The organism is Bacillus gaemokensis, assembly GCF_001590835.1.
In the GTDB taxonomy this organism is placed as follows: Bacteria; Bacillota; Bacilli; order Bacillales; family Bacillaceae_G; genus Bacillus_A; species Bacillus_A gaemokensis.
In genome coordinates, this window is sequence record NZ_LTAQ01000012.1 from 288,356 (window position 1) to 403,698 (window position 115,343).

The following is a 115,343-nucleotide window of genomic DNA, read 5'->3' on the forward strand; positions in this document are numbered from 1 at the left end:
CAGTTATGTGTTAAAAGCGTGTTGTTTTATAACACACTATACATTTTTTGGGTAACACACTCTTTGAAAGCGGTAACACACAATAAAAACACACAAAAAAACGTTAATTTTAGGCGGTTTAAAAAGTTGGCACGGCAATTGCAATAATAAAAGGCGTAAAGAAAAACAAAAAATAAACATAGTTTAAATGCCTAGGGGGACTTATTTATGAATATCTTACTTTGTTGTTCAGCAGGAATGTCTACAAGCTTACTAGTTACAAAAATGGAAGAGGCTGCAAAATCTCGCGGTCTAGAAGGAAAGATTTGGGCTGTATCTGGGGATGCAGTAAAAAATAATATCGATGAAGCGGATGTACTATTGTTAGGACCGCAAGTTCGTTACATGCTTTCTTCTTTGAAAGCGCTTGCGGATGGTAAAAATGTTGGAATCGACGTTATTAATCCAATGCATTACGGCATGATGAATGGGGAAGCAGTTTTAGATCACGCATTAACACTAAAAAAATAATTAGGGGGACAGAAAATGCAAAAGTTTATTGCATTTATGGAAAAGTATTTAGTTCCAGTCGCAGGAAGAATCGGAGCGCAACGTCACTTAGTTGCCATCCGTGATGGCTTTATCGCAGTTATGCCTCTTATCTTAGTTGGTTCATTTGCAGTACTGATTAATAGTTTACCGATTGATGCATTCCAAAACTTCATGAAAGGTACATTCGGAGAAGTTTGGAAAGATGTCGGCGGTGGTATGTGGACGGGGTCATTTGCAATCTTGGCTCTCATAGTAGCAGTGGGGATAAGTTATAACTTAGCGAAATCTTACGATATAGACGCGTTGTCAGCGGCAATCATTACATTCGGTGCATTAATTATTATCTCTCCGACAACGCCGAAAGAAGGCGGTATTGATTTAGCTTGGACAGGGGCACAGGGATTATTCGTTTCCATCATTGTGTCACTGCTTGTAACGGAAGTCTTTAGATTCTTTGTTCAAAGAGAAATTACAATTAAGATGCCAGATGGTGTTCCACCAGCAGTAATGAAATCATTCGCAGCTTTAGTGCCAGCATTTGTAATTCTAATAGTAGTTGCGGGTATTCAATTAGCAGTGAAATTAGCAGGAACAAGTATTCATAAAATGGTATTCGAAACAATTCAGTTACCATTACAAGGTTTAGCAGCAACATTACCAAGTGCAATTATAATTGCTTTACTTATTCACGTATTATGGTTCTTCGGTTTACATGGTCCTAACATTATTGGTGGTATTATCGATCCATTATATTTACCAGCATTAGAAAAAAATATGAAATTATTTAACGATGGTATGTCTGCATATGATGTGCCAAATATTTTAACAAAACCATTCTTTGATGTATATGTATATATCGGCGGATCTGGTGCAACATTAGCATTTCTAGTAGCAGTTATGCTTGTTGCGAAAAGTGCACAGCTTCGTGGTGTCGGCCGGGTATCTCTTGGTCCTGGATTCTTTAACATTAACGAACCAGTTATTTTCGGTACACCAATCGTATTAAACCCAGCTTTAATTATTCCATTTGTAATTACACCAGTTGTATTAGTTATTACTTCTTATACAGCAATTTCTTTAGGATGGGTACCAAAAACAGTTGCTTTAGTTCCATGGACAATGCCACCGATCTTTAGTGGTTACCTTGTGTCAGGCGGAAGCATTGCAGGGGCAGTCTTACAGTTAGTGAACTTTGCAATTGCGGTAGTGATTTACTATCCATTCGTATTAATGTGTGACCGTACTTATGTACAAGCAGAAAAAGCGATTCCAACAGGAAAAGGCCAATCTGCATCACTTTAATACATGATTATTCTCGCGGACAATATTGTTCGCGAGAATAATAACTTTATATCTTGTTCAGAAAGATGGCACACATCTAGAAGAACACCAAAACCAAATTAGGAAAATAATATTTTAATAGACATGTTCAAATCGAAGGGGTATTTCAATCAGTTGAACTTTATAGAGAGGGCGGTAATTATGATGACTACAGCAGAACAAATTCCATTCCAATTGATTTTACATAGCGGTAACGCGAGAAGCTATGCAATGGAGGCACTGCAATATGCAAAACAGGGGAAATTATTAGAAGCAGATGAGGCAATGGTAAAGGCAAAAGAAGCGATTAATGAAGCGCATCATTTCCAAACAGAGCTCATACAATCAGAAGCAAGAGGAGAAAAAACAGAGATTAGTGTTCTTTTAATTCATGCACAAGATCATTTAATGAATTCTATTACAGTAAAAGAATTAGCAGCAGAATTTATCGATCTTTATAAAAAGCTTGATGCGAAAGGGGAATAAGGTATGAGTGGAATTAAAATTGCTACAATTGGCGGTGGCTCTAGTTATACGCCAGAGTTAATTGAAGGATTTATTAAACGCTATGACGAGCTTCCTGTTCGTGAAATTTGGTTAGTAGATATTGACGCAGGAAAAGAAAAGTTAGAGATTGTTGGTAACTTAGCGAAGCGTATGGTGAAAAAGGCAGGGTTACCAATTGAGATTCATTTAACACTTGATCGCCGCGCGGCACTTAAAGATGCTGATTTTGTAACAACGCAACTTCGCGTTGGTTTATTAGAAGCTCGTGCGAAAGATGAAGCAATTCCTTTAAAATATGATGTAATTGGTCAGGAAACAAATGGTCCTGGTGGATTATTCAAAGCGCTGAGAACGATTCCTGTTATTTTGGATATTTGTAAGGATATGGAGGAGCTTTGTCCAAACGCTTGGCTCATTAACTTTGCAAATCCAGCTGGCATGGTAACAGAGGCTGTACTACGCTATACAAGTATTCAAAAAGTAGTTGGATTATGTAACGTTCCGATTGGTATTCGTATGGGTCTTGCAAGACTACTTGAAGTAGATGCAAGCCGCGTTCATGTTGATTTTGCTGGTTTAAATCATATGGTCTACGGATTAGATGTGTATTTAGATGGCGTAAGTGTAATGGACCGTGTGTTAGAACTTGTAACAGATCCAGAGAAGCAAATTACGATGGAAAACATCGCTGCGCTTGATTGGGAGCCAGACTTTATTCGCGGACTTCGTGCAATTCCATGTCCATATCATCGCTATTACTATAAAACACGTGAAATGTTAGAAGAGGAAAAACAAGCTTCTATCGAAAAAGGTACACGTGCAGAAGTCGTGAAAAAATTAGAAGATGACTTATTCGAGTTATATAAAGATCCGAATTTAGATATTAAGCCACCACAATTAGAAAAACGCGGCGGAGCTTATTATAGTGATGCAGCATGTAGTTTGATTACATCTATTTACAATAACAAAGGTGATATTCAACCTGTTAATACGAGAAACAACGGCACAATTGCAAGCTTGCCGCATGATTCTGCTGTTGAAGTGAACTGTATCATTACAAAAGATGGTCCAAAACCGATTGCGGTAGGCGACTTACCAGTTCCAGTTCGCGGTTTAGTTCAGCAAATTAAATCATTTGAGCGCACATCAATTGAAGCTGCTGTTACAGGTGATTATCATAAAGCGCTGCTAGCTATGACAATTAATCCACTTGTACCATCAGATAAGGTAGCAAAACAAATTTTAGATGAAATGTTGGAAGCTCATAAAGAGTATCTTCCGCAGTTCTTCAAAAAGGTAGAGAAATAAAAAGCGGCGCTTACTAAGCCCGCTTTTTTCATTTATATAAATATAAATTGAAGAACCGACATAAAACCTTTCTTTTTAGGTGGGAGAGAGCATCTGGCTATGCATAGTAGCGGTCAGAGCCTCTTCCTGCCCCATGCCAAGCTAAAACAAAGAGAGAAACCGAGTGTAGGTCACTTTTTATTCTTCATAGCAGCGGATTATATGCCAGTAAATCAAGATGGATATATATAGTAGGAGGGAAATTTATGATTCGATTAATTGTAAATGCAGATGATTTTGGTCTTACAGAAGGTACAAACTATGGAATTGTTGAAGGACATGTAAACGGGATTGTGAATTCTACGACGATGATGATGAACATGCCAGGAACGGAGCGTGCTGTCCATTTAGCGAAAGAATATAAGTCATTAGGAGTAGGGGTTCATCTCGTTTTAACAGCCGGTAAACCGCTTCTTACAGATGTTCCGTCTCTTGTTAGTGAAGATGGTTCCTTTCATAAGCAAAGTATTGTAAGAGAAGGAAATATAAATCCTGAAGAGGTTGAAAGAGAATGGACTGCACAAATTGAGAAGTTTTTATCATATGGATTAACACCAACGCATTTAGATAGTCATCATCATGTACATGGCCTACCGATTTTGCATGATGTTCTTGAACGGTTAGCGGATAAATATAACGTACCAATCCGCCGCTGCGAAAAGGACAGAGCAGTACGTCCATTTTCTGATGTGTTTTATAGTGACTTTTATAGTGATGGCGTACAAGAAGATTACTTTATGAAACTGAAAGAACGTGTAGTAGATGGGCAAACAGTAGAGGTGATGGTGCACCCTGCTTATATTGATCCAGAGCTTGTAAAGCGTTCTTCTTACGTTATGGATCGTGTGAAGGAATTACGAATTTTAACAGAAAGTACTTTGCCAGAAGGTGTAGAGCTTGTGAAATTTTAATATATATAAATACAAATTAGAAAATCGATATAAAACCTTTCTTTTTAGGAGCGAAAGAGGATCCAATCATGCATAGAAGCGGTCAGATCCTCTTCTTGCCCCATGCCAAGTTAAAACAAAAAGAGAAAACGAGTGCAGGTCATATTTTGATTTTCATAGCCGTGACTTATACGCTTGAAAATCAAAATGGATTTATATAGTAAAAAAGACGGTTTATTAAGGGGAGCCACCTAAAAATAAAATATACGTTATTTTTTCAAAGTAATTACTTTTTTAGTACCCTCTATTAAGGCCGTCTTTTTGTATGGTTAGATAATGGAAAGAATATATCCACTAAACGCACCGAGCATAACAATCATCCACGGAGGTGCTTTCCAAAATGCTAAGAGACAAAATAAGAGAGACGCGATAACAAAGTCAATTTGGCTCGCAATGGTACTTGTCCAAATGGGGTTGTAGAAGGCAGCTAACAACATGCCGACGACTGCGGCATTAATGCCAAGGAGTGCACCTTGTATAGAAGGTTGGCGTCTGACATAATCCCAAAATGGTAAAACTCCAATGATGAGTAAGAAAGCAGAAAGGAAGATAGCGATTGTTGCAAGGGTAGCACCAAGTGCCCCGTCCAGCACAGCTCCTATGTAAGAAGCAAATGTAAAGAGAGGACCTGGAACGGCCTGCGTTAATCCGTATCCTGCTAGAAATTGCTCTTTTGTCATCATCCCACTTAAAACGAATTCATTTTCTAAAAGAGGCAGAACAACATGTCCCCCGCCAAATACGAGTGCACCAGAGCGGTAGAAACTATCGAATAAAGAAATAAAATGGGAATACGGTCTTAATATCGGTAACAAGATTAATAATCCAAAGAATAACAGAAGACACGAAATGGCTGTTATGCGTGAAACTGGGATCGGTGTTTTATTAACAGATGGAATCGTATGGTTTCGATATAAGAGCCAACCTATAATACCTGCAAGTAGAATAAGCACAACTTGAGTCCAAACACTTGGATATAGTAAAGCAGCTGAAGCTGTAATGACTGCAACTGTGATTCGATTGCGGTCTGGTGTTAATTTCTGTGCCATGCTCCATATTGCATGGGCAACGATGGCCACGGCTACAAGTTTTAATCCATGAATAAATCCAGTGCCGGATATTTGAAACTGTTCCAGAAGCGAAGCGAAAAAGACTAGAGCAAGTACAGAAGGAAGTGTAAATCCAATCCAAGAGACGATAGCCCCAAGTATTCCTCCGCGTGATAAACCAATCCCAATCCCAACTTGGCTACTAGCGGGACCCGGAAGGAATTGACAAAGGGCAACTAAATCTGTGTAGTTTCTTTCATTTATCCATTTTCTTTTTTGTACATACTCATGGTGAAAATAGCCAAGGTGAGCTACAGGGCCACCAAAAGAAGTGAGTCCTAGTTTAAGTGATACAAGGAAAATTTCAATTATTGTTTTCAAGGTAACCTCCTGAAGAAATATTAAATCTAGGTGCATTATACAGGAACGAATTGAGTAGAAGGAATAAGTATTATGTAAAGTTTTTGTAAATATATTGGAAGAGGGATAAGGTCTCTCATAAAAAGCAAAGTTGAAAGAGGCATAATTGATTGCATTCCAGCCATAAATTAGTTAAAGAGGTACCTAGATTAAGGTGAAATTTATATAAGGAGAATGTTGCTTGTATGACAAAACATTTCTTTGCTAGGTTAAATGGCCAGAGGGAACTACCTCCTGTGAATACGAAAGCTTATGGTGTAACAGAATTTGTTTTTAATAGTGATTTAAAACGGCTATCTTATAGAATTATATTGAAAAATATTGAGAAGGTTATATCTTGTCAGATCCATCTAGGGAAAAGTAATCAAAATGGGCCAATAGTTTTGTATTTATATGGTCCTGTCAAACAAGGGATTAGCGTGGATAAAGGAGTTGTTACAGGTACGGTAATGATTGAAGATTTAGAAGGGCCGCTGCAAAGGAAGGGAATTGAGGACCTCATTCAAGAAATAGATCAAGCGAATGCATATGTAAATATTCATACAAAGAAATTTAAAAAAGGGGAAATACGTGGGAGGATAAGGAAATTGAAAGTAGGTGCTATTCAGTAAATAAAAATGCCTGTGAAGCGAATCGTTCACAGGCATTTTATTCTATTCTTTTTTTGCTGGTTGATTCTTGATGAAGAAGTCCATTACATAAAATATTTCATCATCTGGAATTTGCACTTCAAACGTATTTTCAATTGGTTGCAGCGCTTTTTTTACTTTCATATACATCCAGTATTCATCTTGTCTACGCGCTTCTTTATTAGGATAAGGGAGAAGGCTTTCCCCTTTTTGGAGGCGATCAATCATACAGCTCATATGCAAAATAACGCCCATTAAACTATCGGGGTTGAGCTGCAGAGAAATCATTTCCTGAATTGTATTTAAGGAGTAACGAATGGTTTTAATCATTAGTGCTCCGTCATCACGCTGCATTTGTTGTCCAAGAATATCAGCCATTTTTGCATATGTTTCTTCGTACATAATTAATTCTTGAATCGGCTGAATTGCTTTATAGTTTACAATGTCTTGGAAATGATAGGTCAAACATGGAACCTGGACATCAAAGTTTGTCACAATGCAAATCATATTACGTTCTTTCTTGATGTTTTCAATCATTTTTGTTAAATCTTTTTCGTGAACGATGCTAATTGGAATAATCTCAATTAAATCTTTATCGAATCGTAAATAGTTCTCAAGCATTTTTTGAATGGCTAATGCGCTGCCTTCGCCAGTTAAACAAGCTGTTAGAATAACGGATTTCATTGGCGTAAGTGGCTTTTTCTTTTCTTCTTGTAGGTTCAGATAAAACGGCGTTAAGTTTTTTACAGTTTCATACAACGCATCTAAAGAGTAACCGAGCTGAGCTTTTCGCGCAGCTTCTAGTACATGTGGTGTACTTGTCATAGAAAGGACACGTACCGGAATATGAAATTCGGTTTCTAATATATCTCCAATATAAGCAAGTGAGCCCATGTCGACAAGTAAGAGGAGTCCATTGATATGCCCGAGTGTCTTCATGTACACTTTTACTCGTTCTAAGAAATCTTTCGGTGATTCATGAAGCGGCATATCGATTCCAGTAACGTCATCAATGCCGAGTAGTTCGTTCGCAACATTTGCCATTTCTGTTGCAATACCGTTGCCGTGAGCTAAGATTAATACTTTTACGTCAGCTTGTGAGGAGGGGATAGGATCCACTACAAAAAACATCGTTAAAAATCCAGCTTCATCAATTGGCATTGTGATTTGCAATTCTTCTTCTAAAAGCTGAATGCACTGCATGGCTACAGAGAAAGCTTCTTTATATTTCGTGCGAATTTGATTTAGCTGTGGGTGGTGAATTTGTTTGCCACCTTGCAAGCGTTGTAAAGTTGTCTGTACATGTAAACTTAAAGCGAGAAATATTTTTTCATCAAATGTCTTAGATAAATATTTTTCTGCTAGTTCGGCGATTTTTTCACATACGGAAACAATGTTCGGGTCGACAATTTTAAAGACATTTTCATGAGTTGTCTTCTTAGACATTTGATTAAAATACTGGACGAAGAAGCTTTGGATATCATTTTCTATTAGTAAATCCAATTCTTTTTCTTCAATGCCACGAGCTTGTAGTTCCTCGTATTTATGATCGATGTAATCATAAATGGAAGAGCGTGTGTTTTCTGTTTTGTGTTTGCTCCAGCCTTCGTCACTTGTAAATACAAAGGTCTCATTAGGTACTTGATACAAATGGCGACTTTTTCTTTCAATAAATAGTCCTTCTTTCATGTACCATGGTAGGTCGGTACTTGAAACGCGGACAGAGTCTCTTTTTTTTGTTACAAAATCAGAATAAGCTTTCGCACAGGCAATTTGTACATCTGTTTTTAATTGTCCAATATTGTTTGGACATTGATAAAAGACGAACGAACGCATTGCGTTAGGGCTGACATGAATCTTTTTCCGTAAGCGAATCGCTTCATTTGTGAAAAACAGCTGTAAGAGAGCGAATCGTTCCTGATGTGTCCGCTCTCGAAGTGGTGGCAATGTTACGGTCATCGGAATACGTCTTGTAAATGTTTTTAATAAAAATGAATTTGGTTCTTCAGTTGTTGCAGTAATAATTAATACTTTTGCCTTGCGTTCGTTCTCTGTTTCTCCAAGGCGTCGATATACACCGCGGTCAATAAATGTGAATAGCATTTCTTGACCTTCCGGCGGAAGACGGTGTACTTCATCTAGGAAGAGAATGCCTTCATTGGCTTTCTCAATTAATCCTTTTTGATCATTCGCGCCTGTATAGGCACCTTTTTTTATCCCGAAAAGCTGTCCAAGCAAGAGCTGTGGATTGTTTGCATAATCTGCACAGTTAAAAACGATAAATGGTGCACCTTTTGGAAGCTGATTAACTTCAATTGCGTATTCATGCATTAAAGAGGCAAACATAGACTTCCCGACACCTGTTTCACCAAGTAACAATGTATGCATCCCGCTCGGAGGATAGAGCACAGCGGCCTTTGCTTTTTCAATCGCAATTTTTAGGCTTTGGTTTTCTTTTGCAAAGGCATCGAGTAAAGTAATATCTTGTGAAGGCGTTTCCATATGGACATTAGTTCTTAAATAGAAACGGACAGGACGTGTTCCTGTTTTCGATAAAAGATTCTCTTTCACAAGTTTATTTAAATCACTACTAACGTTTGCACGGTCTAGCTGTAGAAGTGTAGCGAGTTCAGATGCTGTTACACCTTCTGGGTAATTCCCCTTTTGTATGGCGTCATAAATGAGGTCCATTCGTTTCATTTTTCTTCACCTCGAAACTTCATCACTATTTAAAATTTTACACAAAAATAGGAATTGAGGGAAGAGAAAAAAACAAACAGCTCTAGTATATACTAAAGCTGTTACAATCTTGTGTCCTTCCAGAAGTTTACTTCTAAATGGGAAGAAGGATTATAAGGAAGAAGTGTATATCCTTTTGCTTGAAGATAGTCGATAACTTTCGGAAGGATTTTCACAGTGACACTAGAATCGTGCATTAAAATGACCTCAATTTGTTCATCACTTTGGTTCATAACTCGCTCGAGTATGGAGGAAGGATTGTGATAGCTTTTCCAGTCATATGTATCGATTGTCCAATCCCACATTTTATAATGAGCAGAAACGAGTGCATCGCGATAATTCTTTTTTAGATAAGGCATACTACCATATGGAACTCGCACAAGGTGCGTATCCAAATTTGTTGCCTGACGAACGATTGAACGGGTCTGCTCCATTTCGGAAATCAAAACGGATGGGTCACCGGTATATAGGCGTTTTACATCATGAGACATGCTGTGAAGTCCGATATAATGACCTTCTCGTATGAGACGTTTCATTGTTTGTGGATAATGTGAAGCTTTTCCACCGATGACAAAGAAAGTAGCTTTCCCATGTTTTTGTTCTAAGATGTTTAAAATTTGTGATGTGTATTTGTTCGGCCCATCATCAAATGTTAAGTACGCAATCTTTTTCGGAGTCGCGGCAGTCTGGACAGTAGAGTGAGATTCAAGTGGAGAGTTAGCTGCTGCGTCCATATTAGATATCAAACATGTAGTCATACTTAAAAATATAATAATGCATCGAAATATTTGCTTCATCATCATACTCACCCTCAGTCTAACAATCAAAGATGTAAAGAGGGAATCAAGATACTTTTCGTATTATCCTCTTTGTATGTATAGCTTTCTCCAATAGAGGAACTCTCAAACAAACTATATTTTGGAAATGAAAAAAATAGCATCCTCTCTTAAAAAGAAAGGATGCTATTTGAATATTACGTATTAATCAAGGCAATACTATAATTATTCTTCACGTTTTTTTACTTTTTTATAGAAGGAAAGAATTGGTTTGTAGCGTTCGTGCACAAGACCAATTATTTCTGCTACGATTTCAGTAAAGAAGATTAACGCAAACAGAAGAATAATGGACGCCCATAAAGTAGCGCTAGTGAAAATAATTGCATTTACACTAAAGAAAATACCAAAGGCGTAAATGATAAGTACCGTCTTACGATGAGAGAAGCCCATTGCTAATAGACGATGATGTAAATGCGATTTATCTGGCGCAGAAATTGGTTTTTTATTTACAATACGTCTAATAATCGCAAATGTTGTATCGAAGATCGGTACACCTAAAATGATAATGGGAACAAGGAAGCTGAATAACGTTACACTTTTGTATAATCCGAGTAACGATATAACAGAAATGCAGTATCCTAAAAATAATGCACCTGTATCTCCCATGAAAATTTTTGCTGGATGGAAGTTATAGAATAAAAATCCAATTGTACTTGCAAGAGCAATTAATGCGAGCGGTAGAATGATGGCTGTACCAGTACCAATTGGACTCGTAAAGGCCATATAAGCTAACGTTGCAAGAACGATGGATGAAATTCCAGCAGACAGTCCATCTAATCCATCGATTAAGTTAATAGCGTTTGTAATACCTACAATCCAGAATACTGAAATTGGGTAGGCAAGAATACCGAGTTCAGTATCTCCCAAGATAGGAATGTACAGTACCTGAACTAATAATCCACTTTTTACAATGAGTGCAGCAACTAATAGTTGTCCACCGAATTTTACTTTTGCTGATAATTCATACATATCATCTAAAATACCGATGATAACGATGATAACAGCACCTAAGCTTATTGATAGCATTCTTTGTTCATATAATCCACTAACAACAAATCCTACAGCTACACCAATGAAAATTGCCAGTCCACCTAGACGAGGCATAATTTTTTGGTGTACTTTACGCGCGTTTGGCTTATCTGTTGCTCCGATTTTAAATGCTAATTTGATTACCAAAGGAGTAACAATTAATACAGTAATGAAAGATGCCAAAACTGCATAAATCACTTGTGAGTCCATTAATACCCCACCTTTTATATTTTAACGTAATTTTTGAACAAGTTATCTGAAAATTATGATGTTTGTTTGCAGGCTCATAACATATGGTATCACAAAAAGATTAGAATTCAATCTTTTTTTCTATCCACTGTAATTGGAAATAGATAAAATATATGACAAATTTGTGATGAATGCGATGCCATACAACAAGGTTACAAAATCTTTACAGTATACAGTGTAAGGATTTCAAAAGACATGCTAGCTCTTGATAGAAGGCTATTGAATATCGGAAATACTAAAATTTCTTTACTATAAGTGTTACACCTTAAAATACTTACGTTTCGCGTTAAAATATGGAAAGGCTATAGTTTGAAGCTATGAAGCGATTTGTAAAGCAATATGCAAAAAAATTACTGTTATTTTACAAAATCTTAAAAAAGAAAGAGAAGATATTTCATATAATAAAGAGGTGAGGGCTTGAACAAATCTTCTAGTGATATCATCTCATTTTATCCGGCTATTGGCTGGTAATAATCTTCCCGCCGATTTTCACCTTAGTATGAAGCGAAAAAGGTGTCCTGTATTCATTTTGTTATGAAAGGGGGAAGTGCAGGGGGATATGTAATTGATATAGAAATGAACATGTCTTCTGCTTTTTTACTATATACGAAATGAAAATTGTAGTGCCCTGTGCGGAAAATGTAATGAAAATTACGGTGATAGGTACTGGATATGTAGGATTAATTACGGGAGTTGGATTAGCGACATTAGGTCATTTTGTTACGTGTTTTGATCTAGATAAGGGAAAGATAGAACGAATAAAGCAGGGAGATATGCCAATTTATGAACCTGGTTTAGAGGAATTAGTAGAGGCAGCCTTTGAAGAGGGCTCTTTAACATTCACATCAAATAGAACTGAGGCGTTTGCCTGTGCGGAGTATGTATTTATTGCGGTGGGAACTCCTTCTTTACCGGATGGTACAGCAGATTTAACATATATTCGGAATGCTTGTTATGATATTGGTACGTATGTAAATTCGAATGTAATTGTTATTACGAAAAGTACAGTACCTGTAGGAACGAATGATCAAATGAAAGAATGGATTGAGGAGAAGCTGCAAGCACAGCATAGGATACATATGGTATCCAATCCTGAGTTTTTACGTGAAGGATCTGGTATACATGATTTTTTTCATGGCGATCGTATTGTAATTGGAGCAAATTCCAAGGAAACTGCACAGAAGGTAGAGACACTATATAGTGAGCTCGAGATTCATACATTTATTACAGACGTTCGCAGTGCGGAAATGATTAAGTATGCTTCTAATGCTTTCTTAGCAACAAAAATTAGTTTTATAAATGAAATCTCAAATATATGTGAAAAAGTGGGAACAGATGTACTAGAGGTAGCAGCTGGAATGGGAATGGATCAGCGAATCGGTTCTCACTTCTTACAAGCTGGTATTGGTTATGGGGGTTCTTGTTTTCCAAAGGATACAAATGCTCTTGTACAAATTGCAGGAAATGTTGCGCATGATTTTAGATTGTTAAAAGCCGTGATTGAAGTCAATAATAAGCAACAATTATTACTTATCGAGAAGGCAAAAAAGGTAATGGGTGTGAGTGGAAAAAGAGTTGCAGTGCTTGGAGCGGCCTTTAAACCCAATACGGATGATATTAGGGAAGCACCATCTCTTGTCATCATAAAAGAGCTAGTGCAGATGGGAGCAAATGTAGTCGTATATGATCCGCGGGCTATTTCTCATGTGAGAGAGCTATTTGGTACCAAAGTAGAGTATGCTGATAATGTGGATGAGGCAATTATGGAAACGAGCGCAGTTTTTATCGTAACTGAATGGGAATACATACGATCTTATCCGTTAGAAAGGTATGTAAAACTTATGAGGGAGCCTATTTTATTTGATGGGAGAAATTGTTATACTAGGAAGGATGTTGAGAAACACAGAATGGATTACTATTCTGTAGGGAGAAAGAGCATCCAGAATAATAGAGTTCCTACCATCTATTAAGAACACTTTTTTTGTCCTTTTGGGTTCTCATATATAATGGAAATGTAACAATGCTAGCAAATAGTGTAACTAGTGAAAGAAAAGAGGCAGTGAAATGACTGAACGTTTAAAAGTAATGACGATTTTTGGAACACGTCCGGAAGCGATCAAAATGGCACCTCTTGTGTTAGAGTTGCAAAAACATCCGGAACAAATTGAATCGATTGTGACAGTGACAGCGCAGCATCGTCAAATGTTAGATCAAGTATTAGATATTTTCGGTATTACGCCAGACTTCGATTTGAATATTATGAAAGACCGCCAAACTTTAATTGATATTACAACGCGTGGTTTAGAAGGTTTAGATAAAGTAATGAAAGAAGCGAAGCCACATATCGTTCTTGTACATGGTGATACAACAACGACGTTTATCGCGAGTCTTGCTGCTTTTTATAATCAAATTCCAATTGGTCATGTTGAAGCTGGACTTCGTACGTGGGATAAATATTCTCCATATCCGGAAGAGATGAACCGCCAATTAACAGGTGTAATGGCAGATCTTCATTTCTCTCCTACAGCAAAATCAGCAACAAACTTACAACAAGAAAATAAAGATGAAGCTCGTATTTTTGTAACAGGAAATACAGCAATTGACGCACTGAAAACGACTGTAAAAGAAGAGTATAGTCACCCTGTACTAGAGAAGCTTGGAAATGATCGACTTGTACTTATGACAGCGCATCGCCGTGAAAATTTAGGAGAACCAATGCGCAACATGTTCCGTGCAATTAAACGTCTAGTTGAAAAGTACGAAGATGTACAAGTTGTATATCCTGTTCATATGAATCCTGTTGTTCGTGAAACAGCAAATGACATTTTAGGAGATCATAACCGCATTCATTTAATTGAACCGCTAGATGTAATTGATTTCCATAACGTTGCAGCACGTTCATACTTAATGCTTACAGATTCTGGTGGTGTACAAGAGGAAGCTCCTTCCCTTGGTGTACCGGTTCTTGTTCTTCGTGATACGACAGAACGTCCAGAAGGCATCGAAGCAGGTACATTAAAGTTAGCAGGTACAGATGAAGAAACAATCTTTACACTTGCAGATGAATTGCTGTCTAACAAAGAAGCGCACGACAAAATGGCACAGGCATCTAACCCTTACGGTGATGGTCTTGCTTCAGAGCGTATTGTGGAAGCGATCTTACAATATTTTAATAAAAAATAAGTAAAAAAGAGCCAATTCTTATATCTGTTCATATAAGAATTGGCTCTTTCTTTTTTGTATATTCATTTGGAAAGAAAGTAGTCCTACTGTTGATTTCGCATAATCCATTCCGCATTGGAATCTGTAGATGCAGGTGGTTGTCTTTTGTTTTCAGTAGGTGTGCTCTTTGAACTTGTATTCGTATTTGTATTTGTATCAGTCGTAGAATTTGTTTTTTGATTATCTTTTCCTAAGTTTTTCCGAATGGTATTACGAACTGTTTGAACACTCATTTCATCTGGAAGGAAGTAATAGATACCATCTAATTTTTTATCTTCACCTTCTAATTTAAGTGTTTGGATATTATTAGGATTAAATCCGGATAACTTATTATATAAGGAAAGTCCGTCCGATACAGGGATATCGGTCTTTACATATTTTCCTACTACTTTTGTTAAGTCTTTAATCTTAAAGACTGTGGAAGCAGAATTGAGTTCATGGGCAACTGCGGCAAGTACTTGTCTTTGCCTTGTAGCGCGACCGTAATCTCCATTTGGATCTTGTTTTCTCATACGTACATAGGCCAAAGCTTCTTCGCCATTTAGTTTTTGTTTTCCTTGTTTAAATTGAATCAGCTTGTAATAATCTATATCAGAACGTTCTTCGAAGTCGAAAGGTACCTCGACTGTAATGCCACCAACAGCATCAACAATCCCTTTAAAGCCCTTGAAATCAATTTTAATATAATGGTCGACAGGTACCCCTAAGAAATTTTCAACGGTTTCTACTGCCATTTTTTCTCCACCATAAGCATGTGCGGCATTAATTTTATCCTTTTTATTTTTTCCGGCGATTGTAACACGCGCATCACGTGGAATACTCATAAGCGAGACTTTTTGCGTGTTTGGATCCACTGTTGCAAACATAAGGGAGTCTGTACGACCATTTTGACCATCGGTTGCATAATCTTCAATTCCCATAATGAGGATACTGAAAGGTTCTTTCGTAATTTGTACTTCCTCAGTTCTTAATTTGGACTTATCACGTGTAAAACCACTATACATCTCCATGAGTGAAGAATAGGAAGTAAATGAGTAAAGTCCTATGCTTAAAATTAAGGCCATAAAAATGAGGTAGATGAAAAATCTACGTCTGCGCTTTTTCTTAACTCTCCTTTTCTGGAGATGATGATGACGCTCTTCCATACATAAACTCCTTTTAATCTTATGTTATTGTTGTAAGATATCTTGTTCTAAATACAGCATTTCATCTTCTTGTATTGTACATTTCCCATTTGTTAATTCAATCATCCAATCTGTGAAAATTTGTTTTTGATTTTCTTCCACATAAGTATCGAATGTCACAGTTTCTAGGTAGTGTATCTCTTTTAATGCATATTTTGAGTGACGTAATTCATTTTCAAGTTTACCAAGAAGCGTATAATCGACCTCTGTCTTCATAACGCGCATTAGTTTTCGTTCTACAACACCGACATGGTTAAGCCCTTCACTTGTACACTTTCCATATGCACGAATTAGACCGCCAGCACCAAGTTTGATGCCGCCAAAATAACGTGTGACGACAACGACAGTATCTTTTAATCCACGTTTTTTTAACACTTCTAACATAGGCACGCCAGCTGTACCGCTCGGTTCACCGTCATCATTTGCCTTTTGAATTTCATCGCGTTCACCAATCAAATAGGCAGAGCAGTTATGCGTTGCGTTCCAGTGTTGCTTTTTTATTTTTTGGATAAATTCTTGTGCTTCATCTTCTGTTGTAGCTCGGCTCACGAAGCAGATGAATCGTGATTTTTGAATGACAATTTCGTGTTCACCGTAGCCTTTGATTGTTAAATATTGTAATAGCAATGGTATACGCCCCTATCTTTCAAAATTACTCTTACTTTTCATTGTAAAAGGGCGAGATTTTAGATTCAAACATTTTTTGTAGAAATATAGTAAATTATAATAAATACTTCAATACTTTTTGTTGTAAATGATTCACATGTTTATTATAATTTTAAATCGACAATTTTCATACATTAATGCACCTTTTGTTATTTTCGTGTAAAATTAGGGAATCAAAACTTTTTTATAAGGTAGGTACGAAAATGAGAACAGCTATTGTTACTGATAGTACAGCATATATACCGAAGCATATTCGTGAGGAACTTAATATACATATGATTCCATTAAATGTAGTTTTCGGAACGGAATCTTATCAAGAAGAATCGGAAATTACAGCGGAAGATTTTTATGTGAAAGTCCGTGAACATGAAGAACTTCCAAAAACTTCTCAACCAGCAATTGGAAAATTTGTGGAGTTGTTCGAAGAATTGGCAAAAGATTATGATGCTGTGATTAGTATTCATCTTTCGAGTGGGATTAGTGGTACATATCAAACAGCGACAACAGCAGGGCAGATGGCCAAAGGCATTGATGTGTATACGTATGATTCTGAAATTAGTTGTGAAGTACAAGGCTTTTATGTACGTGAAGGTGCAACAATGGCGAATGAAGGGAAATCACCAGAAGAGATTGTGGCTCGATTCGATGAAATAAAGAAGACAATCGATGCGTATTTTGTTGTGGATGACCTACATCACCTGCAGCGTGGTGGTCGTTTAAATAGTGCGCAGGCATTTATTGGTAGCTTATTGCAAGTGAAACCGGTTTTATATTTTAGGGATAAAGTGATCATTCCATTTGAAAAAATCCGTACACGTAAAAAGGCGCTGAAGCGTATCGTTGAGATTTTTGATGAGCAGGCAAGTAAAGGTGTACCAATGGAAGCGGTTATCATTCATGCGAATCGTGAAGAAGAAGCGAAAGCGTGGCAACAAGAATTGCAAGAACAGTACCCTCATGTCACAATCCGCACTAGTTATTTCGGTGCTGTAATTGGAACGCATTTAGGAGAGGGAGCGCTTGGATTAGGTTGGTATACAAAATAATAAAAATGTAAAAGCTCTCTTTTTGTAGAGAGTTTTTTTTACGGATGTGTATGCTTGTTTGACAAGTTAATATTTGGAAGTGGTGAAATTTAACTTATATAAATACAGATTGAAAGACCGACATAAAACCATTCCTTTTAGGTGGGAGAGAGGATCCGCTCATGGATAGAAGTGGACAGTGCCTTTTTTAGCCCCATGCCATGTGAAAACAGAAGGAGAAAATGAGTGGAAGTCTCCTTGTATTCTTCATAGCCGTAATTTATATGTTGGAAAATCAAAATGGATTTATAAAAAATAAGGAAAGTTTTATTGCTTACTTTTTATAAGAAACTATTTTATAATGAAGGAGAGGTGAAACATATGGAGCATAATTCTTGTTTATGTCCAAAGTTTGAATCGGCTTTTACACTACTTAGTAAAAAGTGGACGGGTTTAATCATTAAATCTTTGTTAGAGGAGCCGAAACGATTTAGAGAAATTGCTGATATTATTCCCAATATGAGTGATCGTATGTTGTCGGAACGTTTAAAGGAATTAGAGAGTGAAGGTATAGTAATACGTAATGTGTATCCAGAAGTACCTGTTAGGATCGAATATGGGTTAACAGGTAAAGGGAAAGCATTAGAAAGTGTTATGAATGAAGTTCAAAATTGGGCTGAAAAATGGGTGGATTAATATTTAATCATCTTTGATCGAGTAGCCCTATGAATAGAAAAAAAGTGCAAGGAATGTTCCTTGCACTTTTTTTCTTTCTGTAACAAATAAACGACAATTGTATAAAAAAATAGCATGATTTTCTTAAGATTCTACAAAAAAATACATAATTCCAAATGCAATATTACATTTATTTTACAAACACGTAACATTGATAAAAAATCTCCCGAATTATGGTATAAATTTTAATAGATTATATACGGAAAAGAAAAAAGAAAGCGGTGTAAAAACAAAATGAAAAAGCTAAAAATGGCATCTTGCGCATTGGCTGCAGGATTTATGATGTTTTCAGTGGTAACACCAAGTGTATTTGCGGAAAAAATGGATGATGTAAAAACAGAAATTAATACACAAAATGATACTTTACATAAACAACAACAAGAACGTGATGAGCTTCAAAAACAAATGAATGACTTAAATAAAACGGTTCAAGGTTTAGATAAGTCTGTTCAAGAAAATGCAGCAAAACTTGATGAAACAACGAAAAAAGTTGAAGAAACACAGCAATTGATTGAGAATAAAAACAAAAGTATTGCAGAGTTACAAACGAAAATTGCAAAACGTGAAGATTTATTAAGAAAACGTTTAGTAGCACTTCAAGAGCAACCAAACACGAACGTTGTAACAGAGGTTGTTGTAAACTCTAAAAACATTGCAGATTTAGTAGATCGCTTAACGTCTGTTTCTAAAATCTTCGCATCTGATGAAGATATTATGAAAACACAACAAGAAGATCAAGCAACTGTGAAAAAAGATGTTGAAACGGTAAAAACAAAACAAAAAGAACTAAAAGAAGCACAAGTAAAAATCGAAACTGCAAAGAAAGAACTTGACGCTGAAAAAGCGAAAAAGCAAGAAGCAGTAACTGATTTAAGTGGGAAAATGGACACTGTGGTAAACACAATGTCAAGCACAGAAAATCAATTAAAAGAGCTTGAAAAACAAGCGTTACAATTACAGCGTATAGCTGAACAAGAAGCGCAAGAAAAAGCAGCACAAGAAGCAGCTGCTAAGAAACAAGCAGAAGAAGCACAAAAACAACAAGTAGCACCAACGGCTCCAGTTAAGCAAGAAGAAGCTAAAAAAGAAGAGCCTAAAAAAGAAGAAGTTAAAAAAGAAGAAGTTAAAAAAGAAGAACCTAAAAAACAAGAAGCTAAAAAAGAAGAGCCTAAAAAAGATGTTGTTGTACCACCTGTTACTGATGATGGTGGTAATCTCGGAGTAATTGAAAAAGCGAAAAAATATTTAGGTGTTCCATATGTATTCGGTGGTGCATCTCCAAGTGGATTTGACTGCAGTGGATTTATTTCTTATGTATATGGAGTAGGGCGTCAAGATGTTGCGGGTTATTGGAATTCTGTTCAAAGACTAAGTAGCCCACAACCTGGAGATTTAGTATTCTTCCAAAACACATATAAATCAGGTCCATCACATATTGGTATTTACATTGGTGGAGGACAAATGATTCATGCTGGTGACGGTGGAATTGCGTACTCTAGCTTAAGCAGTAGTTACAACCAATCACATTTCTTAGGTTACGGTAGATTATAAGATTTTTAATTAAATAAAACATGTGTATAAAGTCGATAGCTTACTATTTTATAAGTAGGTTATCGGCTTTTTTGATTTTTTACGGGATAAATAGAAAGGGTTATAGTAGAGAGGGAGGTGCTTTACTATGCTAGTAGGAAGACAAATGCTACTAGAAGAACTTTCGTTATCAAAGGAGGAACTAGACCGTTTGGAGGAGCAAGGAGATATCTCTTTAGCAAGAGGCGTCATTAGAAAATCTTCACGTTATGTATGTCAGCGCTGCGGAAATATAAAGCAGCGATTATTTACATCATTTTTATGTAAACGATGTAATCAAATGTGCACGTATTGCCGAAAATGTATCGCGATGGGGCGAGTTGGCGAGTGTACAGTGCTTGTCCGGAGTGTCGGTGATATAGGAAGGAAGAAATGGCTACACCCTTTACAGTGGGAAGGCAGGTTATCACCTGGGCAGGATATAGCAGCGAGTGGTGTAATGGAAGCTGTTCGGCAGAAAGAGTCCTTTTTCATATGGGCGGTGTGCGGAGCTGGGAAGACGGAGATGCTATTTTATGGGATAGAAGAAGCACTTAAGAAAGGTGAGCGAGTTTGTATTGCGACTCCGCGAACGGATGTAGTGATAGAATTGGCTCCTCGTTTGCAAAGTGTGTTTCCAGAGGTACCGATTGCCGCGTTATATGGCGGTAGTTTGGATCGTGAAAAGGAAGCTAGACTCATCGTTTCTACAACCCATCAGCTCCTCCGTTATTACAGAGCTTTTGATGTCATGATTATCGATGAAATCGATGCTTTTCCTTACGCGATGGATGAGATGCTACATTATGCTGTAGAGCAAGCGTGTAAAGAAAGAGCGGCTCGTATTTATTTAACAGCGACTCCGGCAGAGAGATGGAAACGTAATATTCAAAATGGTAAACAAAAAGGCGTCACTATTTCAGGACGTTATCATCGTCATCCAATGCCAGTTCCTAAGTTTTGTTGGTGTGGTAATTGGAAGAAGTTGCTCTGGCGTAAAAAAATTCCTCGCGTTGTATTAGAATGGTTAACATTGTATCTCCAAAAACAATACCCCATTTTTCTATTCGTTCCCCATGTAAGATACGTAGATGAAGTAAGTTTATTATTAAAAGAATTAGATAATCGAATTGAAGGTGTTCATGCCGAGGACCTAGGAAGAAAAGAGAAGGTAGCCGCCTTTCGGAAGGGGGATATTCCGCTACTAGTCACAACAACTATTTTAGAACGCGGTGTAACAGTTGCGAATTTACAAGTGGCTGTTTTAGGTGCGGAAGAAGATATATTCTCGGAAAGTGCGCTTGTTCAAATTGCCGGTCGTGTTGGTCGGAGCAGACAGGAACCGAGTGGAGATATTGTTTATTTTCATTATGGAAAAACAGAAGCGATGGTCCTTGCGAAAAAACATATTCAATCTATGAACAAAAAGGCGAAGAAGCAAGGATTGATAGATTAATGCATTGTCTACTTTGTGATGAGTATATTTCGGAAATAGTAAGCTGGTATTCTTTTTTTATTCAGTCTCAAAAGCGGTACATATGCGAGTTGTGTGAGCGAGAACTTACCTATATTCTAGGAGAAATTTGTGAAGATTGTGGTCGCTCTTTTGATTCTCTTTCGGATGAGTATAGAGAAGGGGTGATTTGTAGAGATTGTGCTAAGTGGAGGGGGGCTGGAAAGTTTCAGCTTGTGCGAAATCGATCTGTGTATGATTACAATGATTGGATGAAGGAAGTGTTAGCTCGGTTTAAATTTCGAGGTGATGCGGAGCTTGTTCAAGTCTTTCGTGCAAGCTTTGTAGCTGCCTTTCAAAAGTACTTTGCAAATTGCCAGGTGGTTATTCCTGTTCCGCTTAGTAAAGAACGGGAATATGAGCGTGGTTTCAACCAAGCGGAGTTATTGGCTTCTTGTTTGCCAATTCAAATGTTGCAAACATCTTTAAGTAGAAATAATACAGAAAAACAAAGTAAAAAAAGGCGTGTAGAGAGGCTTTCAATAGCTAATCCTTTTTATTTTCAAAACGAAGAAAGTTTTGCTGGGAAGCGCATACTATTGATTGATGATGTGTATACGACAGGCATTACCGTTAGACAAGTTGGACAATGTTTATATGATTCAGGTGCTCAAGTTGTTTCTAGTCTTACTCTTTGCCGCGGATAATATATACATGTCGAAAGATACAATAAAAAGACGACAAGTCTTCTTTGACTGGATATGTTGTCATTCGTTATAGTCGAACTATAGGGCGAATACCCTTATTTTTAGAACGAAGGGAATGGAACAAACATGCAAGGAAGAGTAAAGTGGTTTAATGCAGAAAAAGGATTTGGGTTTATTGAGCGTGAAGATGGAAATGATGTTTTTGTTCATTTTTCGGCGATTCAACAAGATGGATATAAGTCGTTAGAAGAGGGACAAAAAGTAGAGTTTGATATTGTAGAAGGTGCGCGTGGGCCACAAGCAGCGAATGTTGTGAAATTGTAAGTTTGAATGCATGTATTTTTAGGAATATAGAGCTGCGTTTGTGGCAACGGTTTATATATACAATTTGATCTTTCAACATATAAATTGCGGCTATGAAGAACAGAAGGAGATTTCCACTCATTTTCTCCTTCTGTTTTCACGTAGCATGGGGCTAAAAAGGGCACTGACCGCTTCTACCCATGAGCGGATGCTCTCTCCCATCTAAAAGCAATGGTTTTATGTCGGTTTTTCAAACTATGGAAAGCGTTGTCAAAAAGTTGTTTCTTTTCTGTAACGAATTGTCCATACTTATATTCGTTATTTACGATGTTAATAGGGTAAAATAAAAATAGAAACGATGCATCTTTTCTTTTCAACAAAAAACGATAAAAAATTGCAATTTCGCTAACTTTTTTAAAAAAGTTAGGAGGAGTTTTTAAGCCGTTGTCGAAACTGTATACATAGGCTTGAAAGGAGGAATTCATCTATGAAATTCAACATTCGTGGTGAAAATATTGAGGTAACTCCAGCATTAAAGGATTATGTAGAGAAAAAAATTAGCAAATTAGAGCGTTATTTTGATACATTCCCAGAGATTAAAGTTAACTTAAAAGTATACTCTGACAAGCAACGTGTCGAGGTAACAATTCCTTTTACAGATTTATTACTTCGTGCAGAAGAAACTCATAGCGATATGTACGCTGCAATCGATTTAGTAGTTGATAAAATCGAGCGACAAATTCGTAAACATAAAACAAAAGTGAATCGTAAATTACGTGAAAAAGGTTCTCCTAAAACTGCACTCATTCTTGCAGGGCCAGTGGCGACTCAGGAAGAAGTGCAAGAGGATGATTTAGAACTTGTACGTACAAAACGATTTGATTTAAAACCAATGGATGTAGAAGAAGCGATTTTACAAATGGATATGTTAGGTCATAACTTCTTCGTCTTCACAAATGCGGATACAAATGAAACGAATGTTGTATATGGCCGTAAAGATGGAAAATATGGATTAATTGAAACAAAATAATAAATAAAAAACGCAGCTGTAAAAGGCTGCGTTTTTTTAATTTCTATGAAAGATGTGAAAGACTTTTGTTTTTCTGTGTGGATAGCGGGATAAACTGTCTATAAAGTAAAGCTTCCATCCATAGGGGGGCTTGCTGTCCACAAATGCGGGATAAATGCTGTATTGAGCAAAATTTTACCTAATTTTGTTCATACATTTGGTCGGTTGTTGTCATAGTTATAAGACAAGTGTTACAATTATCAATAGGTTTATACATTTTATGTGTTTTTTATTTAGGAGAGAAATTGGCAAAAAATAAATTTAATTTTTATAACGACTGAGTAGTGAACAGAAAGATAGAGCACTATCGGAAGTTTTATTTTAATAAAAAGAGGAGCGTATTTCCTATGATCGGTATTTTAAAAAAGGTGTTTGATGTAAACCAGCGCCAAATTAAACGTATGCAGAAAATTGTGGATCAAATAGAAGCGTTAGAATCATCGATTCAACCATTAACTGACGAACAATTAAAAGGGAAAACAATTGAATTTAAAGAGCGTCTTACAAAGGGTGAAACGGTAGATGATTTACTACCAGAAGCTTTTGCGGTTGTTCGTGAAGCGGCAAAACGTGTTCTTGGAATGCGCCCGTATCCTGTGCAGTTAATGGGTGGTATTGCCTTACATGAAGGGAATATCTCTGAGATGAAAACAGGTGAAGGTAAAACATTAACATCTACTTTACCAGTCTATTTAAATGCTTTAACAGGTAAAGGTGTTCACGTTGTTACAGTCAACGAATATTTAGCACAGCGTGATGCCGGTGAGATGGGACAACTTCATGAGTTCCTTGGGTTAACAGTAGGAATAAACTTAAATAGTATGTCACGTGAGGAAAAACAAGCCGCTTATGCAGCTGATATTACATACAGTACAAATAACGAACTTGGATTCGATTATTTACGTGATAACATGGTGCTATATAAGGAGCAACGTGTTCAGCGTCCGCTTCACTTTGCGATTATTGATGAGGTCGATTCTATCTTAGTCGATGAAGCTCGTACACCACTTATTATTTCTGGACAAGCACAAAAATCAGCAGAACTATATATGTTCGCGAATGCGTTTGTTCGCACTTTAGAAAACGAAAAAGAATATTCGTTTGACGTGAAAACGAAAAATGTAATGTTAACAGAAGAAGGAATCACTAAAGCAGAAAAGGCATTCCATATCGAAAATCTATTCGATTTAAAACATGTTGCACTTCTTCATCATATTAATCAAGCGCTTCGCGCACATGTGGTTATGCACCTTGATACAGATTATGTAGTGCAAGAAGGTGAAATCGTAATTGTAGACCAATTTACTGGTCGTCTTATGAAAGGTCGTCGCTATAGCGAAGGATTGCACCAAGCAATTGAAGCTAAGGAAGGCGTAGAAATTCAAAATGAAAGTATGACGCTAGCGACAATTACATTCCAAAACTACTTCCGTATGTATGAGAAGTTATCAGGTATGACTGGTACAGCGAAAACGGAAGAAGAGGAGTTTCGTAACATTTATAATATGAATGTTATCGTAATTCCAACAAACAGACCGATTATTCGTGACGATCGTGCGGATTTAATTTTCAAAACAATGGAAGGTAAATTCAATGCGGTTGTTGATGATATTGTAAAACGTCACAAACAAGGACAACCAGTTCTTGTTGGTACGGTTGCAATTGAAACATCTGAACTTATTTCAAACATGTTAACACGTAAAGGTGTACGCCATAACGTCTTGAATGCGAAAAACCATGCGCGTGAAGCAGACATTATTACAGAAGCAGGATTTAAAGGTTCTGTAACGATTGCGACAAACATGGCTGGTCGTGGTACAGACATTAAGTTAGGCGAAGGTGTTAAAGAGGCTGGTGGCTTAGCTGTTATCGGTACAGAGCGTCATGAAAGCCGTCGTATTGATAATCAGTTACGTGGTCGTTCTGGGCGTCAAGGAGACCAAGGTGTAACGCAGTTTTATTTATCAATGGAAGACGAGTTAATGCGCCGCTTCGGTTCAGATAATATGAAAGCGATGATGGATCGTCTTGGTATGGATGACTCACAACCAATTGAAAGTAAGATGGTTTCCCGTGCTGTAGAATCTGCACAAAAACGTGTTGAAGGAAATAACTATGATGCACGTAAACAACTTCTGCAATATGACGATGTACTTCGCCAACAACGTGAAGTAATTTATAAACAGCGTCAAGAAGTAATGGAGGCTGAAAACTTAAGAGGCATTATCGAAGGTATGATGAAGTCTACTGTAGAGCGTGCGGTTGCTCTTCATACACAAGATGAAATTGAAGAAGATTGGAACATGAAAGGTCTTATTGACTACTTAAATACAAACCTTCTTAAGGAAGGTGATGTAAAAGAAGAAGAATTACGTCGCCTTGCACCAGAGGAAATGAGTGAACCAATCTTTGCGAAATTAAAAGAGCGTTATGATGAAAGAGAAAACCTTCTACCAGAGGAACAAATGCGTGAATTCGAAAAAGTTGTTGTATTCCGTGTTGTAGATACGAAATGGATGGACCATATTGATGCGATGGATCATCTTCGTGAAGGTATTCATTTACGTGCTTATGGTCAAATTGACCCACTTCGCGAGTATCAAATGGAAGGGTTCTCAATGTTTGAATCCATGATTGCTGCTATCGAAGAAGAGATTTCTCGCTACATTATGAAAGCGGAAATTGAACAAAACTTAGAACGTCAAGAAGTAGCACAAGGTGAAGCGGTTCATCCGAAAGATGATGGCGAAGAAGTGAAGAAGAAACCGGTAGTAAAAGGTGACCAAGTTGGACGTAACGACCTATGTAAATGTGGCAGTGGCAAAAAATACAAAAACTGCTGTGGTATTGGGAAATAAAGAAAAGCGGAGGCGGCTTGTTCAAAATTGTAGGACGTTGGAGCATCCGACAGAGAGGCGCTTTTTGCCTCGCCCGAGGGTGTGAAACGGCCGGAGATTTTAGCCGCCGGAGCTGGACAAAAAAGAAAAGCGGAGGCGGCTCGTATAGAATGTGAGGGGGATGGAGCTTCAGACGTAGAGGCGTAGTTTGCCTCGCAGGAAGAAGTGAAGTCACCGACTGCAAAGCTTTACTTCCAAAATGGAAAAAATCAAAAATCTCCATATAATAAAAGGGTTAAACTCTCTCTGCAATAAGCGGAGAGAGTTTCCCTTGTTTTTATATAAAAGCGAAAGTAATTACATAGAGGTGAAGAGCATGGAATTAGTAGAAATTAGGCAAGAACTAGAGAAAATGGCTAAGAGATTAGCGGCTTTTAGGGGGTCTCTTTGACCTCCCTGGAAAAGAAAAACGCATTGCAGAATTAGAAGATACAATGATGGGTGTGGGCTTTTGGGATGATCAACAAGGCGCGCAAACAGTAATTAATGAAGCAAATGCATTAAAAGAAATGGTTGGGAAGTTTCGCCAGCTAGATGAAACGTTTGAAAACTTAGAAGTGACACATGAGCTTGTAAAAGAAGAATACGATGAAGAATTGCATGCGGAATTAGAATCTGAAGTAAAGTCATTAGCTGAAGAAATGAATGAGTATGAGCTGCAGTTGTTACTAAGCGGTCCGTATGATAAAAATAATGCCATCTTAGAATTGCATCCAGGTGCTGGTGGAACAGAGTCACAAGACTGGGGTTCTATGCTATTACGCATGTATACACGCTGGGCTGAAAAACGTGGATTTAAAGTGGACACGGTCGATTATCTACCAGGTGATGAAGCTGGAATTAAAAGTGTTACGCTATTAATTAAAGGGCATAATGCTTACGGTTACTTGAAAGCTGAAAAGGGTGTACATCGTCTTGTACGTATTTCACCGTTCGATTCTTCTGGTCGTCGTCATACATCATTCGTATCTTGTGAAGTTGTACCTGAATTCAATGATGATATTGAGATTGAAGTGCGTACAGAAGATTTGAAAATCGATACGTACCGTGCAAGTGGTGCGGGTGGACAGCATATTAATACGACGGATTCTGCAGTTCGTATTACACACATCCCGACAAATGTTATTGTAACGTGTCAATCTCAGCGCTCTCAGATAAAAAACCGTGAACATGCTATGAAGATGTTGAAGGCGAAGTTATATCAAAAGAGACTAGAAGAACAGCAGGCAGAAATGGATGAAATCCGCGGGGAACAAAAAGAAATTGGCTGGGGAAGTCAAATTCGTTCATACGTATTCCACCCGTACTCTCTTGTAAAAGACCACCGTACAAATACGGAGGTTGGGAATGTACAAGCGGTTATGGATGGAGAAATTGACCCATTTATTGATGCATATTTACGTTCTCGTCTTTCCTAAGAAAAAAGCCAACGAATTGTTGGCGTATAGATGAGGAAATAGAGGATATAAAGAGGCATATCTTGTCTATATAGATAAGAGAAGGAGGAAGAGAAGTTGGAGTGACAACTTCTCTTTTTAATGGGCTTGGTTTTATCATATAAGGTCGTATATTGTTTTGTAAAAAGTAGAAAATAGAAGAACTGGAATGTAATTGATAAGGAATTCGCATAGGACTTTCCTTTTCTGTTTTTCAGAAAAAGTATCTTTGTAAAGATTTATGGTTGTTCACAGAATTGAAACAATTGAAGGGAGCTTGTTCTAGCAAGGTTTTCACCGCTTTTGTAAAAAATATCCTATGCAGGTTAGTTTTTCTGAATGGGGATAATTATTATAATGGCAAGTGAGAGCTATGCATGAGTATGGCTTCATAAATTATAAGAAGGAATCAACATTGGGGAGCGATATAAGTGAAAAAGAAATTGTTGGCGATTGCACTAGGAACTTCAGTAGTTTTTGCTTTAGGAGCATGCGGAAATAAAGAAGAGAGCAAATCTTCTAATCAGTCTGCAAGCACGGATAGTGCAGAACAAATTTTCCAAAAAAGTTGTGCAGGTTGTCATGCTAGTGATTTATCAGGGGCAACTGGACCAGATCTGCAAAAAGTAGGCGGTAAATATGACGCGGCTGATATCGAAAAGATTATTTTAAAAGGACGCGGGGCAATGTCACCAGGACTTATTCAAGGTGAAGATGCGAAAAAAGTATCAGAGTGGTTAGCAGAACATAAATAAGAAAAGTGAAGGCGGCTCGTTCAAAATCGCAGGGTGTTGGAGCCTCCGATAGAGAGGTGCTCTTTGCCTCGTCCGAGGTGGCGAAATGACCGGAGATTTTAGCCGTTACATGTAGACAAAAGTAGAATAGGGTCGATCTTAGAAACTCATAGACTAAGGCTCTTCCGAACAGAAAGTAATCGGGACTTTCTTATGCGGAAGGTTACTAGGTATGAGGAGAAAGGTCTACTCTTTTTCTTGTTTTTTTTGTGATGTAACACAACTGTAACAAAATTGTATCCGAATTGGAAACCTAATGATGTTACAATGTAATTTGTAGAATTTTGCTGAAAGATATACATAAAACAGCGCCAGTGATAAAGAAGGAAATGTTGTCACTACTAAGTAAGAAAAGCTGTATACAACAAGAATAGTAAGTGAGAGTGAGAGCTTTTGCTTTCATGTTCAGATAGGCAGAAAAAAGTATGTCGAAAAAAATCATTAAGTATTGGGTGATAAATAATGATCAAAATGACGAATGTTTATAAGGAGTATCCAAATGGCATGAAAGCCATCAATGGACTCACAGTTAACATTAAACAGGGTGAATTTGTATACGTAGTTGGACCGAGTGGAGCCGGGAAATCTACATTTATTAAGATGATGTATCGTGAAGAAAAACCATCAACAGGATCTATCAATGTGAATGGTCTTGTAATTGAGACGTTGGCAGAGCGTGATGTACCATATTTCCGTCGTCAACTAGGCGTGATTTTCCAAGACTTTAAATTACTACCTAAATTAACGGTATATGAGAATGTAGCGTTTGCTTTAGAAGTAATTGAAGAAGAACCTGAGGCAATCCGTGAGCGTGTTACAGAAGTATTAGGTCTTGTAGGTCTTGAAGATCGTGCGGAGGCGTTCCCGAATGAGCTTTCTGGCGGGGAACAACAGCGTGTGGCAATTGCAAGAGCGATTGTAAATAAGCCAAAAGTTGTAATTGCGGATGAGCCGACAGGAAACTTAGATATTGATACAGCACTTGATATTATGAGTATTTTCAAACGTATTAACGAGCGTGGTACAACAATTGTTATGGCAACGCATAACTCAGATATCGTAAATACAATTCGCCATCGTGTAATTGCGATTGAAGGCGGAAAAATTGTTCGAGATGAGATTGAGGGAGGATACGGATATGAAGACTAAAACCCTTAGTCGACATTTACGAGAAGGTGTAAAAAATCTATCCCGTAACGGATGGATGACGTTTGCTTCTGTAAGTGCAGTAACAGTTACATTACTACTTGTAGGTGTCTTTTTAACAGCGATTATGAATATGAACCACTTCGCAACGAAAGTGGAGCAAGATGTAGAAATTCGTGTACACATTGATCCAGCAGCGAAAGAAGCAGATCAAAAGAAATTACAAGAAGATATGGATAAGATTTCAAAGGTAGAGTCTATTAAATATTCGTCTAAAGAAGAAGAATTAAAACGTTTGATTAAAAGCTTAGGTGACAGCGGAAAAACGTTTGAACTATTTGAGCAAGATAATCCATTGAAAAACGTATTTGTTGTAAAAGCAAAAGAGCCAACAGATACAGCTACAATTGCAACGAAGATTGAAAAGATGCAATTTGTTAGCAATGTACAATACGGTAAAAATGAAGTGAAGAAACTGTTTGATACAGTAAAAACAGGACGTAATATTGGGATTGTGTTAATTGCTGGTCTTTTATTCACAGCGATGTTCTTAATCTCTAATACAATTAAAATTACAATTTATGCGCGAAGCACAGAGATTGAAATCATGAAACTTGTTGGGGCGACAAACTGGTTTATTCGTTGGCCGTTCCTATTAGAAGGTTTATTCCTAGGTATTTTAGGTTCAATCCTTCCGATTATCGTAATTGTATCTTCTTACAGTTCGATTCAAGGTATGTTCAATCAGAAGCTCGGCGGTACAATTTTCGAAGTTCTTCCATATAGCCCGTTTGTATTCCAATTAGCTGGTTTATTAATGTTAATTGGTGCATTAATCGGTATGTGGGGCAGCGTAATGTCAATTCGTCGCTTCTTAAAAGTATAAAAAGTTGCAAACATAATTCGTACAAGCTTATCATATAGTAGAAATAGGTAAAGGCATCACACAATGTGTGATGCCTTTTGCTACACCACCTGTGTGCTTTGGAAAGGGGAATTCCGCATTGAAACGTAGAGTTGCGATTATTGGAATGGTTATTGCATTTTTAATTGGTGCTGGCGGAATGTTTGCAGGTATGTATGTATTTTCAAATAATCCATATATGGCGCAAACAATTACAGGCGATAGTGCCGGCACGAAACAAGGAGATTTGGCTAAAATTAATGAGGCGTATGCACTGATTGATTCGCGTTATGTGGAAGACGTGAAAGATGACAAACTTGTTGAGGGAGCGATACAAGGAATGTTGTCTATGCTGAAGGACCCTTATTCCACGTATATGGATAAAGAAACAGCGAAGCAATTTGAGCAATCGCTTGATCCTGAGCTTGAAGGTATTGGTGCTGAGGTAAACAAAACGGAGGGGAAATTGATCATTGTCTCTCCAATTAAAGGTTCACCAGCAGAGAAAGCAGGCATTAAACCAAATGATCAAATTTTATCGGTAGATGGAAATAGTGTGAAAGATTTATCACGTGAGGAAGCAGTATTAAAGATTCGTGGCAAAAAAGGAACGACTGTTGCAATTGAAATTAAACGTGCAGGAGTGACAGATCCACTAGAATTTAAAATTAAGCGTGAAAAAATTCCAATCTTTACGGTCTTTAGTTCTGTAAAGAAAGAGAAAGAAAAAGATATTGGTTATATCCAGATTACATCTTTCTCTGAAAATACAGCGAAAGAATTTAAGGATCAATTAAAAGAGCTTGAAAAGAAAGATATAAAAGGCTTAGTCATTGATGTGCGTGGTAACCCAGGAGGGTACTTAAATAGTGTAGAAGATATACTAGGGGTAATCATGACAGACAAAAAACCAATGCTACAAGTTGAACAGCGAAATGGTGAGAAAAAGAAATTCTCCACTTCCTTAAAAGAGAGAAAGGCATATCCAATTTCAGTATTAATTGATAACGGAAGTGCTTCTGCATCTGAAATTTTAGCAGGGGCATTAAAAGAAGGCGAAGGATATGATTTAGTTGGTGAAAAGACATTTGGAAAAGGTACTGTTCAGCAAGCTGTTCCGTTTAAAGACGGTAGTAACATTAAACTAACGATGTTTAAGTGGCTTACACCAGATGGCAATTGGATTCATAAAAAAGGAATTGCCCCAACGGTGGAAGTGAAGCAGCCAGATTATTACCATGCAACGCCAATTCAAATTGAGAAGACACTTTCTTATAATGCAAATGATGTGCAAGTGAAGCACGCACAGGAGATGTTGAAAAGCTTAGGATATGTAACAGGACGTGAAGACGGGTATTTCAGTAAGGAAACAGAGTCGGCTTTAAAAGCATTCCAAAATGCAAATGAAATGGAAGCAACAGGTCAACTTGATAAAAAGACAGCTGAAGCAATTCAAAATAAAATCATTGAAAAGATTCGTTCTGGCGAAAATGATCTACAATTGCAGGCGGCATTAAAGTTAATAGCGAAATAAGAAAAAATACAGGCATTTTAAATGCCTGTATTTTTTTTGTGTGTTAAACAAACGCTTGTTTAGTTGTGATAAGATAAAAAGAAATGATTATATAAATGGTGGTGAAGTAGTTCGTGGAAGCGTGGTCTTTTGAGATAATGCGAGCAGTTGGACGTTTTTTCTTACACCCTGCTGTCTATGTATTTTTGATAAGTAGTATTTTTGTTGGATACTTACGTATATTACGAGAACGAAAAGATTTTTCTTTTAAAGTATATGATATTTGGTTGGAACTACGAACATCCTGGTTTTCAGGAATTGGATATGGACTTCTTGTATCTGTTATAACGATCGGACTTGGGTTAGTTTTGTCACAATCAAGTATATGGATGATTCTAATATGGACATTATTATTTGGACTAGCTACTGGGTATCGATATTTATCTTCAGCATACACATTTGGTGTAGCGATTGTAGGAGTTTTGTTATCTTCTAAGATGCCACTCTCTTTCATGCAGCTTGGAGAAGGAGAAGAGGGAACAATTGTATCACTTGCTATTCTACTTGGTGTGATGCTATTTGTAGAAGGGTTATTGATTTCTAAAAATGCAGTGTGGCATTCAACACCAAAAATGAGAAAAGGAAAGCGCGGTTTAAATATTGGGTTACATGAATCTAAACGTCTGTGGCTTGTCCCGATTTTTGTTCTTGTTCCGGGAGATGCTGTTACGCAGTTTGTTGCATGGTGGCCTGTTGTTTCTATCGGTTCACAAACATATTCTTTATTTCTCGTTCCATTTCTAATTGGCTTTATGCGTACAATTAGAAGTTATGAACCGAGGGAAGCACTATTATTTACAGGAAGACGTGTATTTGGACTAGCGGCGATCGTCCTTGTTCTCGGTGTTGTCAGTTATTGGTGGCATGTACTAGCAATTGTAGCGATGGGGGCCGCGATGCTTGGTCGATTCACAATTGCGATGCAGGAGCGCATAGCTGATGAGACGCGTCCAGCTTATTTTGCAGCGCGTAATGATGGATTGGTTGTATTAGATGTCATTCCGAATACAGTCGGCGCAGAAATGAATCTGAAGCCTGGAGAGGTTATTACGAAAGTGAATGGTGTAATACCTCAGAGTGCGGAAGTATTCTATGATGCACTTCAGTCTAAGACGACAGGGGCATTTTGTAAACTAGAAGTACTCGATACAAATGGTGAACTGCGCCTTGTTCAAACTGCACTGTATGCAGGGGGACATCATGAATTAGGTATTGTATTTGTTCAGCAGGAACATAAGTGGGATACGGAAGCAATCTAATTTGAAAGACCTTCATCGAAGTAGAATAGATGAAGGTCTTTTGTGTAGAGTAATAGATTTATGGACAGATAACTTGAATAATGTTGTGATAATGGTTATCATTTAAAAGGACTTTGTTAGCATACAAAGTCCTTTTATTTTGAATAAGGGAGGAATTTTATGCTGCGTCGATTTTTTTCTTACTATAAGCCATATAAAGGTTTATTCGTACTCGATTTTTCCTGTGCTGTCATTGCGGGGCTACTGGAACTTGGTTTTCCGCTTATTGTGAATCAGTTTATTGATAAATTATTACCAGGACAAAATTGGACACTTATTTTGTGGGCTTGTATCGGTTTATTAGCAATTTATGTGCTAAATGCTGGCTTGCAATATGTTGTTACATATTGGGGACATATGCTCGGAGTTAATATTGAAACGAATATGCGTCAAAAGTTATTTGATCATGTCCAAAAGCTATCATTTCGATTTTTTGATAATAACAAGACAGGTCATTTAATTTCACGTCTTACGAATGATTTAATGGAAATTGGTGAAATTGCCCATCATGGACCAGAGGACTTATTTATTGCGATTATGACTTTAGTTGGGGCATTTTCATTTATGATGCTAATTAACTGGAAGCTAGCACTTCTTACATTTTTAGTTATCCCATTCTTACTATGGTTAGCACTTTATTTCAATCGCAAGATGACAGGTACATTCAGACGTCTATTCTCAGACGTTGCTGACTTTAATGCATGTATTGAGAATAATGTTGGCGGGATTCGTGTTGTACAAGCATTCGGAAACGAGAAGTTTGAGAAGGAGCAATTTGCAGTAAATAACGCTCGTTTTCGTACGACAAAGCTGATGGCATATAAAATCATGGCGTTAAACTCATCGATTAGTTATATGCTTATGCGTCTTGTGACATTGTTTGTATTGATATGCGGGACTTGGTTTGTATTGCAAGGAGAATTAACATATGGCGGATTTATTGGTTTTGTATTATTAACGAATATTTTCTTCCGTCCAATTGAAAAAATTAATGCTGTAATTGAAAGTTATCCAAAAGGAATCGCAGGTTTTAAAAGATATGTGGAACTATTAGACACAGAACCAGACATTGTAGATTCTAAGAATGCAATTGAAGTAAAACAGGTACATGGTGATATTCAATATAACAACATTACTTTCGGATATGAAAAACAAGAGCCGATTTTAAAAAATATTGATTTGAAAATTCGTGCAGGAGAAACGGTTGCTTTTGTTGGACCATCAGGTGCAGGAAAAACAACATTATGTAGCTTATTACCACGTTTTTATGAGCTTGCAGATGGCTCTATCACAATCGACGGTATTGATACGAAGGACATGACGCTATCATCACTTCGTAAGCAGATTGGGATTGTACAGCAGGATGTATTTTTATTTTCTGGAACGATTCGAGAGAATATTGCTTACGGAAATTTACAAGCGCCAGAATCTGAAATTTGGAAAGCGGTTAAGCGTGCACAGTTAGAGGATTTAATTTACTCTCAGCCAGACGGATTAGATACAGTCATTGGTGAGAGAGGCGTGAAACTTTCAGGGGGACAAAAACAGCGTTTAGCAATCGCGCGTATGTTCCTGAAAAACCCGCCGATTTTAATTCTAGATGAAGCAACCTCTGCGCTGGATACGGAAACGGAATTAGCAATTCAACAATCACTTGCTGAACTAGCAGTTGGCCGCACAACATTAGTAATTGCCCACAGGCTTGCGACGATTAAAAATGCGGATCGAATTATTGTTGTAAATAAGGATGGTATCGCTGAGCAAGGTTCACATGAAGAATTAATTAAGCAGGGTGGAGGCTATAGCAGACTATACGAAGCACAGTTTAGTTCATAGGTCTGAAATAGTAGAATGTGACAAATGGAATAATGAATGTTTCAGTAGCTTTCACAAATCAGAAGACTTTGTATATGTAATTTTAAAGGAATTAGCGTACCATATAGGTAGGCAATGAAAAGATACATATATGGGAGGCTATAAAAAATGATTGTAACAACAACTTCTACTATTCAAGGGAAAGAAATTACCCAGTATATTGATATTGTAAACGGTGAAGCAATTATGGGTGCAAATATTGTGCGCGATTTATTCGCTTCTGTTCGTGACGTTGTCGGTGGTCGTGCAGGTGCATATGAAAGTAAACTAAAAGAAGCGCGTGACATTGCAATGGAAGAGATGAAAACTCTTGCGAAGCAAAAAGGTGCAAATGCAATTGTTGGCATTGATGTGGATTATGAAGTAGTTCGCGAAGGAATGTTAATGGTTGCGGTAAGTGGTACTGCTGTACGTATATAAAGCGTCAAAAAAGCCGTGCTTCGTGCACGGCTTTTTTATGTTGTATATTGTCGAACCGCCGATATTCTATGTCGAGTGGTCGATATATTTTGAAAATCGCCGATATCCTATGTTGAATTATCGATATTTCTTGGGAAATGGTAGCGGCCTCGTCGATATATAGGGAAGACACTAGAGGGCTTCCTTACAATTCTTGATTTTCTCCAATAAATGCTCATATTCTCGTTCAAGAAGTAAAATGTCATCATGCCGATCAGGCATGGAAATACGACTGATGATTTCGGTTAATTTTGTTTGTAAACGCAATAATTCTTGCTCGGTAGTATTTACAGAAGTTTGTTCCGTTCGTTTTATATATTGCTCATAACTTCCGTGGAAGAGTCGTGGTTCAGTTTCATCTATGTGTAAAATATGATCTGCAACCGAACGAATAAAGGCACGGTCATGGCTAATAAAAAGCACGGTTCCAGGATATTCTTGTAGCATCTGTTCTAATTCTTCCTGCGTCGTTAAATCTAAATAGTTTGTTGGTTCATCGAGCAGAAGCATATTATAATTTCCTAAAAATACTTTCGCCAGTGCTACCTTTGTTCGCTCGCCACCGCTTAATACGTGCACAGGTTTATAGACATCTTCGCGCCGGAAAAGAAGGCGGGCTAGTATCGTTCTAACAAATGCCTCTGTATAATTCGTTTCTTCTAAAACATTCTCTAAAATTGTTTGATCCGTTTTTAAAATAGATAACGTTTGTTCAAAGTAGCCAATTTTACAGCTTTTTGAAAGCTGAATACCACGCTCATTTGCAAGGATCATTTTGAATAATGTTGTTTTACCGCTTCCGTTAGCTCCTAAAATAGCAAGTTTCGCACCAGGAGCGGCACTGCCGTTCATATTTTGAAATAGTGTACGACTTCCGAGTCTTTTCGTTGTTTTATTAAGCTGTATAGCTGTTTTACTATGAATCGGCGCATGGTATTGTACATCAAACTGAGCATTAGAGAATTCCTTTGGTTTTTCTTTCTTTTCTAGTTTTTCGAGTCTCGTTTCTAATGCTTTTGCTGCCTTGCTAACATTCTCTTGGCTGTGGGCGGCGGCTAGTTTATACAGTTTAGACTCAGAAGAACTATATCTAGTTGGAATTTTTGTCATACCAGAAGCGCGCTGCTTTCTGTGTAAAATAGATTGTTCTAAGCGCTTCTTTTCTTGCACATATTGTTCATATTCAGCTTGCTTTTCGATGCGTTCGTGTTCTTTCTGTTCACGATAATTTGAGTAGTTTCCTCTATATTCGCGAACAGTACCGTCTTCAATTTCAATGATTTTTGTACAAATGGTATCAAGGAACGCTCTATCGTGAGAGATTAAAACAAGTGTTCCTTTATAAGATAAGAAGGCTTGCTCTAATTGTTCCGTACCGGTCATATCTAAATGGCTGGTCGGTTCATCTGCAAATAAAACGGAAGCTTCCTGCTCAAGGGCATGAGCGATCTTTAAGCGCATTCGTTCACCGCCGCTCATTGCATCTGAAACGTTTGAAATGCTCCACTTTCCTTTTGCAAGGGAAGAGGCTGTTTCTAACGTTTCTTCACTTAACTGAGGAATAATGGCGATAGAGCCGTGGTGCGTAACAGTACCTTCATCAGGTTCTATTTCTTTGCTTAAAATTTGTAATAGTGTAGACTTTCCAGCCCCGTTGATTCCAACAATACCGATGCGGTCATGCGCTCTGATTTCAAGTGATTGTAACGTAAATATGGTGCGATCACCAAAGCTCTTTTCAATGTTACGTGCGAATAAAATGGTCATAAAAAAACCTCCCTAGTTTCACTAGAGAGGATAGACGTCGTCCGTATATGTAAAAATCGTGCGGAAATAAGCGATGCACATATTTTTACATGTCGCGATAAAAGAAAGTATCGACAAATGGACAGACTAATCCTCTTCTAGTTTTCATCATTTTTGTTCACTATTTGTGATGGATGAATAAATAAGAGAATTAGAACTTCATTGGCCGGGTTACCTTCCTTTCATAATATTACTTGTATTGTATGCGTATACAAACAAATTTGTCAAACCAATTCATGGTTATTATTTTTGAAATGTTCATTGTATAGTTTCGCTTTTGCTAGTGCTTCTTTATCATTTGAAATTTCATCTGGTACATTGGCATCACCGATAATGTAGCCCTCAAAAGAAGAGCCGACAAAATCCAAGATATATTGAAATTGTGCGATAAGGGGCAGTGCTTTTAGCTTTGCTAATTCTCCAATTCGCACTCTGCTTCACCCCTTTCGTATATATTGTAAACCTTCACACTAATGTGAAGGTCAACTCTGTTTTTTTGCAAATGATTGAACATGATCTAAAAAGACTTGAATGGCTTTGGAAGGAATAAAGTATTTCCCACGAACGATGGAAAAGGGGCGGATGAGTTTTTCGTTTGGAACCTCAACGTGGAAGAGTTCTTTTGCTTGTAACTCTTTTCTTACGGTCCAGTCAGAAAGGATCGCGATGCCAAGCCCAGCAGCAACGGCTTCTTTCACGCTTTGTATGCTACTAAATGTAAAGAAGCGCCTCATCTTTAAGTGATGGTGGTGGATAAAGCGATCGCTATAGGCGCGTGTTCCAGATCCTGTTTCTCTGAGAATCCATACTTGGTTTTGTAGTGAATCCTCATCTACTGTAGATACAGTTAGAAGGGGATGCTTTGGCGGGACGACGAGTTTCATTTCATCTTCCATAAATGTCTCTACATCCATATCGGTGTATACGACTTGCCCCTCCACTAAGCCGATATCAATTTGATTGGAGCGAATACTTTGGAGCACTTCTTCTGTATTAGAGATAAGTGTATGTACTTCAACGCGCGGGTTTTCATTTGCGAAGCGCGCTAATATTTTTGGGAGTAAGTACTCGCCAATCGTAAAGCTTGCTCCGATGCGCAAAGTTCCTGTGACAACGTTATGTAATTCGTTAATTTCTTGTTTGGCTTCTTCATAAAGCGATAGCATCTGCTTTGCATGAATGTATAAAATGTTGCCAGCCTCCGTAACTTGGACATGCTTTGGGGACCGCTGAATAAGCGTCGTACCAAACTCGTTTTCCAAATTACGAATATGCATGCTGACGCCAGGCTGTGAGAGATTTAACAGTTCGGCAGCGCGAGAGAAATGCTGCTGTTCGACAACGGTAACAAATATTTTTAAAATGTCGACGTTCATTGTATTCACTCCATTTCTTTTCATTTGGCTAATTTGAGTGGCTTCGCGTCATCTTGTGAGGCAAAAAGCGCCTCTTTGTCAGGAGCTTCATCCCCCTTCCATTCTGAACGAACCGCCGCCGCTTTTCTTTTAATTTTATCATAAGTTTTCTTGATGATTGAGATTGTATATTGGTATTAAACTTATTATTGGAATGCTTTTATAATGGAAATATAAGAAACGTGCATGTTTCAATATGATTATTGGAGTGGTACAAAGTGGAACAAACATTGATTATACAAAAAAAGAAGCGTCTCGGTTTTTCGCAAGGGATTGGGATTACGTTATTAATCGCTATTGCCGCGAAATATTTAGCAGAGCTTCCATTTTTAAATATTATGGGGCAATTGGTTATTGCTATTCTAATTGGGATGATTTGGAGAGCTACAATTAGTGTGCCTTATGAAGCAATCGCAGGAACGAATTTTGCTAGTAAGAAGTTACTTCGGTTCGGAATTATTTTACTCGGTATGCGTTTGAATTTAGTTGATATCGCGAAGGCTGGTTCGAAAGTATTGGTTATTGCCGCGGTTGTCATAGCATTTACGCTTGTTGTTGTGTATGCATTAACACGTGTTTTTAAAGTAGAGAAAAAGCTTGGGATTTTAACGGCATGTGGGACGGCAATTTGCGGCGCGGCCGCGGTCGTGGCCATTGCACCGCAAGTGAAAGCGAAGGATGATGAAACGGCAGTTGGTGCTGCAATTATCGCGATTTTAGGTACGATTTTTACGTTGATTTATACTTTATTATATCCAGTGCTAGGATTATCTCCTTATGGCTACGGTGTATTCTCTGGAGCGACGTTGCATGAAATCGCACACGTTATCGCTGCTGCAGCGCCGGGCGGAAGTGTATCTGTTGATATTGCAGTAATTGTAAAGTTAACGCGCGTTGCTATGCTTGTGCCAGTGGCAATTTTAATCGGTCTATGGTTTAAGCGTAGTGAAGGAGAAGGGCAAAAAGGTTCATGGCGTGACCTTCCGATTCCATGGTTCATTTTTGGGTTTTTAGCAATGAGCGCCATTCATTCGCTAGGTGTTATACCAGAGTTTGTAGCAGGATATATTGTAGTCATTGCTTATATGCTCATTGCAATGGCAATGGCAGGGCTTGGTTTAAATGTAGAGTTTACGACGTTCCGCAAATTAGGAAGTAGAGCATTTGTAGCAGGATTAGTAGGTTCTGTTTGCCTTACGGTTCTTGGATATATTCTTGTATATGCATTAGGCTTTATGTAAGGGAAAGAAAGGAGGCATAGTAGATATGCCTCCTTTTGTTATTTAGGAACAAGGGTGGAGCCTTCAGTGTCGATTCATAAAGGGCAGTATTCTTCTTTGGTGATTCGGATTTTGTTGTCTCGAATTAGAAATGGCTGCGATTCATATCTCTATCTTGTGAAATATTTTCCATTAATAAGTAAAGATATCTTTACTTTCGAAGGTGGAGCCTATGGGTGTGAAAAATAGAATTAAAGAACTAAGAAAGCAAAATCATATTACGCAAATTGAAATGGCGAAAGCGATGCAAGTGACAAGGCAGACGATTGTAGCGATTGAAAATCATCATTACAATCCAAGTTTAGAATTATCGCTAAAGCTTGCAAAGTATTTTGGGATGAGTGTGGAGGAGATATTTTCGTTGGAATGAGGGGGGAATGAGAATGCAAGATGAATATGAAAGACATCAATCAGATAAAGCGTTTAAATTTTTAGGATTGTTTTATACAATCAGTTTAGCGATATGGGGTATGTATAATCTTATTGTTTACGGAAGTGCTGGAACACCATTCATTCTTTTTGTTACTGGACAATTTATATACTTTTTTGTGAACTATTGGCCGAAGTGGCAGTTTAGAAAAAAGGAAGAGCATGAGTAGAAATCTGGATGGTGTAGAGCTTTATAAATAGATAAATAAAGGGAGAAAAGAATGGGATTAGCAGTTTTATGCGTAATTGCAGCGTTATTTGCATATATATGGGGTATGCAAAATTTTATTCAAAGTCCAGTGCCGAGTGTACTTGTTGTCATTGGAGTCGTAGGTTTGTCGTATTCTTTATTATTATCAGCGCACTATTATAAGACAGCAACAAGTGTTTTAGTTGGCTTTGTTTTTTTAACGTGTGGGTGTACAATTCAAAAAATATTAGTTCCGTAAAATCTGTGTATATGAAAAGGGGTGTGCACAGATTTTTTTGCGGTTTTTCACAAAAAACACTTGAAAGTTACGTTGCGTCATCTTTTACAATAAGGGAGAAAGGGTGATGGGAATGATCTCGATTCAAGATCTTACAAAAGAGACGGGGGTTACGGTAAGAACGCTCCGGTATTATGATCAAATTGATTTGCTGAGACCAAGCGGAAAAACAGAGGGGGGACACCGTTTATATAGTGAAGCGGATGTCATTCGTTTGCAGCAAGTTTTATTTTTAAAAGAAATGGGTTTCTCATTAAAAGAGATTATGAATATGTTAGTGACAGATGAATTAAGTTTGAAAGAAACGCTGGAAAAACAGCTTAAGTTTGTACAAGAAGAGCAAAAGAAGTTTAATCGGATGGAAAAGATTTTACAGGCTGTTGTGTATTCAGCGGAACTTGAAGGAGAGTTGGATTGGAAAATCATGTTCGAACTTATTCAACTTTCGAGGCAGTCTCCACGTGTACGCGAAATGTTTCAAAAGCAGATTTTTTCACACGATGAGCAAAAGTTACTTCACAATTTACCAAATATGAGTGAGGAAGATACGAACGTTCAAGAATGGGTAGATTTGTTAAAACAGTTACGTGGTTTTATGAAAGAAGGCAAGGAGGCATCTCATGATAAAGTGCAAGAAGCTACGAGGAAGTTAATGGCGAAATGTATGGAGATGGCAAAAGGTGATGAGGAATTTCTAGATAAACTATGGGAAGTCCGAAAGTCAAAAGAAGATTCGCAGAAGATGAATATGTATCCAATTGAAGAGGAGCTTCTCGCGTATATGGATGAGGCTTTTCGCATATGTGATGAGAGGGAGCGACAGAAATGAATATACTTGCAGAATATCGTTGGTATTTCTTAATTGGGGCAGAAATTGTATTTTGGGTATCAGCTATTGGGTTCTTTTTAATGCGTTACGGTTTTCGCTTACGGAAAGCTAGCTTCATTATGGGGATTGTATTACTGTTTAATGAAGTATTTATTTTAGCTTTAGGTGTTATTGATTATTATCAGACAGGTACGTTTTCTAACTTTCAAATTATCACAGTAGTGATATTACTATATGCACTCTTTTATGGAAAAAAAGATTTAAAGAAATTAGATATATGGGTACAGAAACTAGTTGCGAAATGGCGAAAGGAGCCATTACCTATTATAGAGGATCCATTAGAAGTTACCGGTTGGGCATACACAAAACAAGAAATTGGGCAATGGAGTTTACATCTCGTTTTATTTATCATCGTTCATCTTGTATTTTTCTTTATGTATGGACTTGTGCCGATTGATCAGTGGGGAGATTGGTTTGAAAAAGGAATTGTTTTAAATGAGGTAGCTAGCCGTGTGAGCCAAGTGTGGGGCATTATATTTTTAGTAGATACGGTAATTACATTTTCATATGTATTTTTCCCGAAGAAGGAGAAGGGAAAAGAGAAGCTGCTTTCATAAAATGAGAGTGGCTTTTTTGCTTGAGGAAAGGTTTTATTACTAATTACAAAGAATCTCTTACTGTGTATATAAAGAGTTTGAATAGGAGAGGATGACAATAAGAACAAGGATTGGTTTTACATGCCTTTTTGTATGTATCGTAAGTTTAGTAGCATGTTCACAATCTAGTAGTAAAATTGACAAGAATAATGACGTGATTGCAAAAGGATATAAAATTTCTAATTTGCATAAATTCGAGAAGTTTGCCCTGAATGTTGGAAATGGTGAGGCGGATAAAATCCGTATTGTGCATTACACAGATGAAGGAGATCCAATCTTTCAAACACTAGAATACGATGGGAAAGAAGTCCGCTATACTTCAGATGATTCTCATGATAAATTCGCCGGTACAGGTAAGGGAATTTATTCAGATACTTGTAAAAAGATAACGAAGGATATACATGAAGAAGATGAAAGATATATGCTAACTGATTGTAAGAAAGAAACCGGGCGCAATGGGTATGATTTGTTAAGCGTTCCAGTGAAATAAATTAGATAAAAGAGGGAAGGGGCTTATAAAAAGAAGGAACCTTCCTTTTTCTATGTCTACATTGTCGAATTTTTTACCGAATATCTGTTCGTTTTTTTGGTTTTTTTATGGGCATTCGTGGTAAAATGAGAATATAGATTTTTACGAGGAGGGCGGATTTATTTGGAACATCAATTTGAAATTGTCTCAGAATATTCCCCGCAAGGTGATCAGCCAAGAGCGATAGAGCAGCTGACAGCAGGGATTCAAAATGGTAAGAAGCATCAAGTGTTGCTTGGAGCAACAGGAACGGGAAAGACATTTACGATTTCAAATGTCATTAAAGAAGTGAAGAAGCCAACACTTGTGATGGCTCATAATAAAACGTTGGCGGGACAGCTATACAGCGAGTTGAAAGATTTCTTTCCCAACAATGCTGTAGAGTATTTTGTTAGTTATTACGATTATTATCAGCCGGAAGCATATGTGCCACAAACCGATACATTTATTGAAAAAGATGCGCAAATTAATGATGAGATTGATAAATTGCGTCACTCCGCAACGTCAGCCTTGTTTGAACGAGATGATGTCATCATTGTAGCGAGTGTTTCTTGCATTTACGGTTTAGGTTCTCCAGAAGAATACCGTGAACTTGTTGTTTCTTTACGTGTTGGTATGGAGAAGGAACGCAATCAATTGCTTCGTGAACTTGTTGATGTGCAGTACGGCCGTAATGATATTGATTTCAAGCGCGGGACATTTCGTGTGCGCGGCGATGTAGTTGAGATTTTCCCAGCGTCACTTGATGAACATTGCATTCGAATTGAGTTTTTTGGTGATGAGATTGATCGTATCAGGGAAGTGAATGCATTAACAGGCGAAGTATTAGCAGAACGTGAACATGTGGCAATCTTCCCAGCATCTCACTTCGTTACACGTGAAGAAAAAATGAAAGTTGCCATTGAAAATATTGAAAAAGAATTAGAAGAACGGTTAAAGGAATTAAATGATAACGGTAAATTGTTAGAAGCACAGCGGATTGAGCAACGAACTCGTTACGATTTAGAAATGATGCGCGAGATGGGATTTTGTTCAGGGATTGAAAATTACTCCCGTCATTTGACACTTCGCCCAGCTGGTTCAACACCATATACATTAATAGATTACTTCCCTGATGATTTCTTAATTGTTATGGATGAGTCACATGTAACAGTGCCACAAGTAAGAGCAATGTATAACGGAGATCAGGCACGTAAACAAGTGCTTGTTGATCATGGATTCCGTCTGCCATCAGCGATGGATAACAGACCGCTTATGTTTGAAGAGTTTGAAGAAAAGACGAATCAAGTTGTGTACGTATCAGCAACGCCGGGGCCATATGAACTAGAGCTGGCGCCAGAAGTAGTGGAGCAAATTATTCGTCCAACTGGCCTTTTAGATCCACAAATCGAGGTAAGACCGATTGAAGGACAAATTGATGATTTATTAGGAGAAATTCATGATCGGATTGCGAAGAATGAACGCGTATTAATTACGACATTAACAAAGAAAATGTCAGAGGATTTAACAGATTACTTAAAAGAAGTAGGCATTAAAGTTAACTACTTACATTCTGAAATTAAAACACTTGAGCGGATTGAAATTATTCGTGATTTGCGCCTTGGTAAATTTGATGTGCTTATTGGCATTAATCTGTTGCGAGAAGGGCTTGATATTCCAGAAGTATCACTTGTCGCTATTTTAGATGCGGATAAAGAAGGTTTCTTACGTTCGGAGCGATCACTGATTCAGACGATTGGCCGGGCAGCGCGTAATGAACATGGTCATGTAATCATGTACGCAGATCGCATAACAAGGTCAATGGGAATTGCAATCGAGGAAACGCAGCGTCGCCGTCAAAAGCAAGAAGCTTACAATGAAGAACATGGTATTACACCGAAAACAATTCAAAAAGAAGTACGTGATGTAATTCGTGCAACAACGGCTGCAGAGAGTGCGGAAACGTATGAGACAGCACCTACTAAGAAAATGACGAAAAAAGAACGTGAAAATACAATTGCGAAAATGGAAGCAGAAATGAAGGAAGCGGCGAAAGCACTCGACTTCGAACGTGCAGCTGAACTAAGAGATCTACTACTAGAATTAAAAGCGGAAGGGTGAAGATGGTGAGCAAGGACTTTATCGTTGTAAAAGGTGCGAGAGCGCACAACTTAAAAAATATTGATGTAACCATTCCAAGAAATCAACTTGTTGTTGTGACAGGTTTATCTGGATCAGGGAAATCATCATTAGCGTTTGATACGATTTATGCGGAAGGGCAGCGTAGGTACGTGGAATCTTTATCGGCGTATGCGCGCCAGTTTTTAGGACAAATGGATAAGCCGGATGTGGATACAATTGAAGGATTGTCTCCAGCGATTTCAATCGATCAAAAAACGACGAGTCGTAATCCTCGTTCAACGGTCGGAACGGTAACGGAGATTTATGATTATTTACGTCTATTATTTGCACGTATTGGGACTCCAATCTGTCCGAACCATGGAATTGAGATTACATCACAAACAGTAGAACAAATGGTAGACCGTGTTTTGGAATATCCAGAGCGTACGAAGTTACAAGTGTTAGCACCTATCGTATCAGGGCGTAAAGGTGCACACGTGAAAGTATTAGAAGATATAAAGAAACAAGGGTATGTGCGCGTTCGTGTTGATGGAGAGATGCTTGATGTGTCTGACGAGATTACGTTAGATAAAAATAAGAAGCATTCGATTGAAGTTGTAATTGACCGTATTGTGGTGAAAGAAGGAGTTGCAAGCCGTCTTGCGGACTCTCTTGAAAGTGCACTCAAGCTTGGCGGAGGTCGCGTACTAATCGACGTGATTGGAGAAGAGGAGCTTTTATTTAGTGAGCACCATGCTTGTCCGCATTGTGGTTTTTCAATCGGTGAATTAGAACCACGTATGTTCTCTTTCAATAGTCCATTCGGTGCATGTCCGTCTTGTGATGGACTTGGTTCGAAACTAGAGGTCGATTTAGAGCTTGTTATTCCAAACTGGGATTTATCCTTAAATGGACATGCGATTGCTCCTTGGGAACCAACAAGTTCACAATATTATCCACAATTATTACAATCCGTGTGCAACCATTACGGCATTGATATGGATATGCCTGTAAAGGATATACCGAAAGATTTGTTTGATAAAGTATTGTACGGAAGCGGAGAAGAAAAAGTGTATTTCCGTTATGTGAATGATTTTGGACAAGTGAAAGAAAGTGAGATTCTATTTGAAGGAGTTATCCCGAATATTGAACGTCGCTATCGTGAAACGAGTTCAGATTATATTCGTGAACAAATGGAGAAGTATATGGCGGAGCAAGCGTGTCCGAAGTGTAAAGGCGGCCGATTAAAGCCAGAAAGCCTAGCTGTTTTTGTTGGCGGGAAAACAATTGCGGATGTAACGAAGTACTCTGTCCAAGAAGTATACGACTTCTTTTCAAACGTTGAATTAACTGAAAAGCAGCAAAAGATTTCGCACTTAATTTTCCGAGAAATTAAGGAGCGTGTAGGGTTCTTAATTAACGTAGGACTAGATTACTTAACATTAAGTCGTGCAGCAGGGACGCTATCAGGCGGTGAAGCGCAACGTATTCGCCTTGCAACGCAAATTGGCTCACGTCTAACTGGTGTACTTTATATTTTAGATGAACCTTCTATTGGCTTACATCAGCGCGACAATGATCGCTTGATTCGTACATTGCAGGAAATGCGTGATTTAGGAAATACGCTAATTGTTGTTGAGCATGATGAAGATACAATGATGGCTGCAGATTATTTACTTGATATTGGACCTGGTGCAGGTATTCACGGTGGGCAAGTTGTCTCGGCTGGTGCACCAACTGAAGTGATGAATGATGATAAATCATTAACAGGCCAATATTTAAGTGGTAAGAAGTTTATCCCTGTTCCTCTTGAGAGACGGAAAGGGGACGGACGTAAAGTTGAAATTATCGGAGCGAAAGAAAATAACTTACAAAATGCGAAAATGTCATTCCCGCTTGGTACATTTGTAGCGGTAACCGGCGTATCTGGTTCCGGAAAAAGTACAATGATTAATGAAGTGTTATATAAATCGTTAGCGCAGAAATTATATAAAGCAAAAAGTAAGCCAGGAGCTCATAAGCAGATTAAGGGACTTGAGCATTTAGATAAAGTTATTGATATTGATCAATCACCAATCGGACGTACGCCGCGTTCAAATCCAGCGACATATACCGGCGTATTTGATGATATTCGTGATGTGTTTGCCCAAACGAATGAAGCGAAAGTACGTGGATATCAAAAAGGACGCTTTAGTTTTAATGTAAAAGGCGGGCGTTGTGAAGCTTGCCGCGGTGATGGGATCATTAAAATTGAAATGCACTTCTTACCAGATGTGTATGTTCCGTGTGAAGTATGCCACGGGAAACGTTATAATCGTGAGACGTTAGAAGTGAAGTATAAAGATAAGAACATTTCTGAAGTGTTAGAGATGACAATTGATGATGGGGTAGAATTCTTTGCTAATATCCCAAAAATTAAAAGGAAGTTACAGACACTTGTAGATGTAGGTCTTGGCTATATGAAGCTAGGGCAGCCAGCTACTACGTTATCAGGTGGTGAAGCGCAGCGTGTGAAATTAGCATCTGAATTACATCGCCGATCTACAGGACGTACGTTATATATTTTAGATGAGCCGACTACAGGTTTACATGTACATGATATCGCACGTCTTCTAGAGGTATTACAGCGCCTTGTTGAAAATGGGGAAACGGTACTTGTGATTGAGCACAACTTAGATGTTATTAAGACCGCTGATTATATTGTTGACCTTGGACCAGAAGGTGGAGACAAAGGTGGACAAATTGTTGCTTCAGGGACACCGGAGCAAGTTGTAAAAGAAGAGCGTTCGTATACAGGAAAGTATTTAAAAGAGGTTTTAAATCGTGATACAGCTCGTATGAAAGAGAAGCTAGAAGAGATTGAGGTAAGGAGCTAAGCCTATTTGGGTAGCTCCTTGTTTTCTTTTTGGGAGGGGCAAGGTGGAATTCATAGATATATTGAAAAATAAAAAAATGAAAGTAAGAGAGATCCCTAAGTGGGGAACGTATTTAAGAAAGCAGTGGGAAATCCATTTTGCAAATCATTTAAGTCGTGAAGAAAAAGAAATGATTCATCTATATAATGACCGTTATGCATGTGGGTATTTGTGGCATTTGTTTGGTTATGAAAAAAGGGGTTATGTAGAAGAAGGGTAAGCAGAAAAAGCATTTAGTAATGAAAGAATACTTGTTATATTTTTTATCAACATTCTGATGATGCACTCATTCTTGAGAACGCATCTTTACTTCATGCAAATGACTTAACACATGAAACTGATATATATAAAGTTGATATATATGTTGTAGATAAGGGATTCACTTGGACTTATGTACAAACGCATGAAACCGGTTGGTGTGGTCCGTATTTTATCTGGGAAAAATGGTAAGGTTGTAAGGAAACTACTTTAGAATGATAGGTATACAAGTATGAAGGATGGAATAAGTTGTTATATAAATTCATTTTGATTTTCCTACTATACAAGTCGTGGCTATGAAAACAAAAGGGAACCTACACTCATTTCCTCATTTTGTTTTCACATGGCATGGGGCAGGAAAAGGATCTGACCGCTCCAATACATGGCTGGATCCTCTCTTCCCACCAAAAAAGGAAAGGTCTTCTCTCAGTTTTTCAATTTATTTACATGGTACTTGGCGTTTCCTATCCATTAGCGTATGATTAAACATATATGTCAAAAGGATGTGTAAGAAAATGAGATGGATTCTATCACTTCTTGTAAATAGCGTTGTATTAATTGTTGTATCAGGTCTTCTAAAGGGGATCGCACCAGACGCATTTTACATAGAAAATATACAAACGGCAATTATTGCGAGCATTATTTTATCGATATTGAATGTGTTTGTAAAACCTTTATTAATTTTAATTACATTGCCAATCACTGTGTTAACATTCGGCTTCTTCTTAGTTGTAATTAATGCAATTACTCTTAAGATAACAGATTCGTTACTAGGCGATGCTTTCAACATATCAGGATTCGGTGTGGCGATTCTTGCGGCAATTTGTATTTCTATTTTCAATATGCTGATTGATAAAGTGATTGTTGAGCCCCTATCTGAGAAGAAATAGAAAAGTGACAAAAAGAAAAACATTTCATGAAGTCCATGAAATGTTTTTTTCTATTTATTAGAAACCATATTTCTTGTTTTCAGAAAAAAATGGTACAATATCGGTTAGAGTGGAATTTTGCATCAAATGAGACTGAACCCGCAGCGGAGTGGAGGTTTACATATGCCGAAAGTAAGGACAAAAGATTTAATTGAACAGTTTCAATTGGAATTATTAAGTGGTGAAGAAGGTATTCACCGTCCGATTGATACGAGTGATTTATCGCGACCTGGAATTGAAATGGCAGGATTTTTCACATATTATCCAGCTGATCGCGTACAGCTCCTTGGAAAAACGGAGCTTACTTTTTTCGATACATTAACAAATGAACAAAAACAAGAAAGAATGAAAGTTCTTTGTACAGAAGAAACGCCTTGTATTATTGTAACTCGTAGTCAAGATATACCGGAGGAACTATTACAAGCATCACGTGAGTCTGGTGTGCCTCTTTTATGTTCTTCTCAAACGACAACAAGACTATCAAGTCGTTTAACAAACTATTTAGAAGGTAAGTTAGCACCGACAACTGCCGTTCATGGTGTGTTAGTAGATATTTACGGAGTTGGTGTTTTAATTACAGGTCAAAGTGGTGTTGGGAAAAGTGAGACAGCACTTGAACTTGTAAAGCGTGGTCATCGTTTAGTTGCTGATGATAGCGTAGAAATTCGTCAAGAAGATGAAGATACATTAGTGGGAAGCTCTCCAGATTTAATTGAGCATTTACTAGAAATTCGTGGTTTAGGTATCATTAATGTAATGACGTTATTTGGTGCAGGAGCAGTGCGGAATTATAAGCGTATTACACTTGTAATTAGCCTTGAGATTTGGGATCAAAAGAAAAATTATGATCGCCTAGGTCTTGATGAAGAGAAGATGAAGATTATAGATACAGAACTTACGAAGATCACACTTCCAGTTCGTCCTGGCCGAAACTTAGCTGTAATTATTGAAGTAGCAGCAATGAACTTCAGATTAAAACGTATGGGAGTTAATGCGGCACAACAGTTTTCCGAGCGCTTAATGAGTGCGATTGAACTAGGGAATCAGGAGTAGAGTGGAAGAAGGAGGTCATGTCATGCATATGCTGTTAGGTTCTGTACCACAGCTAGATCGTGTAGCCGTTCAACTTGGGCCATTCCCAGTTTATTGGTATGGGATTATTATCGGTACAGGGGTGCTATTAGGTCTTTGGCTTGCTACTCGCGAGGGTGAACGATTAGGTATTCAAAAAGATACATTTGTCGATCTTGTTTTAATTGCAGTACCAATTGCCATTATTTGTGCAAGAGCATACTACGTTATTTTTGAATGGGAATATTACATGCAAAATCCGAGCCAAATTGTTAATATTCGTCAAGGTGGCTTGGCGATTCATGGCGGTTTAATCGGGGCTGTTATTACTGGTCTTATTTTTGCGAAAAGACGCGGTGTGTCATTTTGGAAGTTAGCTGATATTGCGGCACCAAGTATTCTACTTGGACAAGCAATTGGTCGCTGGGGAAACTTTATGAACCAAGAGGCCCATGGTCGTGAAGTAACAAGACAATTTTTAGAAAACTTGCATTTACCACAGTTTATTGTGAATCAAATGTATATTGATGGTGTTTACTATCATCCAACGTTCTTATATGAATCATTATGGAATTTTGCTGGTGTAATTCTATTATTATTACTCCGTAAAGCGAATTTACGCCGTGGAGAATTATTCTTTACGTATTTAATTTGGTATTCAGTGGGACGCTTCTTTGTGGAAGGTTTACGTACAGATAGTTTAATGTTAGGACCACTTCGTATTGCACAAGTGATGTCCATCGGGCTTGTTGTCATTTCTATCATTTTCATTATTGTGAGACGTAAAATGGGGCAAGCTGATAAAAGATATTCAGAAAACTAGAGAAAAGTAGCATCTTACATGAGATGCTGCTTCTTTCATATTCAGACAACTGAAGAATAGGCAGGAAGGGACCCGGAAAATGAACATAAATACAGTGTTATTTGATTTAGATGGAACGTTAATTAATACAAATGAACTTATTATTTCTTCTTTTTTACACACGTTAAATAAATATTATCCAAATCAGTATAAGCGTGAAGATGTATTGCCATTTATCGGTCCATCTTTGCAAGATACATTCGGCTCAATTGATGAGGGCAGGGTAGAAGAGATGATTACGTGCTATCGTCAGTTTAATCATGAGCATCATGATGAACTAGTAGAAGAATATGAAACTGTTTGTGAAACGGTTCAAGAATTAAAGAAGCAGGGTTATAAAATTGGGATTGTTACAACGAAAGCAAGGCAAACGGTAGAAATGGGCTTACAACTGTCGAAATTAAAAGCGTTTTTTGATGTTGTCGTTACAATTGACGATGTGGAACATGTAAAGCCACATCCAGAACCGATTCAAAAGGCACTACAATTACTGGATGCAAAATCGGAAGAAACATTAATGGTTGGCGATAACCATCACGATATTGTAGGTGGACAAAACGCAGGCACGAAAACAGCAGCGGTAGCATGGACGATTAAAGGTAGAGCGTATTTAGAATCATATAAACCTGACTATGTGTTAGATAAAATGAGTGACTTGTTATCTATTTTGTCTGAATAGCAGATAAGGGGAGAGAGCAAAGTGCGACGTACAACGCGCTACCCTGTTTCAGGAGCAAATTCATTATGGAATGTATATAAAACAGTATCCTTTTGGAAGGTAATGAAGAACTTTATTATCATTCAAATTGCACGATATACACCATTTTTATCAATGAAAAATTGGCTGTATCGCACATTTTTACGGATGCGAGTCGGAGAGCAAACATCATTTGCGCTCATGGCTATGCCGGATATTATGTTTCCAGAAAAGATTACAGTTGGAACAAATTCAATCATTGGCTATAACACAACGATTTTAGCCCATGAATATTTAATGAAGGAATATCGCCTCGGGGAAGTTGTCATAGGAGATGAAGTGATGATCGGAGCGAATTCAACTGTATTGCCAGGTGTGAAGATTGGGGACGGTGCCATTGTTTCAGCAGGTACGCTTGTTCACCGGGATGTACCAAGCGGTGCTTTTGTAGGTGGAAATCCAATGCGCATTATTTATACGAAAGAAGAAATGGCAGTGAGAGAAGGGAAATGTTAAAAATGTAACATTTTTCTGCTCTTTTTATGAATGAAAAGGAAATAATTGATTATAATATACTGTTTTGTTTTTTACGGAATCGTTTATACTTATAGATAAAAGAGTGTATGAGCGAAGAAAACAAAAAACTGGAGGATATATGGGGAAAAATCAAAGTGTTTATAAGGAGAGCGGACAAGTTATCTCTTTTAATCAATTAGCGGATTTCTTTTATAAAAAAGGGATGAAGGCTTATCGTAATCACAAATTACAAGATGCAATTAAATATTTTCGAAGAGCAGCACAAAGTGAGAAAGAGCCGTTTATTTTATGCCAGTTAGCAACGGTATTATCTGAGGTTGGAGAGTATCAAGAATCGAATCAAATTTTCTTGAAACTCATTCGTTCTAATCCTGATATTGAACAGTGCTATTACTTTGTAGCTAATAATTATGCATATCTTGGATTATTTCAGCAGGCGAAAAAGTATGCAGAGCAATATTTGGAGGTTGCCACAGAAAAGGAATTTGTGGAAGATACGCTAGAATTGCTTGAAATTATGGAAGAAGAATCGATGGATGCGGAAGAAATCGAAGATGAGGATGAGTTAATTGTCATGCAAGAACAGGCGAATCGTTACATTCGTAGCGGGCAATTAGAAGAAGCGATTGCTACACTTGAAGTTGTTACGAAAGATTATCCAGAATTTTGGTCGGGTTATAACAACTTAGCAATTGCTCATTTTCAGTTAGGTAATGTAGATAAGGCACTCAAGTTAACGGAAATGATTTTAGAGAAAAATCCTGGTAATATTCACGCGCTTTGTAATACGCTTATTTTTCTATATTCAATTGGAGAGCATAAACAAGTAGAAGCATTAGCAGAACAATTAGAATCTGTATATCCGATGTCATTTGAGCATCGTTTAAAGCTTGGGACAACATTTGCAACAATTGGTCATTTTGCGCCTGCGTATAAGTGGTTAAGGTTATTAAAACGCCAAGGGTATGAGGGCGATGTTAGCTTTTATTATTGGTTTGCATACTCTGCTTATATGGTAAAGGATCAGCATACAGCGGAAAAAATGTGGAAATTAGTTGTAGAATTACATCCTGATAAAAAAGGAAAAGAGCCGTGGAATGCTTTAAATCTAGCTGACGAAGGGCAAAATGTTTTATTTGAAGAACTGCGAAAGTCTTTTCAGCAAAGTGCAACGTTAGAAGAACAAATGTTAGCACTGTATTTAATGAATGAACTAACAACACCTGAAAAAATCGGTTTTTTCTTTGATGTAGCGCAAGCTAAAAATGGTGTGCCGATTGTTTCTCAGCTTGCAAAGTACTTCTTTTTACTTAGTAGTCATAAGAGTATTCCAGGAGATTTACAACCGTTTGAACAATGTATTCGGATCGCGGATGCCTTATATAACTATACGAGTAAAGAAGACGAATTGGTTGAAGAGTGCTTACATTTTTGGTTTTGTACTTTTATACGTTTATATACATCTGGGACGGTCTTTACGAATGTGTTTGGTTGGTCTGCGGCGATCGAATATGTTGTCCGCCTAGAACAAAAAAACAAGATGACACAGGAAGAACTTGGAAATGCATATAATGTATCAGTGGCAACTGTGAGAAAATATGTGCAAGCGGTAAAACGTACACATGCATAAGCAAATCATTGGGAAAAAAACGATGCTAACAGTATAATGAGGGTAAGTTACGGTAGGAATGAATAGGAGTGAATCGTGTGTCAGAAGAAAAAATTTATGATGTCATTATTATTGGTGCTGGACCAGCTGGGATGACAGCTGCAGTGTATACGTCTCGTGCAAATTTAAGCACGCTTATGCTTGAACGTGGTATTCCAGGCGGACAAATGGCAAATACAGAAGATGTAGAAAACTATCCAGGTTATGAATCCATTTTAGGGCCTGATTTATCAAATAAAATGTTCGAGCATGCGAAGAAATTTGGTGCTGAATATGCATATGGTGATGTGAAAGAAATCATCGATGGTAAAGAATATAAAACAATTGTAGCTGGTAAAAAAGAATATAAAACACGCGCAATCATCGTTGCAAGTGGTGCAGAGTACAAAAAAATCGGTGTACCAGGTGAAAAAGAACTTGGCGGCCGTGGTGTATCATACTGTGCAGTATGTGATGGTGCATTCTTTAAAGGGAAAGAACTTGTTGTTGTTGGCGGCGGAGACTCTGCTGTTGAGGAAGGTGTGTATTTAACACGCTTTGCATCAAAAGTAACAATCGTTCACCGTCGTGATGCTCTTCGTGCACAGAAAATTTTACAAGATCGTGCTTTCCAAAATGAGAAAGTAGATTTCATTTGGAATCATACTGTGAAAGAAATTAACGAAGAGAACGGTAAAGTAGGTAGTGTAACACTTGTAGATGTAAACAGTGGTGAAGAGCGAGAGTTTAAAACAGACGGTGCTTTCATTTATATCGGAATGTTACCACTATCAAAACCATTTACTGGACTTGGTATTACAAATGAAAATGGTTATATCGAAACAAACGAGCGCATGGAAACGAAAGTTCCTGGTATTTTCGCAGCTGGTGATGTTCGCGAAAAAATGCTTCGTCAAATTGTAACAGCAACTGGCGATGGCAGTATCGCAGCGCAAAGTGCACAGCATTATGTAGAAGAATTGTTAGAGGAATTAAAAACTGTAACAGAAAAATAAGGGATGTGATTCCCTGTTGAGAAGGAAGCTACCTGTATGGATGGTAGCTTTCTTTTTTTATTTTCTACCTAAAATGTCAAATGTTTGTCAAAATTTTTTTGGCTTACAAGATACCTTATTGTTATACTAGAATTTATGGAAAAAATGACTATGAGAAATGAGGAGTTTATTCAGTATGGAATGGCGTAATATATATCGTGGATTTTGTATGGGTGTTAGTGATTTAATTCCTGGTGTTAGTGGCGGAACAATTGCTGTTGTACTAGGGATTTATGAACAATTACTTGCGGCGATTGGTGGATTCTTTAGTCGTGAGTGGAAAAAGCATTTAGGTTTTTTAATTCCGCTTGGTGCTGGTGTAGCGGCAGCGTTTTTAACATTAAGTCATGTTATTAAATACTTATTGGCAAATCACTATGAGCCAACACAGTTTTTCTTTCTTGGTTTAATCTTAAGTATTTTACCAATGTTAATGAGGGAAGCAAACGCAAAGGAAACATTTAAAGGTGGACATACTGTTCTATTACTTGTTGCAGCGGTTCTTGTAGCTGTTACGGCATTCTTTAAGCCAGATAAAGCAGCGGACCCGATTACGACGTTAACAATTTTAAATACGATTGGTCTATTTTTTGCGGGGTGGATGGCTAGTATGGCCATGCTTCTTCCAGGAATCAGTGGATCATTTATTTTATTAATTATCGGTGTATATCCAACAGCAATTAATGCTTTAACAACATTGAACTTGCCTTTAATTGCAGTAATTGGTGCAGGTGTTATGGTTGGATTTGTTGTGAGTAGTAAGGGAATTAGCTATTTATTAAAATATTTTAAAAGTGCAACATTTGCTGCGATTATCGGACTTGTAATTGGATCAATCGCAGTGGTATTTCCAGGCGTGCCGACAGGTGGTATGTCGATTGTAAGTTCTATTATTACGTTTATATTAGGATTTGCGATTGTATCGTATTTTGGTAAAAAATAAGTGATTGGGGGATAGCCCTCAATCACTTTTTTGTTTAATCGTACCCTTATGCTCCTTCATTGTGGCAAACAGTTTTTGATAGTATAATGAGGTGAGTATGTGGCGAAGAAATTCGTTATAAGTAGCTGAGGTGAAGAAACATGCAAAGAGTAACAAACTGTGTGTTAATTAAAGATAATGAAGTACTCCTACTGCAAAAGCCACGCCGAAATTGGTGGGTTGCACCAGGCGGGAAAATGGAGCGCGGTGAAACAGTAAAAGATTCAGTTGTTCGCGAATATCGGGAAGAAACAGGTATTTATTTAAAGAACCCAGCATTAAAGGGTGTTTTCACTTTTGTCATCCAAGAAGGTGATAAGGTTGTTTCCGAATGGATGATGTTTTCCTTCTTAGCAACAGAGTTTGCAGGAGAAAACAAATTAGAAAGCGAAGAAGGCATCATTGGTTGGCATACATTTGATAAAATCGATGCTTTAGCAATGGCGCCGGGAGACTATCATATTATTGATTATTTAATTAAAGGAAATGGAATCATTTACGGTACGTTTGTATATACACCAGATTTTGAATTACTTTCATATCGATTGGACCCAAGCTAAGCCGTTAAGGAGGGGGATACAATGACAGCACATAATGATATAAAGATGGTAATTATTACAGGGATGTCTGGTGCAGGAAAGACAGTAGCCCTGCAAAGTTTTGAAGATTTAGGATATTTTTGTGTAGATAATTTACCTCCGATGTTATTGCCGAAGTTTGTTGAACTGATGGCAGATTCAAAAGGAAAAATGAATAAAGTGGCACTTGGTATTGATTTACGTGGCCGCGAATTTTTTGAACATTTATGGGGAGCTCTTGATGATTTATCTGAACGCACTTGGATTATTCCTCATATTTTATTTTTAGATGCGAAAGATAGCACGCTTGTAACTCGTTACAAAGAAACAAGACGTTCGCATCCACTAGCGCCAACTGGCTTGCCGTTAAAAGGTATTGAAGCAGAGCGTGATTTATTAACTGATATGAAAGCAAGAGCAAATATTGTACTCGATACGTCTGATTTAAAACCAAAAGAATTACGTGAAAAAATTGTTCATCTATTTTCAACGGATAGTGAACAAGCGTTTCGTGTAAATGTCATGTCATTTGGATTTAAATACGGCATTCCAATTGATGCAGATTTAGTATTTGATGTTCGTTTTTTACCAAATCCATACTATATTCCACAAATGAAGCCATTAACAGGACTTGATGAGGAAGTTTCGTCATATGTGCTCAAATTTAATGAAACACATAAGTTTTTAGAAAAGTTGACGGATCTTATTAGTTTCATGCTTCCGCATTATAAACGAGAAGGTAAGAGTCAGCTTGTAATTGCAATTGGATGTACAGGTGGACAACATCGTTCTGTTACGCTTGCAGAATACCTTGGGAAACATTTGAAACCAGAATATATTGTTCATGTATCTCATCGTGATGTGGAGAAGAGAAAGGGCCATTAAGGGATGAAAAAAGAGAGAAAACCTAGAATTGTCATCATGGGAGGAGGAACCGGGCTATCTGTTTTATTGCGAGGATTGAAAAAATATCCCGTTGATATTACAGCGGTTGTTACGGTTGCCGATGATGGAGGCAGTTCGGGTAGATTGCGTGATGAGCTAGAAATTCCACCCCCAGGCGATATTCGTAACGTGCTTGTTGCGTTATCGGATGTAGAGCCACTTGTGGAAGCGTTATTTCAACATCGTTTTACATCTGGAGAAGGATTAACGGGTCATGCGTTAGGAAATTTATTACTTGCGGGTATGACGTCGATTACAGGGGATTTCTTCCATGCGATTACTGAAACGAGTAAAGTGTTGAACGTAAGAGGGCGTGTATTACCAGCAGCAAATCAAAGTGTGGTGCTTCATGCAGAACTAGAAGACGGGCAAATTGTAACAGGTGAATCGAAAATTCCTTACTTTGGAAAGAAAATCAATCGCGTGTTTTTAACCCCAGGTGATGTAGAACCGCTATATGAGACGTTAACTGAAATTCAGCGAGCTGATTTGCTTGTTTTTGGCCCTGGTAGTTTGTATACAAGTATCTTACCGAATTTAATCGTGAAAAAAATTGGGGACGCTGTTCTTGCTGCAAAAGCGAAGAAGGTATATGTATGCAATGTTATGACGCAAGCTGGCGAAACGATGGGATATACAGCATTTGATCATGTGCAAGCGTTACATGATCATCTAGGAAAACCATTTATCGATACGGCGATTGTAAACAATCATGACATTCCTGCTGAATTACGTAAATTGTATAAAGAAGAAATGTCAGAGCCGGTTGTGGTCGATGAAGAACGTTTTGCCGAAAGAAAAATTAATTTGATTCAAGATGAATTAGCAAAGTATGATGACCAAGTTGTAAGGCATGATACATTAAAGTTGGCTTCTATCTTATATTCGTTGTTATAAGCATGCGTTATCTCTTTATGAGATAACGCTACTCATTCATATAGGACAAGATTTTTGTTCCAAAATATCGTATAAGGAGGTGGGACTGTGTCATTTGCATCAGAAACAAAGAAAGAGCTTACAAAGCTTGAAGTGAAGGAATGCTGTGAGAAAGCAGAATTATCGGCATTACTTCGAATGAACGGATCACTTTCTTTTTCAAACCGCCGTCTTTCGATTGATATTCAAACAGAGAATGCAGCAATTGCCAGAAGGATTTATACATTGCTGAAAAAAGGATATGACGTGACGGTAGAATTACTTGTTCGTAAAAAAATGCGACTTAAGAAAAATAATGTTTATATCGTTCGACTTGTTGAAAAATCTCGTGAAATATTAGCGGATCTTCAAATTGTCAGAGAAGACTTTTCATTTATTCGCAATATATCCAAAGAATTAATTGAGAAAAAGTGTTGCAAACGATCGTATTTACGAGGCGCATTTTTGGCAGGTGGTTCAGTAAATAACCCAGAAACATCATCTTATCATTTAGAGGTCTTTTCGTTATACAAGGAACATAATGATTCTATATGTGAACTGATGAACGGATTTGATTTAAATAGTAAGACGTTGGAAAGGCGTAAAGGGTATATTACGTATTTGAAAGAGGCGGAGAAAATTACGGAGTTTTTAAATATTATTGGTGCACATAATGCACTCTTACGCTTTGAAGATATCCGTATTGTTCGTGATATGCGTAATTCAGTCAATCGTTTAGTAAATTGTGAAACAGCCAATTTAAATAAAACAATTGGTGCTGCATTAAGACAAATTGAAAATATTCGTTATATCGATGCAACGGTGGGACTGGATGTCTTGCCGGATAAGTTGCAAGAAATAGCGCAATTACGTATTGACTATCAAGATGTAACATTGAAAGAATTAGGCGAGATGGTATCTGGGGGGAAAATCAGTAAATCAGGTATCAATCATCGCTTGCGTAAAATCGATGAAATTGCAGAGAAATTACGCGCGGGGGAACCGGTAGCAAAAAAATAACGGTAAAGGGGAAATGGAGCTGTGGTTCAAAAAAAGGTTGAAGTTTCATTAAAAAACGGCTTACAAGCACGTCCGGCTGCGTTGTTTGTACAAGAGGCAAATCGTTTTCATGCTGATATTTTCATTGAGAAAGATGGAAAAACAGTCAATGCGAAGAGCATAATGGGGATTATGAGCTTAGCAATTGGATCTGGCAGCAACGTAACAATTACTACAGAAGGTTCAGATGCAGAAGATGCTTTAGAAGCACTAGCTGCATATGTGCAAAATAAACAGTAAAAAGCTATCGCATGGAGCGATAGCTTTTTTAGATTGAATAATCATGTTGTATATTGTCGAACGGTCGATATGTTGTGTCGAATCGCCGATATATGGTGAGAAGCGGTCGATATATTTTAAAAAGCGCTGATATATTGTAAGAAACGGTCGATATAAAGTGAGACTTTAATCAGTGGGGAGCTTACTGTCCGTTAATGCGGGATAAAAAGGCTATCGCATGTAGCGATAGCCTTTTTGGGTAGCGATTCTGAGCGAGCCGCTTCCGCTTTTAAGTATATCCAGCTCCAGCGGCTAGAATGGTCGGTGGCTTCGCTTCTTCCGCCGAGGTAAAAAGCACCTCTTTGTCAGAAGCTCCATCCCCCTCCCATTCTGAGCGAGCCGCTTCCGCTTTTAAGTATATCCAGCTCCAGCGGCTAGAACAGTCGGTCGTTTCACCCCTTCATTCGAGGCAAAAAGCGCCTCGGAATCAGGGGTTCCAACGCCCTCCTGTTCTAAACGAGCCGCTTCCGCTTTTAAGTATATTAACGATTTGTAAAGATTTTATCGATTAAGCCGTATTCTAGTGCTCTTTCAGCTGTCATAAAGTTGTCGCGGTCTGTGTCGCGTTGTAGAACTTCTAATGGTTGACCTGTGCGATCAGCAAGAATTTGGTTTAATTTTTCACGTAAGAATAGGATACGTTTTGCAGCGATTTCGATTTCCGTTGCTTGGCCTTGTGCGCCGCCAAGTGGTTGGTGAATCATAACTTCACTGTTTGGAAGTGCGAAACGTTTTCCTTTTTCACCTGCTGCAAGTAAGAAAGCACCCATAGATGCTGCCATACCGATACAAATTGTTGAAACTTGTGGTTTAATAAATTGCATTGTATCGTAAATTGCCATACCTGCTGTGATAGAACCACCAGGGCTGTTGATGTATATGTGAATATCTTTTTCAGGGTCTTGGGATTCCAAGAATAAAAGTTGGGAAACGATTGAGTTTGCTACGTTGTCATCAATTGCGCTACCAAGCATAATGATGCGGTCTTTTAATAGGCGTGAGTAAATATCGTAAGCGCGTTCTCCACGATTTGTTTGTTCAATTACTGTAGGAATTAAATTCATCTGTTATTTCCTCCTTTGAAAGCTTTCTTAGTCTTATAATACAATTATGGTCAATAAAGGTCAAACGAAACCACCTTAAATCAAAAAAATATGTAGTTGTACCATGATTTATTCGCTATGTTTTTGGAATTCCCTGCTTATGTATCTTCAACATCATAACCGAATTATATAAATTTAAACGTAATGGAAGAAGTGGATTGTTTGTAAAAAAGAAAAGAACGCCTTTTCTATAGAAGCGTTCTCTCGTATATTATTCTTTTAGCAGATAGGTTACTCTATTTAAAATGGTTTCGATATGTTTTGCGTTTTTACTATACATTTGACTTGCTGATTTTGATTGTGTTGCTAATGAGAATAACTCAAGATCAGCCTGGCATTTCTTTAAGGAAGCTAATAATAATGGCTTATCTTGAGGAGAGGGCATTTGAAGTTTATCATCATAGATATCGACAGTGAGTTGGCCGTAAGAGTCAACTTGTCCAATGAAGACATTTTCTATCATAACCCCGATTTTTTCTAATTCGGCGTGAAGCCAGGCGCGATTATGGCCACTAGCTGAAAGAGGTTCATCTAGTACATTTCCATCCATAATTACTGTTTGTGTTTCTTTTGAAGGTGCGATTTGTAGACCAATATCTTTCGGAGTAAGAGGTTGTTTATCTCTTTTTAACAAGACATTTAGTTCACCGCCCGACTCCAGTACAGCATATTCAATATCTGCTATATTAAACGCATTCTTCTTTCTAAGAAGCTCTAGTAATTCATCAATTGTATAATTTTCTTTTTTTAAATTATCCTCAAGAACTTTCCCATCTTTTATAAAAACGGTCGCTTTTCCTTCAATGAAATTTCTAAGTCGCTTGTTTTTTAAAGCAATCATACCTGCGAAAAATGGAACAAGAGAAAAAACAAGCATACTAGAAACACCGTGCCAAAAATTTCGTTCCAGTCCTGTTGTAACTTCAGCGGCGATGTTACCGATTGTCAAGCCTGCAACATATTCGAAAAATGAAAGCTGTGAAATTTGCCTTTTCCCAAGCAATTTTGTCATTGAAAATAAAATAACTAAGAGAGCGAGGGAACGTATAATGACAAGCAGCCAGTCTGATACATGAGGCATGTTAATTTCCTCCTGTTCTACCTAAAATCCTTTATATTGTGGTTCTTCTAGTTCTAATACTGAAATCCGTTTCTTTAGGTCAGCAACTACACTGTCCATTTCTAACATACATTCATGAAAAACGCGTTTTGCTTCCTCGTCAGCAGCGTTTTGTGAAAGGGTGCTTAAGCTTGCCTGGGCTCCCTTCAAACTAGCAAGACACGTTTTGACACTAGCGACAACCGTCATGAAAACACCTCTTATCCTTTTGGTTTAAATAATAAAGCGCCGATGAATCCGAAGATAACGGCTGCCGAAACACCAGCACTCGTTACTTTAAACATACCTGTTATCACACCGACGATTCCGTGTTTTGCTGCTTCGGCCATGGCTCCGTGAACAAGAGCGTTTCCGAAACTTGTAATGGGAACTGTTGCACCAGCACCTGCAAAATCAATTAAAGGCTCGTACAGACCGAATCCATCTAGTATTGCACCAGTAACAACGAGCGTTGCCATTGTGTGAGCGGGCGTGAGCTTACCAACGTCAAACATAAGTTGCCCGATTACGCAGATAAGTCCACCGACGACAAAAGCCCAGAAAAAAATCATTGCCCTACACCTCCAAATTCAATCGATACGGCATGAGCGATGCACGGAATAGACTCATCTTGCTGGAATGTAAGAGGGGATAGTAAAGCGCCTGTTGCCACCACAAGCATCTTTTTGAATTCACCTTTCTTCATTCTGTTCAATAAATGCCCGTATACGACCGTTGCTGAACAACCTGGGCCACTTGCGCCAGCTAATACAGGTTGTCCCTCTCTATAAATAAGTAATCCACAGTCTTGGAACTGTTCGCTTGTTACTTTGGTTCCGTGCTTATGCAGTAAATCATAGGCAATCTCACGTCCGACATGGCCAAGGTCACCTGTTACAATTAAGTCATAGTAGGATATATCAAGTTGTCTTTCTCTTAAATGTGCTTCAATTGTATCGACAGCTGCAGGCGCCATTGCACCTCCCATGTTAAATGGATCTGTTAAGCCCATATCAATAACTCGACCAATCGTCGCTGATGTAACACGTGGGCCTTCTCCTTGATCACTCAAAAGGGCGGCGCCAGCTCCGGTGACAGTCCATTGAGCGGTAGGTGGTTTTTGTCCACCGTATTCAGTAGGATAGCGGAATTGTTTTTCAACAGCAGTATTGTGACTTGATGCACCGGTTAATAAATATTTTGCACCTTTTGCATTTACAATACTTGCACCGAGGGCAAGGCCTTCCATCGAGGTAGAACAAGCACCAAATAATCCAATATAGGGAGCGCCGAGTGTGCGGCAAGCAAAGCTAGAGGGAGTGATTTGATTGATTAAGTCTCCCGCTAAAATGAATTGAATATCTTCTTTTCGGAGCTTGGCTTTTTCAGTTGCGCGACTGCAGGCCTCTTCAAATAAAACTTTATGTGCTTTTTCATAAGAATCTTGTCCGAGCCACAAGTCTTCATGAAGGGCGTCAAAATCTTCAGGGATTTTGCCATTTGCTTCAAATGGTCCACCGATAACACCCGTTGAAATGATGACCGGTTTATTTTCAAATACCCATGTTCGGTGTCCTTGTAACATTTACAGTCCTCCCCATTGGATGAGAATAGTTTTGATAAGACCGATAACAAAAGCGGCAAATACACCAAATAAAATAACGGATCCCGCTAATTTAAACATGTTGCCACCTACTCCAAGGACAAAGCCTTCTGTCTTGTGTTCAATACAAGCTGATATAACGGAATTTCCAAATCCGGTAACAGGTACCGCTGTACCAGCACCTCCAAATTGTGCGAGACGATCATATACACCAAATCCCGTAAGTAGCATAGAAATAAAAATCAATGTTGCTACTGTAGGATTTCCTGCTGAACGCTCTGTAAAATCAAAGTATGTGATGTAGAAAGTGGAAATAAGTTGACCGATTAAACAAATGAAACCACCTACAAAAAAAGCTTTTATGCAATTTTTTAAAACGGGTCGCTTCGGTTCGCGTTGTTGTTCGAATTTTTTATATTCTTGTTGTACTGGTGTTAAATCTTTATCTTGACTTGGCATGTGAATCCTTCCTTTTCCTTTAGAGAACGTATAATTAAGTATTAGAGTTCATTTCTGAGCGAATGGTTTTTAATTGTTTGTTAATTTGTTCTTTGTTTGCTTCTTTTTTCTTGATTTTGTTTTCCAGTTTATCTAATAGCATAAAAATTTTTTGATCAGTACTTATATGGATATCGAAAGTTGGATTTTCGTCTTCCAATTGTTTTTTTATTTTTTTTCGTAATGGTTTTAACTGAAACCTTTCATGATGTTCAGGTTTGACAGCTAAGTAAAGGTCTGTGTTCGAATTAACAGCTCTGACTTCTAGTATTTCTTCCATGGCAAGTATCTTTTTTTTCGCTTCATGTGCTATAGATTGATTAAAAGATTCCTCCATACTTACCTTCGTTAACTTAGGTTCCTTTTTTTTCTCTGTTTTTTTATGTGTTTCTTGTTTCACTTCTTTATCTAAAGGACTAGTACATCCTGTTATTAAACCTAGTAGAAGCACGAATAACACAGTAATTGTGCTTAATTTTCGCATCAAAATCATTCCATTCCTATTGCTTTATGTAATTCGAGTGAAAAAGGATGATATGGAATCATCCTTTTTCTGTTTCTCAAAAAGTGTGTACCATCAGACGGAATAGTACGTTCACTTATTGTTGTCCGTATTGAGGCTCTTCTTGCTGAACTTCTTCAACACGTGGGTTTAAAGTATCGATAATAGATTGTGTTTGTTGCGCAGCTGTTTGGAAAAGTTGTTTTGCTTGTTGGTTATCCGTATCAAGGGCGAATCCCTCTAAGCTTGCTTGTGCACTTTTTAATCCAGAAACAGTTTGCTTTAATTTTGTAATCACAGTCATTGAATAAAGCCTCCTTTGGAATATCAATTCAAAGATTATGATTTGTAAATAGGGGCGAAAATATGATTTCCAAATATAGGTTTGTTTCTTTAGAAATAAAAGAATGTAGCAGTGTGGATAAATAAAAAACAGAGGGATAATGACGTTTTTTATACGTCATTATCCCTCTGTTTTTTTATAAGAGTGCTTTGTCTCACTGACGATAACCCATCCAATAAGAACTAATAGTGCCGCAAATATTTTGATACAAAATTTGTATGTATAAGCTAAATTTTGAAGATAAAGGGCTACAAAAATATAAATAGCAACACCTACGATTGCAAGAATTAGTCCTTTATATTTGTGTAAAAACATTTAGGAGCTCCTTTTTAATGTGGTAAAATTCCCCCTTTTATTCATAATATAGGATTTTTGGATTTGGAGGAAGGTTGTATGCTGAAACTTGTATGATCCTGTTAAAGTGTAAGCGTGCTTTTTTTACATCATAGTAGTTGCGTACATTGACATAAGAAGATATAATTACCAATATATCATTCATGCGCCCATAGCTCAGTCGGATAGAGCGGTGGTTTCCGGTACCACGTCTGTCGGGGGTTCGAATCCCTCTGGGCGCGTTGAAAAGTCCTAACTTACATTTGTAAGTTAGGACTTTTTATTTTATCCCGCTATTTGTGAACGGTAAGACCCATGTGCTTAAAATTTCACTTTATATCGACCGCTTCTCGCTATATATCGGCGATTTTTGCAATATATCGACTGCTTCTCATCATATATCGGTGATTCGACACAACATATCGACCGTTCGACAATATACAACACATTCACATTAAGAATTCCTTGCCGCATCAATGATTGTGCTACTTGTTAGCATTAGCCTTATTGCTTTATTCGCAGCGAAAGTATATCCGAAAGGTGTATTGCGTAGTGGAAAGAGTCTTAAGTTTAGTCAGCTATTAAGAAATAATTAAAAAAGAGAAGGTAGGATTCAGTTCTACCTTCTCTTTTTATTTTTTTCTTGTTATATCTAGTTATAAGATTTACTATTAGTATGTGGTAATAAAAACGATTGTTCTATGTATCCATTTTGATTTTCAAGCGTATAAGTCGCTGCTATGAAAATAAAAGAAGATTTCCACTCGTTCTCTCTTTTTGTTTTCACTTAGCATGGGGCAGGAAAAGGAACTAACCGCTTCTATGCATGGTCGGATGCTCTCTTCCATCAAAAAAGAAAGGTCTTATGTCGGTTTTGCAATTTGTACGTATATAAGCTACTGCTATGAAAACAAAAGGAGATCTCCACTCATTTCCTCCTTTTATTTTCGCTTGGCATGGGGCTAAAAAAGGAACTGACCGCTTCTATGCATGATCGGATGCTCTCTTCCACCTAAAAAGAAAGGTCTTAGGTCAGTTCTTCAATTTGCATTTATATATTTTTTATTGTTTTCTTTCAATATTATTCATTTTTCGGTTGTAAGATGTAAATTTCATTAATACATATAAATTAATAATATTTTGGAATGGGTATCTGCGTTAGGATTCTCCTTTTAACAAACTTATTGTACAATAGAAACAAGGGGGAGATTAGTTTGAAGGCAAGTCTTTTACAAGAACAAAGCTTACGTTTGGCAATGACACAAGAGTTAAGACAAGCGATTACAATGCTCCAATATAACGTACAGGAGTTAACGGAGTTTTTGTATGAGCAATCGTTAGAGAATCCCCTTATTGAGTTAGGTGGCTTTGAGAGGGAGAAGAAAAAGAGCTCAAGTAAAAGTACAAGTACAAGCAAACAAGTCGACAATCAAATGGAAATTTACAGTGTGGATTCGACAACGATTCAGCAACATTTATTAGATCAAATACAGTATTATAAAATAGATGAAGAAAAGCGGAAAATGGCTTCTTTCATCATTATGAACATGGATGAGAATGGGTATTTACAAGAAACGGATGAAGAATTAGCAGAACTACTTGCAGCACCTATTGACGTAGTAGAATACTCTATAGGAATTGTTCAGTCATTAGAACCAGCAGGGGTGGGAGCGCGCAATATTCAGGAGTGTCTATCACTTCAATTGAAGCGCTTACAAAAAAGAAATGTACTTTCAGAAATGATTGTGGATGAACATTTCGCATATTTTGTTAAGAAAGATTGGCGGAAGCTTGTTCATGTTATGAAATGTAGCAATGAGGAATTACAATCAGCTGTTGATTGCATTACATCGTTACAGCCAAAACCAGGGCTTGCGTTTTCTTCTGAAAAACCGCTTTATATTGTTCCTGATATGGCTGTAAAAAAAGATGGTGATCGCCTCGTTTTACAAATGAATGAACGTAACATGCCAAGAATTGAAATTCATTCAGAATATAGCGCGCTTCTTCATACTAGTGAAAGTGAAGTGGCTTCCTATGTATCTGAGAAGTATCAGCATGTGCAGTGGATTATGCGTAGTTTGAAGCAACGAAAACAAACGCTGCTGCAAGTGATGGCAATTATTATGGAAAAGCAACGTGATTTCTTTTGGAAAGGTCCAGAGTATTTAAAACCGCTCGCTTTAAAAGAAGTAGCAGAGGAACTAAGTGTACATGAGTCTACAATTAGCCGTGCTACACGTAATAAATATGTACAAACGCCGCATGGGTTGTTTGAAATGAAAGCATTTTTTAGTAACGCAGTGGTTACAATGGAAGATGAAGCTGTTTCTACAAAGCGTGTAAAACAATTCATTCAAACATTTGTAGAACAAGAGAATAAGAAAAAACCACTTTCAGATCAAAAAATTTCAAAATTGTTAGAAGAAGAGCATGAAATCGTTATTTCACGAAGAACAGTTGCGAAATATCGAGAACAGCTGCATATTCCTGCTTCATCTCTTCGAAAAACAATTAGTTAGGTGAAAAATATGAAGGTTGTTTTATATTCTAAAAAAGATTGTGGTCTTTGCGTGAAAGCAAAACAGATTCTGAAAGAAGTGCAACATGTATATTCTTTTGAAATCGAGGAAATAGATATATATGAAGATGATGAACTTTTAGAAAAGTACCAGATTATGATTCCTGTTGTGGAAATTGACGGAAGTCAGGCGGAATGCGGTGTCATTCACAAAGATGTCATAATAAACTATATAAAGAATACAGTTAAGAGTTGAATAAGTTTCTATCTCCTGTTACAATAATACACGTAGCAGGGATTATTTTTTTAAACTATGTGGGACACAAAATGTCACTACGGGACATAGAATGACCATATAGGGAAATGAACCAATGTAGTGAGGAGAAAAGATATGCGCTCGTGGATTCAGAATACGAAAAAATTATTACCTGATCTGCTACCTGTTATGCAAACAAGAATGCAAATTCTTCAGCACATTAGGCTCATGCAGCCGATTGGAAGAAGAAACTTATCTGCAAGTCTTGGTATGACAGAACGAGTATTGCGAAGTGAAGTGCAAGTTTTGAAAGAACAAAACTTAGTTCACGTCGCCTCTTCTGGAATGACATTAACAGAAGAAGGAACAGCTTTGGTTCTTGCTTTGGAAGACTTTATGAAAGAAATTTCCGGGTTAAAGGTTTTAGAAAAACAACTTAAGGAAACATTAGACTTGGATGAAGTTTTCGTTGTCCCTGGTGATAGTGATGTTTCACCTTGGGTCAAACTGGAGATGGGCCGCGCTTGTGTTACTTGTATAAAAGACCGTCTGACAGCGAATAATATCGTTGCTGTGGCTGGAGGAACAACGCTAGCTGCTGCTGCGGACATGATGCAACTAGATTGCAAAGATTTACATATGCTATTTGTCCCAGCACGTGGTGGAATTGGAGAAGGTGTTGAGTTAGAAGCCAATACCATTTGTGCAAAAATGGCACAAAATACGATGAGTAATTATCGCTTATTGTATGTTCCAGATCATGTAAGTAGCGAAGCATATGCGTCCATTGTGACAGAACCTTCCGTGAAAGAAATTCTTGAGTTGATTCGATCTTCCAATATCGTCATTCATGGAATTGGTGATGCATTAACAATGGCACGTCGCAGAAGTACTTCAGAAGCAGATTGGATGAAAATTAAAGCAAATGAAGCAGTAGGCGAAGCTTTCGGATATTACTTCAATGAACAAGGTAATGTCGTTCATAAAGTACAAACAGTTGGTATGCAACTTGAAGATTTACAACATGTATCTCACGTTGTTGCAGTCGCTGGTGGTTCTTCAAAAGCAAAAGCAATACAGGCTGTAATTAAACAAGGGCATACTTCAATTCTGATTACAGATGAAGGTGCAGCAAAACAGTTAACAAAGGGTATTACCCTTTAATATAATCCCCCAAGGAGGAAATTCAAATGACTAAAATTGGTATTAATGGATTTGGACGTATCGGACGTAACGTATTCCGCGCAGCTCTTAACAACTCTGAGGTAGAAGTAGTAGCAATCAACGACTTAACAGACGCTAAAACTTTAGCTCATCTTTTAAAATATGACACAGTTCACGGAACTTTAAATGCAGAAGTATCTGCTAACGAAAACAGCATCGTTGTTAACGGTAAAGAAATTAAAGTTATCGCTGAGCGTGACCCAGCACAATTACCATGGAGCGACTACGGAGTAGAAGTAGTAGTAGAATCTACTGGCCGTTTCACTAAAAAATCAGACGCTGAGAAACACTTAGGTGGATCAGTTAAGAAAGTTATCATCTCTGCTCCAGCTTCTGACGAAGATATCACTGTAGTTATGGGTGTTAACCACGAACAATACGATGCAGCTAACCACAACGTAGTATCTAACGCTTCTTGTACTACAAACTGTCTAGCTCCATTCGCTAAAGTATTAAACGAAAAATTCGGCGTAAAACGTGGAATGATGACAACAATTCACTCTTACACTAACGACCAACAAATCTTAGACTTACCACACAAAGATTTACGTCGTGCTCGTGCAGCAGCTGAAAACATGATTCCAACATCTACTGGTGCAGCTAAAGCAGTAGCATTAGTATTACCAGAACTTAAAGGTAAATTAAACGGTGGCGCAGTACGTGTTCCAACTGCTAACGTTTCTCTTGTTGACTTAGTTGTTGAACTTGACAAAGAAGTAACAGTTGAAGAAGTAAATGCAGCATTCAAAGCAGCTGCTGAAGGCGAATTAAAAGGTATCCTTGGATACAGCGAAGAGCCATTAGTATCTATCGACTATAACGGATGCACAAACTCTTCTACAATCGATGCATTATCTACAATGGTAATGGAAGGTAACATGGTTAAAGTACTTTCTTGGTACGATAACGAAACTGGTTACTCTAACCGTGTAGTAGACTTAGCTGCATACATGACTTCTAAAGGTCTTTAATTCTTAAGTTTATAAGTTATCAATGACAAAACGAGGGAGAGGGTTTGTTCCCTCTCTCTCTTCTTTCGTTTTAGAAGCAAATGTGATAAGCTTTTGAATGGGTTTTGTCAATCCTAACTAGTCGGAGGGAAATCCAATGAACAAAAAATCAATTCGTGATGTAGATTTAAAGGGTAAACGTGTATTTTGCCGCGTTGACTTCAACGTACCTATGAAAGAAGGCAAAATTACAGACGAGACTCGTATTCGTGCAGCTCTTCCTACTATTCAATATTTAGTAGAGCAAGGTGCGAAAGTTATTTTAGCAAGCCACTTAGGCCGTCCAAAAGGTCAAGTAGTAGAAGAATTACGTCTTACTCCAGTAGCGGCACGTTTAGGTGAGCTTCTTGGTAAAGACGTGAAAAAAGCAGACGAAGCATTCGGGCCTGCTGCACAAGAAATGGTTGCAGCAATGAACGAAGGCGACGTATTAGTTCTTGAAAACGTACGTTTCTATGCGGGCGAAGAAAAGAACGATGCTGAACTTGCGAAAGAATTTGCAGCTCTTGCTGATATCTTCGTAAACGATGCATTCGGTGCAGCTCACCGTGCTCACGCTTCTACAGCAGGTATTGCAGAATTCTTACCAGCGGTATCAGGTTTATTAATGGAAAAAGAATTAGAAGTATTAGGTAAAGCTCTTTCTAATCCAGATCGTCCATTTACAGCAATCATCGGTGGTGCGAAAGTAAAAGATAAAATCGGTGTAATTCGTCATCTATTAGACAAAGTAGATAACTTAATCATCGGTGGTGGCCTTGCTTACACATTCGTAAAAGCTTTAGGTCATGAAATAGGTCTATCTCTATGTGAAAATGACAAAATTGACTTAGCAAAAGAGTTTATGGAACTTGCGAAAGAAAAGGGCGTAAACTTCTATATGCCAGTTGATGTTGTAATCACAGAAGAATTCTCTGAAACTGCAACAACTAAAATCGTTGGTATCGACTCTATCCCTACTGATTGGGAAGGCGTAGATATCGGACCAAAAACACGTGAAATTTATGCAGATGTAATTAAAAACTCTAAGCTTGTTGTATGGAATGGACCAATGGGTGTATTCGAAATGACTCCATTCTCAGAAGGTACAAAAGCAGTAGGACAAGCATTAGCAGATGCAGAAGATACATACTCTGTTATCGGCGGTGGTGACTCTGCAGCAGCTGTTGAAAAATTCGGTATGGCTGATAAAATGAGCCACATTTCTACTGGCGGCGGTGCGTCATTAGAATTCATGGAAGGCAAAGAGCTTCCAGGTGTAGTTTGTCTTAACGACAAATAAGTAGCAGCCAAAGAAAAAGGACGGTGCAAAGCATGCGTAAACCAATTATCGCAGGTAACTGGAAAATGAATAAAACTCTATCTGAAGCAGTTAGCTTCGTAGAGGAAGTAAAAGGTCAAATCCCAGCAGTAACAGCTGTTGATGCAGTAGTTTGCTCTCCAGCTCTTTTCTTAGAGCGTCTTGTAGCAGCCACTGAAGGAACTGATTTACAAGTAGGTGCACAAAACATGCACTTCGAAAAAAATGGTGCATTCACTGGCGAAATTAGCCCAGTAGCACTTAGCGACTTAAAAGTTGGCTACGTAGTACTTGGTCACTCTGAGCGTCGTGAAATGTTTGCTGAAACAGACGAATCAGTAAACAAAAAGACTCTAGCAGCATTTGAACATGGTTTAACACCAATCGTTTGCTGTGGTGAAACTTTAGAAGAGCGCGAAAGCGGAAAAACATTTGATCTAGTAGCAGGTCAAGTGACGAAAGCACTTGCAGGTTTAACAGAAGAGCAAGTTAAAGCAACTGTTATCGCATATGAGCCAATCTGGGCTATCGGTACAGGTAAATCTTCTTCTTCTGCAGATGCAAACGAAGTATGTGCGCACATCCGTAAAGTTGTTGCAGAAGCTGTTTCTACAGAAGCTGCAGAAGCTGTTCGTATTCAATACGGCGGTAGCGTAAAACCAGAAAACATTAAAGAGTATATGGCGCAATCTGACATCGACGGCGCTTTAGTTGGCGGTGCAAGCTTAGAGCCAGCTTCCTTCTTAGGTCTTCTGGGGGCGGTAAAATGAGAAAGCCAACAGCTTTAATTATTCTTGATGGTTTCGGACTACGTGAAGAAACTTACGGGAATGCTGTAGCACAAGCAAAAAAACCTAATTTTGATGGTTACTGGAATAAGTTCCCTCATACAACGCTTACAGCGTGTGGTGAGGCGGTAGGTCTTCCAGAAGGTCAAATGGGTAACTCTGAGGTTGGTCACTTAAATATCGGTGCTGGCCGCGTAGTATATCAAAGCTTAACACGTGTGAACGTTGCAATTCGTGAAGGTGAGTTCGATAAGAATGAAACATTCCAAAATGCAATTAAAAGCGTAAAAGAAAAAGGTACAGCTCTTCATTTATTCGGTTTACTTTCTGATGGTGGTGTACATAGTCACATGAACCATATGTTTGCTTTGCTTCGCTTAGCTGCAAAAGAAGGCGTGGAGAAAGTATACATCCATGCATTCTTAGACGGCCGCGATGTTGGACCGCAAACAGCAAAAGGTTATATCGATGCAACAAATGAAGTAATTAAAGAAACAGGAGTAGGACAATTCGCGACAATCTCTGGTCGTTATTACTCCATGGACCGTGACAAGCGTTGGGATCGCGTTGAAAAATGTTACCGTGCTATGGTGAATGGTGAAGGCCCTACTTACAAATCAGCACTTGAATGCGTAGAGGACTCTTATGCAAATGGTATCTATGATGAATTCGTATTGCCATCTGTAATTGTTAATGAAGATGAAACGCCAGTTGCAACAATCAATGATGATGATGCAGTTATCTTCTATAACTTCCGTCCAGACCGCGCAATTCAAATTGCACGTGTATTTACAAACGAAGACTTCCGTGAGTTCGATCGTGGTGAAAAAGTACCTCACATTCCAGAATTCGTATGTATGACACACTTTAGTGAAACAGTACAAGGTTACGTGGCATTCAAGCCGATGAACCTTGATAACACATTAGGTGAAGTTGTTGCGCAAGCGGGATTAAAGCAACTTCGCATCGCGGAAACTGAAAAGTATCCGCACGTTACATTCTTCTTTAGCGGTGGTCGTGAGGCTGAATTCCCAGGAGAAGAGCGTATCTTAATTAACTCACCGAAGGTTGCAACGTATGACTTGAAACCTGAAATGAGCATTTACGAAGTAACGGACGCTTTAGTAAATGAAATCGAAAATGATAAACATGATGTTATCATTCTTAACTTTGCAAACTGTGATATGGTTGGCCATTCTGGGATGATGGAACCAACAATTAAAGCAGTAGAAGCAACTGACGAATGTTTAGGAAAAGTTGTAGAAGCGATTCTTGCAAAAGATGGTGTAGCACTGATTACTGCTGACCATGGTAATGCTGATCAAGAGTTAACTCCTGATGGTGGGCCAATGACAGCTCATACAACTAACCCGGTTCCTTTCATCGTTACAAAAAATGATGTTGAGCTTCGTGAAGGCGGTATTTTAGGAGATATCGCTCCAACAATGCTTACACTTTTAAATGTGGAACAACCGAAAGAAATGACAGGTAAAACAATCATTAAATAATATAATTACGTATATAAAAGGAGAGAAATATTATGTCAACAATTATTGATGTTTATGCTCGCGAAGTCTTAGATTCTCGTGGTAATCCAACTGTAGAAGTAGAAGTTTACACAGAAAGCGGCGCATTCGGACGCGCTATCGTACCAAGTGGTGCATCTACTGGTGAACACGAAGCAGTAGAATTACGTGACGGTGACAAATCTCGTTACCTTGGTAAAGGTGTTGTTAACGCAGTAAACAACGTTAACGAAACAATCGCTCCAGAAATCGTTGGTTTTGACGTAACTGACCAAGCTGGTATCGACCGTGCTATGATCGAATTAGATGGCACTCCAAACAAAGGTAAATTAGGCGCTAACGCTATCCTTGGTGTATCTATGGCAGTAGCTCACGCAGCAGCTGACTTCGTAGGTCTTCCATTATACCGTTACCTTGGTGGATTCAATGCAAAACAATTACCAACTCCAATGATGAACATCATCAACGGTGGTTCTCATGCTGATAACAACGTTGATTTCCAAGAGTTCATGATCTTACCAGTTGGTGCTCCAACATTCAAAGAATCAATCCGTATGGGTGCTGAAGTATTCCATGCATTAAAAGCTGTATTACATGACAAAGGTCTTAACACTGCAGTAGGTGACGAAGGTGGATTCGCTCCAAACCTTGGTTCTAACCGTGAAGCATTAGAAGTAATCATCGAAGCTATCGAAAAAGCTGGTTACAAAGCTGGCGAGAACGTATTCTTAGGAATGGACGTTGCTTCTTCTGAGTTCTACAACAAAGAAACTGGTAAATATGACCTAGCAGGCGAAGGCCGTGTCCTAACTTCTGCAGAAATGGTTGATTTCTACGAAGGTCTTTGCAACGACTTCCCAATCATCTCTATCGAAGATGGTTTAGACGAAAACGACTGGGACGGCCACAAGTTATTAACTGACCGTCTTGGCAAAAAAGTTCAATTAGTTGGTGACGATTTATTCGTAACTAACACGCAAAAACTTGCTGAAGGTATCGAAAAAGGTATCTCTAACTCAATCTTAATTAAAGTTAACCAAATCGGTACTTTAACTGAGACTTTCGAAGCAATCGAAATGGCTAAACGTGCTGGTTACACAGCAGTTGTATCTCACCGTTCTGGTGAAACTGAAGATGCTACAATCGCTGACATCGCAGTTGCAACTAACGCTGGCCAAATCAAAACTGGTTCTATGAGCCGTACTGACCGTATTGCTAAGTACAACCAATTATTACGCATCGAAGACGAACTAGGCGAAATCGCTGTTTACGATGGTTTAAAATCTTTCTACAACCTAAAAAAATAATTGTAGAAAATAAAGGCAGACCGTGAGAAATCACGGTCTGTTTTTTTGTTTTGTTTCTTTTCTAGAATAGTAAATCCTAAAATTCAGAAAATATAAACTTTTTATATTAGGTCAATGTTTTTGACGTAAATTTAACTCAGAAACGCAGTCATATCAAGGGTGTAAGCGTGTAACATATGCGATTTTCTTTGTCAAGTTGATAAATTGCAGGTTTTTACAATTTATACTATGATAAAGATATAAATAGAAGATCGTATAAACATGAGGGATGATGAACATGAAGTTTACAAAGATTATTGTCCAAATTGCAGCTCTTTACGTGTTTTACATGATTGGAACATGGGTGCAAGAAATGTTGCAGATTCCAATTCCGGGAAGTTTGATTGGGATGTTTTTGTTGCTTGTTTTACTCAGCGTGAAGGTTCTATCTGTGAAATGGTTTGATTTAGGAGCTGAAACTCTCGTTGCTATTATGCCGTTTTTATTGATTCCGCCAACGATTGGCTTAATGAATTACGGTGCTTTTTTTATGAACAAAGGAATTTCTCTGTTCATTACCGTTGTAGCGAGTACATTTTTAATTATTATTGTCGCAGGACATACAGGACAGTATCTTGCGAATAGAAAGGAAAAAGAGACGCAATGAGCCAGATATTAATCGGGATTGGTTGGGTTATTCTTACCGTGTTATTATATCAATTATCTAAAAAGATTTATAAATTTTTACCAACACCGTTTACCATTCCAATGATTGTAGCAACAGCACTTATGATCGTTTTACTACTTGTGCTGGATATACCATACCAAGAATACATGCAAAGTGGTGGCGGCTGGATTTCAAAATTGCTTGGTCCAGGGGTTGTAGCATTTGCGATTCCGCTTTATAAACAACGTCACGTTCTGCAAAAATACACGATACCAATTGTTGGTGGTGTATTAGTCGGGACTACAGTAGCCATTGCAAGTGACCTAGTTATTGCAACGCTTATGGGAACAGATAAAAGCTTAATCTTATCTTCATTACCAAAATCAGTGACTATGCCAGTTGCAATGAGTGTATCAGAGCAAGTTGGTGGCGTTCCATCATTAACAGCAGCATTCGTTGTTGTTGCAGGGATTACAGGGACAATTACAGGTCCGCTTTTATTGAAATGGAGCCGTGTTACAAACTCTGTTGGTAAAGGAATTGGTTTTGGGTGCGCATCTCATATTATGGGTGTTATGAGAGCGATGAAAAACAATGAACATGAAGGTGTTATTGGATCGGTAACAATGACATTAACAGCGATTTTAACTTGTTTGCTTGGTCCGTTATTCGCAATTGTGTTTATGTAATAAGAAAAAGCGAGAGCAATCGAACAGCTCTCGCTTTTCTATAGGATTTATGCTAACATTTAAACTAACTGAATCTTTGTAGGAGGTACGCCAAGTGCATACGTTATTATCAGTTTTACTTATTATTGTATCGATTTTAATGATTGTTATGGTACTTATGCAGTCTAGTAATAGTTCAGGCCTTTCAGGTGCAATTTCAGGCGGTGCAGAGCAATTGTTTGGTAAGCAAAAAGCACGTGGGATTGAAGCGGTATTAAGCCGTATTACAGTTGTTTTAGCTGTACTATTCTTCGCACTAACAATTGGTGTTACGTACTTAAACTTATAGGTAAAGGCTTTTCTTTTTAAAAGATATTGAAAAAGAAGGAGCGTTAGCGTATTCGTGCTAATGTTTCTTCTTTTTTTGTTTCCATTTGTATTTCATTATTCGAAAAAAGTTTCTAATTAGATTATGGAAATAGAACTATGGTAAACTAAGGATAGAAACAATACGACTAGATTACAGAAGAGAAAGAGGAGAAGAAGATGATGAAATTAGCATCTCCGAAACCATTTACATTTGAAGGTGGAGACCGCGCTGTTTTGTTATTACATGGATTCACAGGGAATTCAGCTGATGTACGTATGCTCGGGCGTTTCTTAGAGAAAAAAGGTTATACTTGCCACGCCCCAATCTATAAAGGTCACGGTGTACCACCAGAGCAGCTTGTCCATACAGGTCCTGAAGACTGGTGGAAAGATGTAATGAATGCTTATCAGCATCTAAAAGACCAAGGGTATGAGAAAATCGCTGCGGTTGGATTATCACTTGGTGGTGTGTTCTCATTAAAACTTGCTTATACATTACCGATTTTAGGTGTTGTGCCAATGTGTGCTCCTATGTACATTAAGAGCGAAGAAATTATGTACCAAGGTATATTGGCGTATGCACGTGAATATAAAAAGCGTGAACAGAAATCATCAGAGCAAATTGCGGCAGAAATGATGGACTTTAAACAAACACCAATGAATACATTAAAAGCGTTGCAAGATTTAATTCGTGACGTACGCAACAATGTTGATATGATTTATGCACCAACATTTGTTGTACAAGCACGCCATGATGAAATGATTAATACAGACAGCGCAAACATTATCTATAACGGTGTAGAGTCTACTCTAAAAGACATTAAATGGTATGAAGAATCTACGCATGTCATTACGCTTGATAAACAGCGTGATGAGCTACACGAAGATGTATATAACTTCTTGGAGCAACTAGATTGGTAAGATCTAGTTGCCTCTTTTTTTCATGGGGTATTCTCATGAAAAAGGACATAAAACCATTCTTTTTAGATGGGAGAGAGCGTCCGCCCATGGATAGAAACGGTCAGTGCCTTTTTTAGCCCCATGCCATGTTAGAACAAAAGGAGAAAACGAGTGGAAATCTTCTTTTGATTGCAAAGCTGCGACTTAGATGCCAGCAAATCAAAATGGATTTATATAGAAATAAACTTTTAAGATGAGAACTTTACTGTACATAAGCAGCAGAATAAATAGTGTAAAACGAGTATTTATAGAAGTTTCGCTTTATATAGAGACCATGTTTCGGATACACTAAATAATATATGAGGGTTTAAAGGAGGTATTTGTACTTGGAAGAAATTATTCAAGAACATATTGATAAGTTATTGTTATTTATGAAAGAAGAAGCGTATAAACCGCTAACGATACAAGAATTAGAAGAGGCCTTTGGAATTGTAGATTCCTCTGGTTTTAAAGATTTTGTAAAGGCACTAGTTATGATGGAGGAAAAAGGGCTCGTTATTCGTACACGTAGCAATCGTTATGGTCTTCCAGAAAAGATGAATTTAGTGCGCGGTAAATTAATTGGGCATGCGCGTGGGTTTGCGTTTGTTGTACCAGAAGAGAAGACGACGGAGGATCTTTTTATTCCGCCTACAGAATTAAATGGTGCGCTTCATGGTGATACGGTATTAGCGCGCATTAGTTCACAATCAAGTGGATCACGTCAAGAAGGTACGGTTATTCGTATTATAGAGCGTGGTACAAAGGAATTAGTTGGTACATATACAGAGTCGAAAAATTTCGGGTTTGTTCTTCCAGATAATAAGCGCTGGACAAGTGACATTTTTATCCCGAAAAGTGCTTCTATGGGTGCCGTAGATGGTCATAAAGTTGTTGTGAAAATTACAAGCTATCCGCAAGATCGTTTAAGTGCGGAAGGTGAAGTGATTCAGATTCTAGGTCATAAAAATGATCCAGGTGTAGATATCTTATCTGTTATTCATAAGCATCATTTGCCATTAGCTTTCCCAGAAGATGTAATGGAGCACGCAAACAGTGTACCAGAAACGATTTCAGAAGAAGATTTAAAAGATCGTCGTGACCTTCGTGATCAAGTAATCGTTACAATTGATGGTGCAGATGCGAAAGATTTAGATGATGCAGTAACAGTAACGCTATTAGAGAACGGTAACTATAAGCTTGGCGTACATATTGCAGACGTAAGTCATTATGTACAAGAAGGATCTCCAATTGATGTTGAAGCTGCCGAGAGAGCGACAAGTGTATATCTTGTTGACCGTGTAATTCCAATGATTCCACATCGTTTATCAAATGGAATCTGTTCATTAAATCCGAAAGTGGATCGTCTTACACTTTCTTGTGAAATGGAAATTAACAATCTTGGTGACGTTGTCAGTCATGAAATTTTCCAAAGTGTAATTAAAACAACAGAGCGTATGACGTACTCTGATGTAAGAAGCATTTTAGAAGATGAGGATGAAGAACTAATTAAGCGTTATGAGCCACTTGTGCCAATGTTCAAAGATATGGGTAAGCTAGCAGAGATTTTACGTGAAAAACGTATGAGACGCGGCGCAATTGACTTTGATTTTAAAGAAGCAAAAGTGTTAGTAGATGAAGAAGGTAAACCAACAGATGTTGTGATGCGTGATCGTTCAGTAGCAGAGAAGCTAATTGAAGAATTCATGCTTGTTGCCAATGAAACGGTGGCAGAACATTTCCACTGGATGAACGTACCGTTTATGTACCGTGTCCATGAGGATCCGAAAGAAGATAAATTAGAGCGTTTCTTCGAGTTTGTAACAAACTTCGGTTATGCGGTAAAAGGACGTGCGAATGAAATACATCCTCGTGCTATGCAACAAATTCTTGATATGGTAAAAGGTCAGCCGGAAGAAGTCGTGATTTCAACAGTTATGCTTCGCTCGATGAAACAAGCTCGTTACGATGCAGATAGTTTAGGACACTTCGGTTTATCAACAGAATTCTATACACATTTCACATCACCAATTCGTCGTTACCCAGATTCCATTGTGCATAGATTAATCCGCACGTACATCATTAACGGTAAAGTAGATAACGAAACGCAAGCGAAATGGCGTGAGAATTTACCAGAAATCGCAGAGCATTCTTCTAATATGGAACGCCGTGCTGTTGAAGCAGAGCGAGAAACTGATGAACTGAAAAAAGCTGAGTATATGCTTGATAAGATTGGCGAAGAGTACGATGGTATGATTAGCTCTGTAACAAACTTTGGTCTATTCGTAGAGCTTCCAAATACAATCGAAGGTCTTGTTCATGTTAGCTATTTAACAGATGATTACTACCGCTATGACGAGAAGCATTTTGCGATGATTGGTGAACGCACGGGTAACATCTTCCGTATCGGTGATGAAATTACAATTCGCGTTATCAATGTGAACAAAGATGAGCGTGCAATTGACTTTGAAATCGTCGGTATGAAAGGCAGTCCAAGACGTAAATTCAAAGATCGTCCAGTTGTTATCGAACAACCAAAAGGCGGCGGCAGAAAGAAACGCGGTGGGCGTGGCGAACGTAGTAGTACACGTGGTACTGAACGCAATAGTGGACGCAAGCAGGAACGTGATGGACAAGGAAAAGGATCTTCTGGTCGTCCAGGGAAAAAAGATGGCAATGACAAGAAGAAAAAAGCATTCTTTGAAAATGTTCCAGGGTTTAAGAAGAAAAAGAAAAAGCGTAAGTAAGAAAAGAGTGGCTTCGCTTAGGGTATAAGCGAAGCCATTTCTGCTTTTAGTGGTATCCAGTTCTGACGGCAAGCTCTTCGCGTCTAAGAACCTTCCGCACGAGAAGATAAAAAACATCTTCTGTGCGAAAGAACCTTAGCCGGTCAGAGCTGAACGAGCGTCTCCACTTTTAATAGTGGCTAGAATCTAAGGTAGTTTCGCTCCCTCGGACGAAGCAAAAAGCGCTTCTCTGTCGGGAGTGCGGGCGCCCTAAGATTCTGAGCGAGCCACTTTCGCTTTTCAGTGATCTAGCTTCAGTGGCTAGAATGTTCGGCGACTTCGCTTCTTCCAGAGAGGCAAAGAGCGCCTCTAGGTCAGAAGCTCCATCCACCTCACATTCTGAGCGAGCCACTTTCGCTTTTCATTAACATTTGTTACAATAATAAAAATAGAGGAGGGACAGATAATGCCAAAAGGTAGCGGTAAGGTTATTGCACAGAATAAAAAAGCATTTCATGATTATTTTATTGAAGAAACATACGAAGCAGGGCTTGTCCTTCAAGGAACGGAAATTAAGTCAATTCGCGCTGGACGCGTTAACTTGAAAGATGCGTTCGCACGTGTACATAATGGTGAAGTATGGGTACATAATATGCATATTAGTACGTATGAACAAGGGAATCGTTTCAATCATGATCCGCTTCGCACAAGAAAATTACTTCTTCATAAAAAAGAAATCGAAAAGCTTATGGGTTATGCAAAAGAAACAGGGTATTCGTTAGTACCAGTTAGAATCTACTTGAAAAATGGATTTGCAAAAATGGCACTTGGTTTAGCTAAAGGTAAGAAACAATATGATAAGCGTCATGATTTAAAAGAGAAAGAAGCAAAACGCGAAATTGCACGTGTGTTCCGTGATCGTCAAAAGATGTAATACAGAAATTTACATTTGTAAAACGGTGCACATATGTTATAATAATTCTTGTAAGGCCAGTTGAACATTGAAAAACAGCTCTTAGTAGCTATCACGATATTTCTTCGTATGCTCCATTTCTATCATGGGGACGTTACGGATTCGACAGGGATAGTTCGAGCTTAGGTCGCGAGTCGAGGGGATCGGCCTCGTTAAAACGTCAAAGCCAATAACTGGCAAACAAAACAATCTTTCTTTAGCTGCTTAATTGCACTAAAGGTTCCTCCCTCCATCGTCCATGTGGTAGGGTAAGGGACTCAAACTAAGTGGACTACGCCGGAGTTCGCCGTCTGAGGACGAAGGAAGAGAACAACCAGACTAGCAACTTGGAAGCCTGTCGATAGGCCGAAGAGTTCGCGAAATGCTAATATATCGACTACACTCGTAGAAGCTTAAGTGCCGATATTTTTGGACGTGGGTTCGACTCCCACCGTCTCCACCAATACATATTTGGTGGTTTTTTTATTTTGTGTGTAATTTAAACCATAAGTTGGCCATTTTGGACAACTTATGGTTTTATTTGTATCGGGCCAATTTATGGTTTATTTTATTACATATGAATTCAGGGGATGTTAAGGTTAATTTGTTAGGAATTGTAGATTTAAAATAAAGATTGCCAATTTATAATAGAGTTTGATCAAAATCCTGTTATTAATTTAAATGTCGCTTTTAAATAAAGTCACGGTGTTTATAAAAAAGACGCGATGTTTTGTCCCTTTGGATCTGTTTATCTAAAGGGATGTTTTTAAAGTGAAAAGAAGATCTGAACTGAAAGGCGGATTAAGGAACTGTTGAGTAACAATAAAGTTACTCAACTAAAGGGCCAGATTGTGGAATAACGCAGTTGATGGGTTATACTAAAAATCGGAAATAGATTGTTAAGAATTATACTAAAACTAACAAGACAGAATAATCTAATTCAAGGAAATAAGTTAAATTTAAATGATAAACTAAAGTTTACTTATTACTAATTAAGAAAAATAAACTTATATGATAGATAATAAATTCCATATAGAGGTGGATTTATATGCCTAAAATTGACAATATACTAGCAATTCTATGGATGCTTAATTCAAGTGAAAAAATTACTGCAAAACAAATTTCAGAAAGGTTAGAAATGAATATAAGGACTGTGTATCGTTATATTGATACACTTTCAACAAGTGGTGTACCTATAATTTCAGAAACAGGCCATAATGGTGGATACACTTTATTGAACAATTTTATTGAAGCTCCTCTTTTTTTTGATTTTGAGGAGCAAACCTCACTATTTCACGCTGCTGTTTTTGCAGAAGAAGCCGGATATTATGGAGGTGAAGCACTAAATAGGGCTATTTCAAAGTTAAGCAGATATTCAAATCAAGAACAGGAAACAAAGATAAACCAACGTTTAACCAGTCTTGAAGTAATAAGTCGATTAAGTTCCCTCTCTATGGAGCCTTCCTTGAAGGAAGTGGAGCAGGCCGTAGCTGACGGATACTCTGTAAAAATTCTATACCTTAAATGTGGCGAAGAACAATCAACATATAGATTGGTTGATCCGTACAGAATTATTTATTGGAATAATAAGTGGTATGTGATTGGATTTTGTCATCTTAGGAATGATATCCGTAGCTTTAGAGTAGATCGAATTGAAAGCTTAATGCTAACTGAAAATAAGTTTAACCGACCAGAAAATTTTTCAGCACGTGACTTTTTTATGGACAATCTCCTTCCAACTATAGAAGGTAAGGAAGGGATTATCCCTTTGGTTATTAAAGGGAATACAAGGGCGTTGGATGATATTTGCCAACATTGGTTTTTTGGACATTATTTACAAGAACGGACTTCAACTCAAGCAGTATTTCTTCTTGAAAAAGATATGATACATACATATGTACCTCATTTACTTTTACCGTACGGTAAATCTATTCAAATTATTGGGCCAGTAAGTCTTAAGCAAAGACTTATTGAAGTTCTGTCGGAATTAATAAAATTTCATCAAGTATGATAACTTCCCTGACGTTAGCTGTCAGGGAAGTTATATTATAATAGGCTATATTAATTGTGATTGGAGCGTTATTCGATGCAAACAAAAAAAGTTTATCTTTATGTATTTAATACAATGTCAGACTGGGAATATGGATATTTAATTGCTGAACTAAACTCTGGAAGATATTTCAAAAAAGATTTAGCCCCTTTAAAAGTAGTTACAGTAGGAGCTAATAAAGAAATGATTACTACGATGGGAGGACTGAATATACAACCAGATATTTCTCTTGATGAATGTACGCTTGAGAGTAAAGATCTTTTAGTCTTACCTGGAGGGACTACTTGGAGAGAAGATATTCATCAACCTATCTTAAAAAGAATTGGCGAAGCTTTAAAGCTTGGTACTATTGTTGCTGCAATTTGTGGTGCAACTGAGGCCCTTGCGAATATGGGATACTTAGATTCTAGAAAACACACAAGCAATGACTTAGAGTATATTAAAATGGTCTGTCCAAATTATAAAGGAGAAAAATTTTATGAGATGAGACCTGTGGTATCTGGTGAGAATTTGGTTACTGCATCAGGGGTAGCACCTCTGGAATTTACGATGGAAGTACTGAAAAAATTAGATGTATTTGCACCCGACACATTGCATTCATGGTATAACCTAAATAAGACTCATAAACCTGAATACTTCTTCCAGTTAATGAATTCAATAAATAGCTGAGCTAAAAAAATCAACTTAGCAGTTTTATATTAGTTCAAATAAAAACCATGCTTTAGACAATGTCAAAGCATGGTTTTTGTATATAACTTAAATATGTTTATGGAAGTAAAAAACTTACAAATCACTCCTGAAGTTGTTATAAATAGAATTGGTAACTAAATCTCTTTTTAATCTTATTGAACAACGGTGTGCTTTTTTTCTTTGTTAATAATGTTGGAACGATCTTCAAGAATCGGGCGCGATTGTTGAACAACACAGACAGAAAATGATCAAACTTTTTTATAAAAGCTAAATAATTAATCTCAAAAATGGATTCTTTTTGTTTGCAGTAGAGTGTAGGGTTACTTGGGATTTTTGATCAAACTTTATTTCACGCCAACATCTTGAACACATTATCTTTTTTATGAAGTGGGATTACATTTGCACGAAGACAGTTACAAAACACACGACAAAAAAGAGTTAGATCACTAGACCCAACTCGTAAAATTTTTAAGCACTTGGTAAAATGAAAATTGAAAACTGGATTGTTATTAGATAAAAAAAGGGGGTTCACCTATGGGATTATTCGATAAATTTTTCGGGAACAAAAAGAAAGATGAACAAGGAGAAAATCAAAACTCTCTCGAAGAAATGAGAAAGCTGATTGACAAAACAAAAGAAGAAGAACCGAAAGAAAGTGAAAACAAAAATATCGGATTAGGTATTTCTATCAACCTCACACCAAACTACGAAGACGGAAGTATTACAATTTCTTCTTCTCCTGTTGGCGTATCTACTGGAAGTACCGCGACTGATTTTTATGTATATGAATGGTTCATCAAAGAAACTGGCGAGATTTTTTATGTAGGTAAAGGACGAGGAAATCGTTATAAAGAATATCATGCAAGAGCTTATGAAGCTGAAAAAATTCGCGAGCAATACGAAACCGACTCTCGTTTCGTTGCAACTGGATTAACAGAGGACGAAGCTATTGAACTTGAAAGTAAAGAAATGTCTAGGGTGTTAAACGAAACAAACGATAGATTAACGAACCGTGTAATCCCGTTGTTTGTTAATCGTGATAATGGTTATTCTCGTAGCCCTAACACACCCGAATTAAAATTTGAAACTGCTCCTGTGTTGTTTGCAAATGAAATTGATGAACATTACTTCGGGCAAAAGCCTAGAGCGTTTGACGAAGTAGAAGATAAGAACTTGAAAGCTGTTGTATTCATCACACGCAACATACGAGATGAAATCGACGTAATCTACGGCGGAAACCTAGAGAAGTATCAAGATGAAACTAATGCCCTTCTAACAGCAAATGGCAAAAAGATACTAAAGAGCAAATACGCTAAGTCCGTTAGTGCATGGATATACGTAGGCGACGATGAAGTCCACAACTATGAGATAGACCAACAACAAGCGTTAGAGAAATTAGGTAGAAACGTACCTACCTATCATCTGATTGATGTTTGGAAGTTTCTAAAAGAACAATACGGCGACGTTGTAGTAAAAAAGAATGAATCGTCTTCTATTAACCCCGTTCACTCACGCGTACCTTTATCTGAAATAAAGAATCTACACAACTGGGATAGAGGTTTCGACGAGGGTATGCCGTACTGGGAAAAAGGGGATAAAGAACGTAAGGCGGGCAACTTAGAAAAAGCTATCGAGTTGTTCGATAAAGCAAGATACAACGGCTACAACGTGCCTGCGCTATACACATCGTATGCTATGGCGTTTCGTAAACTGAAAGATTATGATAACGAAATTGCTATCATAGACGAGTGTATTGAGCGTTTACGTGCTGAAAAAATAAACGTGAACCAAAATATCATTATCGGCATTAGAGACCGTCGAGCAAAAGCGCTTGAATTGAAACAAAAACAAAAGTAAAGATACAAGAAAAGAGACCACCTTTCGAGATGATCTCTTCTTTGTTTTTGGCAGAAATCTTGGCAGACAACTATCTGCCAAAAAGGCTATTTTCTCGAATTTGTAAAGTGACAAAAAGTTGTTTAAAAAAATAATAAAGTTGTTTAAAAAAATAATAAAGTTGTTTAAAAAAATAATAAAGTTGTTAAAAAAATGTAGGTCATCCTATTCCACAATTGGGCCAGATTGTAAAGTAAGGTTGTACAACTAATTCGGAGGTTAGAGAAGGATTTCACGATACTTAAATAGAATTTCTCACTAATACTTCTAGATGATTTATTGGATAGATTCTCTTTATTTTATGAGTAATAAGGTATATTACATGAGTACTAATGAGATCAACAAAAATATGAGGTGTCTAAACATGAGTTTTTATTTTAAAGAATGTAAACAAAGTGATATTGGGGAATTAATCCAAAGATATGTTAGTACATTAAGTTCTCCTATTGATTCCTTTTTAGAGGAGCACATTCTCAATTCCGTATTTTATACAATCAATTACAACTCTGAAGTTGCAGGTTATTATGCCATTCATCGTAACCAGTACCTAACACAATTTTATTTAGATTTATCATACTATAATGAATCCCAAGAGATTTTTAACAATGTTCTTAGGGATCATTCAATTCAGTCAATACTGGTTCCAACATGCGACGAACTTTTTTTAAGTTTGGTATTAGATCATGATTATAAGATTGAAAAACAAGCTTACTTTTTCCAAGATAAAAAAGTGGAAATTCCAAAGGGAAAATTATTTAAAGATGGGGAATTCAGAGCTGCGGTTCCTAGCGATGCTCCAAAAATAACTGAGGTATGTCAGGATTTCATTGGTAAAGTGGAGGAACGTATTGAAAATAGGGAAATATTCACCTACACCAAAGGAAGTATTCTGCTTGGAATAGGGATTATAGAAACAAGTAAGTTACTCGACAGATATGGAAGTATCGGTATGTTTACAAATGAACAATATAGAAAAAAAGGAATAGGCAGAACGATAATACATCATTTAAAGGAATGGTGTTATGACAATAATCTAAATCCGATTTGCGGTTGTTGGTATTATAACGCTCCCTCGAAACAAACGTTAGAAAGTGCTGGTATGGTCTCTAAAACAAGATTATTAAATATCAGAGTTCTATAGATTTTTAAATGATTGAATTTATAGCTAATCTTAAGTTATTCAAGAATCGGGCGCTATTGTTGAATAAAACTTAGATTTTTAAACGACTTTATTATTTTTTAACAACTTTATTATGTGGGAACACATATAGATAACGAAATTAGCTATTTTTTATTCAATTTATTAGTATACAATTTGAATGATAATAGACTTATTTGTAATTTAAGTAGAGGGTAATATATAATTTTTATGTTAATTATGGTGAATTAGATTAATAAAAATAAATGATACGATCAAGTTCTTTATTAGAATTTGGTCTTTTTTGATTTTAAAAGTTTGAGATGGATTGCTACTATTTTTTTCTCTTGAAGCAAGCTTATGGGTTAACAAAAGATTTATGGCAATGTTATGCTTCAAATCACATTTTGTGCTGATTTTTCTGGTGTAAGGGTAGCCATAGTTAGTAGCGTTTTTTGTCGAATGGTCGATATCCTGTGTCGAACCGCTGATATATTATAAAGGGGTGCTTGAAATGATTGTAAAAGAGCGGGAAATACCGGTTTATTTGCGTCAGTTAGAAGCATTATTAAGAAGATTGCCTGCTAATCATCTGAAAAGAGATATAATCTCCGAAAAATTTGCGAAACATAAGGCAGGATATAAAGGTGAACAAGCCATTGATTATCCATTAAGCTTTCTGTCGAATAAAGAGTACAACATTTTACATGATATAAGGCTGTTTGAGCAGGATCACTATTTTCAAATTGATACTCTCATCATATCCTCGCGTTTTCTTCTCTTTCTTGAAATCAAAAATATAACAGGTACATTACTTTTTGATACTGAATTTAATCAACTTATTCGTATATCAGAACAAAAGTCAGAGGGGTTCCCAGACCCGATGTTACAAATTAAGAGACAGGAAATGCAACTTCAAAAATGGTTAGACTCACATGGATTTTCAAATCTTCCAATAGAATTCTTCGTTGTTATTAGTACACCTCGTACAATTATTAAAACTTCATTCCATAATCAAGATCTTCCTAAGAAAATTACTCATAGTGCAAATCTGCCGAATAAAATTAAACAGCTGGAAAGTGTATATGTAAAGAAACGATTATCAGCAAAGAAGCTGCAAAAATTAATGCAACATATTATGATAGACCATTCTCCATTACAGAAAAATCCCCTTGAGCAATATAGCATTACAAAAGATGAATTATTAAAAGGCGTACAATGTCCAGAGTGCTTGTTCATTTCAATGAATAAAGTAAAAAGAGGGTGGCATTGTACGAAGTGTAACGCTCTGTCGAAAGAAGCACATAAATATGCCTTACAAGATTATGCACTCCTTTTAGGAACAACGATTACAAATAAAGAATTAAAAGCATTTCTTAATATCGCATCGAGTTCAGTAGTGAAAAGGTTAATTCATACGATGGCACTTCCTTATCAAGGTGAGAATAAAGGTAGAAAATATGATTTAACAATTCTGAAATTTATATAACAGGATAATTTTGCTATAATGTAGGAGTATTATATATCCGCAGAGGAGTACTAGATGAAATGAAATCATTTAATATCGATCATTATATTGCCAGTGTTTTACAGTGGATATTGAATATAGCTCTTATTATATTATCCATTGTTTTATCTATCTTTTTAGTTAATGAAACAATCACATTTGTACAGTATATATTTTCAGCAAAAAAATTCACATCGTATAAACTAGTTGAAAGTATTATTGTTTACTTTTTATACTTTGAATTTATTGCATTGATTATTAAGTATTTTAAGTCGAATTACCACTTTCCGTTACGCTATTTTATTTACATAGGAATTACAGCTCTAATTCGATTAATTATTGTTTCTCATGAAGAGCCATTTGAAACATTATTATATGCAGGATCTATCCTCATTTTAGTTATTGCTTTATATATATCTAATCTGAGGGATTTGAAGAAGCATTAAGTAGTATATGAAAACAAATCTATAAAAACATACAAAAAAAATCGTGCAGACCAATACTTTGGTCTGCACGATTTTTTTTGTAGAAGTAGGGAGAGCTCGTGAATTGATGGAAATGAAGAGTTTGAAAGCGGAATGTATTTGGTGAAATGATTAGTGGCCATATGTTGCAAAAAGGATATCTAACAGCAATCAGAAAGTCATTGTAAAATTTTAATTGGATTAAACTTCCATATATAAGGCGTAATAATGCTTAAGAAATTCTAATTAGGATAAAAAATTGCAGTGTCAACTGCTGATATTAGGTGATTAAAATGTGAAAAACGCTTGTGTCTTATCTTCCAAACTGGAAAGTGTTTGTACAAGCTTTTATCGTATTTTTCGTTCCTTATGCGGCCTCACGAGTTTTTAGCTGGATCCGTACATTAGAGAAAGAGTGATGAGGATGAAAGAACAGGAATCAAAGATGAAGCGGATAGAAAAACAAACTGATACATATAAGGAGCAAAGTGGAACAGGTCATTTTACAGGCAATTTCACCATGGATTTAGCGAGTGTAAAAGAAGAAATTCGTTATAACTCAGACGTACACTTTCGCGAATTTAACATTGGGTGTACAGACGTTCGAGCGGCGCTTGTTTTTGTGGAAGGACTGTCGGATAAAGATCTTATCGATATGCATATTTTGAAGTCATTGATGCTTAATTTTTATGAAGAGTATAAGGGTACATCGTTTTATATGGAAGGTATCATTTCAAAAGAGTTTATTAAGAATCGGGTCCTTTCCATTAGTGGCATAGAAGAAGTTCATTCTATAAAAGAGTTGATGTCAAAAGTGTTATTAGGTTCAACGGCACTTTTGATTGATGGATTATCAGATGTATTTATTCTTAATACAAGAAAAGGAAAACCACGGAATATTGAGGAGCCTATATCAGAGGTGTCAGTCAGAGGCCCGCGGGTAGGTTTTACAGAAGTTTTATGCGATAATACTGCTCTTTTGCGCCTTCATGGTGAAAATGATGGGTTATCATTAACAAAACTCCAGGTAGGAAAGCGAGATTGAAGAGTTTTGGTGTGCCCTATGCCAGTCCAGCCGTTCTTTATCGATTTAGTGATTCGCATGCCACTTCAGATGATGAAACGTCGTCCGAAAATGTTGAATCCGAAAGATTCAATACGAAAAGGAAGTGAAGAGTGATGATTACCGGCCCGAAAGATCGAATTCCTACTTCGCAAGCAGTTGTCATTCTTATTAATTATGTACCTGCAGTAGGAATTCTCACTCTGCCTAGAACAGCTACGGAGAAATTAAAGACACCGGATGTTTGGATAACTGTTATTGTCGGCGGGTTAATTGCGATGGTTGCAGGGGTAATCATCGTTAAATTAAGTCAACAGTTTCCTGGAAAAACTTTTTATCAATATAGTCAAGAAATTGTAGGGAAATGGGTGGGGGCGTTATTTAGTCTACTCATTATAGGCTACTTTGTTATGCTTTCCTCATTTGAAGTTAGAGTGCTAGGTGAAGTAACAAGTTTTTTTATTGGAAGGCACCCCTGGGTGGGCTATTATCATGCCGTTTATGTGGGTGAGTATTTATTTGAACTTAGGTGGTATAAATTCGATTTCTCGTCTGTTTGAAATAATATTTCCAATTACAGTCTTCATTTTTTTGCTGACTTCCTTTATGAGTATTGGAATGTTTGAGTTAGATAATCTCCGTCCTGTATTAGGATTAGGAGTTCTCCCTGTGTTAAAAGGTTTAAAAACAACAACTCTCGCATATTCAGGAGCCGAAATCATGTTGCTCCTTTTGGCATTCATGAAACATCCACTCCAAGCTGTAAAAGTCGTTCTCATCGGAACTGCTATCCCCTTAGTCTTTTATGTTATTACAGTTGTTATGGTGATAGGAGCGTTTTCAGTTGATGGGGTGGTAATGAGAACCTGGCCTTCAATTGATCTTATGCGAAGTTTTGAAATCCCCGGTTTGATATTTGAACGGTTTGAATCTTTATTACTTGTGATATGGATCATGCAAATATTTGCAACGTATACAATCTGCTACTATGCGGCTGCCTTGGGATTGGCACAGCTTTTTAACAAGAATAGTCACTCATTTATGTACGGGTTACTTCCGGTTATTTATATTATTGCTTGGATACCGAAAAACATTAATGATCTATTTAAATTTGGGGACATGATTGGCAATATAGCAATTGTATTATTCGGTATCCTGCCACTGCTTCTTCTTGTAATTTCGAGATGGAGGAAAAGAAAGAATGAACCGAAGTGTGAATAATGTACGATTTCTTTTCGTTGTATCATCAGTTCTTTTGCTTCTGGCTCTTACAGGATGTTGGAGCAGTCATGAAATTGAAGAACTCGGTTTCGCGGTAGGTTTGGCAATTGATAAAGGAAAGGAGACGAATGTTGAGAGAGAGATAGAAGAACAAGGAGGAGGTTATCAGAAAAAAATCTTGTAACATCAACCTATCAATTGGTTACACCACAATTATCATCAGGAGGAGGAAAAGGTGGAATATCACAACAAAAACCTTACACGAATATTTCTGAAACTGGAGATTCCCTTCACCAATCGATTCGTGAAGTTGCATTAAGAAGGCAGCGGCCTATAATTTTTCATCATACGAAAGTGATTGTTGTTAGTGAAAGTCTTGCACGGATGTATAGTTTGAAACAGCTGCTGGATATTTATATCCGTGATAATGAGATGAGACCAAATTGTCTCGTGTTGATTAGTAAAGGGCAAGCTAGCGAGACATTGAAATCGAGGGGAAAAGGAGAAATTCCAGCGTTCCTTTTGCTTGGAATTGCGGATAATCAATATAGATCATCGCGGATTTTACCTCCTATGCCGCTTGCTAAATTACCGGGAAAGATACGGTTAGGAGATAGTTTTCTTTTGCCAAAGGTGATTTCGATAAATGGAGAAGTGAAATTTGCGGGCGCTGCCGTAATCAAAGGGAAGACAAAAAAACTGCGTGGTTTTCTGAATGAAAATGAGTTGGAAGGCTTAACATGGCTAACTGGGAAAGGGAAAAGCGGTTTAGTGAAAAGTTTTGATGAAAAGACAGGAAAACCCATCATGTATGAAGTGAAATCTATGAAAAGTAAAATTCAACCCCACGTTAAAGGGGATAATATCTCTTTTGATGTGGATATCCAATCAGAGGGACGGATATCTGAAAACTGGGTCACTTTGGGAAAACCTTTTGAAAATAAGTTTCTAAAAAGTGTAGAAAAAGCTGCGAAACAAGAAGTGAATCAATTGGTGAAGCGTACATTGAAAAAAATTCAAAAGGAATATCAGACTGATGTAGCTTGCTTCGGTAACAGATTGAAAATTGAGTATCCAAAAGTATGGAAAAAGGTCGAAAAAGATTGGGATAAAACATTTAGTAAGGTTCCAATCAAATACAGCGTAAAGTTAACGATCCAGGACTATGGTACGGAAGGGTCTTAGAAGTGAGATTCTTTATTGCATGACATAGTATGAGATAAATGAAAAGATGTTGGTGGAACAGTGAATGACGTTCCATCAACATTTTTTATATTTACAATTTCCTGTATGTTTTTACAGTACCAACACAATCTAATATAGGGTGTGAAAATGAAAATTTTATCCCTATATGAAAGTTGAAAAAATGGAGGAGCATGGATGAAACATATGGTTGCTTTGTTAATTAAATATACTGCAATTAGTGCTGTACTACTCTTGATACTAGGTATTTTTCAAGGTGTTTCTATTCCTATAATTTTGTTTATTACGTTAGTAATTACAGGAGTAGCCTATCTAATCGGAGATTTGTTCATTTTATCTAAGTATGGAAATACGGTTGCTACAATTGCTGACTTTGGCTTAAGTTTTTTAGGGATTTGGGTATTAACTTATCTTCTTACAAATATTAATGTGACTCGTGACATTACAGCATCTTCATTTTGGGCGGCTCTTCTTATTAGTGTAGTAGAAATACTCTTTCATATTTATATGAAGAGATTGGTTTTACATGAAGATGATCATTTACGAGGGGTATCTAATGGGGATCATAGGAGATATGCTACGGAGTTTTCAGAGGAGTATATTGAGCATTCTAAAATAGAAAAAGAGCGTTTATCTGAGAAGGTGGAAGACCCAAATAATAAATTGAAATAGGAAATTACAGGGATCGACAAAAGAGATAATTGAAGAGATTAAGGCATCACCTGACCTTTTGGGAATAGATGATGCCTTCTGTGTATGTATTAACGTGAAGTCCCGAAAGTAGGGTCTGTGTAAACGTACATTCTTTTTATTAGCATTGATATTGAATCTATTTCAAATACGCTACAAAATTTATTGTTTGTAAACGATTGATTGTTTCGCAAAGTACCACTTTCTGTACCTTCTACAACAATTCTACTATCTGATATTGTATATATAAAATTGTCTATATCGTGTTCAAGGGAAGTGATGAAGTTGGTTAACTCTTGATTGAGTTTATTGAATTCGCCTAATCCGTTTAATAATCCAGATTGGGGGAAGAAAATCTCAACCTCTTGATCAAATAGCAAGGAAATTGCGTCTAAATTTTTTGAATCAACAGCCTTAAAATATTTGATGATTATCTCAATTCTCTTATCATTGTTTCCCATAATGTATGCTCCTCCTTTTTATAAAGCTTCCTGTATTTCTTTACTAAGCATTTTCACGCGTTCTTTATAATACAGTTCTTTATCAGCTATTTTCAGCGAGGTAATAAAAAGGTTTGCCAACATCACTGCTGTATCAAGCTGGTAAAATAAACGTACGATTTTGGGAAGTGAATCAAAAACCTCATCATTTCCATACCCTTCTTTAAATTCATCCCAATTTACTTCATTCGTTTCCACTATTCTCATTAAGTCTAACAGTGGATGACCAATCAATGCATTATCCCAGTCAACAATTGCTTTCACCTCACCGCTCCAACCAATTAGGTTTACTGGCCGGATGTCCATGTGTAGTAATTTTTTTAAGGTATCGCCTTCTTGTAATATTTGTTCGATTTCTCGTTTGTTTGGTAGTTGAATGTTCCAATTAGCAATTTGATTGAATGCCTCTAGTCTTGTGACAAGTCTTTCAGCAATTAATTTGCTACAAGGCTTTCCGTGTTCATTTTGGTAATTCAAATCTTCAATTGGTATATTATGAAGTTGATTGAGTGCTTCTCCAATTTTATAAGAAGAAATAGAAGTGGAATCAGACGCCACATAATCTGAAATTAAGAAGTCAAGTTCTGTAGAGAGATGTAGTCTGTGAACTGCTGGTACTGGAATGCTTTTTGAGAAGCAAAACTTAGAGAGTGTTGCTTCTTTTTGTAAGGAAATGCGGCTATTGAATACTCCATCATTTACATTGTTTACTTCGCGTTCCCAAGGTACGCGGAAAGCTAAAGGGCCTTTTTCAGAGTCACCTCGAAAGACAACGTTTTGTACACCGTTTCCTATGACTTCTAACTGTTTTACTGCTAAGTCTGAATACTCGTTAGTTAATATAGTTTGTAGCTGTTCTTTTAAATGTCCTGCTTTAGCTTGCGTAGGAATCATTCTGTGGCCTCCTTAAGTGCAAGATGTTAATTCGGATTATTCTTACAATAACACATTACCATATATGATCTTTTGAGTAACGAAATATAAACTACTACCTGTTTTAAAAAGGAAAAATAAAACCAATTGCTTTTCTCTTCATTATCTGCCAAGCTTAAGGAGATAAAATACTTCAAAGAAAGAAATGTATAGGTGACTAACATGATCGAAATAAAGACTTCAGCACTTAGCGATGGAGAATTCAATAGAGGTGTATTTGCAACTCGCGATATAAAAAAAGGTGAGCTTATACACGCAGCGCCAGTTATTTCTTATCCGAACGAGGAACATGTATTCATAGAGAAAACTTTACTTGCTGACTACGCATTTGAGTATGGGGTGAATCATACGGCAATCCTTTTAGGTTATGGTATGTTATTTAACCACTCTTATAAGCCGAATGCGACGTATGAGATTGTTTTTGAGAATCATACGTTTAACTTCTTTGCTTACAAAGATATAAAAGCAGGAGAAGAGATACTGATCAACTATAATGGTGAAGTTGATGACGATGAATTACTATGGTTTGATAAAGAAAAAGAAGAAAACGATAAGTAATAAAGTATGTAAAGAGCACATTCTATTGGATGTGCTCTTTTGCATGCAGTAAAAACTTTGAAAAAAATATAAATAGTTGAAACCAAATAGCTATGTAGGTTATCTAATAAATGGAAGGAGGGATACGATGGACGAGATAAAATTAGTTAAAAAAGCGAGAAAAGGCGACGATGCAGCTTTTGAACAGCTTATTAGTCTACATCAAGACAGGTTGTACCGCACTGCTTATATGTATGTACAGAATAAAGAAGATGCACTAGACGTTGTACAAGAAACAGTGTATAAAGCGTATTTATCCATTGAACAGTTACAGAAACCAAACTACTTTTTGACATGGTTGACACGTATTCTTATACATAATGCCTATCAGTTATTAGGTGAGAAGAAAAAAGTGAAGAAGATAGAAGGCGGAAGAGAAGCCGATACATATGAGGCGATATCTAACAATTTGCATCAAATTGAACAAAACATTGATTTACAGGGAGCTATTCAAAGGTTAGATGAAAATTATCAAACTGTAATCATTTTATATTATTATTATGATTTTTCAATTAATCAAATTGCTTGGCAAATGAATATACCAGAGGGAACTGTAAAGACGTATTTGCATCGAGCGAGAAAATCACTAAAAAAATTATTAGGGGGGAGTGATGAGAATTGGATAAACAGTGGTTTGATGACGAAATAAATAAAATTGAAGTTCCTCGAGAAGAGTTGAACATTGCCATAAAACAAGGAATTGCTAGGGCGCAACAAGAAAAGCCCGTTAAAAAGATACATAATCGAAGAAAAATTGCTTTATTAACCGCAGCGTCAATATGTATAGGTGTACTAGGCTCTGGATTTGTGTTTCCACAAATGAGTCATGTATTGGCGGAAGTTCCGATTATTGGGAAAGTCTATTCGTATTTTCATGATACAATTGGTCAAAATTTATCGGCAAGTAAGCTTGTAACAGAATTAAATCAGCAAGCAGTGAGCAACGGAATTAGTGTAACAATGAACAGTGTTTATTATGATGGTGGTAGAATTGGTATTACATTTAAAGTTGATAATCCTGATCAAGTAGAGATAAACAATACTTTTGCAAATGGCTTTTATTATGATTTTAAACTTTTTGATGGAAGTTCAAAATGGATGCGTGCAGCTTCATTTGATGGGAAAAGAACAAAAGACGGTTGGTTTGGGAATATTCACATTGATTATCCGGAAAAAGAGCTTCCCCCAAATACAACATTACCAATTACCATTACATCTATTGGGGAGACCAGAGGGTTATGGAAGTTTGATATCCCAGTACAGCAATTAAAGAATAAAGTAATTAATCCTCAGCAATTCATAAGCAGTGAGGATAAGGAACATACATTTAACTTTGAAAAGATTACAGTTGGAAAAGAATCAATTGCAATCGACTATAAAGCGATTTATCCGATTATAGGGGAGAATGATTTAGCGAGAATTGGAAAAGTGACTGATGATAAGGGAAATGAAATGGATTTTAAAACGTCAGGTATTGAATTTGGAAGAGAAAAAGTCGGAAATCAGATAGAATCTGATGAAAGATCTATTTTTGGAAAAATTCCAGAGGGTGCGGAATTTATCACGCTACATCCAAATGTTAGATTGTCTGAAAAACCATCTATTCATGTTTTAAGTAAACCAACACCTTTTGAGATACAAAGTACTCGTAGTGATTTGAAGATCATTGTTAATAAAATTCAACATAAAAAACAGCGGTTAATCGTGCAGTATACACTTCAAAATGTGGATACAAAGCATAAATCTATGGATGAATTGATAAATTGCGGTGAGGTTATGAATTTAGTTGATTCTTCGTATGTTGACAAAGAGTTTGCACCAATTGGTCATGTTATAAAGGGAAGTAATGTGAAAGTGTTAAATAAGGAAAAATTACAATTTCAAGCAACGTTTAAGTTGGATGGAGAATATGGTGTAGAGAATTTTAGTTTGAAAGATTACGTATTAGATGTACCGTTGTCACCTTTACATCCTGAGAAGATATTACCACCAGTTCAAATTCACTTGAAGTAACATGAAAAAAGGATGCCTTTAAAAAAATAAGGAGGCATCCTTTTAGTGTTTACTTCACACCTAATTTCTCTTTCACTTTTTCTGGTAAATCTTCTTTTTGAACTTCTTCGTATGACTTTACTTGTTCATAGGTTATTTCTGCTTTATCTTCTTGTTTAATGTAAAGGCGTAAAAATGCATTTTCTTTTAGTTTTTCATTTTTGTTTTTCGCACTTGTGAAAGTGATTTTCTTTTCTGTTCCTTTTTCGTTATAACCAGATAAAGTGTAGAAGCGTTCTTTATCTTTGATTTCTCCCTCACCTTTTATTTGTACGTAATATTAGTCTTTTCCAATTTTATTCGGAGAAGATCGGTCACAACCGATCGCAAAACTAGCGAATATAGTGAGAACAGCAAATATAGAAAGGAGTTTCTTCATGTTTTTACCTCATTTCGTTTTTATCTGCTTGTATCTTAACAAGTAAATAGAGCGAGAGTAATCGATTTATATTACATGGGGCTTACGGTTTTGTAATTTCTATTTTTGATATGACAAACAATAGACATTCTTATCAGTTTGAAAAGTTCCTTCTTTAAACATATTTTTTCCCATTGACATGCGATATAATAGACTTTTGTAAAGGAAGAGGCTAGTTTTTATTTTTTTGCTCCACCTTCAACTTGGTTATTTCGGAAAATTTTTGAAGGTGAAGTTTTCTTCCCGATTTTTTGATAAGATAGAGAAGGAAACTATCTTACTAAACTATTCAGGTGATCCCTGTGGCGGGTGATTATCAATTTATCTTCAGCATGGTATTACATGTAATGTAGTGAATGAGCTTGTAAGCGGAATGGAAGAGGATAAGAGGATGGTTTTAAGAATACTGGAACAATCAAAAGGATAGGCCATTAATTATTAATAGAAATAGAGGAATTATAGAATGAATATGCAGGAAGTATATAAATATTTAAGTACAGTATTGCCAGAGGGAAATGTAAAACAAGATGAAATGCTAAAGAATCATACGCATATAAAAGTAGGCGGGAAAGCGGATGTTTTTGTTGCCCCATCTACTTATACTGAAATTCAACAAGTTGTACAGTATGCGAATCAATATAACATTCCAATTACGTTTTTAGGAAACGGTTCTAATGTAATTGTAAAAGATGGTGGGATTCGTGGGATTACATTAAGCTTGACTCATATAACGGATGTGACTGTGACTGAGCAAGAAATTGTAGCGCAAAGTGGTGCAGCCATTATTGATGTATCAAGAATAGCGCTAGATAACTGTTTAACAGGACTTGAATTTGCTTGTGGTATACCAGGATCAGTTGGTGGAGCTTTATATATGAATGCGGGTGCATATGGCGGAGAGGTTGCACATGTATTAACAAAAGCGGTTGTTATGACAAAAGAGGGAGAGTTACATACTCTTTCAAAAGATGATTTTGATTTCGGATATCGTAAAAGCGCATTTGCTAATAATCATTACATTATACTTGAGGCTACATTTGAACTTGCGAAAGGTGTATACGCAGAGATTAAAGAAAAGATGGATGACTTAACGTACAAAAGGGAATCGAAGCAGCCGTTAGAATATCCTTCATGTGGTAGTGTTTTCAAGCGTCCGCCTAACAATTTTGCTGGTAAGCTTATTCAAGAATCAGGATTACAAGGAAAGAGAATTGGTGGTGTAGAAGTTTCGACAAAGCATGCTGGATTTATGGTGAATGTTGATAACGGAACAGCGCAAGACTATATAGATCTAATTCATTTTGTGCAAAAAACGGTGCAAGAAAAATTTGGTGTTAAGTTAGAAAGAGAAGTAAGGATTATTGGAGAAGACTTACTATAACTGGATCAACTAATTTTTGAAAGTCCAGTAGTAGTTTTTTCACTGTTATCGAGAAAGCTAGGGTTAATAGAATCTAGTTTTCTTTAAAAGAAGCCCCTATGTCTAGTGAAGGCATAGGGGCTTCTTCATATGTTAATGATTAATATACACAATTTCGCCACAAAAAAGTCAGTATATTATGATAACTACAAAGGTTTATCGAGTCTTCTTGCCGAATAAAATAATATAGATCATTCCGAACAAAAAAAGCCCGAATCATGATGGAACATGATTCGGGCTAGGATTCAGATTAGTAAGCTAAGCTGAATAATCCTTTAATATGTGATAAGTAACGAACGTTACTTGCTTCTTTCATTAATGATGCAGGTAGACCTTTAAGTGGAGTTGAGCTTGCTCCGATTGTAGCAACAGCATCTTTGCGTCCTAGACTTGCAAGTGTTCCAGAGTTTACTGGTGCAAACTCTTCGAATGCTTTGCCTTCTAGTGCTGCGTATAAGTTGTATCCAATTAACTCACCCATTTGCCAAGCGATTTGTGCAGTTGGTGGGTATGGACGACCTTCTGGGCCAAAGACAACAGCGCTGTCTCCAGCAACGAATACGTCTTTGTGAGAAGTAGATTGTAGGTATGCATCAACAGTTGCACGTCCACGGTTTACTTCAAGACCTGATTCGCCGATTAATGGGTTACCTTGTACGCCGCCTGTCCAAACGAATGTGTTTGCAACGATTTTTTGACCGTCTTTTAAGTCAATTTCATTGCCAGCAACGTTTGTTACAGGAAGACCTGTTAAGAATTTAACGCCGCGTGCTTCTAAGCTAGTAGTTGCACGTGCAATTAAGTCGTCTGGTAATACTGGAAGGATTTTTGGACCTGCTTCAACAAGAAGTAGTTTTACTTCTTTTGGATTTACGCCATGGCTTTTTGCAAGTTTAGGCATAATGTCAGCAAGTTCACCAACTAGCTCAACGCCAGTTAATCCGCCGCCACCGATTAAGATTGTAGCATCAGCTTCATTTTTTGTTTTTGCGTATTCACGAATACGATCTTCAACATGTTTGAAGATTTTGTTTGCATCAGCAGCAGATTTTAATACCATGCTGTTTTCTTCTAGTCCTGGAATACCGAAGTAAGCAGTTTTACTTCCTAAAGCAACTACAAGTGCATCATAAGATAAAGTAGTGCCACCAGCTAGTTTTACTTCTTTGTTGTCTACTGAGAATGACTCAACAGTTGCAATTTTAAGGTCGATATCTTTGCCTTTGAAAAGTTTTTCAAGTGGCATTGCAATTGCTTGCTCAGAAACATTACCCGCTGCAAGGCGGTGTAATTCTGTAATGATTTGGTGTGTTGGGTATTGGTTGATAACTGTAACTTGTGCTTCTGATTTGCTGTAATATTTACGTACATTTAAAGCAGCAAGAAGTCCGCCATAACCAGCGCCTAAGATGACAATTTGTTTTGACATAGTATGATATCCCCCGTCTTTACTAATTGTTGTTATAAGATAAATTATTTATTATTGCGTTCTGCGCTAATTTGAAGATAAGCGTTTACAAATCGGAACATTTTTTGTGCTTGTGGATCTTTTAGTAACTTTAAAAGACCGAAAAGACCGATAACTTCATTGCTGTCTTCAGCGCGATCTTTTGCTTCAATAGCAGTTGCTGCCATACTTTTCACTGTATCTTTTACAGGCTCTACAATCTCTTGGATTGCGCTAACAGTGTCGCTTTTTAATACTTCGTCAGTAGCAACAGTTTGAGCGAAATCATAAGACTTCGTTAAAATGTTAACAAGCTCAGTTAATTTTGGAAGCTGTTCTACTAGAGCAGTTAATGACTCTTGTACCTCAGGTTTTAACAATTGATCAAGTACATCAAGTTGTCCTTGGCTAGCAGAAATTTGTAAAGATTCTTGTTCAGGCTTTGTTTGAGTGATAGTTTCTGGCATCTCCAATTCTCCTTTACGATAGCAATACTCTTATTTTTTTGGAATAAAATATTTCCAAGTAGCAGGTAAGAGGTAGCAAAAATCTGCAAAACTTTATACAAAGTTTCACAAAACGCAATAAAATGCCTTTAAACTTATGATTACAAGTAAAATGAAATCATAAATTCAAAACCATAATTTCTTACCTATCATTTATGGACTTATCCGATACATGGCTTGTCCGCATACGGGAATCTTCCTTCATCGGAAAGTGTATATAATATATATTTTATATTATATACTATATAAACTCAGGATAACATAGAAATGATTCCTAATTATTTGACTTTGAGTCCATAAGCTAGTACTAGCAAGGGAAGAGAGTATATATTTTATTTTACTGTTACCTAAAGTAGACTTTATTATGAAGTGAAAAAAGGAAGAGATGAACGATTCAATGTTCATCTCTTCCTTTTTTTCGTGTATTTATTGGTCTATTTGTGGGATAAGCATGGATGAATTACCGCTTTTTTCGAGATGGCATTCTCCCCACGTGCAAAGAGAATCGAGAATCCCTTCTAACGACCAACCGTAGTCCGTAAGAGAGTACTCAACTTTTGGAGGAACTTGATTATATACCTTCCTTTGAATCACTCCATCTTCTTCTAACTCACGTAATTGCTGCGTTAGCATCTTTTGGGTAATACCAGGCATTAAACGTTTTAATTCACTTGTTCGTTTTGTTCCTTTTGTTAAATGGCAAAGGATTACGACTTTCCATTTTCCTCCGATGACTTCTAAGGTTGCTTCTACGGGAATATTGTATTTCTTCATATATTACAACCTCCTTTAATGAATCTTTATATCCGACTTATGCAGGTTCAGCCATATATTACTTTTTAGTGCCTATAGCACTTTAAAGTACGTACTGTTTTTCGTGTTAAGCATGTTTCATAATAGCATACGTAAGAGGCAAATGAGTAGTACGGTACTAAAAAGTGCCTATGTTACTTTTTGGTTCCTATCGTACTTTAAAGTGCGTTCTTTTAAAAAAGGATGAAACCATTCATAATAGTAGTTATGAGCAGTAAAACGATTTTCATTAGAAGATAAAAAGGCCTTTTTATCATACTATTATGATTGGATTTCTCATATTAAGGAGGAGTTCAATTGACTTCATATACAGCAATTTCTTCGGGTGTTCAAACGAATAGAAGAAGTATGTTTGCTTTATTAGCATTAGCAATTAGTGCTTTTGGCATTGGTACAACCGAATTTATTAGTGTCGGTCTATTACCATCTATTTCAAATGATTTACATGTTTCTGTCACAACAGCAGGTTTAACGGTTTCTTTATATGCATTAGGAGTAGCGTTCGGTGCTCCGGTATTAACATCGTTAACGGCTAGTATGTCACGTAAAACGTTATTAATGTGGATTATGATTGTCTTCATTATGGGTAATGGTATTGCGGCGATGGCAACAAGTTTTGGTGTACTACTTGTTGCGAGGGTTGTATCGGCATTTGCACATGGTGTATTTATGTCGATAGGTTCAACGATTGCGGCGGCTCTTGTACCAGAAAATCGACGTGCAAGCGCAATTGCGATTATGTTCACCGGTTTAACAGTTGCGACAATAACTGGAGTACCAATTGGAACATTTATTGGTCAACAGTTTGGCTGGCGAGCATCCTTTATGATTATTGTGGTGATTGGAATTGTTGCTTTGCTTGCGAATAGCGTACTCATTCCATCTAATTTAAGAAAAGGTGCCGTGGTATCTTTTCGTGATCAGCTAAAGCTCGTAACAAACGGAAGACTGTTACTTGTTTTTGCTATCACAGCGTTAGGTTATGGTGGAACATTTGTAACATTTACGTACTTGTCGCCGTTATTACAAGAAGTGACAGGATTTAAAGCAAGCACCGTTACAGTGATTTTGTTAGTGTACGGGATTGCAATTGCGATTGGGAATATGATTGGTGGGAAACTATCGAACCATAATCCGATTCGTGCATTATTCTATATGTTTTTCATTCAAGGGATTGTTTTATTTGTACTCACATTTACAGCTCCGTTTAAAGTGGCAGGGCTAATTACAATTAGTTTAATGGGGTTATTCGCATTTATGAATGTTCCAGGATTACAAGTTTATGTTGTGATATTAGCGGAGCGCTTTGTCCCAAGCGCTGTAGATGTAGCATCTGCGATGAACATTGCTGCATTCAATGCAGGGATTGCTCTAGGAGCCTATTTAGGCGGCGTTGTAACGAATTCATTAGGGTTAATTCATACAGCGTGGGTTGGTGCCATTATGGTGGTAGGTGCAGTTATATTAACGGCATGGAGTATGGGTTTAGAAAAAAGAGATCAAGCGAAAGTAAATAAATAAAAACCTTAAAGGAGAGAAGAAGATAATGAAAAATTTACAGAGTACAACAACGTTGCATAACGGCGTAGAAATGCCTTGGTTTGGTTTAGGTGTATTTAAAGTAGAGGAAGGGCCAGAACTGGTTAACGCAGTAAAAACAGCAATTAAAGAAGGATATCGCAGCATTGATACAGCGGCAATTTATGCGAATGAAAAGGCTGTAGGAGAAGGGATCCGTGAAGGTATTAAAGAAGCGGGCATTTCAAGAGAAAATCTATTTATTACTTCAAAAGTTTGGAATGCAGATCAAGGATATGAAGGGGCGCTAGCTGCATATGAAGAAAGTCTAAAAAAACTGGAACTTGATTATTTAGATTTATATCTTGTTCATTGGCCTGTAGAAGGGAAATATAAAGATACATGGAGAGCATTAGAAAAGCTTTATAAAGAAGAACGCGTACGTGCAATTGGTGTGAGTAACTTCCAAATTCATCACTTAAAAGATGTAATGAAGGGTGCAGAAATCAAACCGATGATTAACCAAGTAGAATATCATCCGCGTTTAACACAAAAAGAATTGCAGGGCTTCTGCCGCCAGCAAGGTATCCAAATGGAGGCGTGGTCACCTCTTATGCAAGGGCAGTTATTAGATAACGAGATATTACAAGAAATTGCAGATAAATATGGTAAAACGACTGCACAAATTATCCTGCGCTGGGATTTACAAAATGAAGTTGTAACAATTCCAAAATCAACAAAAGAGCACCGTATTACCCAAAATGCAGATATCTTCAACTTTGAGTTAACAAAAGAAGATATGGAGAAAATTGATGCATTAAATCAAAATCATCGTGTTGGTCCAGATCCGGATAACTTTAATTTTTAACAAGTGGAAATTTTTGTGATATGAGTAATAAATTGTTAAGAAACATCTTTAAAATAATTTAAATAAGGTATAAAAAAAGGTATCTTGTAATAATTAGTACTTGATTATATTCTGTATTCGAAAAATATAAATGATGGAAAAAGAACGTATCAAGAAGATATATTGAAAAAGAATATACAAATTTAGGGAGTTGACATAACTCATAAGATTTGTATTTGAGAATAACTATTTCCCTGTTTAATATAGCATATTAATTTTGAAATTTAAATAATAAAATGTTGAGAAAGTTAATATGTTGAAAAGTGGATGAAAGATTTGTTTCGAAAGAGAAGTAATGAAGGAGAATTGAGATAATTTAACGAATAGGAAGTATTAGATGGATATAAAGATATAACAATGATAATACTCTCTAAATCTGTTGTTAAATAGTTTATGAAAATTTTGTGTTTATTCATCTATATGAAATGAGAATTTTATTAGTGATAATTTCGATATTTATTAATGAAAGATAAATCCTTTTATTAAACCTCTTTGTTGTATAAAACAAAGAGGTTTTTATGTTAATGAAATGAGTTTAAATACTAGAGGGGATTTTGTTAAGTATTAAAGGATATAGGGAAATAAATACATACAATTATTTTTGTATAATTATAGAAAATAATACCATATTTTTACATAAAAATATTGAATGTCTATAGGATATTTGCTAACATTTTGAGTATAGCAAAAAAGAATTTTATTCTGATAAAGGAAGGGGACAGATATGTTATCACTTTTGATTTGTGTGTAACGTATAAAAAAATTTACATAATTCATCCTTATAACTAAATAAAAGGAGACTTATTATAAATTAATATAAGGATGATATATGTTTATAAATTAGAGCTTACTTATTACATTATGTTCTTTATTAAGAATGAAATGCAGTAGGTAAGAGTGATTGGAGACTTATATATAGATATTTTAGTAAATTGGATAGAAATGTAATAGCACTTAATTTAATTCGCAGGAGGAGTTAGAGATATGAGGCAGCAGTCTTTGCATTTAGATTCAAATATTATACATGTAATCTTTGAAGAACAAGTTAATCGGACACCTAATCATACAGCGCTAGTATGCGATTATGAAGAAATTAGTTACCAAGAGTTAAATAAAAGAGCTAATAAATTAGCTAGAGTGATTGAAAAACATAGTAATAGGAGAAACCAGATAATAGGAATTTATTTAGATAAATCAATTGAATCTGTTATTACGATGTTAGCGATATTAAAATCGGGAAATTGTTATTTGCCAATAGATGTAAATTATCCTCAAAACAGGATTGATTATATCATTGAAGATAGCAAAATCAATATTCTAGTTAGTAGTGATAAAACAGATATACAAAAAATTAGAAATTTTGATGGGCACATACTTTATTTAGATCAAGCCTTAATGGAACAAGAGGCGGATCATAATTTAGAAAATGTGAATGAAGAACAGGATTTAGCTTATATTATCTATACTTCAGGTACTACCGGAAACCCAAAGGGTGTTATGGTTCAACATAAAAACGTAATCGGATTAATGAAAAATACATTAATGAATTTTTCGTTTTCAAATCAAGATACTTGGTCGATTTTCCATTCGTTTTGTTTTGATTTTTCTGTATGGGAACTGTATGGTGCACTTTTATATGGTGGAAAGGGAGTCATTATTAAAGAAAATAAAGCGAAACAAACTGGAGAATTCTTGGAAATATTAAAAAGAGAACAGGTTACAGTATTAAATCAGGTACCTTCCTCTTTCTATAATTTAATAGGTGAAGAGTTAAAATACGAAGACAAAGCACTTAACCTTAAATATATAATTTTTGGTGGAGAGGCATTGCAGCCGATAAAATTGCAAAGATTTAAAGAAAAGTACAATAATACTAAGTTTATTAATATGTATGGAATTACTGAGACAACTGTGCACGTTACCTTTAAAGAGATAACAGATTTAGAAATAAAAAATAATAGAAGTAATATTGGAAAACCAATCGAAGGCCTTAGAATATATTTGTTAAATGAAAAAAATGAAGAAGTTGGGTTTCTTAATAAGGGAGAAATTTGTGTCGGGGGATATGGTGTTGCAAGAGGGTATTTAGGGAAAGAACAACTTACAAAAGAAAGATTTATTAGCAATCCTTTCTGTAAAGACGAGATCATTTATAAGTCCGGAGATTTAGCTATTAGATTAGAAAACGGGGAATATGAATATTTGGGAAGAGGTGATTCCCAAGTGAAAATTCGTGGATATAGAATTGAGTTGGCAGAAATTGAAAAAGCGTTGTTGCAAAATAAAAATATAAATAAAGCAGTTGTACTGGATATTGAAAATGAGGATGGGCAAAAGGACTTATATGGTTTTTTGGCGATGAGTCATCCTTCAAAATTAAGTGAAATAAAAGAAGCTTTATTGAAAATTATTCCAAGTTATATGCTGCCTTCCTTTTTTATTGAAATAGATCGAATCCCGACAAATCACAATGGGAAGATAGATAGAGAAGCATTGGAGCGCCAGAAAATTAACTTTATGAGAGATAATGATTTTGTTGCAGCTAGAACGAAAGTAGAAATACAAGTTATTCAACTACTTAAAGAATTATTAAAGTTAGAACAGATTAGTATTTATGATAATTTTTTTGATATTGGTGGAGATTCTTTAAAAGCCACAAAATTAATTAATAACATAAAATCACATTTTGAAAAAACAATTACTTTTAAAGAAATTTTTGAGAGTAAACATATTGCTGAATTATGCGATATCTTAAATGAGAAGGAAGTAGAAAAAGAGGTAATAGAAAGCTTTGCAGAAAAAGAATATTACTCTGTATCATCTGCGGAAAAACGTATGTATATTTCACAGCAATATGGGGAGACGAATACAGCATATAACGTTATCACAGCTGTGAGATTGAAGGGGAATTTAAATATACTCCATTTAGAGAAATCTTTAAATGCAGTATTAAATCATCATGAGAACCTACAATCGTATTTTACTGTTCGAGATGGGGAAATCATAAAAAAACTAGATAGAAGAGCCCAAGTTCATTTGAAGATACTATATGGGAAAGAAGAAGATATATTAAAAAATAAGGATCAAATTATTGAAGAATTTGATCTTGCGAAAGCGCCATTATTCAAAGCAGTTTTGATAAAGACTTCCGAAGAACATCATATTTTAATAATGAATTTTCATCATATTATAGTGGATGGGACCTCTTTAGAACTTCTATTAAAAGATATATTTAGAGAATATGCAAATCAGTCAGTCGTACCAGAAAAGATGAAATATGTAGAATATTCGACTTTAGAAACAACTTGGTTGGAGAGTGAACAGGGAAAAAGAGAAGAAAATTATTGGCTTAAACAGTTAGTTCCTGATTTAGGGAAATCTGAAATTATTTCAGACTATGTAAGACCACATACAAGGAATTTTAAAGGAAAAACAGTTAATTTCAAAATTGAAGAGAAAATTATTAGTAATTTAAAGAGTGTAGCCAAAAGAGAAAAGCTAACTTTATATATGCTATTAATGGGATTATATAAAGTTTTAATATCTAAATATTCTAACAAAGAAGAAGTGACGCTTGGAACTGCTGCGTCCGGAAGAAAATATAAAAATTTAGAAAATACAGTTGGAATGTTTGTAAATACATTAGCAATCCAAAGTGAGCCATCCGCCGATAAAATCTTAGGACATTATTTGAAGGAAGTAAAAGAAGTATGTATGAATGCTTTTGAGTATCAATCTTATCCTTTTGATAGACTTGTTGATAAGTTAGGTGTTCAAAGTGATCCTGGTAGAAATCCGTTGTTTGACTATCTGTTTATATTTCAAAATGAGGATAGGGTACAAGATTTTGAATATGTTAAAGATCTAGTCATTACGAGAGATACTACAGCTATTACCGCGGATAGTTCTAGATTTGATATTAGTCTAGAAGTAATTGAAGAAAACGATATATTTATGCTCCAATTCAATTATGACGTGAATCTTTTTAAAGAAAAAACAATTAGAGGCTTAGCTTCTCATTATATTCATTTATTGTCTAATATCAACTTTACAATTTCTAAAAAAATAAAAGAAATAGAGTTAGTGACCTCAGAAGAACAACATGTATTAGCAACGTTTAATAGAACAGAAAAAGACATTTTTGAGTATGGAGATACAATTCAAGCTTATATAAATAAAAAGTTAGAGTATGGTGGAGACAAATCAGCCGTTTATTCAAAAGGAATAGTCTATACCTACAATGATTTAGATAAACAGGCAAATCAGTTAGGAAATGTACTAAGGAAAAAAGGATTAACAAGAAATGATGTTGTTGCGATTATATTAGAAAGGAATGCAAAAATTCCTCTTAGTCTGCTTTCTGTATTACGTGCAGGAGGTGTGTGCTTACCAATTGATGCAGAATTGCCGAAAGAAAGAATTGAATATATGTTGAGAGATAGTAAAGCACGTTTCGTTATTACACAGAAGGATTTGATGGGGAAAATAGGGGGATGGAATGAAGACTGTATCGTACTTTTAGATTGTGAATCTGCATATAGACAAGAAGAATCTACCCCATTACATGTAGTAAATGAAGCAAATGACGTAGCGTGTATCATTTATACATCAGGTACAACAGGGAATCCAAAAGGTGTTATGTTAAAAAATAATTCTCTAATCAATGCAGCAAGATATATGGCTGAACAACTAAATGTTAAAAATAGCAACGTTTTATCTGTAGCATCAATTTCTTTCGATATGTTTTTTATTGAAATGTTTATTGCTATCACACTCAATGGTGAATTAGTTATTGCTGATGCTAAAGAAAGATTGGATAACGGGAAATTAAAAGATCTTATTCAGAAAAGGAACGTAGAAATTACTTTAACAACACCATCGAGAATTAAGAGTTTTATTAATAGTGAGGATGTAGAAGCACTTAAAGGATTAAGCCGAATGATCTTTGGTGGGGAAAATTTAACTGAAAATCTTGTTGGAGAGATTAGAAAGATAACAAATGCTAAAATATATAATTTTTATGGCCCAACTGAAATTACGGCGTATTGCACAGGAACAGAAATAAAGGAAACAGAAACGGTGACGATTGGTAAACCTGTGTCTAATACAACTATTTATATAATGAGCCCAGATTTGAAACAGCTACCTATAGGGGTACCTGGAGAAATTTGTGTAGGTGGTATTGGAGTTGCGAAGGGATATATAAATAGAGAGGAATTGACTAAGAGCAAATTTGTTGCGAATCCATATCGCTTGGAAGAAACCATATATCGAACAGGAGATATTGGTATATGGACAGAGGATGGAGAAATTAAATATATTGGTCGAATTGATGAACAAGTAAAAATTAGGGGATACAGAGTAGAGCTAGAAGAAATTGAGGAAAAGATAAGAGAAGTAGAAGGAGTAACAAATTGCGTAGTTTTAGCCTTAGAACATGCGAATGGAGAAAAGTATCTGTCTGCATATGTTATATGTGATATCAATGGCATGGAAGAAATACAGGGAACGCTTAAAAATAAGCTACCAGAGTATATGATTCCGCATTTCTTTACAAAAATAGATGAGATTCCTGTTACGCGAAATGGGAAAGTAGATAAACGAAAATTACAAGAAAGTAGTCCAACGAAAGAGCTGAATAGAACAGTAATAAAAGCAGAAAATAATGTTCAAGAAAAGATAATAGATACATGGAAAAAAATATTAAATACAAATAACATTGGTATTTATGATAATTTTTTCCATCTCGGAGGAGACTCAATTAAAGCAATTCAATTGTTAAGTGCATTAAGAAAACAAGGAATTCATACTTCAACAAAAGAGATTCTAAACAGTCCAACAATAGACGAATTATCTCAAAAAGTAAAAATAATAGAGCGGAAAAATGAAAGAGGAATCTTTGAAGAAGTGAGCGGGAATGTTAATTTTGGAGCAATCCAAAACTTTTATCTAAATTGTAACCAAAAAATACACGATCGTTTTAATCAATCTATATTAATACATCGTGAAAATGGATTTGATGAGCATATTGTAAGAAAAGTTTTTAATACTATTATGAAACACCATGATGCTTTACGGATTATGTATCAAATAGAGGATGAAAAATACGTTCAATTTAATAGGAAATTTGAAGAGGATATGTTCCATTTAGAGACTCACTTTTATGACAATGCAAACGTAAAAGAAGTTATAAAAGAAGTCGGTGAACATATACAAGGAAAGGTTAGTATTGAAGAAAATAAATTGGTTAGCCTCGGAGTTTTTAAAGGAAATCAGGGGGGGTATCTCTTTATAGCAATTCATCATTTTGTAGTGGACGGCGTATCTTGGCGTATTCTAGTAGAAGATTTTGAAACTATTTATGAAAGTTATGCCAATAATGAAGAACTAAAGTTTGAACCAAAGACGGTATCCTTTAAGGAATGGGTACACAAAATAGAAAGTTATAGTAATAGCAATGACATTATGGAAGAAGTTCCATATTGGAAACGAATTATAGAACAACAAAATCTGTTGAAGATTAGAGAGAAAAAAGAAGCAGTAAAGTGCATAGGAAGAACGAAAGATATACGTATGACATTAGATAAAGAAGAAACTGAAGTGTTACTGAAACGAACAAATAAGAAGTATCATACTGAGATCAATGATATTTTACTAACAGCTTTAATGCTAGCTATTACAGAAAATAGGAAAGAAAATAAGTTAATTATTAATTTAGAAGGACATGGTAGAGAAGAAATGATGAAAGGTATGGATGTAACTAGAACAGTAGGGTGGTTTACATCCATGTATCCAGTACTGCTAGAACTAAAAGAAAATAAAGATATTTCATACTGGATTAGAGATATTAAAGAAACTCTAAGGAATGTTCCGAATAAAGGAATTGGTTACGGTGTTTTACGATATATGAAAAAGGGAAAGACTGACGTATTGCCGTTAAATGATATAGAAATTAGTTTCAACTATATGGGTGAAATTTCGAGTGTGAATGAAGAAGAATATAAGGTGTTAGATTTTGAAAGAGGTAGAGAAATTTCAGAAGATGTCAATCTTGATATTGGAATAGCGTTTAACTCAATTATAGTAGATAACCAATTAAAATTAACTATTACGTATGATGTTAATGAATATGATAGAGAATTTGTGCAGGAGTTAGGCGGAAGGTTCTTACAAAAACTACGATTAATTAATTCTAGTTGTAAAGAAGTTGAAGAAGCTAAATATGTACCAAGTGATTTAACTTATAGTGAAATTTCTATTGATGAACTCGATTCTCTTGAAGAATATATTAATGAAATATAAGTAAAAGGGGAAAAGAAATGAGTAAACTAGCAATTAAAGATATTTATCCTACTACTTCTATGCAAAAGTCAATTATGTTTCATTCTTTAATGAACACTGAAGATTATAAAGTAAAAATAGAATTGGAATTAGATGGACAAGTTAATGTACAAGCACTACAAAAAAGCTTTCAAGAATTAGTAAGTCGTTATGATATTTTTAGAACAATTTTTCCGCGGAAAAAAGTTAAGGAAAGTGTACAAGTCGTTCTACAAAGTAGAGAGGTAGCACTAGGTTATGTTGATTTAAGCGAAGGGGATGATAAATCGCAAATACAAAAAATCAATGAGTATTGGAATGAAAATAGTACATTTCAATTAGAAAAAGACATTCTTGTGAAAATGGCTCTCTTTAAATTAAATAAAAAAGAGTATTCTTTACAGATTTGTTTTCATCACATCATTATGGACGGATGGTGTTTGGAGCTCTTTTTAAAAGAAATCTTTGAGCTATATCATTCCTTCGTAGAAGAAAAAGACATAATACAAAGAAGACCAAAACAATATAAGGAATATATCAACTGGCTACGAGCTCAAAATATGGAAGAGGCTGCATTGTATTGGGGGAATTATGTAGAAGGTTATGAAAAAGAAATTATCCTTCCACATTTAGGAGTAACGGAAGCATATTCTCAACAAATTGAAGAAATGATATTTGAAAAAGAAGCCTTAGAAAAAATGACCCAATTAGCTAGAGAAAATAATTTAACATTAAACACAATTGTACAGGTAGCCTGGGGGATTGTATTGCAAAAATATACAAATGCCGATGATGTAATATTTGGATCAGTGGTATCCGGGAGAAATGTCCCGGTAGATGATGTTGAAAAAATTATGGGACTTTTCATTAATACACTTCCTACTAGGATTAAAACAGAAAAGAAAGAAACAATTTTACAATTGTTAATCAAGCTGCAAAGAGAGAATAATAGATCAAAAGAATATGAGTACTATTCTCTCTCAGATATTCAAGAAAAAACAATATTAAAAAATAAGTTAATCCATCATATTATGGCATTTGAAAATTACGAGTTTGAATTAGAGAACATAAATCAAAATAATGAATTAAAAGTAAAGAACCTTCAGTCTGTAGAACGAAGTAACTATCCTTTGAATTTACTTGTATACCCGGGCGAAAATTTAGTAATGAAGTTTGTCTATAACAGTCATGTCTATGAACAAAGGTTTATTCAAAGACTGAAGGAAAGTCTGTATAAAGTGTTAAGGGGTATGCTGGATAATGTTGAACAGCCAGTTGAAGAAATAGAAATTGTAGGAGAAATAGATAATCAAAGAATACAAGAGGAGTTTAATCAAACAGAGAATGGGGCTCCAATTCGTGAAGAAACGGTACAAAAGTATATTTTAAGAAGAATGCAGGAAGCTGGTGATTCTCCAGCCCTATCTTCAAATGGGATGAGTTATTCGTATAACGAATTAAATCGAAAAACAAATCAAATTGGTCGATATATAAGAAGTAAAGGTGTACAACCAAACGGTGTTGTAGGTATTTTGATGAAGAGGACTGCGAAGGCTCCATTAGCAATCTTAGGAGTTTTAAAAGCTGGAGCGGCGTATCTTCCTATAGATGCTACATTACCGAAAGAAAGAGCAGAGTATATGCTCAAAGATAGTGGTGTAAATCTTCTTATCACAGATAGAGAGTTAGAAAGCGGGTTTAATTTCCAAGGGGAAGTTATAAATATAGATGATGAATTCATTTCTCAGGAATGTGATGAAGCGATTGAAGTGCTAAGTAGTAAAGAGGATTTAAGTTATGTAATTTATACTTCTGGCACAACAGGAAGGCCGAAAGGAGTAGGTGTTCGAAATCAGTCTCTTTTAAATACAGCTGAGGAAACACATATCAGATTAGGGGAACGAGCTGGTGGAGTCTTATCTACAGCTTCGATTTCATTTGATATGTTTACAATGGAGTTATTTATTGCAATTGCCGGGAAACAAGAGCTTGTAATTGCAGATGAAGAACAAAGAATGGATAACATTTTACTTTGTGACTTAATAGAAAAAAAAGATATTGTGACGCTTTGTATGACACCTTCAAGAATTGAATCTATCGTTCATGATCGTAGATGTACAAATGCCTTAAAGAAAATTAAAGTCATAAAATTCGGTGGAGAAGTGTTGCAGGATAGTACAGTAAAGAGATTGCAGGAAAAGACAAATGCTCGAATTTTTAATGGATATGGTCCAACAGAAGTAACTATCTATTGTACATTGCAAGAAATTAAAAAAGGTGAAAAGGTGACAATCGGAAAGCCTATATCGAATATGCAGGTATTTATATTGGATAAAAATCAGAATGTTATGCCAATAGGGGTGCCAGGAGAGATTTGTGTAGGGGGCATAGGGGTAGCAAAAGGATATTTAGGAAATGAAGATTTAACGAATCAGAAGTTTGTAGATATGCGGCATGTAACAAAAGGAAAGTTATATAAAACGGGTGATTTAGGAAGATGGACGGAAACTGGTGAACTCGAATATTTAGGGAGAGTAGATGAACAAGTAAAAATTCGAGGTTATCGTGTAGAGCTTGAAGAAATAGAGAGCCAAATAAAAAATTTGAATGGTATCAATCAGTGTGCTGTTTTAGGAATTACGTATGAAGGTAGTGTAACAAAAAGCTTAGTAGCATTTGTGACAAGTAAGCTAGAAGTAGAAGAAGATAAAATGAAAAAGAATTTGTTAAAAAGTCTACCTGAGTATATGATTCCTTCTCGTATTTTGTGCGTAGATCATATACCAATTACGACAAATGGCAAGGTAAATAAAAAGGCGCTAGAAGGAATTGCTAAAGAAAAGTTACATGTATCGGCATATAAGAAAGCAGTATCCGAGGTTCAAAAAGAAATTGAAGAAGTTTGGAGAGAGTTGCTATTTATTGAAAATATATCTATTGAGCAATCTTTCTTTGAAATAGGTGGTAACTCGATATTAGCGATGATGCTTTCTTCAAGATTGAGTGAGAAATTTAATAAAAATATTTCGGTAAAAGACATTTTTACAAACGATACAATTGCAAAATTAGAAAGAGTAATTGTTGAGAATGCAAA

At 36.7% G+C, this 115,343-nt stretch carries 98 protein-coding genes, 1 tRNA gene, 1 other RNA gene and 6 pseudogenes (1 of these 106 cut by a window edge); 82 read left to right on the top strand and 24 right to left on the bottom strand.

The window, feature by feature from the left end:
- Positions 1-207: 207 nt before the first annotated feature.
- The 5 genes from AZF08_RS12615 (at position 208) to chbG (ending at position 4,616) form a co-directional block, all read left to right on the top strand.
- The gene (locus AZF08_RS12615; RefSeq protein ID WP_033673256.1) at positions 208-510 is read left to right on the top strand and encodes a PTS sugar transporter subunit IIB; all 303 of its coding nucleotides are present in this window, start codon (positions 208-210) and stop codon (positions 508-510) included.
- Between the two features lie 15 nt (positions 511-525).
- Complete coding sequence (gene celB, locus AZF08_RS12620; protein ID WP_033673255.1) at positions 526-1,833, top strand: PTS cellobiose transporter subunit IIC; 1,308 nt, start codon at positions 526-528, stop codon at positions 1,831-1,833.
- A gap of 180 nt (positions 1,834-2,013) precedes the next feature.
- Positions 2,014-2,337 (top strand): PTS lactose/cellobiose transporter subunit IIA, encoded by a 324-nt coding sequence (locus tag AZF08_RS12625; protein WP_033673254.1) that lies wholly within the window; start codon positions 2,014-2,016, stop codon positions 2,335-2,337.
- 3 nt (positions 2,338-2,340) lie between these two features.
- A complete protein-coding gene (gene celF, locus AZF08_RS12630) occupies positions 2,341-3,666 on the top strand; it encodes a 6-phospho-beta-glucosidase (RefSeq protein ID WP_033673253.1) in 1,326 nt (441 codons plus the stop codon).
- Positions 3,667-3,911: 245 nt separating this feature from the next.
- Entirely contained in the window at positions 3,912-4,616 is a 705-nt protein-coding gene (gene chbG / locus AZF08_RS12635; RefSeq protein ID WP_033673252.1) for a chitin disaccharide deacetylase, read from the top strand.
- 308 nt (positions 4,617-4,924) lie between these two features.
- On the opposite strand, the gene AZF08_RS12640 is transcribed toward chbG, so the two are convergent.
- Positions 4,925-6,121 (bottom strand): chromate transporter, encoded by a 1,197-nt coding sequence (locus AZF08_RS12640; protein ID WP_033673251.1) that lies wholly within the window; start codon positions 6,119-6,121, stop codon positions 4,925-4,927.
- 188 nt (positions 6,122-6,309) lie between these two features.
- On the opposite strand from AZF08_RS12640, the gene AZF08_RS12645 reads away from it, so the two are divergent.
- Complete coding sequence (locus AZF08_RS12645) at positions 6,310-6,735, top strand: CHRD domain-containing protein (protein ID WP_033673250.1); 426 nt, start codon at positions 6,310-6,312, stop codon at positions 6,733-6,735.
- A gap of 42 nt (positions 6,736-6,777) precedes the next feature.
- Here AZF08_RS12645 and AZF08_RS12650 read toward each other — a convergent pair whose 3' ends face one another.
- The 3 genes from AZF08_RS12650 to AZF08_RS12660 all read right to left on the bottom strand — a co-directional run bounded on the left by AZF08_RS12650 (position 6,778) and on the right by AZF08_RS12660 (position 11,567).
- Complete coding sequence (locus AZF08_RS12650) at positions 6,778-9,453, bottom strand: sigma 54-interacting transcriptional regulator (RefSeq protein WP_033673249.1); 2,676 nt, start codon at positions 9,451-9,453, stop codon at positions 6,778-6,780.
- 101 nt (positions 9,454-9,554) lie between these two features.
- Positions 9,555-10,292 carry a polysaccharide deacetylase family protein gene (locus AZF08_RS12655; RefSeq protein ID WP_033673248.1) on the bottom strand — a complete coding sequence of 246 codons (738 nt, stop codon included), beginning with the start codon at positions 10,290-10,292 and terminating at the stop codon, positions 9,555-9,557.
- A gap of 201 nt (positions 10,293-10,493) precedes the next feature.
- Positions 10,494-11,567: a glycosyltransferase family 4 protein gene (locus tag AZF08_RS12660; protein ID WP_033673247.1), complete on the bottom strand. Its 1,074-nt coding sequence runs from the start codon at positions 11,565-11,567 to the stop codon at positions 10,494-10,496.
- 683 nt (positions 11,568-12,250) lie between these two features.
- Between AZF08_RS12660 and AZF08_RS12665 the strand changes: the two genes are divergently transcribed.
- Together AZF08_RS12665 and wecB are read left to right on the top strand one after the other, a co-directional pair.
- The gene (locus tag AZF08_RS12665) at positions 12,251-13,576 is read left to right on the top strand and encodes a UDP-glucose dehydrogenase family protein (protein WP_051725641.1); all 1,326 of its coding nucleotides are present in this window, start codon (positions 12,251-12,253) and stop codon (positions 13,574-13,576) included.
- Positions 13,577-13,670: 94 nt separating this feature from the next.
- On the top strand, positions 13,671-14,789 hold the full coding sequence (wecB, locus tag AZF08_RS12670) for a non-hydrolyzing UDP-N-acetylglucosamine 2-epimerase (RefSeq protein WP_033673245.1): 1,119 nt from the start codon (positions 13,671-13,673) through the stop codon (positions 14,787-14,789).
- Between the two features lie 83 nt (positions 14,790-14,872).
- Here wecB and AZF08_RS12675 read toward each other — a convergent pair whose 3' ends face one another.
- Together AZF08_RS12675 and AZF08_RS12680 are read right to left on the bottom strand one after the other, a co-directional pair.
- Positions 14,873-15,973: an LCP family protein gene (locus AZF08_RS12675; protein WP_033673244.1), complete on the bottom strand. Its 1,101-nt coding sequence runs from the start codon at positions 15,971-15,973 to the stop codon at positions 14,873-14,875.
- 24 nt (positions 15,974-15,997) lie between these two features.
- Positions 15,998-16,639: a YigZ family protein gene (locus tag AZF08_RS12680; RefSeq protein WP_033673243.1), complete on the bottom strand. Its 642-nt coding sequence runs from the start codon at positions 16,637-16,639 to the stop codon at positions 15,998-16,000.
- A 242-nt stretch (positions 16,640-16,881) separates the two neighbouring features.
- Here AZF08_RS12680 and AZF08_RS12685 point away from each other — a divergent pair, with 242 nt between their 5' ends.
- The 16 genes from AZF08_RS12685 (at position 16,882) to AZF08_RS12765 (ending at position 35,882) form a co-directional block, all read left to right on the top strand.
- A complete protein-coding gene (locus tag AZF08_RS12685; protein WP_033673242.1) occupies positions 16,882-17,724 on the top strand; it encodes a DegV family protein in 843 nt (280 codons plus the stop codon).
- A 360-nt stretch (positions 17,725-18,084) separates the two neighbouring features.
- Positions 18,085-18,399, top strand: coding sequence for a winged helix-turn-helix transcriptional regulator (locus tag AZF08_RS12690; protein ID WP_033673241.1), 315 nt, complete (start codon positions 18,085-18,087; stop codon positions 18,397-18,399).
- Positions 18,400-18,672: 273 nt separating this feature from the next.
- Positions 18,673-19,989, top strand: coding sequence for a C40 family peptidase (locus tag AZF08_RS12695; RefSeq protein ID WP_033673240.1), 1,317 nt, complete (start codon positions 18,673-18,675; stop codon positions 19,987-19,989).
- Positions 19,990-20,116: 127 nt separating this feature from the next.
- Positions 20,117-21,463, top strand: coding sequence for a DEAD/DEAH box helicase (locus tag AZF08_RS12700; RefSeq protein ID WP_033673238.1), 1,347 nt, complete (start codon positions 20,117-20,119; stop codon positions 21,461-21,463).
- Positions 21,463-22,167 carry a ComF family protein gene (locus AZF08_RS12705; RefSeq protein ID WP_033673237.1) on the top strand — a complete coding sequence of 235 codons (705 nt, stop codon included), beginning with the start codon at positions 21,463-21,465 and terminating at the stop codon, positions 22,165-22,167. The genes AZF08_RS12700 and AZF08_RS12705 overlap by 1 nt, the downstream gene beginning before the upstream one ends.
- 126 nt (positions 22,168-22,293) lie before the next feature.
- On the top strand, positions 22,294-22,491 hold the full coding sequence (gene cspC, locus AZF08_RS12710; protein ID WP_033673236.1) for a cold shock protein CspC: 198 nt from the start codon (positions 22,294-22,296) through the stop codon (positions 22,489-22,491).
- Between the two features lie 466 nt (positions 22,492-22,957).
- Positions 22,958-23,500: a ribosome hibernation-promoting factor, HPF/YfiA family gene (hpf, locus tag AZF08_RS12720; RefSeq protein ID WP_033673235.1), complete on the top strand. Its 543-nt coding sequence runs from the start codon at positions 22,958-22,960 to the stop codon at positions 23,498-23,500.
- A gap of 386 nt (positions 23,501-23,886) precedes the next feature.
- Positions 23,887-26,397, top strand: a complete 2,511-nt coding sequence (gene secA / locus AZF08_RS12725; RefSeq protein ID WP_033673234.1) for a preprotein translocase subunit SecA — start codon at positions 23,887-23,889, stop codon at positions 26,395-26,397.
- Positions 26,398-26,752: 355 nt separating this feature from the next.
- Positions 26,753-27,854 (top strand): peptide chain release factor 2 gene (gene prfB, locus AZF08_RS12730; protein ID WP_153019525.1). Its coding sequence is split into 2 segments (ribosomal slippage): positions 26,753-26,824 and positions 26,826-27,854, totalling 1,101 coding nucleotides; the frame shifts between segments, so codons are not numbered across the junction.
- Between the two features lie 449 nt (positions 27,855-28,303).
- The gene (gene cccB / locus AZF08_RS12735) at positions 28,304-28,627 is read left to right on the top strand and encodes a cytochrome c551 (protein WP_033673232.1); all 324 of its coding nucleotides are present in this window, start codon (positions 28,304-28,306) and stop codon (positions 28,625-28,627) included.
- A 501-nt stretch (positions 28,628-29,128) separates the two neighbouring features.
- A complete protein-coding gene (gene ftsE / locus AZF08_RS12740; protein WP_082246000.1) occupies positions 29,129-29,815 on the top strand; it encodes a cell division ATP-binding protein FtsE in 687 nt (228 codons plus the stop codon).
- A complete protein-coding gene (gene ftsX, locus AZF08_RS12745; protein ID WP_033673231.1) occupies positions 29,805-30,698 on the top strand; it encodes a permease-like cell division protein FtsX in 894 nt (297 codons plus the stop codon). The genes ftsE and ftsX overlap by 11 nt, the downstream gene beginning before the upstream one ends.
- 118 nt (positions 30,699-30,816) lie before the next feature.
- A complete protein-coding gene (locus tag AZF08_RS12750) occupies positions 30,817-32,250 on the top strand; it encodes a S41 family peptidase (protein WP_438823428.1) in 1,434 nt (477 codons plus the stop codon).
- 113 nt (positions 32,251-32,363) lie between these two features.
- On the top strand, positions 32,364-33,548 hold the full coding sequence (locus AZF08_RS12755; protein WP_033673229.1) for a PDZ domain-containing protein: 1,185 nt from the start codon (positions 32,364-32,366) through the stop codon (positions 33,546-33,548).
- A gap of 159 nt (positions 33,549-33,707) precedes the next feature.
- Positions 33,708-35,423 carry an ABC transporter ATP-binding protein gene (locus tag AZF08_RS12760; protein ID WP_033673228.1) on the top strand — a complete coding sequence of 572 codons (1,716 nt, stop codon included), beginning with the start codon at positions 33,708-33,710 and terminating at the stop codon, positions 35,421-35,423.
- 147 nt (positions 35,424-35,570) lie between these two features.
- Entirely contained in the window at positions 35,571-35,882 is a 312-nt protein-coding gene (locus AZF08_RS12765) for a heavy metal-binding domain-containing protein (protein ID WP_033673227.1), read from the top strand.
- Positions 35,883-36,053: 171 nt separating this feature from the next.
- Here AZF08_RS12765 and abc-f read toward each other — a convergent pair whose 3' ends face one another.
- The 3 genes and pseudogenes from abc-f to AZF08_RS12780 form a co-directional block, all read right to left on the bottom strand.
- Positions 36,054-37,688 carry a ribosomal protection-like ABC-F family protein gene (gene abc-f, locus AZF08_RS12770; RefSeq protein ID WP_033673226.1) on the bottom strand — a complete coding sequence of 545 codons (1,635 nt, stop codon included), beginning with the start codon at positions 37,686-37,688 and terminating at the stop codon, positions 36,054-36,056.
- Positions 37,689-37,951: 263 nt separating this feature from the next.
- A pseudogene (locus AZF08_RS12775) lies at positions 37,952-38,149 on the bottom strand (flavodoxin family protein); the annotation flags it as partial.
- Positions 38,150-38,209: 60 nt separating this feature from the next.
- Positions 38,210-39,103 (bottom strand): LysR family transcriptional regulator, encoded by an 894-nt coding sequence (locus AZF08_RS12780; protein WP_033673225.1) that lies wholly within the window; start codon positions 39,101-39,103, stop codon positions 38,210-38,212.
- 257 nt (positions 39,104-39,360) lie between these two features.
- Between AZF08_RS12780 and AZF08_RS12785 the strand changes: the two genes are divergently transcribed.
- From AZF08_RS12785 to AZF08_RS12895, 23 genes and pseudogenes are all read left to right on the top strand, one after another.
- A complete protein-coding gene (locus tag AZF08_RS12785; RefSeq protein ID WP_033673224.1) occupies positions 39,361-40,383 on the top strand; it encodes a YeiH family protein in 1,023 nt (340 codons plus the stop codon).
- Between the two features lie 211 nt (positions 40,384-40,594).
- Complete coding sequence (locus tag AZF08_RS12790) at positions 40,595-40,792, top strand: helix-turn-helix transcriptional regulator (RefSeq protein ID WP_033673223.1); 198 nt, start codon at positions 40,595-40,597, stop codon at positions 40,790-40,792.
- Positions 40,793-40,805: 13 nt separating this feature from the next.
- The gene (locus tag AZF08_RS12795) at positions 40,806-41,021 is read left to right on the top strand and encodes a hypothetical protein (protein WP_033673222.1); all 216 of its coding nucleotides are present in this window, start codon (positions 40,806-40,808) and stop codon (positions 41,019-41,021) included.
- A gap of 51 nt (positions 41,022-41,072) precedes the next feature.
- The gene (locus AZF08_RS12800; RefSeq protein WP_033673221.1) at positions 41,073-41,300 is read left to right on the top strand and encodes a hypothetical protein; all 228 of its coding nucleotides are present in this window, start codon (positions 41,073-41,075) and stop codon (positions 41,298-41,300) included.
- A gap of 106 nt (positions 41,301-41,406) precedes the next feature.
- Positions 41,407-42,168, top strand: coding sequence for a MerR family transcriptional regulator (locus AZF08_RS12805; protein WP_033673220.1), 762 nt, complete (start codon positions 41,407-41,409; stop codon positions 42,166-42,168).
- Positions 42,165-42,785 carry a hypothetical protein gene (locus AZF08_RS12810; protein WP_033673219.1) on the top strand — a complete coding sequence of 207 codons (621 nt, stop codon included), beginning with the start codon at positions 42,165-42,167 and terminating at the stop codon, positions 42,783-42,785. Before AZF08_RS12805 ends, AZF08_RS12810 begins: the two co-directional genes overlap by 4 nt.
- A 91-nt stretch (positions 42,786-42,876) precedes the next feature.
- Positions 42,877-43,314 carry a DUF4362 domain-containing protein gene (locus AZF08_RS12815; protein ID WP_033673218.1) on the top strand — a complete coding sequence of 146 codons (438 nt, stop codon included), beginning with the start codon at positions 42,877-42,879 and terminating at the stop codon, positions 43,312-43,314.
- 162 nt (positions 43,315-43,476) lie between these two features.
- The gene (uvrB, locus tag AZF08_RS12820) at positions 43,477-45,453 is read left to right on the top strand and encodes an excinuclease ABC subunit UvrB (RefSeq protein ID WP_033673217.1); all 1,977 of its coding nucleotides are present in this window, start codon (positions 43,477-43,479) and stop codon (positions 45,451-45,453) included.
- Between the two features lie 2 nt (positions 45,454-45,455).
- Positions 45,456-48,329, top strand: coding sequence for an excinuclease ABC subunit UvrA (gene uvrA, locus AZF08_RS12825; protein WP_033673216.1), 2,874 nt, complete (start codon positions 45,456-45,458; stop codon positions 48,327-48,329).
- A gap of 43 nt (positions 48,330-48,372) precedes the next feature.
- Positions 48,373-48,818 (top strand): annotated as a pseudogene (locus AZF08_RS12830) (DUF4275 family protein).
- A 323-nt stretch (positions 48,819-49,141) separates the two neighbouring features.
- Complete coding sequence (locus AZF08_RS12835) at positions 49,142-49,516, top strand: phage holin family protein (RefSeq protein WP_033673215.1); 375 nt, start codon at positions 49,142-49,144, stop codon at positions 49,514-49,516.
- 162 nt (positions 49,517-49,678) lie between these two features.
- Positions 49,679-50,608, top strand: a complete 930-nt coding sequence (gene hprK / locus AZF08_RS12840) for an HPr(Ser) kinase/phosphatase (RefSeq protein WP_033673214.1) — start codon at positions 49,679-49,681, stop codon at positions 50,606-50,608.
- 28 nt (positions 50,609-50,636) lie between these two features.
- On the top strand, positions 50,637-51,449 hold the full coding sequence (gene lgt / locus AZF08_RS12845; protein WP_033673574.1) for a prolipoprotein diacylglyceryl transferase: 813 nt from the start codon (positions 50,637-50,639) through the stop codon (positions 51,447-51,449).
- A 79-nt stretch (positions 51,450-51,528) separates the two neighbouring features.
- Positions 51,529-52,167, top strand: coding sequence for a pyrophosphatase PpaX (ppaX, locus tag AZF08_RS12850; RefSeq protein WP_033673213.1), 639 nt, complete (start codon positions 51,529-51,531; stop codon positions 52,165-52,167).
- A 21-nt stretch (positions 52,168-52,188) separates the two neighbouring features.
- Positions 52,189-52,701, top strand: a complete 513-nt coding sequence (locus tag AZF08_RS12855; RefSeq protein WP_033673212.1) for an acyltransferase — start codon at positions 52,189-52,191, stop codon at positions 52,699-52,701.
- Between the two features lie 139 nt (positions 52,702-52,840).
- Entirely contained in the window at positions 52,841-54,352 is a 1,512-nt protein-coding gene (locus AZF08_RS12860) for a tetratricopeptide repeat protein (RefSeq protein WP_033673211.1), read from the top strand.
- A 77-nt stretch (positions 54,353-54,429) separates the two neighbouring features.
- Positions 54,430-55,386 carry a thioredoxin-disulfide reductase gene (gene trxB, locus AZF08_RS12865; protein WP_033673210.1) on the top strand — a complete coding sequence of 319 codons (957 nt, stop codon included), beginning with the start codon at positions 54,430-54,432 and terminating at the stop codon, positions 55,384-55,386.
- Positions 55,387-55,561: 175 nt separating this feature from the next.
- A complete protein-coding gene (locus tag AZF08_RS12870; protein ID WP_033673209.1) occupies positions 55,562-56,368 on the top strand; it encodes a DUF368 domain-containing protein in 807 nt (268 codons plus the stop codon).
- A 140-nt stretch (positions 56,369-56,508) separates the two neighbouring features.
- A complete protein-coding gene (locus tag AZF08_RS12875; protein ID WP_033673208.1) occupies positions 56,509-56,967 on the top strand; it encodes an NUDIX hydrolase in 459 nt (152 codons plus the stop codon).
- Between the two features lie 21 nt (positions 56,968-56,988).
- Entirely contained in the window at positions 56,989-57,870 is an 882-nt protein-coding gene (gene rapZ / locus AZF08_RS12880; RefSeq protein ID WP_033673207.1) for an RNase adapter RapZ, read from the top strand.
- A gap of 3 nt (positions 57,871-57,873) precedes the next feature.
- Positions 57,874-58,827 (top strand): gluconeogenesis factor YvcK family protein, encoded by a 954-nt coding sequence (locus tag AZF08_RS12885; protein ID WP_033673206.1) that lies wholly within the window; start codon positions 57,874-57,876, stop codon positions 58,825-58,827.
- 87 nt (positions 58,828-58,914) lie between these two features.
- Entirely contained in the window at positions 58,915-59,865 is a 951-nt protein-coding gene (gene whiA / locus AZF08_RS12890) for a DNA-binding protein WhiA (protein ID WP_033673205.1), read from the top strand.
- 21 nt (positions 59,866-59,886) lie between these two features.
- Positions 59,887-60,144, top strand: coding sequence for an HPr family phosphocarrier protein (locus tag AZF08_RS12895; RefSeq protein ID WP_033673204.1), 258 nt, complete (start codon positions 59,887-59,889; stop codon positions 60,142-60,144).
- A 521-nt stretch (positions 60,145-60,665) separates the two neighbouring features.
- Here AZF08_RS12895 and clpP read toward each other — a convergent pair.
- The 9 genes from clpP to AZF08_RS12940 form a co-directional block, all read right to left on the bottom strand.
- Positions 60,666-61,247 carry an ATP-dependent Clp endopeptidase proteolytic subunit ClpP gene (clpP, locus tag AZF08_RS12900; RefSeq protein ID WP_001049156.1) on the bottom strand — a complete coding sequence of 194 codons (582 nt, stop codon included), beginning with the start codon at positions 61,245-61,247 and terminating at the stop codon, positions 60,666-60,668.
- Between the two features lie 250 nt (positions 61,248-61,497).
- A complete protein-coding gene (locus AZF08_RS12905) occupies positions 61,498-62,367 on the bottom strand; it encodes a DUF421 domain-containing protein (RefSeq protein WP_033673203.1) in 870 nt (289 codons plus the stop codon).
- Positions 62,368-62,388: 21 nt separating this feature from the next.
- Positions 62,389-62,595, bottom strand: a complete 207-nt coding sequence (locus AZF08_RS12910) for a DUF1657 domain-containing protein (RefSeq protein ID WP_033673202.1) — start codon at positions 62,593-62,595, stop codon at positions 62,389-62,391.
- Positions 62,596-62,606: 11 nt separating this feature from the next.
- The gene (gene spoVAE, locus AZF08_RS12915) at positions 62,607-62,957 is read right to left on the bottom strand and encodes a stage V sporulation protein AE (protein WP_033673201.1); all 351 of its coding nucleotides are present in this window, start codon (positions 62,955-62,957) and stop codon (positions 62,607-62,609) included.
- Positions 62,954-63,970, bottom strand: coding sequence for a stage V sporulation protein AD (spoVAD, locus tag AZF08_RS12920; protein WP_033673200.1), 1,017 nt, complete (start codon positions 63,968-63,970; stop codon positions 62,954-62,956). The genes spoVAE and spoVAD overlap by 4 nt, the downstream gene beginning before the upstream one ends.
- The gene (spoVAC, locus tag AZF08_RS12925) at positions 63,971-64,447 is read right to left on the bottom strand and encodes a stage V sporulation protein AC (protein ID WP_033673199.1); all 477 of its coding nucleotides are present in this window, start codon (positions 64,445-64,447) and stop codon (positions 63,971-63,973) included. It lies immediately after the preceding gene.
- A gap of 34 nt (positions 64,448-64,481) precedes the next feature.
- Positions 64,482-64,970, bottom strand: coding sequence for a YhcN/YlaJ family sporulation lipoprotein (locus tag AZF08_RS12930; RefSeq protein ID WP_033673198.1), 489 nt, complete (start codon positions 64,968-64,970; stop codon positions 64,482-64,484).
- Positions 64,971-65,085: 115 nt separating this feature from the next.
- Complete coding sequence (locus AZF08_RS12935) at positions 65,086-65,292, bottom strand: DUF1657 domain-containing protein (RefSeq protein ID WP_033673197.1); 207 nt, start codon at positions 65,290-65,292, stop codon at positions 65,086-65,088.
- Between the two features lie 159 nt (positions 65,293-65,451).
- Entirely contained in the window at positions 65,452-65,646 is a 195-nt protein-coding gene (locus AZF08_RS12940) for a hypothetical protein (protein ID WP_033673196.1), read from the bottom strand.
- A 184-nt stretch (positions 65,647-65,830) separates the two neighbouring features.
- On the opposite strand from AZF08_RS12940, the gene AZF08_RS12945 reads away from it, so the two are divergent.
- From AZF08_RS12945 to AZF08_RS13070, 27 genes and pseudogenes are all read left to right on the top strand, one after another.
- Positions 65,831-65,906 (top strand) — tRNA-Arg (locus tag AZF08_RS12945).
- A 972-nt stretch (positions 65,907-66,878) separates the two neighbouring features.
- On the top strand, positions 66,879-68,186 hold the full coding sequence (gene rpoN, locus AZF08_RS12950; protein WP_033673195.1) for an RNA polymerase factor sigma-54: 1,308 nt from the start codon (positions 66,879-66,881) through the stop codon (positions 68,184-68,186).
- Between the two features lie 9 nt (positions 68,187-68,195).
- A complete protein-coding gene (locus AZF08_RS12955; protein WP_033673194.1) occupies positions 68,196-68,441 on the top strand; it encodes a glutaredoxin family protein in 246 nt (81 codons plus the stop codon).
- Between the two features lie 135 nt (positions 68,442-68,576).
- Positions 68,577-69,605, top strand: coding sequence for a gapA transcriptional regulator CggR (gene cggR, locus AZF08_RS12960; protein ID WP_033673193.1), 1,029 nt, complete (start codon positions 68,577-68,579; stop codon positions 69,603-69,605).
- Between the two features lie 26 nt (positions 69,606-69,631).
- Positions 69,632-70,636 (top strand): type I glyceraldehyde-3-phosphate dehydrogenase, encoded by a 1,005-nt coding sequence (gene gap, locus AZF08_RS12965; RefSeq protein ID WP_033673192.1) that lies wholly within the window; start codon positions 69,632-69,634, stop codon positions 70,634-70,636.
- A 136-nt stretch (positions 70,637-70,772) separates the two neighbouring features.
- Positions 70,773-71,957: a phosphoglycerate kinase gene (locus AZF08_RS12970; protein WP_033673191.1), complete on the top strand. Its 1,185-nt coding sequence runs from the start codon at positions 70,773-70,775 to the stop codon at positions 71,955-71,957.
- A gap of 32 nt (positions 71,958-71,989) precedes the next feature.
- Positions 71,990-72,745, top strand: a complete 756-nt coding sequence (gene tpiA / locus AZF08_RS12975) for a triose-phosphate isomerase (RefSeq protein ID WP_033673190.1) — start codon at positions 71,990-71,992, stop codon at positions 72,743-72,745.
- The gene (gene gpmI / locus AZF08_RS12980; RefSeq protein ID WP_033673189.1) at positions 72,742-74,271 is read left to right on the top strand and encodes a 2,3-bisphosphoglycerate-independent phosphoglycerate mutase; all 1,530 of its coding nucleotides are present in this window, start codon (positions 72,742-72,744) and stop codon (positions 74,269-74,271) included. The genes tpiA and gpmI overlap by 4 nt, the downstream gene beginning before the upstream one ends.
- A gap of 32 nt (positions 74,272-74,303) precedes the next feature.
- Positions 74,304-75,596, top strand: coding sequence for a phosphopyruvate hydratase (gene eno / locus AZF08_RS12985; RefSeq protein WP_033673188.1), 1,293 nt, complete (start codon positions 74,304-74,306; stop codon positions 75,594-75,596).
- 277 nt (positions 75,597-75,873) lie between these two features.
- A complete protein-coding gene (locus AZF08_RS12990) occupies positions 75,874-76,242 on the top strand; it encodes a CidA/LrgA family holin-like protein (protein ID WP_033673187.1) in 369 nt (122 codons plus the stop codon).
- Positions 76,239-76,931 carry an LrgB family protein gene (locus AZF08_RS12995; protein ID WP_033673186.1) on the top strand — a complete coding sequence of 231 codons (693 nt, stop codon included), beginning with the start codon at positions 76,239-76,241 and terminating at the stop codon, positions 76,929-76,931. The genes AZF08_RS12990 and AZF08_RS12995 overlap by 4 nt, the downstream gene beginning before the upstream one ends.
- Positions 76,932-77,025: 94 nt before the next feature.
- Positions 77,026-77,259 carry a preprotein translocase subunit SecG gene (secG, locus tag AZF08_RS13000; RefSeq protein WP_033673185.1) on the top strand — a complete coding sequence of 78 codons (234 nt, stop codon included), beginning with the start codon at positions 77,026-77,028 and terminating at the stop codon, positions 77,257-77,259.
- 200 nt (positions 77,260-77,459) lie between these two features.
- Positions 77,460-78,200 carry an alpha/beta hydrolase gene (locus AZF08_RS13005; protein WP_167332913.1) on the top strand — a complete coding sequence of 247 codons (741 nt, stop codon included), beginning with the start codon at positions 77,460-77,462 and terminating at the stop codon, positions 78,198-78,200.
- 365 nt (positions 78,201-78,565) lie between these two features.
- Positions 78,566-80,965, top strand: coding sequence for a ribonuclease R (gene rnr / locus AZF08_RS13010; RefSeq protein ID WP_033673183.1), 2,400 nt, complete (start codon positions 78,566-78,568; stop codon positions 80,963-80,965).
- 445 nt (positions 80,966-81,410) lie between these two features.
- Positions 81,411-81,878 (top strand): SsrA-binding protein, encoded by a 468-nt coding sequence (gene smpB / locus AZF08_RS13015; protein WP_033673182.1) that lies wholly within the window; start codon positions 81,411-81,413, stop codon positions 81,876-81,878.
- A 126-nt stretch (positions 81,879-82,004) separates the two neighbouring features.
- Positions 82,005-82,359: a transfer-messenger RNA gene (gene ssrA, locus AZF08_RS13020) on the top strand.
- Between the two features lie 585 nt (positions 82,360-82,944).
- On the top strand, positions 82,945-83,907 hold the full coding sequence (locus AZF08_RS13025) for a helix-turn-helix transcriptional regulator (RefSeq protein ID WP_033673181.1): 963 nt from the start codon (positions 82,945-82,947) through the stop codon (positions 83,905-83,907).
- A 75-nt stretch (positions 83,908-83,982) separates the two neighbouring features.
- Positions 83,983-84,615 carry a type 1 glutamine amidotransferase family protein gene (locus AZF08_RS13030; RefSeq protein WP_033673180.1) on the top strand — a complete coding sequence of 211 codons (633 nt, stop codon included), beginning with the start codon at positions 83,983-83,985 and terminating at the stop codon, positions 84,613-84,615.
- 555 nt (positions 84,616-85,170) lie between these two features.
- Entirely contained in the window at positions 85,171-86,493 is a 1,323-nt protein-coding gene (locus AZF08_RS13035) for a DNA polymerase III subunit epsilon (protein ID WP_033673179.1), read from the top strand.
- Between the two features lie 403 nt (positions 86,494-86,896).
- A complete protein-coding gene (locus AZF08_RS13040; RefSeq protein WP_033673178.1) occupies positions 86,897-87,673 on the top strand; it encodes a GNAT family N-acetyltransferase in 777 nt (258 codons plus the stop codon).
- 511 nt (positions 87,674-88,184) lie between these two features.
- Complete coding sequence (locus AZF08_RS13045) at positions 88,185-89,159, top strand: nuclease-related domain-containing protein (protein WP_033673177.1); 975 nt, start codon at positions 88,185-88,187, stop codon at positions 89,157-89,159.
- 59 nt (positions 89,160-89,218) lie between these two features.
- Positions 89,219-89,623: a phosphate-starvation-inducible protein PsiE gene (gene psiE / locus AZF08_RS13050; RefSeq protein WP_033673176.1), complete on the top strand. Its 405-nt coding sequence runs from the start codon at positions 89,219-89,221 to the stop codon at positions 89,621-89,623.
- Positions 89,624-90,086: 463 nt separating this feature from the next.
- Positions 90,087-90,680: pseudogene (locus AZF08_RS13055) on the top strand (spore germination protein); the annotation flags it as partial.
- 24 nt (positions 90,681-90,704) lie between these two features.
- Complete coding sequence (locus AZF08_RS31255) at positions 90,705-90,821, top strand: spore germination protein (RefSeq protein ID WP_161486789.1); 117 nt, start codon at positions 90,705-90,707, stop codon at positions 90,819-90,821.
- Positions 90,821-91,925, top strand: a pseudogene (locus AZF08_RS13060) (spore germination protein). Before AZF08_RS31255 ends, AZF08_RS13060 begins: the two are co-directional and overlap by 1 nt.
- A pseudogene (locus AZF08_RS13065) lies at positions 91,906-93,110 on the top strand (Ger(x)C family spore germination protein). Before AZF08_RS13060 ends, AZF08_RS13065 begins: the two co-directional pseudogenes overlap by 20 nt.
- A 195-nt stretch (positions 93,111-93,305) precedes the next feature.
- Positions 93,306-93,800, top strand: a complete 495-nt coding sequence (locus tag AZF08_RS13070; RefSeq protein WP_033673175.1) for a YndM family protein — start codon at positions 93,306-93,308, stop codon at positions 93,798-93,800.
- An 89-nt stretch (positions 93,801-93,889) separates the two neighbouring features.
- Here AZF08_RS13070 and AZF08_RS13075 read toward each other — a convergent pair whose 3' ends face one another.
- Entirely contained in the window at positions 93,890-94,279 is a 390-nt protein-coding gene (locus tag AZF08_RS13075; RefSeq protein ID WP_033673174.1) for a nuclear transport factor 2 family protein, read from the bottom strand.
- A gap of 18 nt (positions 94,280-94,297) precedes the next feature.
- Positions 94,298-95,212, bottom strand: coding sequence for a phosphotransferase family protein (locus AZF08_RS13080; protein ID WP_033673173.1), 915 nt, complete (start codon positions 95,210-95,212; stop codon positions 94,298-94,300).
- Positions 95,213-95,413: 201 nt separating this feature from the next.
- Between AZF08_RS13080 and AZF08_RS13085 the strand changes: the two genes are divergently transcribed.
- The 3 genes from AZF08_RS13085 (at position 95,414) to AZF08_RS13095 (ending at position 97,861) form a co-directional block, all read left to right on the top strand.
- Entirely contained in the window at positions 95,414-95,809 is a 396-nt protein-coding gene (locus AZF08_RS13085; protein WP_033673172.1) for an SET domain-containing protein, read from the top strand.
- A 127-nt stretch (positions 95,810-95,936) separates the two neighbouring features.
- A complete protein-coding gene (locus tag AZF08_RS13090) occupies positions 95,937-96,497 on the top strand; it encodes a sigma-70 family RNA polymerase sigma factor (RefSeq protein ID WP_033673171.1) in 561 nt (186 codons plus the stop codon).
- Entirely contained in the window at positions 96,467-97,861 is a 1,395-nt protein-coding gene (locus AZF08_RS13095) for a DUF4179 domain-containing protein (RefSeq protein WP_033673170.1), read from the top strand. The genes AZF08_RS13090 and AZF08_RS13095 overlap by 31 nt, the downstream gene beginning before the upstream one ends.
- A gap of 49 nt (positions 97,862-97,910) precedes the next feature.
- Here the strand turns inward: AZF08_RS13095 and AZF08_RS28655 are convergent.
- Positions 97,911-98,279 (bottom strand): annotated as a pseudogene (locus AZF08_RS28655) (YxeA family protein).
- Positions 98,280-98,781: 502 nt separating this feature from the next.
- On the opposite strand from AZF08_RS28655, the gene murB reads away from it, so the two are divergent.
- Positions 98,782-99,699 (top strand): UDP-N-acetylmuramate dehydrogenase, encoded by a 918-nt coding sequence (gene murB, locus AZF08_RS13100; RefSeq protein WP_033673169.1) that lies wholly within the window; start codon positions 98,782-98,784, stop codon positions 99,697-99,699.
- Positions 99,700-99,988: 289 nt separating this feature from the next.
- Here murB and AZF08_RS13105 read toward each other — a convergent pair whose 3' ends face one another.
- The 3 genes from AZF08_RS13105 to AZF08_RS13115 form a co-directional block, all read right to left on the bottom strand.
- A complete protein-coding gene (locus tag AZF08_RS13105; protein ID WP_033673168.1) occupies positions 99,989-101,167 on the bottom strand; it encodes an NAD(P)/FAD-dependent oxidoreductase in 1,179 nt (392 codons plus the stop codon).
- A 44-nt stretch (positions 101,168-101,211) separates the two neighbouring features.
- A complete protein-coding gene (locus AZF08_RS13110; RefSeq protein ID WP_033673167.1) occupies positions 101,212-101,652 on the bottom strand; it encodes a DUF1641 domain-containing protein in 441 nt (146 codons plus the stop codon).
- 465 nt (positions 101,653-102,117) lie between these two features.
- Entirely contained in the window at positions 102,118-102,465 is a 348-nt protein-coding gene (locus tag AZF08_RS13115) for a winged helix-turn-helix transcriptional regulator (RefSeq protein WP_033673166.1), read from the bottom strand.
- Between the two features lie 387 nt (positions 102,466-102,852).
- On the opposite strand from AZF08_RS13115, the gene AZF08_RS13120 reads away from it, so the two are divergent.
- The 4 genes from AZF08_RS13120 to AZF08_RS13135 form a co-directional block, all read left to right on the top strand.
- Entirely contained in the window at positions 102,853-104,025 is a 1,173-nt protein-coding gene (locus tag AZF08_RS13120; RefSeq protein WP_162177848.1) for an MFS transporter, read from the top strand.
- 25 nt (positions 104,026-104,050) lie between these two features.
- Positions 104,051-104,890, top strand: a complete 840-nt coding sequence (locus AZF08_RS13125; protein WP_033673164.1) for an aldo/keto reductase — start codon at positions 104,051-104,053, stop codon at positions 104,888-104,890.
- Positions 104,891-105,913: 1,023 nt separating this feature from the next.
- On the top strand, positions 105,914-112,231 hold the full coding sequence (locus AZF08_RS13130; RefSeq protein WP_033673163.1) for a non-ribosomal peptide synthetase: 6,318 nt from the start codon (positions 105,914-105,916) through the stop codon (positions 112,229-112,231).
- Positions 112,232-112,248: 17 nt separating this feature from the next.
- Positions 112,249-115,343, top strand: partial view of a non-ribosomal peptide synthetase gene (locus AZF08_RS13135; RefSeq protein ID WP_033673162.1) — the 5' portion only. Its footprint extends 4,564 nt past the window's final position; 3,095 of the gene's 7,659 nt are visible here — the first part of the coding sequence; its start codon is at positions 112,249-112,251; the stop codon falls past the right edge of the window.

What these genes read in the sequence shown, in the direction of transcription:
- AZF08_RS12615 (WP_033673256.1), top strand. Translation starts at nt 208, where the DNA reads ATGAATATCTTACTTTGTTGTTCAGCAGGAATGTCTACAAGCTTACTA.
- celB (WP_033673255.1), top strand. Translation starts at nt 526, where the DNA reads ATGCAAAAGTTTATTGCATTTATGGAAAAGTATTTAGTTCCAGTCGCA.
- AZF08_RS12625 (WP_033673254.1), top strand. Translation starts at nt 2,014, where the DNA reads ATGATGACTACAGCAGAACAAATTCCATTCCAATTGATTTTACATAGC.
- celF (WP_033673253.1), top strand. Translation starts at nt 2,341, where the DNA reads ATGAGTGGAATTAAAATTGCTACAATTGGCGGTGGCTCTAGTTATACG.
- chbG (WP_033673252.1), top strand. Translation starts at nt 3,912, where the DNA reads ATGATTCGATTAATTGTAAATGCAGATGATTTTGGTCTTACAGAAGGT.
- AZF08_RS12640 (WP_033673251.1), bottom strand. Translation starts at nt 6,121, where the DNA reads ATGCACCTAGATTTAATATTTCTTCAGGAGGTTACCTTGAAAACAATA.
- AZF08_RS12645 (WP_033673250.1), top strand. Translation starts at nt 6,310, where the DNA reads ATGACAAAACATTTCTTTGCTAGGTTAAATGGCCAGAGGGAACTACCT.
- AZF08_RS12650 (WP_033673249.1), bottom strand. Translation starts at nt 9,453, where the DNA reads ATGAAACGAATGGACCTCATTTATGACGCCATACAAAAGGGGAATTAC.
- AZF08_RS12655 (WP_033673248.1), bottom strand. Translation starts at nt 10,292, where the DNA reads ATGATGAAGCAAATATTTCGATGCATTATTATATTTTTAAGTATGACT.
- AZF08_RS12660 (WP_033673247.1), bottom strand. Translation starts at nt 11,567, where the DNA reads ATGGACTCACAAGTGATTTATGCAGTTTTGGCATCTTTCATTACTGTA.
- AZF08_RS12665 (WP_051725641.1), top strand. Translation starts at nt 12,251, where the DNA reads ATGAAAATTACGGTGATAGGTACTGGATATGTAGGATTAATTACGGGA.
- wecB (WP_033673245.1), top strand. Translation starts at nt 13,671, where the DNA reads ATGACTGAACGTTTAAAAGTAATGACGATTTTTGGAACACGTCCGGAA.
- AZF08_RS12675 (WP_033673244.1), bottom strand. Translation starts at nt 15,973, where the DNA reads ATGGAAGAGCGTCATCATCATCTCCAGAAAAGGAGAGTTAAGAAAAAG.
- AZF08_RS12685 (WP_033673242.1), top strand. Translation starts at nt 16,882, where the DNA reads ATGAGAACAGCTATTGTTACTGATAGTACAGCATATATACCGAAGCAT.
- AZF08_RS12690 (WP_033673241.1), top strand. Translation starts at nt 18,085, where the DNA reads ATGGAGCATAATTCTTGTTTATGTCCAAAGTTTGAATCGGCTTTTACA.
- AZF08_RS12695 (WP_033673240.1), top strand. Translation starts at nt 18,673, where the DNA reads ATGAAAAAGCTAAAAATGGCATCTTGCGCATTGGCTGCAGGATTTATG.
- AZF08_RS12700 (WP_033673238.1), top strand. Translation starts at nt 20,117, where the DNA reads ATGCTAGTAGGAAGACAAATGCTACTAGAAGAACTTTCGTTATCAAAG.
- AZF08_RS12705 (WP_033673237.1), top strand. Translation starts at nt 21,463, where the DNA reads ATGCATTGTCTACTTTGTGATGAGTATATTTCGGAAATAGTAAGCTGG.
- cspC (WP_033673236.1), top strand. Translation starts at nt 22,294, where the DNA reads ATGCAAGGAAGAGTAAAGTGGTTTAATGCAGAAAAAGGATTTGGGTTT.
- hpf (WP_033673235.1), top strand. Translation starts at nt 22,958, where the DNA reads ATGAAATTCAACATTCGTGGTGAAAATATTGAGGTAACTCCAGCATTA.
- secA (WP_033673234.1), top strand. Translation starts at nt 23,887, where the DNA reads ATGATCGGTATTTTAAAAAAGGTGTTTGATGTAAACCAGCGCCAAATT.
- ftsE (WP_082246000.1), top strand. Translation starts at nt 29,129, where the DNA reads ATGATCAAAATGACGAATGTTTATAAGGAGTATCCAAATGGCATGAAA.
- ftsX (WP_033673231.1), top strand. Translation starts at nt 29,805, where the DNA reads ATGAAGACTAAAACCCTTAGTCGACATTTACGAGAAGGTGTAAAAAAT.
- AZF08_RS12760 (WP_033673228.1), top strand. Translation starts at nt 33,708, where the DNA reads ATGCTGCGTCGATTTTTTTCTTACTATAAGCCATATAAAGGTTTATTC.
- AZF08_RS12765 (WP_033673227.1), top strand. Translation starts at nt 35,571, where the DNA reads ATGATTGTAACAACAACTTCTACTATTCAAGGGAAAGAAATTACCCAG.
- abc-f (WP_033673226.1), bottom strand. Translation starts at nt 37,688, where the DNA reads ATGACCATTTTATTCGCACGTAACATTGAAAAGAGCTTTGGTGATCGC.
- AZF08_RS12780 (WP_033673225.1), bottom strand. Translation starts at nt 39,103, where the DNA reads ATGAACGTCGACATTTTAAAAATATTTGTTACCGTTGTCGAACAGCAG.
- AZF08_RS12790 (WP_033673223.1), top strand. Translation starts at nt 40,595, where the DNA reads ATGGGTGTGAAAAATAGAATTAAAGAACTAAGAAAGCAAAATCATATT.
- AZF08_RS12795 (WP_033673222.1), top strand. Translation starts at nt 40,806, where the DNA reads ATGCAAGATGAATATGAAAGACATCAATCAGATAAAGCGTTTAAATTT.
- AZF08_RS12800 (WP_033673221.1), top strand. Translation starts at nt 41,073, where the DNA reads ATGGGATTAGCAGTTTTATGCGTAATTGCAGCGTTATTTGCATATATA.
- AZF08_RS12805 (WP_033673220.1), top strand. Translation starts at nt 41,407, where the DNA reads ATGGGAATGATCTCGATTCAAGATCTTACAAAAGAGACGGGGGTTACG.
- AZF08_RS12810 (WP_033673219.1), top strand. Translation starts at nt 42,165, where the DNA reads ATGAATATACTTGCAGAATATCGTTGGTATTTCTTAATTGGGGCAGAA.
- AZF08_RS12815 (WP_033673218.1), top strand. Translation starts at nt 42,877, where the DNA reads ATGACAATAAGAACAAGGATTGGTTTTACATGCCTTTTTGTATGTATC.
- uvrA (WP_033673216.1), top strand. Translation starts at nt 45,456, where the DNA reads ATGGTGAGCAAGGACTTTATCGTTGTAAAAGGTGCGAGAGCGCACAAC.
- AZF08_RS12835 (WP_033673215.1), top strand. Translation starts at nt 49,142, where the DNA reads ATGAGATGGATTCTATCACTTCTTGTAAATAGCGTTGTATTAATTGTT.
- hprK (WP_033673214.1), top strand. Translation starts at nt 49,679, where the DNA reads ATGCCGAAAGTAAGGACAAAAGATTTAATTGAACAGTTTCAATTGGAA.
- lgt (WP_033673574.1), top strand. Translation starts at nt 50,637, where the DNA reads ATGCTGTTAGGTTCTGTACCACAGCTAGATCGTGTAGCCGTTCAACTT.
- ppaX (WP_033673213.1), top strand. Translation starts at nt 51,529, where the DNA reads ATGAACATAAATACAGTGTTATTTGATTTAGATGGAACGTTAATTAAT.
- AZF08_RS12860 (WP_033673211.1), top strand. Translation starts at nt 52,841, where the DNA reads ATGGGGAAAAATCAAAGTGTTTATAAGGAGAGCGGACAAGTTATCTCT.
- AZF08_RS12870 (WP_033673209.1), top strand. Translation starts at nt 55,562, where the DNA reads ATGGAATGGCGTAATATATATCGTGGATTTTGTATGGGTGTTAGTGAT.
- AZF08_RS12875 (WP_033673208.1), top strand. Translation starts at nt 56,509, where the DNA reads ATGCAAAGAGTAACAAACTGTGTGTTAATTAAAGATAATGAAGTACTC.
- rapZ (WP_033673207.1), top strand. Translation starts at nt 56,989, where the DNA reads ATGACAGCACATAATGATATAAAGATGGTAATTATTACAGGGATGTCT.
- AZF08_RS12885 (WP_033673206.1), top strand. Translation starts at nt 57,874, where the DNA reads ATGAAAAAAGAGAGAAAACCTAGAATTGTCATCATGGGAGGAGGAACC.
- clpP (WP_001049156.1), bottom strand. Translation starts at nt 61,247, where the DNA reads ATGAATTTAATTCCTACAGTAATTGAACAAACAAATCGTGGAGAACGC.
- AZF08_RS12905 (WP_033673203.1), bottom strand. Translation starts at nt 62,367, where the DNA reads ATGCCTCATGTATCAGACTGGCTGCTTGTCATTATACGTTCCCTCGCT.
- AZF08_RS12910 (WP_033673202.1), bottom strand. Translation starts at nt 62,595, where the DNA reads ATGACGGTTGTCGCTAGTGTCAAAACGTGTCTTGCTAGTTTGAAGGGA.
- spoVAE (WP_033673201.1), bottom strand. Translation starts at nt 62,957, where the DNA reads ATGATTTTTTTCTGGGCTTTTGTCGTCGGTGGACTTATCTGCGTAATC.
- spoVAD (WP_033673200.1), bottom strand. Translation starts at nt 63,970, where the DNA reads ATGTTACAAGGACACCGAACATGGGTATTTGAAAATAAACCGGTCATC.
- spoVAC (WP_033673199.1), bottom strand. Translation starts at nt 64,447, where the DNA reads ATGCCAAGTCAAGATAAAGATTTAACACCAGTACAACAAGAATATAAA.
- AZF08_RS12930 (WP_033673198.1), bottom strand. Translation starts at nt 64,970, where the DNA reads ATGCGAAAATTAAGCACAATTACTGTGTTATTCGTGCTTCTACTAGGT.
- AZF08_RS12935 (WP_033673197.1), bottom strand. Translation starts at nt 65,292, where the DNA reads ATGACTGTGATTACAAAATTAAAGCAAACTGTTTCTGGATTAAAAAGT.
- AZF08_RS12940 (WP_033673196.1), bottom strand. Translation starts at nt 65,646, where the DNA reads ATGTTTTTACACAAATATAAAGGACTAATTCTTGCAATCGTAGGTGTT.
- AZF08_RS12955 (WP_033673194.1), top strand. Translation starts at nt 68,196, where the DNA reads ATGAAGGTTGTTTTATATTCTAAAAAAGATTGTGGTCTTTGCGTGAAA.
- cggR (WP_033673193.1), top strand. Translation starts at nt 68,577, where the DNA reads ATGCGCTCGTGGATTCAGAATACGAAAAAATTATTACCTGATCTGCTA.
- gap (WP_033673192.1), top strand. Translation starts at nt 69,632, where the DNA reads ATGACTAAAATTGGTATTAATGGATTTGGACGTATCGGACGTAACGTA.
- AZF08_RS12970 (WP_033673191.1), top strand. Translation starts at nt 70,773, where the DNA reads ATGAACAAAAAATCAATTCGTGATGTAGATTTAAAGGGTAAACGTGTA.
- tpiA (WP_033673190.1), top strand. Translation starts at nt 71,990, where the DNA reads ATGCGTAAACCAATTATCGCAGGTAACTGGAAAATGAATAAAACTCTA.
- gpmI (WP_033673189.1), top strand. Translation starts at nt 72,742, where the DNA reads ATGAGAAAGCCAACAGCTTTAATTATTCTTGATGGTTTCGGACTACGT.
- eno (WP_033673188.1), top strand. Translation starts at nt 74,304, where the DNA reads ATGTCAACAATTATTGATGTTTATGCTCGCGAAGTCTTAGATTCTCGT.
- AZF08_RS12990 (WP_033673187.1), top strand. Translation starts at nt 75,874, where the DNA reads ATGAAGTTTACAAAGATTATTGTCCAAATTGCAGCTCTTTACGTGTTT.
- AZF08_RS12995 (WP_033673186.1), top strand. Translation starts at nt 76,239, where the DNA reads ATGAGCCAGATATTAATCGGGATTGGTTGGGTTATTCTTACCGTGTTA.
- AZF08_RS13005 (WP_167332913.1), top strand. Translation starts at nt 77,460, where the DNA reads ATGAAATTAGCATCTCCGAAACCATTTACATTTGAAGGTGGAGACCGC.
- smpB (WP_033673182.1), top strand. Translation starts at nt 81,411, where the DNA reads ATGCCAAAAGGTAGCGGTAAGGTTATTGCACAGAATAAAAAAGCATTT.
- AZF08_RS13025 (WP_033673181.1), top strand. Translation starts at nt 82,945, where the DNA reads ATGCCTAAAATTGACAATATACTAGCAATTCTATGGATGCTTAATTCA.
- AZF08_RS13030 (WP_033673180.1), top strand. Translation starts at nt 83,983, where the DNA reads ATGCAAACAAAAAAAGTTTATCTTTATGTATTTAATACAATGTCAGAC.
- AZF08_RS13035 (WP_033673179.1), top strand. Translation starts at nt 85,171, where the DNA reads ATGGGATTATTCGATAAATTTTTCGGGAACAAAAAGAAAGATGAACAA.
- AZF08_RS13040 (WP_033673178.1), top strand. Translation starts at nt 86,897, where the DNA reads ATGAGTTTTTATTTTAAAGAATGTAAACAAAGTGATATTGGGGAATTA.
- AZF08_RS13045 (WP_033673177.1), top strand. Translation starts at nt 88,185, where the DNA reads ATGATTGTAAAAGAGCGGGAAATACCGGTTTATTTGCGTCAGTTAGAA.
- psiE (WP_033673176.1), top strand. Translation starts at nt 89,219, where the DNA reads ATGAAATCATTTAATATCGATCATTATATTGCCAGTGTTTTACAGTGG.
- AZF08_RS31255 (WP_161486789.1), top strand. Translation starts at nt 90,705, where the DNA reads ATGCCAGTCCAGCCGTTCTTTATCGATTTAGTGATTCGCATGCCACTT.
- AZF08_RS13070 (WP_033673175.1), top strand. Translation starts at nt 93,306, where the DNA reads ATGAAACATATGGTTGCTTTGTTAATTAAATATACTGCAATTAGTGCT.
- AZF08_RS13075 (WP_033673174.1), bottom strand. Translation starts at nt 94,279, where the DNA reads ATGGGAAACAATGATAAGAGAATTGAGATAATCATCAAATATTTTAAG.
- AZF08_RS13080 (WP_033673173.1), bottom strand. Translation starts at nt 95,212, where the DNA reads ATGATTCCTACGCAAGCTAAAGCAGGACATTTAAAAGAACAGCTACAA.
- AZF08_RS13085 (WP_033673172.1), top strand. Translation starts at nt 95,414, where the DNA reads ATGATCGAAATAAAGACTTCAGCACTTAGCGATGGAGAATTCAATAGA.
- AZF08_RS13090 (WP_033673171.1), top strand. Translation starts at nt 95,937, where the DNA reads ATGGACGAGATAAAATTAGTTAAAAAAGCGAGAAAAGGCGACGATGCA.
- murB (WP_033673169.1), top strand. Translation starts at nt 98,782, where the DNA reads ATGAATATGCAGGAAGTATATAAATATTTAAGTACAGTATTGCCAGAG.
- AZF08_RS13105 (WP_033673168.1), bottom strand. Translation starts at nt 101,167, where the DNA reads ATGTCAAAACAAATTGTCATCTTAGGCGCTGGTTATGGCGGACTTCTT.
- AZF08_RS13110 (WP_033673167.1), bottom strand. Translation starts at nt 101,652, where the DNA reads ATGCCAGAAACTATCACTCAAACAAAGCCTGAACAAGAATCTTTACAA.
- AZF08_RS13115 (WP_033673166.1), bottom strand. Translation starts at nt 102,465, where the DNA reads ATGAAGAAATACAATATTCCCGTAGAAGCAACCTTAGAAGTCATCGGA.
- AZF08_RS13120 (WP_162177848.1), top strand. Translation starts at nt 102,853, where the DNA reads ATGTTTGCTTTATTAGCATTAGCAATTAGTGCTTTTGGCATTGGTACA.
- AZF08_RS13125 (WP_033673164.1), top strand. Translation starts at nt 104,051, where the DNA reads ATGAAAAATTTACAGAGTACAACAACGTTGCATAACGGCGTAGAAATG.
- AZF08_RS13130 (WP_033673163.1), top strand. Translation starts at nt 105,914, where the DNA reads ATGAGGCAGCAGTCTTTGCATTTAGATTCAAATATTATACATGTAATC.